The following is a 109,181-nucleotide window of genomic DNA, read 5'->3' as shown; positions in this document are numbered from 1 at the left end:
ATGGGGGCGAAGGCCACCACCATGATCGTGTCGTTGAGCGCCACTTGGCTGAGCGTGAAATGCGGCTCGCCCTTCGTCAGGTTCGACCACACGAACACCATCGCGGTGCACGGCGCCGCCGCCAGGATGATCAGGCCGGCGATGTAGCTGTCGATCTGGTCCGCTGGCAGGTAGGGCCTGAAGAGCCAGCCCACGAACAACCAGCCCAGCACCGCCATCGAGAACGGCTTCACCGCCCAGTTCACCAGGAGCGTCACGCCGATCCCGCGCCAATGCCGGCCGACCTGACCCAGCGCCGCGAAGTCGATCTTGAGCAGCATGGGAATGACCATGAGCCAGATCAGCACCGCCACCGGCAGGTTCACCTGGGCGATCTCGGCCGAGCCGATCGCCTGGAAGGTGCCCGGCATGACGTGCCCGAGAGCCACGCCGGCCAAGATGCAGAGGGCCACCCAGACGGTGAGGTAGCGTTCAAACGTCGACATCGGCGCTCCTCAGGCGGTGGCGACGCGGCGGCCGTGCTCGTCGACCACGCGCTCCCCATCCTCCTTCACGAACTCGCCCTGCTGCGCCGGCAGCAGATCCAGCACGGCTTCCGACGGCCGGCACAGGCGCACGCCCCTGGGGCTCACCACCAGCGGCCGGTTCATCAGGATCGGATGCGCCTCGATCGCATCGAGCAGCTGCTCGTCGGTCAGTGCCGGATCGCCCAGGCCCAGTTCGGCGTAGGGCGTACCCTTCTCTCGCAGCGCCTCGCGCACCGTGAGGCCGGCGCGGCTCATTAGCTGCTTGACCAGCGCCCGGTTTGGCGGGGTCTTCAGGTACTCGATGACGGGCGGCTCGATACCGGTGTTGCGGATCATCGTCAAGGTGTTGCGGGACGTGCCGCAGTCGGAGTCGTGGTAGATTACCACGTCGAACGTCTCAGGCATGACCGGCCTCCGTCAGGGGGGTGCAGCAGCTCGACAGCGAGGCGACGGCCGGCGTGCAGACCTCCGGGCGCCCCTGGCAGCAGTCCTTCATTAGGAAGGCGATGAGGCCCGAGAGCGCCGGGTAGGCCGCGCTGTAGATGATCGACCGGCCCTCGCGCCGTGCCTGGATCAGACCGGCGTGGTCCAGCTCCTTCAGGTGGAAGGACACGGTGGAGGCGGACACGCCCACCTCGCCGGCCAGAGCCCCAGAGGCCACACCTTCTGGTCCGGCCTGGACAAGCAGCCGCACGATCTGCAGCCGGGTCTCCTGGGCGAGGGCAGCGAAGGCATTCAACGCTTGACGCTCGTCCATCATGCGATAATCCTACGATTGTTTGAATGAGGAGTAGCACCCATGCTGGACGCTGCCAAGATCGATGTGGCGGTGCCGCCTCGTAGGACCGCCGACGACATTCAGATCGGCGTCCTGCTCGCCACCTGCGACGAGCATCCGTCGATCCCCCTCGTGTTCGTCTACGACGGTCACGCCGTGCGCCCCGGCTACCACGTCACCGAGGTGAAAGCGGGCCAGTTCGCCGCCCTCGACTGCGGCGGCAACCCCGAGTCGTGGTCGGAGATCTTCATCCAGCTCTGGGACGTGATCGACGGCGACCGTACCCACATGACGGCGGGCAAGTTCGCGGCGATCATCCGCAAGGTGTCGGAGCACGTCGGCCTCGATCCCGCCGCGCGGCTTACCTTCGAGGTCAGCGACGGCGTGGTGCCGATGCAGCTCCACTGCGCCGATACCCCCGAGCTGATCGACGACGTCCTCCAGGTCGCGCTCTCGCCGCGCGCTGCGAGTTGCAAGCCGCGCGATCGCTGGCTTGAGGCAAAGCGAACGGAGAAGGCATGCTGCAACTAAACGGCCGCTACTCCTTCAGTTCTGGGCATTGCCGGAGCACAGCTTGAACTTCCGAAATGGGTTGGGAGCGGGCGCGGCGATGACGTCCGCTCTTTTCTGTTGCCGCTCGAAACCAGACTGGCGGAAATCCACCCCGAGCAGCCATTCCGAATGCGACCCAACTCTGTCGCACGCGCGCATCGAAGCATTTCCCGGAAGCAGATGGGGTGGATGGCTCCCGCTCCGACTGACGGCATCTCGGTGCCAAGATGTGGTCGCTGTCGAAGCAGCAGCCACGCAGATGCAGGAGCCATCCCCATGGAGATCACCACCGTCGGCATCGATCTGGCCAAGAGCATCTTTCAGGTTCACGCCGTCGATGCAGCTGGGCACGTCGTCGTGCGCAAGGCCTTGAGGCGGGCGCAGGTCGTGCCGTTCTTCGCCAGGCTGCCGCGATGCCTGGTCGGCATGGAGGCGTGCGGCACGGCGCACCACTGGGCCCGGGAACTCATAAAGCTCGGCCACGACGTGCGGCTGATGCCGCCGGCTTACGTGAAGCCGTACGTCAAGCGTGGCAAGACCGATGCGAACGACGCCGCCGCCATCTGCGAGGCGGTGACGCGTCCCAGCATGCGCTTCGTGCCGGTGAAGGCGACCGAGCAGCAGGCGGCGCTGGCGCTGCACCGGACGCGCGACCTGCTGGTCAAGCAACGCACGCAGCTGGTGAACATGATCCGCGGCCTGCTCGCCGAGTTCGGGATCGAGATGGCGCGGGGCCTGCGGCACGCGCTCGAACTGGCGTCCCGGCTCTCGGCCGGAGACGCGGCCGAGGTGCCGCCGTTAGCCCAGCGCGTGGTGACCGGGTTGGCCGATCAGATCGGTGCCTTGCAGATCCAGCTCACCCGACTGGAGAAGGAGTTGCTCGCCTGGCATCGGGACAGCGACCTGTCGCAGCGCCTGGCGACGATCCCGGGTATCGGCATCGTGTCGGCAACCGCGTTGGCCGCCTCGGTGAGCGAGCCCGAGCGCTTCCGCTCCGGTCGGCAGTTCGCGGCCTCGTTAGGGCTGACGCCGCTTCAGAACTGCAGCGGCGGCAAGGAGCGCCTGGGCAGGATCTCGCGCATGGGCGACCGCTACCTGCGCCGCCTGCTCGTGGTCGGCATGACCTCTCTGATCCGACGCGCGAAGACGACACCGACCTCGGTCGACCCGCGGCTGCCGACGCTACTGCAGCGCAAGCCGGTGCGCGTGGTGACCGTTGCGGCGGCCAATCGCACGGCGCGGGTCGCCTGGGCAATCATGACCCGCGGCGGCACCTACCGCGCACCAGCGGCCGCGGCCGCCTGACAGCACGGCGAGGAGACCTTTTCCAGGTTGCGAGGACGATGAGAGTTGATGGCGAACCGGTCAGACCGGGAGCCGGGACACCCCGCCGGCTGTCCAGGGCGTCATAGCCCGCGAAGCAGAGTGGGACCCAGCTCGCGGATACCATCAGGGCCAGCGGTCAACATGAACGACTGCATCGACAGGCCGGACACAAGACTGCACCCGACCCACGCGTCAGAAGCTCAATTCGCCACTTGCAATGCGGGAGCCATCCACACAGGACGTTCAAGTGCATGAGCCAGAAGCGACTCCTCCGGCATCAGTGCGCCGGCGACCGCTTCTTCTTTTTGCGTTTGCTCACCTTCAACACCACGTCCGCGTTGTCCTCAGCAATGCGCTCAGCCAACGCAAAGTCATGAAGCTCCGCGGTGGCTCCCGCTGAAGCAGCCGGCGCTTCCGTCACAGCGTAAAACGCCGCGCGAACGATCTCCTTCTTACTCGCGTCCGGGTGCCGTTCACGGATGGCAGAACGGATCGCCTTCGGTCTCATCCCCGGCGCGGCGATCTCCTTCAGCGTGTCTGCAATCTCTCTGATCGATGCCATACCGCTTACCTGCACCTCACCCGTTCGGTTGGACCACAAACCCGTCGGCCGATGCGACGTTCCGATGACACGGCCACACAGCCAGCTCCTTACGCGAGACGCGTTGTTCACGCGAGCGTGAGGCCTTGCCGAACCGCCACGTTCTTCCTGAGACCAGAACGCACTTGGGGGGCGCTTGCGATACGGCGCGCCCCTCCTTTATCTGCCACTGTCACGAAGGTAGGCCAGATGAAGTCCGTCACAATCCTCGGCGCGTCCGGGTCAATCGGCACCAATGCCTTGGCCTTCCTCCGCCAGCACCGAGAGGACTTCACGTTGAAGGCCGCCTCTTTCGCGCGCTCATGGGAAGCCGGAGTCGCCATCTATCGCGAGTTCACGCCCGAAACCGTTGCCTTCACCGATGAGACGGCTGCGAAGGCATTCCACGATGCCGTAGGTGGCCAGTGCCAAGTGATCAGCGGTCCAAGAGCCACGGCTGAGATTGCTTCCGTGCCCACGGATGTCGTCCTGGCCTCCATCTCGGGATCGGCCGGTTTGCCGTCAGTGATAGCCGCCGTGAAAGCGGGAAACCAAGTGGCGCTCGCCAACAAGGAAGCCCTCGTCTGCGGCGGGACCAAGCTGCTCGCTTTGGCGGAGCGCTACGCGGTCGAGGTCATCCCTGTCGACAGCGAGCACAGCGCAATCTTCCAGTGCATGAAGCTCGGACGCAGAGACGAGTTGAGGCGTATTGTGCTGACCGCCAGCGGCGGACCATTCCGAGATTGGACGAGAGAGCAAATCGCTCGCGCCACACCGAACGAAGCACTGAAGCATCCGAACTGGCAGATGGGTCCAAAGAACTCGCTTGACAGCGCCACGATGGCGAATAAGGGCCTGGAACTCATCGAGGCGTGCTACTTCTACGGTTTGCCTCAGGATCGCGTGACGACGCTCATCAACCCATCGACCCTGCTGCATTCAGCGGTGAGTTTTGTCGACGGGTCCACGATTGGACTCCTGAGCTACAACGACATGAAGAACGCCATTGGGTATGCCTTGGCCTACCCGAAGCGTATGTCCATCGGCATGGACGACCTGGACCTCGGTCAGGTCGGCAAGCTTGAGTTTCGTCCGGTCGACCTAGACCGCTTTCCTTGCCTCTCACTTGCCCGGCAAGCCGTCGACGCGGGATCAGGGGCAACGATGATGTTCAACGCGGCCAACGAGGTTGCTGGCTCCCTCTTCATGGCCGGGCGTATCGACTTCTACGGCATCAGCGACGTCATCGCCGAGGCCTTGGCAGGGGACACGACACGGTTCGATGTCCCATTGGATGACCTAGTGGAAGCCGATCACGCAGCGAAAGCAACTGCGACCATGATCGGCGAAAGGTTCGCTCGGTAGGCTTGACCGGTCGACCGAACCTCCCTCCCGCCCAGAATTACGAGAGGCAACGTCGGTGTCCGCTTCTTCCAACTTTTGACGGGAAGCGGACCGGCCGAAATTCACCCTGAGCGGCCCTCCCGCTTGCGACCCTAAGCGGTCGTCTGGAAGGATATTGATGAACTCCGAAAGCGGCCGTGCGACAGCTTCGACGCTGCGCACCGCTCCAGCCTGGGGCTGGATTAAAAATCATCAACTTATTGTGTTGCGGAGTCCGGTATTGAACGCAATTGCGCAATGAACCGTAAACAAATATTTTATATAATCGACGACTGTTGCATCTTTATTTTACTTGCAGGCCATGATGATGTCAGTTGTCACTTTACTGATGGCCCCGATATCTTGTTTTATTATTGGGCTTATATTGGGCTATCTGCGCGGATTTCAACAGCGGTACTTCCGCTTGCGAATGCACGGAATGCTTGTCATAATTTTAGTCGGATTTGCTGTTTTTGCCTACGCGCAACAGGAGCCTATATTATTCATATTGCCGGCTGGAATAATTATATTAAACTACATTGCTTTGGTTTCGAGCATGCTCATAGGTAGTTTGATCGGCTACAAGACAAAGCGTCTTCCATCTTGGATTGTTCGGTAAGAAGCAGCGACACGACCTTCAAAAGGTTCATCCGTGCGGAGTTTGGTCGCTTTAATGTATTGAATGCGTCGAAGCGACCGAACAGACAACCAATTCAAGAGCTAGTTTCGCTTACGACCCAAAACAGCCGCCTGAACTACTATCTGCACCTCTCGAAAGCACACCCGAGCAGGACGGTAGCCATTGTCGCTTCGAAGCGGGAAGGAGCCACTTCAGGTGCTATGATAGCAAGACAGTTGTTATTGGAGCACCTAAAGTGAGCGGCCACATATTATTTAATTGCACTTGTGCTTTGCTGGGCGCAGTGATTCTGATCAATGGAGTGAAATCTCGCTCCTTTCATAGCATGGGCGGAAAATATTTCAGACAGACAGCACCAATTAGGTATTGGATCTTGTTTGCCATATACATTGCATTAACGCTATGGGCAATATTAAAAGCCCTGAAATGAGCTTGAAAGAAGCTGTGAAAGTAAAAACCAGCGCTAAGTATGTTTGGGTATTCCGTCGTCAGGAGCAGACCAACTCAACAGCGCCCTCCTAAGAATTTCCGCTTTCTCTTAAGTCAGCCAATTCCGAGGAGGCGAGATCGCAGGAAACGCCACCCGCCGCCGACCTTTATATACACCTGAGCTTCAACGCCTAGCCCAGCAGGATGACGGCCAATCCTGCCATCCAGGCGAAACCGGCCATCGAGAGCAAGGTGGGTCACGACCACGACAGCTTTGGTCCGAGCCTGATTAAAGGCCGGGTAGCTGAAGAGCGTGCGATCAATCAGCATCCGTGGCTCGGAACTACGCTCAAACTCCGCGATGCGCTCGGCCGTGTAGCTCTTCAATTCGCCATCCGTGCAGAATGCAGTCGCGTCTGCCTGTTGGTCAGGATCGACAATTGTGCGGAAGTCACCTGTTAGGGTCGGCGAGGTGAGCCCCACCTCGGCATGAACAACTCGCGTGCTGTCGGCGTCGAGCGTAGTTCGATCCCAATCCGTGGCATATCGACAACGTGCAGGTGCTGCCTCCTTGGCGATCACAACCCTGAAAAGCTTCTGTGCCTCTCGATCGTGGCTCGATAGATTAATGCGCGCCTGCGCATAAGCTGGAAGGCAACTTATCGCGTAGGCGACGGCCGTCGCAATGAGAGACGCACGGATGAACGAAGCTGTCATTCAGGGTGGCCTATCACTGCAACCGGTTTGAGGGTGACTACCTCCGCCCCGAGTTCCACTCGTACCGACTATTGGTCGCTGCCATACCATACGATCCATAAGCGCACGATACGGGCTCCTCCAAAGGGCCGCGAGCGGGTGGAGGGATGCCGTCCGCTTTCTTGCCTTTCTGCTCAGAAGCAGATGGGCGGAAAGCCACCCGACCCGGTCGTAGGCCGCTGCCCCGCCGACAGCCGGAGGGTGGCCGCATCGATCGGGTCGGCGCCCCTGTCGGTCTCGGCTCCGCGTTCCCTACCATCGTGGCGGTCTGTCTCAGCAGCCCCTACAGGTCGCGCAACCAGGCGAGCAAGGGCGGCTCGGACGATCCGGCCGCGATCGGCACCCGCCGCCGCTCGACCTGCATCGGTGAGATGCCGAACTGCCGCCGGAAGGCCCGGCTGAACACTTGTGGACCGGAGAAGCCGCACTCGTGGGCAAGGCGGGCGAGCTTCGGTCGACGCCCGAGCCCCGGCTCGGTGAGTTCACGCAGGGCGCGGGAGAGGCGGCGCTGGCGGATGTACGCGTGGACGCCGCCGGCATCGGTAAATAGCTGATAGAGCGTGTTTCGCGACAAGCCGAACTGGCCTCTCAGCGCCGGCAGGTCGACCGTGGCCACATTCGCCTCGATGTAGCGGCGCACCGCCAGCGCCAAGGGATCGGGCCCGTCCCGCGCCGCGGCGGGCCCACCATCGGGTTCCCGATCCCGGTTCTGTCTTGCCGTCGCGGCGACCGCGATCCGGCACAGCGCCAGGGTAGCCGGCCCCAGCTCGGTGAGTTGTGCGGGCGTGGCTGCTCCGAGCGTGTCGGCGAGATCGCGGAGATGGCCCGACAGCAGCCGCACCAGCGGCTCGCGCCCGCCGTCCAGGATCCGACCCCGCGGCGCCCTGCCATCCGCAACGGCACCGACGAGGCGACGCCGCGGTACGACGACGGTGACGCTGGTTCCAGTGGGCATCGCGAGCCCCACCGGTTCGGCAAGGTTGAACAGCACGAGGTCGCCGCTACCGGCTCGATCCGCCCAGTCTGCCGCCTCGACCTGGATCGGTCCGCCGGAATGGGCCCGCAGCACGACATGATCCAGCATCTGGGCCGCGACTCGCTGCGGCGTGCGCACCACGATCCGGGCCGGCCCGCGCTCGACCGCGAGCACAATCGCGCCGAGGTGGTAGTAGCTCAGTAGCGCGTCCTCCGGCACGATGGCATCGGCGGGGAGCAGACCATCGTAGAGGGGCTGTAGCCCGGCGAGCCAGGCCCGGCCGCGTCGGGCTTCCTGCGAGATGTGTGTGAAGCGGTGCTCCAGGACCCTCATCCCGCAGCACCGAACTGCGGCGTCGCGCCGCCTCGCGGCGGTGCTACCACATGCGGGCGGCGATCTCGCGTTCCTCGGCGCCGAGCACATCGGCGTAGATGGCGGTGGTGGACAGGCTGGCATGGCCGAGCCAGCGCTGGAGCAGGGTCAGCGGCACGCCCGAGCGCAGGGCGTGCACGCCGAAGCCGTGGCGCAGCCCCTTGGGCGAGGCGGCCGAGGCACCGACGCCGGCCTCGCGCATCACCGCCTTGACCTGCTGCCAGGCGGTGCTGCGCACGATCGGCCACAGCCTGCGCTCGGACGGCTCGAGGTCGTGGACGAGGTCGATGATCGCCATGACGCCGTCTGGCACCGGTACGTCGCGCACGATGCCGGTGCGGCGCTTTTTGAGGCTGTGGAGGCTGACGATGCCGCCGGCACGGTCGAGGTCGGCGTGGGTGAGCGCCAGCGCCTCGGAGACGCGACAGCCGGTCCAGGCCAGCACGAGGCAGAGGGTGAGGATCTCCGGGGGCTGGCGGCTGGCCACGGCGATGAAGCGGGCGCGCTCGTCGGGGGTGAGGTACTTGCGCCGGCCCTGAGCAGTGTGGAGCGACATGCCGGGGGAGCCTGCGGCACGCGAGGATGGCCGGGCCGGGCGTCCGGATGGACGCTGGGCCGGGTAGCCGGCGGCTCGCCCGGTCGATCCGTGGGTAGGTGGATTGGGGGTCATGGCGGCGCGTCCTCGCACGCGGCGGGGCCGGTGCATCTGTGACCAGAATTGCCAATTGTGTTCGACGCCGCCTGCGGGAGCGCGTCTCACGCTCTGCGGCAGGAGGTAACAGCCACGTTTATACCGCGACCCCAGCGACCCACGCAAGCCAAAAATGTGAGAAAAATCAACACATGACAGAATTGGCAATTCTGTTCGACGGCATGATGCTTGTGTATCGCCGATATGAGGCCGCGTAAAGCTAAATGTGCGCCATAGCACGCGATTCGATACTGTCATCGACTTGGATCGAGCGGTTGCGGCGGGGACGGTCGCGGAGCCGCCCGTGATATCCAACGCAGAGCCAAGTCGTTGCCGGACGGACGCTATTTTCCGCGACGAGATAACCAACGCCTCCGCCGGAGCCGCCTCATCTCATGCGAGGCGGTACCCCTGCGTTGGATATCACCGCGATGCGGATGGTGATGTCCAACGCGATCCATCACCGCCGCCGGACGCCGCCGCAGGATCGACGCTCCGGGGCCGCGGCTGAGGTCGCAGCCGACGAGCCTCGGCCGGATCGGCCGGCGCCGCGATGAGGCGAGAGCCGCCTGCCGAAAGCTTCGCCGTGTGCGTCGCTCTCGTCCTGGTCATCTACCTGTTCGCCATGATGGTCGGCGGCTGGCTCGGCTGACCCCTGTCGTACCCCTCGACCTGCAGATTCCAGTCCATGTCCGAGAGCTACCGCTCATCCTCGCGCCCTCGCCGGTACCGGCAGCGGCTGCGTCACGCTGCCGACCGGCTCCTGCCGGTTGAGGGCCTATCGGACCTCGTGACATGTGCCGTGGCGATGCTGCTGGCTGGCTTGCTGGTGCTGTTCGTCGTGGGGCAGATCCGAGATGGAGCTCTCACCGGATGTCCGGCATACGATGGCCTCGCACACAAGCAGGAAGCTGAAGCGCTCTGTGCGGATCGCTGACGCGACCGGCATTATCGAGAGAACTTGGGATCAAGTGGCCCGCTCGCCGAACTCGGCCGAAGGCGCTCTCGTGCTCTCCGCGACGGCTACGAAACTCATCGGACATAGAAGCGGATGAGGTGAGCTATCGTCCTAAGCGGGGCTTCGGATCGTCCGCATTCGGGCGGTTCGGCTCAGCAGCTCTGGATGACCGGGGCTGGCCGAAAGCTGCCGCTCCACTTCAAAGCAGACCTGCTGCAAAAGTGGAGCGGCTTCCTACCGACCCAATTCTGTCGCGGATACGGCTTAGCGTTGTCTCCGAAAGCGGACTTAAATTGGTAAGATACCGGCCTGCGTCCTTGGCTGTTAGACTGCTTCGTGACAGCGGCTGGCCATGTGTGGCGTCGCAGCCCGATGGAAGCCCAGTCGTTCGAGAAGCACTTGATCGCTCCGCCCTTCAGGATTGGGCGTGGTCAGCAAAACCTCACCATTAAAGATTGAGTTGACCCCCGCCGCGAAGCAAAGTGCGTGAAGCTCGTCCGACATATACTTGCGACCCGCCGCAATACGGATGACACTGGCTGGCATCAGAATTCTCGCCACAGCGACGAGCCGTGCGAACGCGATCCCGTCCGGACGCTCGGCGCGATCCGCGATTGGAGCGCCCACGACGTGATTCCATAGGTTGAGGGGAACACTTTCGGGATGCTCTGGAAGATTCGCCAGGACACGAAGCATTTCCAAGCGATCATCGACCGTTTCTCCCAAGCCGACGATACCTCCACAACATACCTTGACGCCTGACGCTCTGACATTCTCCAACGTCCGAAGTCGATCATCCATGCTGCGGGTGGTTGCAATATTATGATAGTAAGCAGGAGACGTGTCGATGTTGTGATTATAATAGTCCAGGCCGGCATCCGCGAGGCGTTTGGCCTGCCCTTCGTCGAGCATCCCCAGGGTCACGCAGGCTTCCAGGCCAAGCTGTCGCACGCCCTGGATCATGGGTATCACGCGATCAAGGTCGCGCTCCTTGGGCGAGCGCCATGCGGCACCGAGGCAGAAACGTGTTGCACCCGCCTCCTTTGCCTTTGCTGCCGCTGCGATCACTTCCTCCACATCCATCAGCTTGGACGCTTTCACCCCTGTCGGTAGCGACGCACTCTGCGAGCAGTAGCTACAATCCTCTGGGCATCCACCGGTCTTGATGCTGAGAAGCGTGGCAATTTCAATCGATGCCGGATCGAACGAGATGCGGTGTACCTGCTGCGCTTCGAACAGGAGGTTGGAGAAAGGCAACTGGTACAGAGCGGCAACCTCCTCCGAGCGCCAATCGTGCCGTGTCGTTACGGCTGAAGGGGGCTTGGTTGCGGCACAGGCCATTATCGATAATCCCGCCGGTTGATAGTTGCAGGCGACGGATTTAAGCTAGCGTCGCTTCCATGCACCAAAAATTTCTGTCGATTATCGATAATGGCGATCCCTACGGTAGCAGAGAAAGTTGCAGACGAACTCGCTGCCCGGATCGTAGGTGGCGTACTATTGCCCGGAGCACCGCTGCGACAGGAAGTATTCGTTCAGGAATTCGGTGCTAGCCATGCTGCGATCCGCGAGGCATTTCTGAGACTTGAAGGGCGTCGTCTCGTGGTCAGTGAAGCTCGCCGCGGCTTCCGGGTGGTAGAGCTAGAGCTGGGCGGCGAGCGCGAAGTGATGATGATGCGAGCTGCCTTGGAGGTCTTGGCGCTTCGTCAAATTGGAGGGCGGCCCGGCCCGAAACGAATGTCAAAAATCGAAGAGGCGCTGAATGCCGGCGAAGAAGCGCGTGATCTGATCGAGTGGGAGATCGCTAATCGGTCGTTTCACGACAGATTGGCAGAAGCATCTGGTCTGCCACGTCTTGCGACATCGATCGCCGAACTCAACATCATATCATCGCGATATGCGGTGATGCGGGACCGGTCGACCCAATGGAAGCCGCGATCCAACCATGATCATCGGCGGATCTTCGAGGCGCTGTGCGACGGCCACGTCGAGCAGGCGGCGAGCCTGCTCGACAATCACATTCGGGCAGTGGAACGGGTCACTCGCATTTGAGAGCGCGCGCGTCATTGCCCTCCGCGGCCGCTATTGCCATGACTCACCCCGAAAGCAGTCGAACGGCTTTCCACCCAGCCCAGCCTTCTCCCATTGGCGGCTCGTGCGGAAATCAGCTGAGTGGCTGATGGTTTGAAGCCGAGGTTTGCAACGGTAGGCCTACTCGTCCACAAGGGAGGCGGATTGTGGATGGGGGCAGCATGCCTCACGTGGTGGGCTATGCCCGCGTATCCTCCGGTGATCAGGATCTGCGCCCGCAGCGGCGCCGGCTAACGCAAGATGCTGGTGCAATCCGCGTCTTCGACGATATCGTGTCCGACAAGCGCGCCAATCGGCCGGGCCTGAGCAAGCTGCTCGAATTTTGCCGGACCGGCGACACGGTCTGCGTAGTGCGCCTCGACCGCCTCGGTCGCTCGTTCAAGGAGGTGCTGGAGACCATTGATCTCCTCAAGGCGCATGGGCTCTCGTTCCGGTCGCTGGAGGAGGACCTCGACATAGCTTCGGCCGGCAGTGAACTCGCGTTCCACTTCATCGGCACGATCGCACATTATGAGTCACTACTGATCAACGAGAATTTGCGCGACGACCATTGCTCCTCGCATGCGCGCAACAAGACTTTCCTCCGGCGGACAGTATCAACACGTTAGCCGCGGCGCCAAAATTAGTGAAGGCTGGCATCCCTCCTGCTCAGGCAAGCAGCTCGGCCTCTGTCCTAAGAACTGTATAGCGAGGTAGCGGCACTACGCCGATCACCTGCATGCGCGCTGGCCCTTGCAAGGAGTGGCATAAGGCGACCGAGGCTGTGTCAAAACCCGAACGCTATCGGCCCTCGTAGAAAAACGTTCTCTCGAAGCAGGGTGACTCGGGCTAAGGGACCTCGTGTTGCCATCAGTCAGTCGCGCCGGAGATCCCTCCCGGCCGCTGCGGAAACGTTTGTTCTACGGTTTCCCAGCACATCCGAGTTTTGACACAGCCTCGACTCAACGCAGTCGTTCACGATCAACCCGGCTACCCCTATAAGCGGACGCAGCAGAGCCCCGGAGGCCCGCATGCTCGTCGTCCTCGGCGGACTACCTGGCACAGGCAAGACGACCCTGGGAAAGGCCCTCGCGGTCAAGCGTTCCGCTGCCTACGTCCGCGTGGACGAGATCGAGCATGCGCTAACCCACCATGCGCAGCTCGGCCCCGACATCGGTGCGACAGGTTATGTGGTGGCCTTCGCCGTAGCCGCATCGAACCTCAGGATCGGCAGCCTCGTGATCGCCGACAGCGTCAATCCAGTCCTGGAGAGCCGACAGGGCTGGCGGGACGTAGCGCACCGAGAGGCCGCGCGCTTCCTTGAGATCGAGGTCATCTGTAGCGATGGGGTTGAGCATCGACGCCGCGTCGAGGCCAGAACCGCGGACATAGCCGGGTTCGAGCTTCCCTCTTGGTCGTCGGTCGTGGAACGAGACTACGTGCCGTGGACCTCGCCCAGGCTCGTCGTGGATACGGCCCTCCTCACGCGGGACAAGGCGGTCGCCACGATCGAGGCCGCGATCGACGGATTACCCGGGGGGGCGCCCCCAACCTCCTGAGTGGCGGGCTACCTTCTCCTGATGCGGACGGGCCGCTGCCGATTCAACCCAGCCTTACTCATGGCCATCGGGGCTCCAGAAATTTGCCATCTACTTGCTACCCAGTGACCTCGACATGGGATGGAGAAGGGTTGTCACTTCAGGCAAAATACACGGCGCATGAAAGCCTCGTCAGGGATGTTGGCCTTGAAACTTGAATCTATTATCAGACGCTTGGGGCCGGACGATGCGTTCGCGTTCAAAGCAATTCGCCTGGAGGCATTAAAATCCGCGCCAGAATTGTTGCGTAGCACATTTGAACTTGAAGATAAGCTGGACTTAGACTGGTTCGCTGGGCGACTTGCAGATGCTCACGTTCTAGGAGCCATTCGCAATGAACAACTTGTTGGAACAGCTGGATTTGCCATTCAGCAGGGACAGCCAAACCTCCATAAAGGCAGGTTATGGGGAATGTTCGTTCAGCCAAGCGTTAGAAATCTTGGTATCGGGCGATTATTGCTAAACGACATTTTGGATGTCGCTCGTGGTAGTGTGGAGATAGTTCAGTTGAGCGTGGTAAAAGATAATTGGCCTGCGAAAAAACTCTATGAAAGTTCTGGATTTCGTGAATTCGGTGTGGAACACAAGGCATCGAAGTATGGCGATACCTACTACGATGAAGCGCTTATGGTTATCGATTTTAGCTGTAAATCAGACGTAGCCTAATAGCAGACATTCCGGGCGCATTAGGACCAGTCTACCTATCAGCGCATGCCAAACCTGCAATAATTGCAGCGGATCGTAGATTGTGGTGGTCGGGGTCCGCCGCAGCTACCAGTCGCTGCTCCACAGCGACACCTGCTGTTCGCAATGCCACGGCGAACATATTTTGAAACTTTGCCTCGACGATGCGATCGGCGGGGTCGGTCAAGATCACGACACGCATCGGAGGACGACGCCCGATCTCCGCAGCATGCTCAATTGGGTCAACGAAGTCTTCGTAACCCGTCACATCCGCGGATAGGCCGCGCTCAACGCCGCGCTGGCGAACTGCTACATTGCCCGATGCGATCACAGCGCAACCGATGTCGTCCCGCCGCGCCAGAAGTGCCCCCACCAAGTGGCCGCCCCCGGAGAAGCCGGCGAGGTTGATCTGCGCCCAGCCGAAACGTGCTTTGAGAGCATCGAGAGCAGCGTTCACCAGCGCAACCTCGCGAGGTCGCCGCCGCTCTAGGTGATGACCGGAGGAGCCGAATGTTCCTGGCCGTGCAAGATTTACAAATGTCCGCGCCGTCGCCGCTGAGTAGAGGTCTGCTTCCTTCTGCATCAACTTCGGATTGAGCCGCCTGTAGAACTCGCCGACCTGCCAAGCCGGTGGATAGGTCCGAGGCTGCGCTACGCTGATTACGTCCCCTTCCAGGAACACCAACGGCGGTCGATTGGTCGGTTCTGCTTGAGCCCCGTAGAAGCGCAGGCAATCTTCGCGGCCATCCAGGGCGACACGGATATAGTTCGATCCCTGACAATCGCCGGGTGCCACCCCATTCAAGACATCGTGTGCTGTGAAATGCGTCTCGTCAGCGTGGCCCGGGCCAGGATTTAGCATCGTTAGATACAGCCAGCCCACGAGAAGCCGAAGGAATGCGTTGGCCTTCATGAGCACTGGTAATAGCGCGTGGGAGTGGTGATGATTATGGGTTAGCCGCGCGAGCTGCGCAAAAGGTTGTGAGCGGGCTCCGCTCCTATGTCTGCTCCAATGCATTTGCTGCCCGGAAGCGGTCAGGCAGAAATCCACCCCGAGCAACCGTTCCGCATGCGACGTAGGCGTCGATGCCGCGCCGCAAACCAAGCGTTTCGATCTCTCGATCAATTGTCTTGTTGCAGTCGGTGCTTCTGTGGTCGGATAAATTTCCCTTCCAGGGATGGCTCGTGTGTGGATCCGAAATCTTAGTCGCCGACAAGTGTTAGCGGGAATGGGAGCCATGATGATGGTGCAGCAGCCCCACCGCTCCCAAGCCGCCGAAGCGGGCTGGTTCCCAGTAGCGTCACCGTTGGACGAGGGTTGCACGTCCGATCTTGGGGCGGAGCTCGACAAAGCGGTCACCGAAAAGCGGGTCTGGAACATCCACGGCCTCGTCGTTTTGCGGAATGGCAAGGTCATCCTTGAACGCTACTTCGAGGGCGAGGATCGCACGCGCGGTCGTGGCGCGCTCGGCCGCGTCGCCTTTGCCCCAGAGACGCTTCATGACCTGCGTTCCTGCTCGAAGAGCCTCGTCGGCCTGCTCTACGGCATCGCCCTCGATCGCGGACTGGTGCCGCCGCCGGAGACCAACCTTTTCGCTGCCTTCCCCGAGTATGCCGACCTCGCCGACAGGGACGGCCGCGACCGGCTCATGATCCATCACGTGCTGACGATGTCGATGGGCATTGATTGGGACGAAAGCAGCCTCATCTACTCGGACCCGCGCAATAGCGAGACCGCGATGGACGCTGCGCCGGACCGCTACCGCTACATCCTCGAACGATCCCTAATCGACGAACCCGGTGCGCACTGGACATATTGCGGTGGGGCAACGGCGCTTCTAGCGCGCATCATCGCCAAGAGCTCCGGTCGAACGCTGCACACATTCGCGCGCGAGGCGCTCTTCGAGCCAGTCGGCATCGGGGCGACAGAATGGGCGGTGGGCGATGACGACGAGCCGTTCGCCGCCTCCGGGGCGCGGATGACGACGCGGGATCTTGCGCGGATTGGTGTGATGATGCTGGACGGCGGCCGGGCAAACGGCCGCGCGGTTGTGCCCGCGGCATGGCTAGCCCGCTGCGTCACGCCGTATGTCAGCACGGACGAGGTTCGTCGGTACGGCTACCAGTGGTTCGTGCGCGATGTTGCCTTTGGCAAGCCGAAAGGGTGGGCCCCCGGTCGTTTGGAGTGCATGTGGACGGCGCAGGGCGAGGGCGGCCAGCGATTGTTCGTCATTCCCGCGCTGCAACTCGTCATCGCGGTGACAGCCGGCAACTACGAGCAAGCGGACCAGTGGATACCGCCGACCCGCCTCTTGAACGACGTGGTCCTGGCCCACGTGCGTTAGGCTGTGAGATCTTTGAGCGGTAGAGCGGCTGTGTCCGGTTTGATGCATCCGCCGGCCGGAAGCGGAAGGTCGCAATTTCACCCTGAGCAGACCTAATCCGGAGGTCTGAGTTCCTCGTAGGGGACCATGACGTGCTCGCGGAACGCTGATCGCGCGGACAGGGCGCCGAAATAACGGCGGATGGCCGGATGCTCCAGACGCTCGATTTGGATGTCGAAGTAGCGGAAGAGCACGTGCCCGAATTGGATATCCGCCATCGTGAAATCGTCCGAGGCAAGGAATGCCGTGCGGGACAGTCGCGCCTCGGCGATGTCGAGGAAACGGGTCAGGTTCTCAACGGCCCGGGCGACGGCCGCATGATCCCGACCGGCCGGTGCCGTCCTGATTACCCGCCAGAAGATCGGCGCGGTGAAGTTCATGGCGACGTTGATCTTCGACCATTCGGCCCACTTGTCGACCTCCGCACGCGCGGGGCCCTCCGGCGGCCAGAAAGACGTGGGTCCGTAGCGGCCCGCCAGGTAGCGCAGGATCGCTCCCGTCTCCCAGAGCGGCTCCCCTTGCCCATCACGGAGGACCGGCACCGTGCCGTTGGGGTTCATGGCCCGGAACGCGGGCGTGTCCAGTCCGCCGTGGCGATGGCCGGCGTCGTGCCGCTCGTAGGGCAGGCCAAGCTCGCCGATACCCCACATCAGCGCCTGGACATTGGATGAGGTTTTGCGGCCCCATACGGTGAGCATGGCGTCATCCTCCTAGCAAACGAGCGAGCCGCTGCGTGACATGCCTCACCTCCCTGGCGGATCCCGCAAGATAGATCGCCGCCGGAAAGTTGCATCTCCGCTGCGAGCACTCAAACGATCATAAACGATCGTGTCGAACAAATTTGGTCACGATCCGTTAACGACAGCTAACCTCTGATGGTGCAGCCCTTCCGCGCGGGTGCACGCCGATGCCTAATTCAACTTTTCAGACTGGTGACCTGGACCGATTTGACGTGGACCAGGGAGCGCAGCGCCAGGGCGCGCCGGATCGGTTAACTCGGTTGTCCGGTCTTCTGATGCCGGTATTCCGTCTCCGCATTGATAGAAGCGCGAGCAGGGTTGCGACGCTCAACATCGCGTTTGCATGCCTGTTTCTGCTGATCGCTGCTCGCCTCGTTGTCTTCGGCTTGGCCTCCCACGGTACGGCGTTCGTAGCCCGCGTCGACCTCGCCCCGAAGACGCTGGCGCGACCCGACATCATCGACCGCAACGGTGAGATCCTGGCCACCGACATCCGCACGGTCTCGGTCTACGCCGAGCCCGGCAACATCTACGACAAGGACGAGGCGGTCGAGCTGCTCACCGCGGTCCTGCCCGAACTCAATGCCACCGAGCTGCGGGCCAAGCTGGCCTCGCGCAAGGGCCGGAACGGCGCCGGCTTCGTCTGGGTCAAGCGCGAGCTGACCCCGAAGCAGCAGGCCGAGGTCCACCGGCTCGGCATCCCGGGCATCGGGTTCATGCCTGACCACAAGCGGGTCTACCCGAACGGTGTCGCCGCAGCTCACGTCCTCGGCGCCACGAACCTCGACGGCGTCGGCATCGCAGGGATCGAGAAGTACATCGACACCCAGGGCATTTCCAACCTCAACGCCTTCGGGATGGCCCGGGAGCCCGGTGACCTGAAGCCGGTGCAATTGTCCATCGACCTGCGGGTGCAGCACGCCATGCGGGACGAACTCGCACAGGGCATGGCGCACTTTCGCGCCAAGTCGGCTGCCTCCATGCTGATCGACGTAACTACGGGCGAGGTCATCAGCCTCGCCTCGCTGCCGGACTTCGATCCAAACGACCCGGCCGATGCGCTTCAACCCGACCGCATCAACCGCATGGCGGTCGGTGTCTACGAGATGGGTTCGACCTTCAAGGCGCTGACCAACGCCATGGCGCTCGACTCGGGCAAGGTGACAATCAACTCGACCTTCGACGCTCGCGAGAACCTGCACTTCGGCCGCTTCACCATCCACGACTTCCACGGCACGCACCGCGTGCTCACGCTGCCGGAGGTGTTCATCCACTCCTCCAACATCGGCACCGGGCGGATGGCGCTCGCCATGGGCGTCGAGGCGCACAAGGCGTTCCTGAAGAAGCTCGGCCAGCTCGACCGCATGCGCACCGAGTTGCCCGAGAGCGCGATGCCGATCGTGCCGTCGCACTGGGGCGAACTGAATACCGTCACGATCTCCTACGGGCACGGCATCGCCGTCACCCCGTTGCAGGCGGTGGCCGCGGTCGGGGCACTCATCAACGGTGGCACCCTTCTGCGGCCCACGTTCCTCAGGCGCAGCCCGGAGGAGGCGCAGCAGGCGGGTGTGCGCGTCATCAAGCCGGAGACGAGCGAGGCGATCCGCTACATCATGCGCCTGAACGCGACGGTCGGCTCGGCCAAGAAGGCGGAGATCCCTGGCTACTTTGTCGGCGGCAAAACCGGCACGGCCGAGAAGGTGGTCCACGGCCGCTACGACCACAACCGGCTGTTCACGACATTCATGGCCGCGCTGCCCATGAACCACCCACGCTATCTGTTCGTCACGATCTACGACGAGCCGCAGCCCGCACCGGAGACGCACGGCTACGCGACCGCGGCCTACAATGCTGGCGATACGACTGGGCGCATGGTTGAGCGGGTCGCGCCGCTACTGGGCCTTCCCATGCAGTTCGAGCCGCCACGCACACCGTTTCCGCTGATGGCGAGGCTGCACGCCTGGGGCGTCGACAAGACGCCGTGAGGTTCAGCCCTGCGGTCAGACCCGTACCCTGGAAGAAGGCGTTCTCCCTTGACTGCACGGCGTGGCATCCCCCTGATCGGCACCGGGCGACGGTCGCGCAAGGACGTGGGGTGTGGGGTGCTGAAAGAAGCGCGCCAGCGGCAGATTGTCGAACTGCTGCGCACAGGTGAGGTGGTGAACGTGGCGGACCTCGCGCGCCGGTTCGAGACCTCGCTGATCACCATTCGTCGCGACCTCAGTGCCCTGCATGCGTCCGGCCTGATCAGCCGCACGCACGGCGGTGCCGTACCGGCGCGCCACGACACATTCACTGACTCCCCCTACCGCAAGCGGCGCAACGTCCACGACGCGGCCAAGCGACGAGCGGTGAAGGCAGCGGCGGCGCTGATCCAGAATGGCGACACCCTGTACATGAATGCGGGCACGACGATGTGCTGCCTCGCCGAGGCCATTCGCGATCGGACGGACCTCAACATCGTAACGAATGGCATTACGGTGTCCTACGAACTCTCTCGGTTGGAGAGCGTGGACGTGTTCCTGCTAGCGGGAATGGTGGATTTTAACAGCATGTCCACGGTCGGTCCTGCGGCCGAGGAGAGCCTGCGGGACATCCGGATCGCCCGCGCGTTCCTGGGTGTGAGCGGCCTGTCTGTGCAGGGCGGCATGGCGATGTTCGACGTGCTGAACGCGAGGATCAACCGGGCGATCGTTCAGGCAGCGGAGGAGGTTGTGGTGGTGGTGGACGCGAGCAAGTTCCGCTCGCAGGCCCACCACCGGATTGCGCCGCTCACGGATATCGATGTCGTCGTTACGGATGACGGCGTGACCGCTGAGGAAGTTGATCGGATGCGGTCGCTAGGCATCGAAGTCATCATCGCCGGTGCGTGATCCTACCAGCGTCCTTCAACACAACCCAGATTACGTCGAACGGAGTGCCGCCTCGGAACGGAAGCGGAATGTCCGTGTGTGGACGCCCCATCGGATTCAAGGGGGTGTTTGAGAGATCTGTGCGCGCAGGTTCAGGTGCTTCCGTGTGTCCGGCCTGTTGATGCAGCCATCCTCACGGCTGCTGGCCTGTATGGAGATCGCGGATCGGGTCCAAATCGCTTTTGCGCGCTCGAGGCGCCTGGACATTCACTGGTTTTCCCGACCCCGTCTTCTGACCGTTGCGCCATACCTCTCGACTGACCTTCCCTGCCTCCCTGACGCCTCAGGCCGTGGCCGGAGCTCTGTAGGAGCCGCCATGGGCCATCAAGGCCCAGACGATCCTCGCCATCTTGTTCGCCAGGGCGACGGTGATCAGCATGCGCGGCTTGCGCGACAGCATGCCGGCCAACCATACCCCAGCTTTATCGGGATCACGCGCCGCGACCTTGGTCGCAGAGCTCGCGCCCAGGATCAGCAACCGTCGCAGGCTGCGCTCGCCCATCTTGGTCGTTCGCCCCAGCCGCTCCTTGCCGCCGCTGGAGTGTTGCCGCGGGACGAGACCGAGCCAAGCCGCAAAGTCGCGCCCGCGGCGGAAGGTACTGGCGGCCGGTGCCAGAGCCACGAGTGCGGTCGCGATCACCGGGCCAACACCCGGTATCGTCATCAGCCGCTTGGCCACGGCATCGTCCTTCGCGCGTTGGGCGATCTCGCGGTCGAGAAGTGCGATCTGCGCCTGGAGCGCCTCCAGGCTACCCGCAATGATGGCCAGGACCGGCCTTGCCTCGGCCGGCACGTCAGATGTGGGGTCGCGGACGATCGCCACGAGCTGGCCAACGTGCCCGACACCTTGGCGAACGACGTACCCGAACTCCGTGAGGTGCCCGCGCAGTGCATTGATCAATTGGGTCCGCTGACGCACGAGCAGGTCGCGCGTACGGAACACCACTGCGGAGGCCTGGGCCTGCGCGCTTTTTCCCTGAACGAACCGCATCGTCGGCCGCTGCGCCGCCTCGCAGATCGCCTCAGCGTCGGCCATGTCGTTCTTCTGCCGCTTCACGAACGGCTTCACGTAGGCTGGTGGGATGAGCCGCGTTTCGTGGCCTGCCAAAGCTATCTCACGGGCCCAGTAATGAGCGCTGGCGCATGCTTCCATAGCGACCACGCAACGCGGAAGTGTCGAGAAGAACGTCAGCACCTGATCACGCCGCAGCTTCTTGCGGAAAACGACGGCGCCGCTCGTATCCGCGCCGTGAACCTGGAAGACTGATTTAGCGAGATCGATCCCGACTGTGCTAACCTCACCCATGGACGCCTCCTGCAGTGGTGTTGCAACACCTCCACTCTGGCACATCGATGCCGTCAGGGGGCGTCCACCCCTACGCTTCGGGACAAAGGGCGGAGGTCTGGTTACCAACCCAACCAAGTCATTCCGCTGCCGACCCAACTCAGCTGTACAGGCGGCAGTGAGCGCTTCCCAGAAGCGGTCGTTCGCCGCCGGGCAGGCAAATTCGGCTCTTGATGGTCAGCAGGATGGTGGCTGCTGTCTGGAAGAAGACATCCGACTGCGAACCACATAGGCCGTGCGGACACCGCGAGCTCGCCAACGCCGTTCTGGACCAGACTTCCTCGCTATCCGCCAAAGCCACCGCATAGTAGGCTGTTAACCGAATTTGTCCAAGCGACGGTATAGATCGACGAAAAGCACACGCCGATTAAAATATGAGCTGGAGGAAACAGGGGCATGTCAGAGCAAGAGCGCGTGCATCTTCAGGAACTGAGCGAAAAATTCGATGCTTTGAAGGAAGAAATCCAACAACTTCGGTCGGAAGTTGGCATGCTCCGATCTGTAAGGCATGGATCTGGAGTCGATCTCGTAATTCTAGATAGTATTGTTGCGTATGTTCCAACAGCAGACAATCTGTATTCAAATTTCATACCAGAAAGTAACAAGAAATATGACGTTGTTGCCAGCGGTTTGCCCGAGGTTATGCTCGGCAATCCAAGCAATACGCCCGCGAAAGTTTTTCAAGACTATATAGAGATAGCGGCAAGTGATTACTCAACAATAATTCTATACGACATTGGTGCTTGGGTTGGAGACATCGCTATCCGTCTGGCGCGTTACGCCAAGGCATCCAAAATCGATTTCCACGCCCAATGCTATGACCCATCAACTGCCGGGTCATTGATACCGTTCAACGCGCGCCTGAATAATGTAGCGGACTTTGTGGATTTTGTGCCCGCGGGTATTAGCCTCGATGGCGGCCCACTTCTGTTTAATCAAGTGCGCGGACACTCGGACTCATCTGGACTATCCATGGTCGACAGTTTTGGCCGCGATGTAGATTCGTATATTATAAATACCTATACATTGAAAGAAGTATTGGAAAGAAACAAGCGTCCTTCACATCAAATTATCAAGATCGACGTGGAAGGAATTGATGCACTTATTGTGGCAAACAATCTTGCAATTCTGCAAGAAAATACTTTGGTGATCGAGTTCAATCCCCGGCAGGAGCAATATAAGATCATCGATCCACGAAATTTTCTGGCGCTTATGAACCGAACGCATACAATCTATGACTTATTTTATGCGCCGAACCCAACGATGGTAAATAGAATTGATGACATTGATCAATTTATGATGGATATTTTGCAAAGAAAATGGGGATATACGGACCTATTGATGGTCCCTCGGGTCTGTAAATTTCACGATCGCTTTGTTCGGCGATACAAGGACTATAAAAAAGAGCCCGATAATTATGTGCTCGCGAAGGCGCATCGCACCAAGTAGATTATTGCCGCCTCCCACATTTTCGTTTGAACCAGCACAGCCTGGATAGGTTCAACCAAGAGCGCCAGCGTTGCCTGCAAAGACGTTGGCCATTTACACACTTCGCTGAGATACTGACAATCGGTCGCGGGCCTCTGACACTCCGAAGAATTCGGATTATTTAGTCTGGGGCTCGAGAAAGGGTCCCAAGCGGAAGGGGCAGCAACGTCCGCTAAAGCGCCTTCCAACTCGTAAGTAGACCGTCCGCAAACCGCCGATTTCGTTGAAAAACTCGCTGTCGGCCTGGATCGAGGTTTGATGGGGGCTTGGCTGAGGGCCTCCCCCAGCCGATCAGGCGAGGCTCGGCTGCCCCAGCGGGATCAGCTTGGCCAGCTTCCGTAGGTTCTGGGCGACGGCCGCGAGGTGGAATTCGTCTCGGGCTCCATCCGGCCCCCGCAACCGAAGCCGATCCAGCTTCAGGATCCGCTTGAGGTGGGCAAACAGCATCTCGACCTTCTTGCGCTCCCGCCGCGAGGTACGGCCCGCCTCCGAGGCGCAGATGTCGCGCGCCATCTGCCGGGCGCCCTCGTGGATCGAGCGTGGGATCTTGCGGGCGGATGCGTTGGGGCAGCATCGTGGCTTCAGCGCGCAGGCATCGCAGTCGTGCTTGCTCGCGCGGTAGCGCAGCATCCCGTCTGCGTCGACGAGCGGAGGCGGTAACCTGTAGACCTTCTGACGTTGCCGCAGCTGCTTGCCGGCCGGGCAGGTGTAGGCGTCAGCGTCAGGGTCGTAGGTGAAGGCTGATCGGCTGAAGGTGCCGTCGCGGCGCTCAGACTTGTCGAAGACGGGGATGTGCGGCTCGATGCCTTGCTCGTGGACGAGCCAGCCCAGCATCGCGGCCGATCCGTAACCGCTGTCGCCGGCGAGCCGTGCCGGGTAGAGGTCGAAGCGCTCGCGCGAGCGCACGATCAGACGCTTGGCGGCTGTGACCTCGGCCTGCCGGATCGCGGTGGTCGGCTCGACGTCCACGATGACCGCGTGGTCGAGGTCGATCAGGTAGTTGGCCGCGTAGGCGAAGTAGGCCAGCCCACCGTCCGCCCCCGTCCAGCGCGCGGCCGGGTCGGCGGGGGGGACGAGCTTGGGCACGACCGGCGTCGCAGCCCCGAACGCGGCGTCGTCGAGCACAGCCAGGTACTCCCGGGCGGCGCGGCTGACGCTCTCGGGTGGCAGGCCGTTCGTACCCTCGACACCCTTCTGTCGGTTGGCATCGGCCTTGATCAGGCTGGCGTCGACCGCGAAGCCCTCGCCGCCCACGAGCCCCTCGGCGATGCAGCGGGCGAGCACGGTCTCGAACAGGCGCCGCAGCAGGTCGCTGTCGCGGAAGCGGCCATGGCGGTTCTTGGAGAAGGTCGAATGGTCCGGCACCCGGCCGTCGAGCCCGAGCCGGCAGGACCAGCGATAAGCGAGGTTGAGGTGGACCTCGTCGCACAAGCGGCGCTCGGAGCGGATGCCGAAGCAGTAGCCGATGAGCAGCATGCGGATCATCAACTCAGGGTCGACCGAGGGCCGGCCCGTCGAGCTGTAGAACGACTGCAGGTGCGCGCGCAGGCCCGACAGGTCAACGAAGCGGTCGATGCTGCGCAGCAGATGGTCGGTGGGGACGTGGGTATCGAGCGAGAACTCGTAGAACAGGGCGCCCTGCTCGACTTGCCGAGGTCCCATCATCTGCTTCGGTCTCCGTCTATCGACACGAGTGAATCACCTCACGACTACCGCTGCAACACCGAGTTTTTCAACAGAATCCACCCCAAGCCGTCGTTCCGGTGGCGATCCAACCCAGCCGTTCAGATAGCCGCGGCCTCTTCCCATAAACGGTAATCCATCGGCCGTTCGACAGCTCCAACTTGGTGAAGGAAGTGGGGTCATAGGAGCTGCCACAACGTCTCTCGGGTGGCTGGATCAAAGGTCCGCGCCTGGTGATCCATGACTCCCTGGAGACCCTCCCCGATGCAGTCCATCGGCATCGGTTGAAAGCCGTGGCGTCGGAACCACGGTCCATTCCAAACCGGCTCCTTGAACGTCGTTAGCGTCACGGCCAGTGCGTTCAGGCTTGCGGCATGCGAGCGGACCTCATCGAGCAGCGCCTTCCCAATCCCCCGCCCCGACGAGCCGGCTTCAACCGAAATGTTATCGAGGTAGAGCAGCGCGTCGAGCGTCCGCATGGCGGCGAAGCCCACAATTGCCTTCCCCGCGTCATCAACGGCAGCTGCGACGCGACAAGCTGCGAACCGGCTTGGGGGAAGTGGCGGCGCGTCTGCAATGTGGGCGAGCTCGGGGAGTACCCTGTAGCGTTCCCGTGCCTGCGCTGAGATGAACCTCAGCTGTTCGAGATCCCTGCCATCTGCGGGGCGGATATGGAAATTCATGGCCTACCCGTCGCTCTGACGCCACCACAAACTGTCATTCCGCTGCCGACACAATCTGCGCGCGGGGAGGATCAGCGAGGCATCTAAAGAAGGCGTGGTATGTCAGCCGCCTCTACAGGTCGAGGATACCCGAGGCTTCGGCGATATGTAGATTGAGCAAAGCCGCCGATGCGGCTAACGATCAAGACGGCGTGATCCAATAGAAGCCTGAGACGAGAACGTTTTTGCTATTCAATTTTTCCGGAGCGGGAGGCAAATTTGAAGGTGCGCAAACCTCGCATTGCGATTGATATGGATGAAGTGATTGCGGATGCTCATGCAGAACATGCTGCCTGGTATGCAAAACACTTCGGATATAATTTTTCGGATACCGAGATTGATAAAAGCTCATTGCGCTCTCTGGTGTCTCAGGAGCATCACGAAAAACTAGAAGAAAGGCTACATCGAGGCGAGGGATTTGCAGACTACGCTGTTATCCCAGGAAGCCAAGCTGCCCTCTCTGAGCTGTCAGATAAATTTGATGTATTTATTACTACTGCCGCAATGGAATATCCATCATCGTGTGCTCCCAAATTTTCTTGGTTGCGCGCGAATTTTCCGTCGATATCTCCTATGAATATCGTCTTTTGCGGCGACAAAAGTATTCTGGCAACTGACTACCTAGTTGACGACAACGTGAAGCATTTCGAGCATTTCCAGGGTCAGGGTGTGCTTTTCTCGGCTCCGCATAATTTATCTATAGATTATCCATTTAGAGTTTCAGGCTGGAAACATGCAGCCGCGTTCCTGAATAGTAGAGTTTGAACACGCGAAGCTGCCTCTGATTGATTGTCAGATCGTTTCCAGCGGAAGGCCGCGTCCGCTCCTGTGCGTTTACCGCTCAGAAGCGGACCGGTGGAAAACCACCCAGAGCGGCACCTTAGCTTCAGAGACTTGGTTGCCGAAGCTGACGTGCCGCATCGGTCTTCAAGGCACGTTAAACGGCTTCTGTTTTCGGCGCGGACAATCTTCGGTATGCGGGGAGGACCGTCTAGGTCCTTTCGCAGCGTCCTTGCGCGCGGAGTGAGGAGACGATGAAGGGAGGAATCGGCGGCGCGACCAATGTCCCTCTGGCGATACTTGGCGTTCCAAAGAGCCGAGCGTAAGCGATGACCCAATGAGCGTCCAGTCACACGCCCGAAGTCCGCTCGTGACTTCGGGAATGGCGGCAATGGCCGTTCGCAGATCTTCAGGCTTGAGCGTCTTCTTGTAGTTCCGTGAGTTCACGGTGGCGCCCTCATGGCCCATCATCGACTCGCGGATCGGATCGAGCACCAGCCGCCGAATCATCTCCGTATTGCCGAGATGCCGGAAGGAATGGAACGTCTTGCGCTCCTCACGGGCCGAGGGCAAGGCTTCGTCCAGAACGACCGTCCAGCGCTTGTCGAACAGGTTCGACAAGGGCGTGTTCTCGCCAAACTGCGCGATCTCCGCGAAGATCAGATCGCTTCGTGCACCGGATCTGCCCCGCACGTAATCCAAGAAGCCTAGGCGGATCAGCTCTGGATGGAGCGGCAGCGTCCGACGCGACATCGCGTTCTTAAGGCGCCGTCTGCGTGTCGGCCGGATCTTGAGCGTGGCCTGCTCCAGGTCGATGTCACCGAGTTCGAGGTAGACCAACTCGGACAGGCGCGCGCAGGTGTAGTAGCCCAGGAGCGGCAGCCAGTAGACGGCTGCGAAGATCTGCTGCCGCCGTGCCGCCCGCAGCATCTCCGCTTCCGAGGCCGTCGACGTCCAGACGGGGTGCGCGAACAGGGTTTTCACCTCGTCGACCTCGAAGGCGGGTCGCTTCTCGCTGTCCCGCTCCGGGTCGATCAGGCGGAAGTCGCCCAGGAGCTCGACCTGCCCAATCGGACGCTGCTTGGCCCGACAGTACTTCGCGATCGTCGAGAGCTGCGTGATATGCCGGTTCACGGTCGCGGGGCTGAGCCCGACTTTCTCTGTCTGCCCCGCGGCCCGCATCGCTCGGCCGCGCTCGACCAGGTCCGCGATCGACAGTGCCGCATCACGTGAACTCTTGCCGTAGGACTTCGGCAGGTTCGAGAGGTTCTGGATATAGGCAGCGAGATGGGCATGCCGGATCTGCCGCAGGTCATCGGTGCCGGCGATGTCGCCCAGCATTGCCGCGACCGCCCGATGCTGCCGTTGGGTCTTCTCGTCCCAGGTGGCGCCCTTGTGCGTGATGAGCTCTCCGACCATCTCGGTCAGCGAGTTCGTGACCGGACCAGAACTGGCTTCGCTACCCTCATGCGCATCGTCCAGGCCTCGCTGGTCGAGGGCTGGAGCGCAATCGGTGACGCCTGGACCGCGATCCGCTCCGTCAAGCTCCGAAGATCCAGACGATGGCCTTGACGCCTCTTCCGGCGCGGCGGCCTCCGTTTTTGGAGGGTACGACGCAGGAGCTGGCGCCGCGGGTGGATGATTCCGGTCGACTATGGGGCCTTGCTCGGGTGCCGGCTGGCCGACGGGCTCGGATTTGAGAGTAGCCGGATCTGTATAACTGCTTTCTGACAGGGGCGGTGTTGTGGGGGCCAGAACCTCGAAGTCGCCCCACTCAAAACTGTCAGCGCCGTCGAAGTCCGACTTGGCCCAGCCCAATGTGTCGTGCGGTATCTCGCCCTTGGCACGCATCGCTGAGAGGTTTGCCCAAGCCTCGCGCGGATCCGCACGCGCCTCAGCATAAGTTGAGGCGAACTCGCGTGAAACATGGCCGGAGAGCGCTGCAAGTCCACGCAGGCACCGATTGAGACCAGCCTCCGTCACGGGCTCATCCATGCTCACCAGCATCGCTTGAAGATAGGCGCGGGGTGGAGTGAGCCGACCGGTCTCATCCGGGCGTCCGAGATCACGCAGGTAGCCGTTCTCGACGCGTCGCCGGATCGTTCCTCGCTCCGATAGAGTGAAGCCTTCCTCCTTGAGACGCGCATCGAGTTCGTTGTCGTACCCCGCTTCAAAACCTGTCTCAGCCGCGAGCGCCTGCAGACGCCCGAAGATGCGGTACTCCCGCTCACGCTTCTCCAGGAGCGAAGGCCAGTCGCCGACCAGGGGCGCGCGCGGTGGGTTGAGATCGCGCTGCAAGCGCGCGATCCGCACACTTCGCTCCCGGTCGACGTAAGCCCGGAGGTGGTCGCGAATTTGGGTGACTGTTTGCATGGCGGGGTCATCCCGGACGCGGAGGCTTTCCGCGTTGAGCCCCCAGCCGAGTGTGCGAGCACCTGCTGGGTCGGTAGTGCCCAGGCTCAGAGCGACCGTGGTGGACTTCCCCCTAACCGGGGCACCAGAGGGTCGCGTCCGCTCATCGCAACGGAATCGCCTTCGCCACCAGTATACCGCCCCGCGACGGAACACGTTAGAACAAATCGTCAACGGCCTGCCCCTGTGGACAAGCGCGTGCAACAGCTCTGCGTACAATCGGCATGGCCGCCAAAGCGGCTGAGAGCCGGATGCAATCAGATCAATGACTTAGCGGAGGCTTGGCTGGGGCGCCAGGATTCGAACCTGGGAATGGCGGTACCAAAAGCCAATATCCCCAAGTGCTAACGTCTTGCACGCCTTCGCTTTTCCAAATCAGTCCGCTGCCCCTGTGCCGGTTTTTGTGCAACGATCGGCAGGCCGGTCGCGGCGTCGATCTCCTGTGGGAATGACCCGCCCTCCCCTGTGCCGGGATTTGTGCCGACTCCATGCGCCGCTGCGCGCCGCGCCTCAACCTCCAAAAATGCATAGGCCCGCTCGGTCTGGACGACGCTGCGGTGGCCGAGCTGATCGCGCACCATCTCCATCGTCCACTTCTCTTCTTGGAGGAGCCGGCAGCCGTGGGTCCGGCGCAGGTCGTGCCAGCGCAGGTCCTTCACCTTCGCCCGGTCGGCCGCGTTCCGGAGCCCGCGGTCAAGGTGATTGAACCGCTCACCGTCGTTGCGCTCCGGTCGCGCTACCGCCGCCGCTCGAGCCGCGCCGCGCTTCGTCGTCGCCGCGCCGTGATGGAAGACGTAGGGGCTGGTCAGATGCCGCGGCATCCGGGCGAGCACCTTGAGCGCCGGCTTCAGCAGGATCACCGTGCGCTCGCGCTTGCCCTTAGCGGTCTCGGCCGAGACGGTGAGCTGCTTCCGGGCGAGGTCGATCTGCGGCCAAGTGAGCGAAAACTGCTCCTCCTGGCGCAGGCCGGTGTAGATCGCGAACAGAATTGCGTCACGGACGTAGGGCACCGCCGACTCCAGCAGCCGCCCCTCCTCCGCCCGGTTGAGGTACCGGGTCCGCGGCGGCGCCTCCCGCAGCCCGCGCTTCGCCCGCTGCTTGAGGAACGGGATCACCGGGTTGAGGTCGGCCCACTCGTTCTCGATCGCGAAGCCGAAGATCGTCGACAGGCAGGCGAGGTCGCGCCGGACCGTCGGAGCCGAGGCGCCGGCTGTGCGCCGTGCGGTCTCGAACTCCTTCAGATCCTTGGCCCGCAGTTCGAGGAGCAGGCTGCCCTTGAAGTGCTCGTTCAGCCAGTTGATCGACACCCCGTAGCGACGGAGCGTGCTCGGGCGCAGCGACGGGCCGTGGTCGGTGATGAAGGACGCGATGACGGCGTTCAGCGTCAGCCGCGGCTTCCCGCCCCACGCTTGGGCTTCGAGGTCGGAGAGCCAGACCGCAAGACGTTGGCGAGCAACGCTTTCAGATCGTGTTCCGAGGGATTCGCGGATGTCCTGGCCGTTCTTCTGGACCCGGCCCCACCACGTCTTACCGCGGAGGTAGATGTCGGCCATTCTGGCACCGTCCTCGTCGAAGCATCCCACCACTGACGCACGGCACGCAGGTCGAATACCCACGATGACCGCGGACCGAACGGCTGTCGAGCACCGGGGATTCGCCCGGCCGCAGCCTGACGGATCCAGTGCCGTTCGGTGAAGCCGAATTCGCGCACCAGGTCGGCGGCGCTGGCCAACTGCTCACGCGGCATCGCCCCCTCCCCGCTGCTGTTCTGCGCTCACGCTGCCCTCCCGCTCGTGTCCTCGGTCGGCCGCTCGCCGCGCTCTGCCAGCGCCTCGAGGTCCGGGATCATCTCGGCGCGGATCTCGCGCTGGGTGTAGCTCCAGCCAGGCAGCAGGGCGTGGATGTAGCGGCCGCGCTTCCCGTTGATCCGGTGGAAGCCGGGCAGGTTGGCCCAGCTCTCCCACCATTCGCCGCGGCGCGGGCGCACCAAGTCGACGTGCGCGGTGCTCTTTGTGCCCATGGTCGACGGGTCGGCGATAGCCGCGCGCAGGGCCTGGGCAGCTTCGCCCGCGCGGCGGCGCTCGTCGTCTGTCGGCGGTGGGAGAGGCTTCGGGGCGCGCTTCGTCATGCGGCCCCCGCGATGTCGAGCGCGTCGGCCGGCGCGAGCGGCTGCCAGCCAATCAGGGGGCTGTGGAAGGCGCGAGCGGGGGAGACGTCAACTCGCTTCGTTTCGATAAGGTCCCGAAGGCTCCGGATTCTCTTAGGGTCAAAGTCGGCGGATCTAAAATATATTTTGCCGATTGCGGCTCGTTCTGTGTCGATGACCCGTTGTCTATGAAACAGGTATTTCTGGGGGGCTGAAAAAAACCGCTGAGGCGTGCCATGATGATCGTTGGTTACCCGGGATGGCCCCCGGTTATTGATGCGAACACGCGAGAGCATGTTCGTTTCGCGATGTCGGACGGGCGCAGGCTTCTCCCTTGCAGAATTCCGATCACAACACTGCGAGACTGCTTCGGCGACGAGGACTCCGAGCCAATCGATCTTTTTGAAAGCTGCCAAGGCGAAATCGAAGACGCTGCTGGTAGAAGGTACGCGCGCGACGGCATTGCTAATGGAGTAATCGATCTTGATGATCGAGACTTCGATTGATTTGCAAGAGCGGCGCTGGTGTTCATTGCGGAGAAATTTAAAATGTACTCCCTTTACAAGCTTTCTGCTGTAGTCGCTCTGGTAATCAGCGTTCCTGCAGTCGCACAAACTGTTGCCGATCCTCCTATCGGTACTCAGGACGGCTGGTCGAATATGCCCAAAACGACTGCTACGATCCCCGACCGGGTTCGAACGCCGGACGACGGCTCTCCAGAAGGCCTTCGCGTGCGCAGTGACCTGGCAGATCAGCCAGAGCCGCCCCCCACTGTCCCTGTACCGAAGGAGCCTTTCTAGGAGCGTCAGGATGCACCATGGCGCTCGGATTCCTTCGCGATCGTCACCGTTGAGATGGATCAGTGCGAGACGGGAGCGCAAGTTTACCCGACGGTATACCAGTCCATGCAGATCTTCGACTCGCCTATAGTTCTGACAGCTGTATTTCTGGCGGGTTGTTTTGTTCTGTTTGCGGCGCGCCGGCACCAGCGCGCAATTACTGCGGTGCTGGGCATCATTGTTATAGTCTTGTGCATCGTAGTAGTCGGCGCCGTTATGGGCGGGGCGGACGGTAATCAAACAAAACCAGATCGGTGAACGCGTGGCGACGGCAGTGTCGATTTGTGATGGTTCAATCATGGCGCGCCTCCATCATCGCGCCTAACAGATCCTTTGTCGCGCCCTCGGCATCGGCAGCCTCTGTCGACCGGCCGAAGTCGGAACGCATGAAGCCGCTGATTATTTCATTCTGTATGGAGCGGACGGCTAACCTGCTGTCCACGGACGGCATATGATCACGCCGTGGGTGCAGCTGTCCGACGCCTCCATGCGGGCGAGGGAGAGCGCGATGACTGAGGGCAAAAACGACGGCGTTGCTCCGTCCCTGAAAGACGTTGCTGCAGGTGAGAAGGCTAGTAGGGACAAGTTCATCGAGGGCGGCGGCCCGCTGAGGCAGCCTCCGGACGGCCACCTCTCGGGCGGCGATCGTCCGACTGGCATCATATCCGAGGTCGAAGGACCCGGGCTCAACGATCGGCTCAAGGGCAAGTAGCATCTCAGCCACGGGCGCCTCCCTTGGCGGGGGCGGCGATGTCTAAGCCGTATGGGTGCACTTCCGCAGTCAATCGACTTTGAAGTATTGAAATCAAGCCTTTCGCTCGGTCGATATGCTCCAGAATGGAGTCTGACATGCGGCGCATCGATAATGCCGATTGGCTATTAGCTGTCCTATCAGCCCTTTCGTTTTTGATCGGCGCAATCGAAAAGACGTATGATCTTTCGCCACCAGGTGATGGGCGCGGTGGGTTCATTAATGTATGGGCGTTCTCGGCGGCCCTGTTCTTTGCGTTTTGCATGAGCGTCGCGCGGCATCGGTAGCGATCCACCCATATTGCGACGGGCATCACTTTGGCGGCCACGCCACCCTCGCGCGTGATGGTGCGGGACTCGGCCATGCTCCTACTCCGAGATCAGAGTGATGAGGACCGAAAAACTGTTCTTCAGCTGCGCTTTCACGGATCTGAAAAATTGACCGGATCTACGAAACTGATCGCTCAATGCTCTCGTGCTCAGATCCTGCTTGAGGAGGTCCGAGCCATGACGATCACCACCTCGATCAACGCCGTCGGGCCGGTGAGGGCGACGGAGATGATCCAATCGGCCCGAGCTGAAGCCGCGCTCGAACACAGAGCGGGACTGCATACCGTCACGGCGGCGGTGCAAGGTCCCAACGATGAGAGCATTCAGGAGAGGAAGGGCAGTCTGAACCTTCCCCCGTCGCAGAAGCGTGTGGTCGACATCACTGTCTGAGACCATTTCGGCCATAGGGCTGCTCCGCGGCTTTGGTAACTTGACGTGCGCGATGTCCGCCTCGAATTCGGCGGCCTGCGCATCCCAGGACTCAGCGACCCGGCGGTGATGAGCGGCCTGACGGCGCGCCTGTTCGGCTTGCGTCCGCCTGGCGCGCAGCCAGTCGTCGGAGCCGCGTGTCGTGACCGCGTTCATGCAGCCCTCCCGATGAGATCAGGCTGCCGCGCGGCTAGGTCGAGCGCCGGCAAAGTCGTCGCGAAGCGAGACGCGCTCGTGCCGTCGATGCTGTGCGCCATCGCGGCGTGAGCCATGCGAATGCGGCGGATAGTGTTCACCCGGGCCACGTGGAAGTGGCAGCCGTGCTCACGGCAGAACGCGCCCCAGTCCGCGATGCGGGCGAGCTTCCACTCGGTTGAGCCGCCCAGGAAGATGCCGACGTTCGGGCCCACCAGCTGCGCGAGGTCGGCGTGCTCCATGCCGTCCTGCACGGCGATCAGCACCAGCGGCACGACGGAGAGGCAGCGGTTCAGATAGCGGACGGAGAGGTCGAGCGAGCGCAGGCCGCCGGCGACAATGTCCGGCAGCACCAGCCACTCCGCGGGCTGGTCAAGACTCGACAGCCAGTCGAGAAACCGCTCGAACTCCTCCTCGTCGAACTCGCGTCCGGTCTGGAAATCGCTCCATGCGCCGTTGTCGGCGACGATGCGGAAGCGGATCCGCTCGCCCGTTTCTGGGCATGCCCACTCCTCCACGCGCCAGACGCCCGCGCGCGAGATGAGCAGGCCCCAGCCATGCCGGCCGAGAGCATCGAGGTTCCGGCGCGTGCCGGTGCGCGAAGCCCAGCACATCATGCCGCCGCTCCCCCGCCGCTCGTCAGAATGGGCGCGGCCAGGGGCCGCTGAAGCTGATCCGCGCCCGGATCGTTGATGTCGCGATGTTCGATCCGCTGATCCCACTGATCACGGCCGCCGCATTCGTCGGCGTGGGCTGGGTGATCCTCCACGCCGGACGGCAGTACGACGACGCGATCCAGCACACGCTGACCGTCTTCGCTCTGGTGATCGGGCTTCTGGTGCTGATCGGCGTGACCGCGAAGCTGCGATCCATGATGGGCGTCGGTCGCATGTCGCACCGGATTGAGGCCCGGTCGCAGAACGATCCCGCAAGTCCGGTCCGCGCGGTGCGAAAGTTCGATGCTGGGCTGAACCCATAGAGCGATCTGGCTCCGCCCGAGACGAAGAACGCGCGGACGCGGACGCTCAGACATCGAACATCTCCGCGATAACGCGATCGACGGGCCAGCCCATGGCCCGGTTGAGAGATGCCTCGACGACGAGGTCGGCCATGCTGGGCTCGCGGTCGTGGCCCTGGCGCCGCGCGCGGCGCTCGGCCTCTCGGACGAAGACCGGGTGATCCGGCACGCAGACGCGAGCCGCGTTGAGCCCGTGCATCGCCTTCACGTGCGAGAACAGCGCCTCGGTGCTGGCGAGCGTGCGGGTGCAGTGGGGGCAGCGAAGGGCGGTCATCAGCGGTCGCCCTCCCCGCGCTGGGAGGCGGCGCGCGCGGCGTCCTCGGCCTTGAGGGCGCGGTATGAGGACACGAGGCCCCAGGCCGCCGCGGCGAGGCCGAGACCGATGGCAATCCCGGTGAAGAGGCTGGGCCAGGACATCAGGCTGCCTGCTCGGCTGGCGGCGCGAAGCCGGGGAAGCCATCCTCGTCAGCAACGTCAGCGCCGGCTGTGATCCGCTCCAGCTCGTCGGCGATGTCGTCGAGAGCGCGGTCGGCCCGCGGGTCGAGGTCGGCGCGGAAGGCGCGCAGGGCGTCGCTGCCCCTCGCGGCCTCGGCCCGGGCGGCGGCGTACAGGCGCTCGCGCGGGCCGGGCTGGCGCGGGGCCTGCTGCTCGCCGCCGGCCGGGGGCGCGTCGTTCCTCGGCCTCTCTGGCGGCGGCGAGCGCTCCTCGGCCAGAGGCTTGACCGTAAATGGCTTGCGGCTCGCCCGGGTGACCGTGAGCGCCATCGTCACCGCCGAGGAGATCCCCGACATGTGACTGATCCGGATCCCGCCGACGGCCGCGCCACCGAACTGCACGGCGTCGTCGCGGTAGAGCGTCATCCGCCGGCCGGCGTATGCGGTCCCGTCCTGGCCCCAGATCCGCAGGAGCACGCGGCGCATCGACTTGCCGGGCTTGTACGGCTTGCCGCCATCGCCCTCGAAGTAGATCGCGATCGGCTGGTCCGGCTCCTTCATCTTCGACACGCGCGTGACCGTGATGGTGCGCGGGCCGCCGATCAGGTCGTCGGCGTTGAGCTGGTCGCTCTTGGGCGCGACTGTCTCCGAGATGTCGATCACGCCAGGATCTCCCGTTCGATGCGCAGGGTCGGGATCGCGCCGGCGATGGCCTCGCGGTAGCGGTCGTGGGCGTCGCGGAGGCGCTGCTCGAAGTCGCCGGCCGCCTCGACGATCGCCTGCTGGATCTTCTCGTCCGGGTAGGAGCGGATCACCGCGAGCGGCAGGCCGCCGGAATACGAGACAAGGTCACACCAGAGCCGCTCGGAGACGAGGAGCCCGGTCTGGATCTGGAGAACGTAATCGGCCGGGATCGCGCCCTTGGGCACGTGCTCGAGGAAGGTCTGGACTTGGTACTTCTGCCGACGCGACTTGCACTCCACGAGGCCGTCGGTGCCGACCAGCGCGTCGGGCGAGTAGCCGAGCGTGAAGCCCCAGCGGTCGTTGGTGATGAAGCCGACGGTCTCGGTCTCGGCGTAGTGCCGCGCGTAGAGGGTGAGCGCCTCGACCTCGTCGTCGCGGCCGCGCAGCATGTCGTCGCTGACGTACCGGGGCTCGATGAACTTGGTGATCCGCTGGGCGAGCAGCTCGTAGAGGTGCGCCCGCTCCTTCTCGTTCCGGGCCGCCTTGAGGGTCGGCGTGAGGATCAGCGACATCTCGCTGGCGGTGAGCATCCCGCAGCGGGCCGCGATCCACTCGTCGGTGCCCTGGTAGAGGTCGGCGTGGATGCGCACGGTGGATGGGCGCGCGGGGGCGTCGGGGGCGAGCGGGGCCATGACGGTCACTCCCCTGCCCGCTTGGCCTGGCGCTCCAGCCAGCCGCGGACCTTCGCGTCGTCGGTCTGGACGAGGACGGATTCCCCCGTGTCTCGGGTGAAAGACAGGCCGAACCCAGCGGAACGGGACGCGAGCGCGATGCGACGATCGCTGCCGCCCCGGATCGCCACGATGACGTTGCCGCGGCTCCAGCGGCTTCGGCTCTGGCCGACCTGCACGTGGATGGTCTCGTCCGGCGGCAGCAGAGCGAGCGCCTGCGCGGACGTGAGACGGAGATCCTCAGTGGCAGCCGGGCGTGGCTCCGACGCTGCGAGCGCCAAGGCGGTCGGCAGCGCGAGGGCGAGGTCGAGATAACTGACGATGCTCATCGCGCACCTGCCAGCTTCGCCGTGATGCGCCCGGCGGAGATTTCCACCTTCTGATGAACCTCGGCGATGCGGCCCTTGATGCGCTCCAGCTTGTCGAGGTCGTAGCTTTGGCCAGCGCCGCGCTCGACGGCGCGCTCAACGTGCCACACCATCATCGCGAGGGACTCGATCAGGCTGTCTAGGCCCGAGATGCCGGCGCCGAGTTCGCCGATGGAGTGGGCCTGATCGAAAGCGGAGACCCGCGCGGCGATCTCCTCGACGGTGACGCCCGGCGCCAGACGGACGAGGGGCTGATCCTCGGCGATGCTCTCGACGAGGTGCGGCGCGACCTTCGGCAGATGGCCGAAGGCGGCACGGATCGGATGCTGCGCGTTCATGCGGCCTCCAGGAACTGCTGGGCTTCGAAATCCGCGATGGCGGCCAGCTCATCGGCGGCCTCCAGAGCGAGGGAATCGGCGTGGTCCTGGGCGGCGAAACAGGCCTCGGCCCAGCAGTCGAAGTCGTCGCGGATCAGGCCGTAGGGGCTGTGCGCGGCGTAGCCGGCGGACGAGCCGGTGATCCGGTAGCCGGTTGGGAGAGTGAGGGCCGCCATGGTCAGGCTGCCTCGGGAACGAGGGCGAGCGAGCGCGGGCCATCCACGTCACCGGCCACCAGCCGCGCCTCGGCGTAGAGGTCGGCCGCCCGCAGAAGATGCTCGCGAGCCCGGTCGACGGTCTGCGGAGGCGTGAGCGGAGCAGGCGTCTCGGGTACGTCGAAGAAGGACGCGATGGGCGCGCCGGTGAGCCGGGCGATGATGCTCAGCGCGACGCCGCTGAAGCGGTTCGTGCCCTTCTCGTACTTCTGGAGCTGGGCGGCCGAGACGCCGATCGCCGCGGCGACCGTGCGCTGGGTGAGGCGAGCGCGGATCCGAGCGGCGCAGATGCGCGTGCCGATCCGGACATCGACGTCAGTGGCGGGTTGGCCGGCCATGTCAGCGCCCCCAGCCGAGGCACATGCCGACAGCCGGCACGCCGAACGCGAGGAGGACCGCGCTGACGGCGATGAGGGTGAGGACGAGATCTGCGGGGGCATCGAGCATCTGCGGCTCCATCGGCTCGTCGGGAGGCGATGGAAAACACTACGCATCGTGCGTAGCTCATGTCAACGCATAATGCGTAGCTTCTTGTCCCTGGAAGCCATTCTCTGCGCGGAATGCGTTGTCCACACCTGTGCACAGTCTAACTCTAGACAGAGTCGCGACAATTCCGCTGAACGCCGAATGCGAGGCGAACGTTCTTGTTTTGTTCGAAAATGGAGGGCAGGCTGTGAGGGCCTAAGCAACGATCAGGATCAGCGATGGCTCATGCTCAGTATCACGCCGTACAACCGTTCATACGTGGCGGTCGGGGAGCGATATCGGCCGGACCTATCCGGCAGTGCCCAAGTCCAGAGGCTGCGAAGCGTTTGGCTGAACGTCTCGTCGAAGAGAAAACAGCGATAGGCGCTCTGGCCTACTCGCGTCCGGGGGCGAGCAGCGCGGACGAATTCGCCGAACCGACGTTTCTCGCGCGGATCGGTGAGTTGCCCGAAACCGATGATTTCTAGCGCGGCTTGATCCAGGCGACCTTGGCAGACCAATTGATTTCATCGACCTCGATAGGCGGCAATCCGCCTGTCGAGACGAGAAGATAGGGACCGCTGTCGCGCCCGCGAAACACCTTCTTCACGTAGACTTCGTCCTCCGATATCCACACGACGCAGAGTTGTCCGATCCACTCGTCGGGCAATCCGCGAACTCGCTGATCGTAGTAGATCAACCAATCATCCTCTGCGAGGCCGGGCATCGAGTCGCCTCGGACGCGGGCTGCTACTGTATCCGGCGAGGATCCTGGAGGCCGCGGCGCCCGGTCATATCCGCCCTGCGGCTCGCCGTTAAAGACGATGCGCGCACCTGCGCCTACGTCGCCAACGATCGGCACCGTATCGTCCTTCGGCGCATCCAGTCGGGGGCCACCCTCTAGGATCCATTCCCAGCGCGTCTTGTAGGCGGTCGCGTATCGTTTGGCTGTCTCTCTGCTGGGATTTCGATCGCCGTTCTCGTGTCCGAGATAGGTGGGTACAGCCCATCCGAATGCTCGCGCAGCTTCGGTAGCTGTGCCGAAGCCGGCCTTCTTCCGCAGGTACTGTAGGCGTTCGGCGATCGAATCCATGGCCGCCGCTTCGCACAAGGCATTACGCATTGTGCGTTGACATAAGCTACGCATCAAGCGTAGCATGCTCGTCGCCATGGAATCCGTCGCCGAAATCATCGCTGCACTCGGGGGGCCTACCGCCTTCGGTGTGATCTGCGGGTTCTCCAAGAACCCAGGCGCGCGCGGCAGCGATATGCGCCAGCGCGGCTCTATCCCGGTCGTCTACTGGCCGCGGATCGTCGAAGCGGCCCAAGCTAAGGGCCTCTTGATCGACAACGATGTGCTGGTGCGAGCTCATCTCCAGCGCGAGCGCGGTACCGCCCCCGTCGAGGGAGCGGCCGCGTGATGTGCGCCGATCGCGCCCCCTGCACGCTGGGTGCTACGACGCCCCGTTCGGATCCGACTGAGGCCACGGCCGGAAGAAGGGGGCCGGTGCCTCTGCTGCGCTCGGTGCTGGATCTGACGCTGCTCCTGACTTCGCCAGGAGGGCTGTGATCCGATGCAGTTCTTCCTTCGCCAGCGGGATCGCCTCCTCAATGGATTGGCTGCGGACCCGCACCGCGATCTCGCAGTATGCGTCGAGGCCCTCCCACCAAAGGCCGAACCGGATTTTCGCGCCGACGTCAGGCGCTCGAACTTCGACCATCTCAGCAGAGAGCATGCTGATGGTCGGCGTAGCTTCGTCAGACATGTTTCAAGCTCCATCGGTCTTCGCACTTCCGATGTGAGGCCGCGCGGGTCGGGTTTCCACCGGATGCTCCGACCCGCGCTGGTAGCCCTGCAGTCGGGCGCGCGTTGATGGGCACGGCATGCCTGCTCCTCGGTGCGTGGTCCGTCCTGAGCTGCACCGCTGGGCGCGCTCTGATCTCGGGTGGTCCGTCTGACGCGCTGGTCCGCCGCGCGAGCCACGTCGGCCTAGTCGTCGGCGCCGGGCTGATCCTCTGCGGCGGAGCGATCCGGTGAGCGCCGCCCCTCGCCTTTCGCCGCGTGCCCTTGCCGTCGCCAGCGTCGAGGCTGCGGCCTCGGTGGCGGTCTCCTGCCTGGAGCCAACAGTGACCGACGCGAAAACCCTACTGGCCCTTGGCTGCGCCTGCCGCCGCGCTTCGGGCGCGTTCGCGCTCCTGGCGTCGCGTCTCGCCGTCGAGGTCGAGCGCGGCGAGCATCCCGATACCGGCGCGGCTGCCGAGACGGCGCAGCAGGCGTTCGAGCTGGAGCGCGCAGCGCAGCATCTCCAGGCCGAGGCCCAGGACACCGAGCTGCTCGCGCTGCTCCCGCACCGCAGCCGGTTCGCGGACCTGCTGCGCATCGCCCAGGCCATGGACCGCGGGCTGGTGTTCGTGCCGGTCGAGCCCGTCGCCGTCGATCGGTCTGAGCGTCCGGTGGATGTTGTCGTTGTCGGCCAGGACAACGCCGCCTCGCTTCGCGAGCGCATGAGCCGTGGTCTGGCGCGTCTGAAGAGGCGCGCCTGAGATGTCGTTGCCGATCGCCATGGCCGGTTCTGCCATCCTCGTCCGCGCCAAGAATAGCGCGTCCGCCGGATCAGTGTCGCTCAGGGCGAATGCTGGCCTGTGCATGGTTTCACCTCATCGCGCTGGGCTCCACCGGCCGATCGCCTGCCCGCACCTTCCCCTCCGTTTCGACAACGGCGGGCAGGCGTCCCTCATCACCCATCGCAGCGGTCGCAGGCTCACGCCTCCCGCCAGCGAGCGACCCGGCCGAGACCATCGCAATCTCGGACCCTCGGCCGGGTCGTCCCTTCTCCTGCGCGCCCGTCTCCGCCTGCAAGCTGCCGGTCGCGCTGTGTGTCGTGCGTACTCCGTCAACCTCCCGCATTCGCTGCGCTCCTCTGCGACATCCGCAAGATGTCGCGAAGGAATGGCGCTGTGGGGACAAAGACTGACCGGAACCGAGCAATGCTGACCGCATCCCAAGCTCGGGACGAGACCTTGCCGAAGCTGTCGGCGCTCGTCCGCCTCGCCCAGTCGAGCATGGGCTCGAAGATGGCCGCCTACGACGCGGTCGGGCGCCGGATCGGCGCCTCGGGCTCCTGGGTCCGCAAGTTCATGGGGCGCCAGGACACCGGCCTCGACGGGCACGTCCTGCACAACATCCGGACCGCTTACGAGCGGCTCTGCTCGAACATCGAGGCCGCGGCCGACGCCGCAGAAGCCACCAACGCTCTGCTCCGGGAGGATCTCCATGCGGCTCTTCGGGGAGATCGGGCGGCTCATCCGCGCACACCGGGAGGCGCGCCGGCTGCGGGCGCAACTCCGCGCCGTCCAGGACGGGCGGCCGCATCGGCACTGGTCGTTCCGGATGCTCGCCCGCGTGTGCCGGGCCTGCCGGGTGCGGGTGATCTGACGGACCTGCCGCTGTGGCGGGCCGCGAACGAGGAGGAGTGAACATGTCGAGCGACGAGACCAAGCTGGAGGCCGAGCTGCAGGCGAAGGGGCTGAACGCGCCCCGCCTGACGCCCGACCACATCGACGGCCGCATCGTCAGCGCGGCCTATCACGTGTTCCCGGGCACAACGCTGACGGTCTGCGCGCTCACCCTGCGCAACGGCTTCATCGTCACCGGCACCAGCGCGGCCGCGTCGCCCGAGAACTTCGATCCGGCGATTGGCGAGCAGATCGCGCACCGGAATGCCCGCGAGCGCATCTGGGAGCTGGAAGGCTACCTGCTCCGCGAGCGGCTGGCAGCGGCCTGACCATGCGCCTCACGCTCAACCCCCTCCCGGCGATCCGGTCGTTCGTTCGGTCCCTCACCGAAGTGGTCCGCGATGACCTCTTAGCCTTGGAGGGCAGCCTGCGCGCTCGCCTCCAGACCGTGCGGGAGACGGTCGCCGATGCTGAGGCCGGCATCCGCACGGAGGTCGCGCGCGCTGAGACCAGGGTGAAGACCTGCGTCGAGGGCGCTGTCGGTGAGGCCGAGGCGCGGATCCTTGCTGCGATGCGCGACGAGTTCCGGGCGCTCGAAGGTCGCCTCGGAGGCTCAGGCGTCCAGGCGACGGCGGCGTCTCTGGCGCTGCCGGTATCGAACGGGCCCGGCGTTCCGCGCGGCCGCAACGACACTGGCGACGCCGTGGCTGCGAGCTCCGATCCGCTCGGCGGCCGTCCGCACCCCTGACCCCGAAACGAGAACCGCCCGGCCTGCTGTGGGAGCGGGTGCCGGGCGGTCTGAAGAGAATGGGCGTGGTGCCCATCCATGGAGAGAGCAATGGAAGCCACAACAGACGCCGTCGCGCAAGCCGAAGCCGCTGTAGAGCTCGGCATCGAGACCTTGCGCGGCGACATCCGCGACCGGATCCTCGACAACATCTGCCGGCAGATGCCGTGCTGGACCAAGATGTCCGAGCACGAGCAGCGGCTGATGATCGGCCGCTGCGACGAGGTCGCCGGGAAGACGGTGCGCGAGGCCATCAAGGTCGTCGCGCATCAGGGCTTCGACCACTTGGTGGTCTCGACCGGCAAGTGGACCGTGAAGGACGGCCTCAAGCTCGAGGTCGGCGCCTCGGGCTCGGTCGACGACATCACGAAGCTGGCCGAGCACGGCGCGAAGCCGGCGGTCCTCGTCCTGGCCGAGCCGAGCGTCTTCTTCGGCCAGCGCGCCGACGCGGTCGCGGACAGGGACCAGCCCGACCTGCCGATCGACGAGGGCGATGAGGCCGAGGACGGTGAGGAAGCGGCCGATCGCTCGCCTCTACCGGCGCCGCCTGCCCGCGAGACCCGGTCGCGCCGCACGCGCGAGCCCGCGGACGCTTGAGCCTGGAGGCGCGCGGTGTCCGAGACCGTCATCATCCGCCTGCCCGGTGCCCCTCGTGGGAAGGGCCGGCACCGCGCGCAGATCGTCCATCGGGGAGGAGTGGCGCGCATCCACTCCCATCCCGACCAGAAGACCGAGGCGTACGAGAGCGCCTTGCGACTCGCGGCCGGCGCCGTCATGCGCGGCCGCGCCCTGCTCTCCGGGCCGCTGGAGGTCCGGATCTTCGCCACCATGCCGATCCCGGCGAGCTGGTCGAAGCGGAAGCGGCTGGACGCGATCGAGCGCCGCCTGCGGCCCACGACCAAGCCCGACTGGGACAACATCGCCAAGGTCATCGACGCGCTGAACCACGTCGTCTGGGCTGACGACGCGTCCGTGGTCGATGGCCTTGTCCGCAAGTTCTACGGCGAGACGCCCGAGCTGGTGATCCAGGTCACGGCGCTGGAGCCGCAGGCCGTGAGGGCGGCGGCATGACATGGGTGCTCATTTTCTCGGGCCGCGAGCTGTTCCGCGGCACCTATGCCGGCGCACTCGACGCGGCCGAATCCGTGCGCCTCTGCCAGCGCGACTTCCATCCGGACGGGACGGAGTTGGCGCCGCGCCTGGATCGCGGGGTGATGCTGGTGCTCGCGCGGATGGTCCCGGCCTTTCGACGGAGGGCTGCAGCGTGAGCCACCGCGAGAACAAGGCGCATGCGCTCTCGGAGCGCGGGAACGACCTCTACGAGACGCCGGCCGTGGCCGTGCGCGCGCTGATGGCGATCGAGTGGATGCCGCAGCGGATCTGGGAGCCCGCCTGCGGGCCCGGTGCCATCGTGCGCGAGTTGTACGCCGGCGGTCGCGACGTGCTGGCCACCGACCTCGTCGACTATGGCTGGAAGGGGCAGGTCTCAGGCCTCGACTTCCTGAAGGTCGAGGAGGCGCCCGAGGGCATCGACTGCATCGTCACGAACCCGCCCTACAAGGACGCTCGCGCCTTCGTGGAGCACGCGGTGCGGCTCTGCCCGCGCGTGATGATGCTGCTGCGATTCTCGTTCTACGAGAGCATCTCGCGCGGTTCCATCCTCGACACCGGCACGCTGGCCCGGGTGTATTGCTTCCGCAAGCGCCTGCCGATGATGCACCGCGACGGCTGGGAGGGCCCGAAGGCCTCCTCGAACATGGCCTTCGCTTGGTTCGTCTGGGACCTCTCCCACCGCGGCCCGACGCAGCTCAGCCGCATGTCCTGGGAGGACTTCACCGAGGCTGACCACGCGCCCGGCCCGATGCCGATGGCGGCGGAGTAGGCCGATGAGCGATCCCACCCTCATCGCTGATCTGGCCCGCGCCGGCCTCGACCCCGAGCTACTCCAGCGCGTCGCGATGGAACTTGCCCGCGCGCAGGTCGCCGTCGAGGCGATCGAGAAGCGCCGGACCTCCGACCGGGCCCGCCAGGACCGCGTGCGTCACGTGAAGTCACGTGACACCGCAGACGGCACGTTACCCCCCGGCCCCTCCCCGGATGGTCCGCCCCCTCCTCCTGCACCTCCACCCCCACCCCTTAACCCCTCCCCAACCCCCGGTTCCGACCCTGACGGGTCGGCCGACGACGGCGGGCAGGCTGGCGGCGCTGGTGCCGTCGATGGCGACGAGACCCAGAGCTTCCGCCGGGAGCTGATGACCCGGGGCATCGCGCTGATCTGCGCCAATACCGGGCGGTCCGAGCACTCGGCCCGCGGCCTGATCGGCCACTGGCTGGGCATCGCTCACGACGAGGCCGTGGTGGTGCTCGGCCTGATCGAGGAGGCCGACGGGCGCGAGCTGGCCGACTTTTCGAGCTGGGTCGAGCGGCGCCTCCAGGCTCGGCGCGAAGCCACCGGCCGGCGCCCAGAGCGCGGACGCCCCGCCCAGCCAGCGCCTACGGGTCTCGCCGCCCGCCTCATACGCCAACACGCCGAATCCCTGACGGGAGCCTACGATGTCGAACCGCCTGCCATCGACGCGAACGACCCTGATGCCGGCCCAGGCCGAAGCGATGGTCTCGGCACTCCATGGCGCTCTGGAGACGCATCCCGTCCTTCCGACGCGGTACTGCGTGCGGCGGGACAGGGCGGTCTCGACCACCGAGCGGCAGCAGCTCTGCGCGCTCGCCGGGCGGCTTAGGGCCGAGCTGACGGCGGCCTCGAATCCCCGCCATGTCGACACCGTCGTGACCCGGGTTCTCCTCGGATTCGAGCAAGGGCGGGGGCGTGGCGACGACGAGAACGAGGTGCTGGTGGCGGAGTACGTGTCGGCGCTGAAGGACCTGCCGCTGGCAGCGATTCACGAGGCGGCCGAGCGCTTCCGGAACGGCAAGACGCTGCGGCCCTGGGTGAAGCGCTGGCGGCCGTCCCCGGCCGAGTTCGCCGACGAGGCGCGCGAGGGCCTGATCCCGCTCCGGACGCAGCTCCTCCACATCCGGCGCGTGCTTGAGGCTGAGGTCTACGACGTGCCGACGGCGGAGCAGCGCGCGGAGGTCGCGAAGGTGGCTGAGGCGCACCTGCAGCGCATGCGGCAGGCCGAGGCCACGCGGCATCGCGCCGAGACGCCGGCCGAGATCGCCGAGGCGCGCGAGGCGATGCTGCACGAGCAGGGGGCCCGGCTGCGCGAGGCGGCGAGCCACTCGACCATCGGCCGGCTGATTGCGCGGCTCGACGCGCGCCAGGGCCTTGCGAGAGCCGCACGATGAGCCGGCGCCCTGATCTCTGGAAGGCCGAGCTGCGCGACCGCGAGGCCGCGCGGAAGGCAGCCGAGGCCCGGCGAGAGCCGCCCGGCGAGCACGTCTGCGCCGAGTGCGGTGTGTTCGGCGCCTCGTTCGGCTTCGGGTGCTTCCGGAATCGCTCCGACGGCCTGTGGTCGTGTGGCGACCGGGAGTGCCTCGCGATCGTCGAGGCGCGGGCCGCGGTGCCGCCCATGCCGGCCGAGCCCGCCCGTGCCGATCCGCCGGCGCCCGACCTGTTCAGCCGATCAGCTGCGTGAGGAGCGCCGGCATCGCCGGCACGCGTGATGGTAGAGCACATTTCTGGATCTGACCCGCCGGCCTATCCGCCGCCACACACGATCCGCGGCGTGAAGGCGTGGGCGATCCACCACCTCAACGCCTACAAGCCAGCGCTGCCCCGCAGCGCGTTAACCACAGGGGAGGCCCGGCCCAGGGCGGACACCGAGTTCCGGCGGCTCCTGACCCTGGCAGTGCGCGATCCGGTTCACCGGCGCCAGTTCGCAGCTTGGTGCACGGCGCTCGCCAATCCGAGTGACCGGGATCTCTCGTTCGCGGGCGCGTGCAAGCGCAATGGCTGGTCCGAATCTACGGCCGAGCGAAACGTCGACCGGGCGCTCACGGCTCTCGTGCTCGCGTTCAATCACGAGGCTATCTAAAATGAAACAAACGATCCTGCTTTGCGCAATATCAAGATCCCGTAATGTCAGTAATATAATGGAAAACTTCTATAAGGAAATTACGATCGCAGGCAAGTATTTCATTACAGATCGCTGACGGCATTTGCGGTTTCTTAAAAGCAATTTTACTTTCACTAAGATCGGAAAACATCTGGGAAAACATCTTAGGAGCATTAAATAGCCTATCGGATTTAATATTTTCAAAATCATATTTGCTACTTGCGTAATTTGAATATGTTGAGCGGAGCCACGCCTCAATTTCTTCCTCGGTCGGAGATTGCTCATCCTCAGGCATAAATTTTCTCATGACTCTGCTGATCGCAAGTGGATGAATGAGATAGTTTTCGAATGCCCGCTTAGGAAGAAAGAAAATTCGATCACGTGAGCGGCGTCGCACATCTTCGATTTGCCCATGGGTCAATTCTTCCGAGTCGAAACTGAACTTAACGTCTCTTGGCAATGCAGAATTTGTTGAAGACAACCGTTCATATATCTCGATTACTCTTTCAATTGGAAGGCTTTTCTTTTGGAAATCACCGGTGTTACGAACAGCAACGAACGAAGATTTTGTAGAGAACTTGAATTCGCCGAGTATTCTCGGGAAACAATATTGTTCAGTCTCCCCTTCAACCCAAACCACTTGCTCCATTCCAAACACATCTGAGAAACTTACACCCAGATCAGAAAGTAATCTTCGAGCGCCAATCACGTCATTAATGTCTATTCGTTCAACCTTGCTCGCGCCTTTATCTTTTTTTACCAAATATACTTTATCACTTAATGCACTAGCGACAATGTCAGCAGAATGTGTTGTTATAATATATTGATTATTGTACTGCAAAAGAATATTAATTAATTCTTTTGCTGCGCCAGGATGTAAAAAGCTATTCGGTTCATCTATTGCTATAACTTTTGAAGTAGGGCTCATCGCCACATAGAGCAAGGCGATGATCTGTCCTACGCCTAGACCACATTCGGCTAAATTTGTCGATATTTCGCCATACGTTGGAGTTGACGCCTCAGTCCACACAGCGATCTCGAGCATATTGTTCTCGAGCGGTCTAGTGGTCAAATTCGTAATGTCTGGCACTATCTTTTGCAAATGCTCCTTTAGGCGTTCGAATGATCTAGGGCGATCTCCCGCCATGGTCATTAAAGTTGCAGGCAAATTACCGCCTGTAACATCTAGATTTTTGGCAGGCTGATACGGGAAATTTGACGACACGTTCCGTAAAGCTTGCATTAGATAGATTTCATTGAGCAAAGTGTGCTGTAAAAATTGCGGTATATTGTCGGATAAGGCTGATATAAAGCCATTAGTTACCGAATATGCACCGCTTCCATCTATGGTCAACATAACAGTTGATTCTGCCATCCCCTCTTGGCAGAGGTTGTGCGATGGCATCTTAGCTCCAAATGGAGCTTGATTTGCAAATGATGAGACGCGTAAGACGATGCTCTCTAATTCGAAGAAATATTTGACAAACTCTGCCGGTGTGCCTTCGAAGACTCTCGGAACAGGTATCGTTATTTGTTGTCCGCGGCTGTGTTGTTTTAGGATTTGGAATATTTCGTTTCCTGAGATCTCGATTTCTACTGTAATCTCGGTTTCTGTCGGGCTCGCTTGATTTATGTGGCCCCTAAAAGGATAATTACCGGCCCGAGACAGCCAAAGAGTTTGCAATAGAGAGGATTTTCCAGAGTTGTTTCGACCAACAAAGACTGTCATCTTAGGGTCTAACTCTATCCGTTCTGTTGACTCAAACGATTTATAGCTTTTTACTTGTATAGATTTATATCGCATCTGCCCGGCCGCGAAGGAAGGATTTCACAGCTCATTGTCCAGCCACAAAGTAGAAGTGTCAATCCTCTCACGATCAAATTGACACAAATTCGCTGGAAATCAAATATCGGCAACAACATTCGGCCCGAACCGAATGGGACGAATGAGCTGTGCGGCTCGACCTGTATCTCGTAGGGCGGATGCTCCGTCTTAGCCTTCAACACGCATGGGATTTGTTACGGGCGGAAGCTCCGTATCAGATTGGAAGGCCAAAATTTGGACCCCACCCCAAGCCAATGCTGCGCTATGGCTGACGAATGGCCATTTGCAGGAAGCGCCGATGCTATCGATAGGGCGGCCGCTGGTCGTAAGCAGCACCTTGTTAAGGTACCGTGCGTCGAGTTTTGGCTACGGTATATGACGGCGAGGCGGCGCGTTCTTGAATTGCGCTTGACTATGACCTCGGTAGCTGCCGACTGGAGCTGTCACGGATCGGCGGAAGGCCGGGCAGCACAGGGGCTCATCGTGGCAGCGTCCAGGACCAAGACTATCAGCCTCGCCGGCTCGCCGGCCAACCACACTCACGTGCGCATCGAGAAGCGCTCGGCCGGCGCTCGCCGGCGGGCGGCCGCGGCTCAGCCGATCACCGCGCGCGATCGCGAGATCCAGCCTGGAGCCGCGTCGGTCCCATGCCCCTATGAGTTGGGCACCTTCATCCCGGCCACCGTCAACCGCCAGGTCGACGTGCTGGCCGCCGAGCGCGCCCGCGGCGACATCACCGACGCGCAGCTCTTCGTCGGCCGGCTGATCCAGGCCGTCTACGAGCGCGGCTCCGGCGCCCGGCTCGGCTCCGGCGGCTGGGACATCTCCGGATCACGCGACCAGACGATCGCCCACGAGCTGGCCATCATCTACAGCGTCGAGGATGCCGAGCGCGTCCGGAAGTTCACCGCCCGCCTCGAGCGCGCCGTCGGCTCGGTCGGCGCCCGATTCCTCCGCGCCATCCTGACCGAGGGGTGGACCTTCCGGACCTACGCGGCGGCCCGGGGCAAGGGCAGCGAGAAGGGCACGGCCCAGGTCGCGGCGCACTTCCGCTTCCTCCTGGAGGGCCTGACCGCGGCCCAACACACCGCCCGGGGCGCGGGGCGGCCGACGCCGGACGATGTCTACCTCTCGGACGCGGAGAGCGTGCCAGCCCGGATCGCGGCGGCGCGGGCTCGGGACGAGGTGGTCGAGGCCCCCGCGGCTTGACACCCGACGGGCGAACAGCCAGAGAAATCTAGTCGCGAGACGCACGCCCGGAGCCCAATGGCTGCCGGGCGTTCGCATGTCCGGGCCCAGCTTCAACGAACCCGCTCAACAGCTTAGGCGTTGCCCCGGCAGACGCTGGCGGTGTTCCATGCCATGATCGGTCCCCGATGAGCGCCCACGCTATCGTCACCGCGATCGAGGAGGAGAGCCTCGCGCTCTGCCGCCTCCGCGCGACCGGGCGCCAGGACGTCGACCTCGCCGCGCGGGACCATCACTGCCGGCGCATCCGGTCGCTGATCCACCAGCTTCGGCCTCTCATCGGCACCGTCGAGAAGCGCACGTTCGGCGCCTCCGGGCAGAGCACGAAGGGCAAGCCGTTCACAGTGGCCCGGCGTCAACGGGCGGCCTGATCCTCACTTCGGGCTGCACCCAATGCAGATGCCGCGGCTGAGCCTGTCACCGACCGCATCGTTCTTCGCTCGGCCGGCCGCCGCTCCTCGAAAGGTCATGTCGTCCGGGCGGCGGGGCGGCTTGGTCTGACCAAGCGTGGTCGTATTCCGGACGAGCATCACTGAAGCCCCGATCGGTTCGGCTCCGGCGGCTGTCGGAGCGATGATCGCGACGGCGAGCGTCAGGGTGCGCAGCAAGGTCATGGTGTTCCTCTTCGGGAGGTAACGTCCCCCGACCTGCGTCACGGGTGCGGCGTCTTCACCAATCGAGGGGCCGATCCGATGCCCCGATGCGGAATTACCAAGACATTTCCGCAAGAACCGCCCCGACAGCGTAAATAACGAAGCAATATGAGTGACTTACCCGCGATTTCAGGGTCGCGGCGAACCGCTCGCGCTCGGGGCAGAATAAAAACCCAAGAGGCCGCGAAGGCGGTTCTGGCCACCCGAGCGGTGGCCTACCTCCGGGTCTCCACCGATGAGCAGGCCGCTCACGGTTTCGGGCTAGAGACGCAGGAGCGAGCCCTCCGCGCCTTCGCCGAGAGCCAGGCCTACGAGCTCGTCGCGGTCATCACCGATGCGGGCGTGTCCGGAGCGACCCGGCCCGCCGATCGCGCCGGCTTCGGCGAGGTCCTGCAGCTCGCGGCCGACGGGAAGTTCTCGGTGCTGCTGGTCTACCGGTTCGACCGGCTCGCCCGCGAGATCCGGTACGCGGTGACCACGGTGGCGGATCTCGCCGAGACGCACGAGGTCGGCATCCGGTCCGTCACCGAGCCGATCGACACGGCGACGCCGATGGGGCGCACCGTGTTCGCCATCCTCGCCGGGATGGCGGAATCGGAGCGCTTCACGATCCGGGACCGGACCGCAGGCGGGAAGCTCGCCAAGGCCGGCCGGGGCGGCTTCGCTGGGGGCCGGGTCCCCTACGGCTACGCGACCGACCGAGCCGGCGGCCTTGTCATCGTTCCGGAGCAGGCGGCGATCGTCCGGCGCATCTTCCGGGAGCGTGGCCGCGGCAAGCGCCCGCGGGCGACCCTCCAGGCGATCGCCGAGAGGCTGAACCGCGACGGCATCCCTTCCCCGACCGGCCGCCGGTGGCGGCACGACACGGTCGGCTACGTCCTCGACAACCCGAAGTACCGCGGGGCGGTCGAGTACCTGTTCACCTGGACCGGCGCCGAGCAGCACGTGCTCCAGCCCGGCGCCCATGAGGCGATCATCCTTTGACCGCACGCCCCGACTTCACCCCGGCCGACGCGGACCGGGCGCATCGCCATGCGCAGCGCCTCCAGCGCGACCCGGCGGCCCAGGCCTACGGCGACCACCTTCGCGCCAAGGGCCTGATCCCGGCGCGGATCCGGCTCCCGGCCGAGACCCCGTACGACGAGGCCAAGGCCGGCGAGTTCGAGGTCCGCCGCTCCATGGCGATGAGGAACGCCCGGCCATGCTGCTGAAGCGCATCGTTCTCCGTTGGCTGCTCGGCACGCGCCCGGCCAGGCCCGCGCCGGCCCGCGTCCATCGCGGCGAGCACGAGCTGTCCGTCGGTGCCGCGAACCTCGGCGCGCCGAACGGCCCGATCGCCAAGCTGCCGCGCGCGGATGCGGAGCGTCTGCTAGGCATCCCGGTGAAGGTGCACCGCTGATGCGCGAGATCGTCGGCTTCCGGCACCTCGCCGGCATCCTCCTGGTGCTCGTCGCCGGCTGGGCCTGGGTGTGGGTGTTCGACCGCCCGGCGCAGGCCGCGTCTTGCGGCGGCGGACCTGAGATCAGGCGCGATACAGGCCCATGAGCCAGTTCCAGCCCGGCCAGTCCGGCAACCCTGGCGGCCGCCCGAAAGCGTCGGCCAAGGTGCGCGACCTCGCCCGCGCGCATACCGAGACCGCGCTGCAGGTCCTCGTCGAGATCGCGACCGCGGGTGAGAGCGAGGCGGCCCGCGTCGCGGCCGCCAACGCCATCCTCGATCGCGGCTACGGCAAGCCGACCCAGCCCATCGACGGCGATGGTGAGGGCGGCGCGATCCCGACCGGCATGACGGTCACCTTCATCCGGCCCGGGCAGCCGCCCGATGCAGGTTGAGTTCCCGGAGAAGCTCGCCTTCCTGTTCGAGCCGGCCCGTTACAAGGTCGCGTATGGCGGTCGCGGCGGGGCGAAGTCCTGGGGCTTCGGCCGGGCGCTCCTCATCATGGGGGCGCAGCGGCCGCTCCGGGTGCTGTGCGCGCGCGAGTTCCAGAACAGCATCGCGGAATCCGCGCACGCGCTGTTCGCGCAACAGATCGACCTCCTCGGGCTCGATGGCCTGTACGAGGTCCAAGAGAAGCGGATCCTCGGCCGGAACGGGACCGAGTTCATCTTCAAGGGACTCCGGCACAACGTCGCCTCGGTGAAGTCGACCGAGGGCGTCGACATCTGCTGGGTCGAGGAGGCCCGCACGGTCTCGAAGACGTCCTGGGACGTGCTGATCCCGACCATCCGCAAGGAAGGCTCGGAGATCTGGATCAGCTTCAACACGGAGCTGGCGGAGGACGAGACCTATAAGCGCTTCGTGGCGAAGCCGCCGACCGGCGCGCGCGTCGTGAAAATCGGCTGGGAGGACAATCCGTGGTTCCCCGACGTGCTCCGGCAGGAGGCGTTGGACCTGAAGGCGCGGGACCCGGTCGCCTACGAGACGGTCTGGGGCGGCAACTGCAAGGCGGTGCTCGACGGCGCGATCTACGCGAACGAGATCCTGGCGGCGACGACCGCCAAGCGGTTCACGAAGGTCCCGTACGATCCGACGAAGCCGGTTCATACGTTCTGGGACCTGGGCCGGGCCGACAAGACCAGCATCTGGTTCGCCCAGATCGTCGGGTTCGAGTTCCGGCTGATCGACTTCTACGAGAACCGCGGCCACGCGCTCGGCCACTACCTCGAGGTGCTGAAGGAGCGGGCGCTCCCGGTCGAGCAGGGCGGGAAGGGCTACGTCTACGGCGAGCACTGGCTCCCGCACGATGCCCGAAACGAGCTGCTCGCCTCCGAGCGCACGATCGAGCAGCAGATGTGGGCGGCCGGGCACCGCGTCCGGATCACGCCGCGCCTGACAGTGGCCGCCGGCATCGATGCGGCCCGCAAGATCTTCGCGCGGTGCTGGTTCGACGAGGAGGCCTGCGCCGACGGGCTCCATGCGCTCCGGAACTACCGGTACGACGTCGACGAGAAGACGCAGGCCTTCTCCAAGGCCCCTCTGCACGACTGGGCGAGCCACGCGGCCGACGCCTTCCGATACTTCGCCATCGGCATCGCCGAGCCCCGTGAGGACGATCCGCCGGCGGATGGTCCGAACGACGTCTACGCGCGTCGACGCCGCCGTGAGGCGGACGACAGCACATCAGGATCAGGTTGGGCGGCATGACGGATACCGACGCGCCCGCCCTCGACGGCGAGGCGGTGGATCAGGCTGGGCTCGACCGCGAGGCGCTGCTGCGCCGTCTGCGGGGCTGGTACCGCACCGACCGGGAGGCCTCCGCGAAGTGGCGCGAGGATGCGCGCGAGGACTTCGACTTCGTGGCCGGGCGCCAGTGGAGCACCGAGGACGAGGCCGTGCTGCGCCAGCAGGGCCGGCCGCCCGTGACGTTCAACCGGATCCTGCCCGTCATCAAGGCGGTGGCCGGCTCCGAGGTGAACAGCCGGCAGGACATCCAGTACCTGCCCCGCGAGATCGGCGACGCGGCCAAGAACGAGCTCCTGACGGAGGCGTCGCGCTACCTCGCGGACGAGGCCGAGGCGGAGGACGAGGAATCCGACGCGTTCGTCGACTGCGCGATCTGCGGCATGGGCTGGGTCGAGATGCGTCTCGACTATGAGACCAACCCGGACGGCGCCTACGTCGAGGACCGGGTCAACGCGCTGGAGATGATCTGGGACGCCGCCGCGCGGAAGCGGAACCTCGCCGATGCCCGGCGCCTGTTCCGCGCGAAGACGATGGACCGGGCCGAGGCCGAGGCGCTGTTCCCCGAGGTCGACCCCGCGCTCCTCGATGCCGCCTGGGCCGAGGATCGTGACGGCGACGGCGAGCACCGCGAGATCCAGCCCGGCGAGCGCCGCATCGACCGGCCGGGCCAGGATGCCGACGCCTCGTCCTCGCGCGTGACGATCGTCGAGTGCCAGTGGTGGGAGCGCGCCCGCGTCGCCGTGGTGATCGAGCCCACGACCGGCGAGCCGCAGGAGATGCCGCCGGAGCAGGCCGCCGTCCTCACCCGCCGCGCCGAGATGGTCGGCATGCCGGTGCAGGTGTTCCACCGGTTCAAGCGGGTCTACCGCCGCGCCTTCCTCGGCGCGGTGGTGTTGGAGGAGGGCCCGGCCCCGGCCGGCGACCAGTTCTCCTACGCCTGCCTGACCGGCGACCGCGACCACAACAAGGGCACCTGGTTCGGCATCGTCCGCCCGATGCGCGACCCGCAGCGCTTCGCCAACAAGTGGCTGTCCCAGACCCTCGACATGCTCAACCGCCAGTCCAAGGGCGGCTGGATCATGGAGAAGGGCGCGGTCCCCGACCAGCGCGCCTTCGAGGCCAGCATCGCCAAACCCGGCGCGATCTCCTGGGTGAACGACGGCGCGCTGATGTCGGCGCGCATGAAGGAGAAGCCGCTCCCGGTCCTGCCGTCGGGCCACTGGCAGCTCATGGAGTTCGCGATCGGCTCCATCCGCGACACGTCGGGCGTGAACCTGGAGCTGCTCGGCCAGAAGCAGAACGACCAGGCCGGCGTGCTGGAGTACCAGCGCAAGCAGGCCGCCATGACGATCCTGGCGACGCTGTTCGACTCCCTGCGCCGGGCCCGGAAGCACATCGGCCGGGTGCGCCTGTTCTTCATCCAGACGTACCTCTCGGACGGCCGCCTGATCCGGATCGTGGGCGACGAGGGCGCCAAGGTCGTGCCGCTCATCCGCGACCGGACCATGGGCGACTTCGACGTGGTGATCGACGACGCGCCGGCCTCGCCGAACCAGCAGCAGATCGTGTGGCAGACCTTCACCTCGGTCCTGCCGATCATCAAGGACATGATCACGCCGCAGGTCCTGCTCGAGATCCTGCCCTACTCGCCGTTCCCGGCCTCGTTCGTGGCCAAGATGCGCGACCTGCTCGCTCAGACGGCCGACACGCCCGAGCAGGAGCAGCAGAAGGCGCTCGCCGTGCAGTCGGCGGTCGCCAAGATCCAGGACATGACGGCCGGCGCGAACCTGAAGAACGCCAAGGCCGGCCGTGAGCAGGCGCTCACCCACCAGGATCACGCCTCCGCAGCCGTGCAGCTCGCCCAGCTGCTCACCGCGCCCGAGGCCGCAGCCCAGGCCGCGGAAGCCGCCGCCTGACCCCTTACGCCCGCCGGCGGCGCACACCGGCTTTCGTCCCCTTCACGTCACGAGGACCACATGACCGACAACGACCTCGCCATCGGCGGCGGCGACGACGCCTTCACGCCCGAGGAGCAGGCTGCCTTCGAGGCCTATGAGCGCGGCGAGGAAGCCCCCGCCTCCGATGGTCTGACGCCGCCCGCAGCCGAGCCCGCCCCGGCCGCTGCCGAGCCGTCCGCGGCTGGTCCCGAGACCGCCGAGCCCGAGGCCGCTCCTGAGGCGCAGCCGCGCGACGAAAAGGGCAAGTTCGTCCCGCACGGTGCCCTGCACGAGGAGCGGGAGCGTCGGAAGGCGGTCGAGAAGGAGCGCGACGAGCTGCGCGAGCGGTTCGCCCGCGGCGACGAGCGCCTGCGCATCCTGTCCGAAGCAATGCAGCGCCCCACCGCCGCTCAGCCGGTAGCCGCGCCCGAGCCGGTGAAAGTGCCGGATCCGGCCGAGGATATCTTCGGGTACGCGAAGCACCTGGAGCAGCAGATCGAAGCGCTGCGCACCGGCCAGACGCAGCTCACCGAGAGCCAGAAGAAGGCCGAGGAGACCCGCCAGGCCGAAGCCGCGCGGAACGAGGTGATCGGGTTCTACCAGCAGGACCTCCGCACGGCGATCCAGGCCGATGCGTCGGTCGCGGATGCCTACGAGCACCTGTTCGCCGGCCGGGTGGCCGAGCTGACGCTGTTCGGCATGGACCGGAAGGACGCGATCGAGGCGGTGCGCGAGGAGGAGTTCAACCTCGCCCAGACGGCCCGCCAGCGTGGCCAGTCTCCGGCCGCCATGATCGCGGCGCTCGCCAAGAGCCGAGGGTTCGCCCCGAAGGCGCCGGAGGCCGCCCCGGCCCCGACCGCCGCGCCGGCGGAGACCGCCGCCGACAAGGCCGCGCGCGCCGCCGCGGGTCAGGCGGGCCCGGGCCGCTCGCTCTCGGCCGCCGGTGGCCAGCCGGCCGGCGAGATCACGATCGAGACGCTGTCCAGCATGTCCGAGGCGGACTTCGAGAAGCTGCTCGCCTCGAACCCGGCTCGCATCCGCGCTCTGATGGGCGGTTGACCGAGCCGGCCACTTTCAGTGACCGCAACCATTGGCCCTGTCGTTGGGCGTCCCCTTCGAGGCCACGATGGAGGCGCTTTCGGCAGGCCGCCGGCTCCTAATGGCCCTCTTCCTGGCGTGCCACGAACCTTTGCCAACCGTCCGATGGCCCGTTCACGCGGGACCGGTCAAGCTTCCACGTGGCATCGATGATCTTCGTGTGCAGGTGCGCGCGTTCAGTTGCCTTCAGAGGAGTGACGTCGTTTTTCTGATCGCCACGTTCGCCATACAGTCCTAAGAGCTCAATCTCGAACATCTCGGAGATCGCGTCGTCGACTTCCCTAGGGCACGGCACCGCGAGGAGCGCTTTTACCGCAGTCTCGAGAGCCGTGATGCGGGCGCGAAGCATAACGATTTCTGCTCGCGCATCCGTCAGATCGTTATCAGGCATTTTGGCTCCATGTAGGCTTGCCCGCGGGCTTGCCTAAATCTCGATCGAACGCTGATGCGCGGGCGAAATCTGGCGTCGCCGGATCAGGCGGCGCGGACGGTTGCGAGGAAGCGTGCGACCTCGGCGCCGAGATGCTCGGACTGCCGCGACAGTTCCGAGGCTGCCGACAGGACCTGGCTGGCCGCCGCGCCCGTCTCCTCCGAGGCCTGCGCCACGCCGGCGATGTTGCCCGTCACCTCGTTGGTGCCCGCCGAGGCCTGCGCCACGTTGCGCACGATCTCCTGAGTCGCCGCGCCCTGCTGCTCCACCGCCGCCGCGATCGAGGTGGCCACGTTGTCGATCTCGCGGATCCGCCCGGTGATGCCAGCGATCGACGTGACCGCCTGACCGGTAGAGCCCTGGATCTGCGTGATCTGGGCTGAGATCTCCGCGGTGGCCTTAGCGGTCTGCTCGGCCAGGGCCTTCACCTCGGCGGCAACAACGGCGAATCCACGACCGGCCTCACCGGCGCGTGCCGCCTCGATGGTGGCATTGAGCGCCAGCAGGTTGGTCTGGCCCGCGATACCCGAGATCATCCCGACCATGTCGCCGATCCGCGCCGCGTTCTGGCTCAGCGCCTGGACGAGGTGCACGGTCTGGTCGGCCTCGCCCACCGCGGCCTGGGCAAGGCTGGCCGAGCCCTGAACCTGCCGGCCGATCTCCTGCACCGACGAGCCGAGCTCCTCGGCGGCGGCCGCGACCGTGTTGACGTTGGTCGAGGCCTCCTCGGCGGCGGCCGCGACGGTGGTGGACTGGCTCGCCGTTTCCTGGGCGGTGGCGGTCATCTGCTGGGCGGTGGCCTGGAGCTCGGTGGCCGAGGACGAGACCAGGCCGACGATGCCGCCGACCGCGCGCTCGAAGCCGTCGGCGAGTTCGATCATGGTGCGCTTGCGCTCGGCGGCGGCGGCCGCGTCGGCGCGGCGCTTGACCTCTGCCTCCTCGGCGGCCTTGCGGGCGACCATGGCCTTGATGCCCTCGACCGCCTGACCGACGGCGCCGATCTCGTCGCCACGTGCGGCCTCCTGGATCTCAGCGTCGACCTCGCCGCGGGCCATCCGCTGCAGCACACCCACCAAGCTGCCCAGCGGGCGGGTGATGCCGAAGATCACGATCAGTGCCGAGAGCGCCATCGCGCCGATCAGGCCCGCGACGGAGGCGCCAACCAGCACGGTCTTAGCTGTGGTCACGGCCTGATCGGCATCGTCGCGGGCTTGGCGCAGCTCGGCATTCAGCCGTTCAACGCGACCTTGAACGAACGTCCGCATCTTCGTGCGCGCTGTAGAGGCTTCGGTCAGAAGGACTTTCGCGGCGGCGTCATTGTTATTTTTAAGGCCGAGGGCGTTTGACTTGTCCAAGGCATCGTAGAAGTCCTTGAGGATACCCTGCAGCGTCTGATTGGTGGCTTGCCGTTCAGGCGTATCGGCCATCGCGATCAGGGTGTTCACAGCATCGAGCGAGGCCTTAACAGTCGCGTCGTAGCGGGCTTTGTAGCCAGCCATCTCCCCATCACGGGTCTCCAGGATGAGATTGCGCGCCAGGACAGCCGCGTCGTTGGTGTTGACCTGGATTGCCAGGATGCGTTCGAGGCGAACAGCCTGTAGATCGACGATCTGGCGCGTCTGGCCGGCGAGCTGATTGAGCCCGCTTATGGCATAAAACACCAACCCCGCTGCCACTGCTGCCATGATAAGGAGCGGAACTGCTGCCTTGACTAGAATTTTTGAACTACGCAGCATAGCGGCACCGGAAATCCTGTTAACCCGGTCCTTCTTGAAGGTCGACGCCTAAATTACCCTTAAGGGAAAAGTTGTGGCGAATTTTATTTCGTCAAAATATTAAATCGGGCGTTAGAGTATTGCCCTTAGACAGACGATTTCTTCTGGCAGCTACTATTTATATTCGCAAGATTTTGAGCATATTGGCGCACTCATCCGGCGCCGCCCTACGCAACAGGTCAGGCCTACCAGGGTTGGATCGGGCTTGGAAATTCACTGCGGCAAGGCAGCTTCCTATGCGAGGGCCCTATCTGCGTTGCTGAAGTGGCCGAACAGGTAAGCGCCACACCAAGCTCGGCTCGATTTTCCAATTGACCCGACGGGCGAACCCGGTCAAAGGACTATCCGTCGCGAGACGTGCGGGCCCTGCCCCGTCTCCGCGACTCCCCGAGTTCCGTCCGGCCCCGTGCTGCACCCTGCTGTCACCAGCGGGGCGCTCGCACGTGTCCGGTCGTTCGTCTGATCCCCGCATAGGATCCGCCCGGCCGCGTCAGTGCCTTCGTCCGCGCCACGCACGGCGCCCGTCCGACCCCGTCCCCAACGGTCACTCTGGGGCCCGGCTTCCGTCCGCGCGCCGACGCACGGCCCGCACGAACCCTCCCCCACGGAATCCAGCCTTCAGAGGCACCCCATGTCCTACACCGCGTTCGGGCAGAACGACCCGATGGCCGTCAAGCTGTGGAGCAAGAAGCTCGCGGCCGAAGCCAACAAGTCCATCGACATCGATCCCCTGATCGGCATTGGCGACGACGCCGTGATCCAGGAGAAGACCGAGACCAAGAAGGGCAACGGCGACCAGGTCACCTTCGGCCTGCGCATGCAGCTTCGCGGCCCGGGCTTCTCCTCGTCCGACGTCGCCGAGGGCAACGGCGAGCAGATCGGCGTCAACTCCGACAAGGTCACCATCGACGAGCTCGGCGAGGTCGTCGGCGTGAAGTCGGAGAACACGATCGACCAGCAGCGCGTGCCGTTCAACCTGCGCGAGACCGCCCGCGCCGGCATCGCCGACTGGTTCCAGACCCGCCGCACGGTCTGCTTCTTCAACCACGTCTGCGGCTTCACCCCGGCCAACCAGCTCAACGGCGCCAAGAAGTTCACCGCCAACAACGTCGTCACCGCGGCGACGGCGGGCCGCATCTTCCGCCCGAACGGCCGGGCCGACGACGGCGCGCTGACCAACGCGGACGGCTTCACCCTCGACCTGATCGACAAGGCAGTCGAGCTGGCCAAGACCGGCGGCAAGAACCGCAAGGTCATGATCCGGCCGGTCGTGGTCGGCGGGCGCAAGCTCTACGTGCTGTACCTCGCCTCCGAGCAGGTCACGTCGCTGCGCACCAACACCGGCGCCGGCCAGTGGCTCGACATCCAGAAGGCCGCGATGGCCGGCATGCAGTCGAGCAAGAGCCCGATCTTCTCGGGCGCGCTCGGCGAGTACAACGGCGTCGTGCTCCGCGAGGCGCAGGACGTCACGGCGGGCGTCTCGCCCGACGGCATGTCCGCGGTGCCGCTCACCCGGCGCGCGGTGCTGCTCGGCGCCCAGGCGGCGACCATCGCCTACGGCAAGGCCGGCGGCGACACCCGGTACCGCTGGAACGAGGAGCTGCTCGACCACAAGCGGAACCTCGAGGTCTCGGCCTGGGCGATCTGGGGCCTGAAGAAGACGACCTTCAACGGCGACGACTTCGGCACGATCGTCATCCCGACCTACGCCAAGCCCGTCGACGCCTGATCGGCCGACGCTCCAGCCTGACGGCTGACCCGGGCCGGGGCCTCGCGCTCCGGTCCGCCGCTCCTCTCTGCCTGTCCCGAACCCGGAGGCCACCGTGCCCACCAACGTCACCCCGGTGCAGCCGCCCGCGCGCGAGCTGCGCGAGCAGGTCTCGCACACGATCCGCAAGACCGTGAACTTCGCCAACGGCGCCTTCGTCATGCCGGCCTCGCTGCCGGCCGGTGCGCTCATCACCTCGCTGCTCGTGCTGGTGGAGACCGCCTTCACGGCCGGCGCCTCCCTGACGCTCGGCACGTCCGCCGGCGGCAACGACCTCGCCGCCGCGGCCGACACCGCCGTCACCGCGGCGGGCGTGAAGCGCGTCGATACCGCGACCCTCAAGGGCCGCCTCGCCGCCGATACCCCGGTGTACGGCACCATCGCCGGCGCCCCGGCCGCGGGCGTGGCCACCCTCGTCCTGCACTACGCGCCGGACAACGACGGCTGATGTCGGCGTGGATGCTGCTGCACCTCGGCGCGGCGGTCCTGGCGGCGGAGCCCAGCGCCCCGCCGTCGCCCTCGAAGACGGAGACGGTGCCCGATGCCGACACAGGACGGGCGGCCGACGCTCGCCGATCTGTACGCGGAGATCGCGGACGACATCGAGCGCGCGGACCTCGGCCCGCAGATCGCGACCGCCGTTGACCGGGCGATCCGGTTCTACCAGCCGGATCGGTTCTTCTTCAACGAAGGCTTCGTGACCTTCCAGACCATGGCGGGCGCCGACGTCTACGCGTCCGGCGACGCCAACGGCATCCCCGACCTGATGGCGATCGACAGCGCCGTGATGCTCGACGGGGAGTGCCCGACCGTGCTCCAGCGCGTTGACGAGGCCTGGATTGAGAAGGGCGACCAGCCGACCAACCAGTCGCGGCCATGCGCCTACTCGTACTTCGACCGGTCCATCCGCCTGTGGCCGATGCCGTCGGACGCCTGGACGGTGCGGCTCATGGCGCATGTCCGGCTGCCGGCCCCGGCGCTCGACGACGCCAACGCCTGGACCGACGAGGCCTCCAGCCTGATCGCGGCCTGGGCGAAGCGGCACCTCGCCCGCAACGTCCTGCGCAGCCCGGCGATGGCCAGGGATCAGGCCGAGATCGTCGCCGAGGAGCTGAACGCCCTGCGCGGCCGCTCCAACGTCATCGCCTCCACCGGCCAGGTGCAGGCCTACTACCTCTGAGGCAGCCGTGGCCGCACCAATCACCGATCTGGCGAGCCTCAAGGCCGCCGTCCTGGACTACATCGCCCGCCCCGACCTCGCGGACGCGGTGCCGGGCTTCATCGCGCTGGCCGAGAGCCACTTCAACGCGATCCTGCGCGCGCGCGAGATGGAGGCGGAAGTGAGCCTCGGCACTGCCGCCGCGCCGGTCGCCGTGATGCCGCTGCCGGCCGACTTCATCGAGTGGCTCGCCGTCTCCTGGGCCGGCTCGGGCCGCACGGCGCGCCCGACCTTCGCGGAGGCCGACAGCCCGGAGGCGCGCTTCCGGCACCGCCCGGGCGGCGACCCGCAGTACTTCACGATCCGCGCCGGCAAGGTGCGCATGGTGCCGGAGAAGCCCGGCGCCGTGACGCTGGCCTACTATGCCGCGATCCCGCCGCTGACCGACGCGGCGCCCTCGAACTGGCTGCTGGCCAAGGCGCCGGACGCCTACCTCTACGCTGCCCTGGCGGAGGCCTACCTGTTCCAGAAGGACCCGGCCGCCGTGCAGGCGCACGCCGGCCTGATGCTCTCGGTGCTGAATGCGCTCGGGATCAAGGCCGACACGGCGAAGGTCGCCAAGCGCACCGGCCGCCCGGCCGAGCTGCAGGCCTCCGCCCAGGCCGTGGCGCGGCCCGAATAGCATGAACCCGATCAAGCTGGCGCCGTACGCGCCCGACACGGCCTCCGTCGACGCCTCGGTCTCGGCGGTCGCCACGAACGTCGTGCCGCGCTCGGACGGCTACGGCCCGGTCCTGGCGCCGGTGCCGCTGTCGCTCGCCCTGCCGGCGGAGTGCCGCGGCGCCATCGCGGTGTTCTCGCCGACCTACAACTTCCCGATCTACGTGGCCGGCACGGCGAAGGGCCTGTTCGTCTACAAGACGACCGATCAGGCGTGGCACGAGGTGACGAACCCGACCACATCCTACAGCGTGCCCCCGGGGGACTACTGGTCGTTCGCGGTCTACGGCACCCTCCTGCTCGCCTGCTCGGCCGGCACCCCGGTGCAGAAGGCGACGATCGACGTCCTGCAGGCCGGGTCGCAGCCGTTCGTGGACCTCGGCGGCAACCCGCCCCGGGCCCGGCACATGGGCGTGGTCGGCGACTTCCTCGTGCTGGCGGGCCTGCCCGACACGCCGCAGTCGGTGCGCTGGTCGGACAGCGGCGACATCGAGCAGTGGGGCCTCGGCTTGGCCCAGCACGAGGCCGACGAGCAGCTCCTGCCCGACGGTGGTGCCGTGACCGGGTTCGCCGGCGGCGAGTACGGCGTGATCTTCCAGGAGCGGGCGATCCGGCGCATGACGCTGAGCCCCGACTCCGGCAACGTCTTCGACTGCTCGGTGCTGGAGGAGAACCGCGGCGCGGTGGCGCCCTGGTGCATCGCCAAGGTCGGGCCGCGCATCTTCTTCCTCGACCGCGATGGGTTCTACGCCCTGGTGATCGGCGGCGGCCCGTCGCAGCCGATCGGCGCCGAGCGGGTGAACCGGTTCTTCTTCGGCCGGGTCGACCCGGAGCGCGTCGGGATGACGGTTGCGTTCCGGGACCCGACCGGCGAGCGGATCCTGTTCGCGTACCGGCTCGCCGGCACCGACGCGGCCGACCCGTCGCTGCTGGGCGAGGCGCTGCTGTACGACTGGCTCCTCGACCGCTGGTCGTTCCTCAACGTGCCGCTCCGCTTCGGCCTGTCTGCGGCCACGCCCGACGTCTCGGTCGACAGCATCGAGGGCTCGGTCGACGATCCGGGCCAGCCCTCGCTCGACGATCCGATCTACCAGGGCGGCGCGACGCTGCTGGCGGTGATGACCACCGACAACCGGCTCGCCCTGCTCGACGGCCCAGCCCTCGAGGCCACGGTGCAGACGCCGGACGCGATGCTGGCGCGGCCGAACCGCTCATTCCTGCGCGGCGCGCGCCTCGACACGGATGCCGACGACTGGCGCGTGGCCATCGGGGTGCGTGAGAGCCTCGCGGCATCCTCGCCGGTTCGCTGGCTGCCGGAGACGGCGCCGACGGTGGAGCGCATCGCCCCGACCCGGGCGTCGGGCCGGTACCACCGCGCCCGCGTGCGCATCCCGGCCGGCACGACCTGGTCCTACGTCTCGGCGATTGAGCCGGATGCGACCTCGGAGGGCGCACGATGAACGTCCCCGGCCAGAACGAGAAGGACCTGTCGCTGTTCGCCCGGGCGATCGGCGAGCTGGCCCGCGGTGCCACCAACGCGATCTCGGCCAACACCTTCACGCTCGCCAACGGCGTCTCGCGCACCACGGTGCCCTGCGAGAACGGCGGCTCGGGCGCCCTGCCCCGCTGGGTGCCGATCACGGAATCCGCCTCGAAGGCGACGGTGTGGCTGATCTCGGCCGACCGCCGCAGCTTCACCGTCGGGCACAACCTCGACGCGGCGACGGACCGGACCTTCCGCTACGAGATGCGCCGGGCCTGATGCACCTCCAGCCCCTGTCGATGCCGCTCGCGCCTGACCTCGCCGAGCGCGTCGAGGCATGTCTGACCGCCGCCTGCGCCCTGCCCCGCTGCGACCTGACCGTGGCCGGCCTGCTCGCCTCCTGCGCGGCCGGGCAGGCGCAGCTCGTCGGGATCTTCGACGGCGACCGGTTCGTGGCGGCGGGCGTGACGCAGGTCCGCCAGCACCGCGGCGGGCGCCTGTCCTGCTGGGTGCTGTCCCTCGGGGGCCGCGCGGCCGGCCCGTGGGGCGCGGTGATCGCCGCTGTCGAGCGCGGCGCCGCCCGGCTGGGCTGCACCACCGTCGAGTTCGTCGGCCGCCGCGGCTGGGCCCGCGTGCTGCCGGACTACACCGCCGCGCCCTGCGAGCTCGGCCACCACTTCACGAAGCGCATCGGGGCCTGACATGGGCGGCGGCACCAAGACCCAGACCACGGTCCAGCAGCAGAACAACGACCCGTGGGCGCCGGCGCAGCCCGCGCTCCAGGGCGTGCTCGCGGGCGCGACGAACGCCTACAACTCGGGCGTCGGCTCGCAGGTCTACACCGGGCCGCGCTACGCCGGCCTGGGCGACACCTCGCTCGCCGCGCTGGACACCATCGCCGGCAGCGCCAACGCGGGCCAGGGCGCGGCCAAGGCCGGCGACAGCTACCTGACCGGCCTGCTGTCGAACGGCGGCACCACCTCGGGCATCCAGTCCGCGCTCGCGGGCCTCGACAGCATCGGCAAGATCGACACGTCGCGCATCTCGTCGCTCGCCGACCAGATGGCGGACCCGAACAACCTCGCCTACTCGACCGCGCGCAAGCTCACGAACGGGGACTACAACCTCTCGACCTCGGGCTACACGGGCCTGCTCGACGGCCTGAAGGGCCAGACGCAGACGGAGAAGTCTCTCCAGGATGCCGCCGACGGCAAGTTCTTGGGCGGGGCGAATCCGTACCTCGATGCGGTGATCGGGCGGAGCCAGGGCGAGGCCGCCTCGACGATCGCGCAGAAGATGGGCGCGGCAGGCCGCAGCGGATCGGGGCGGTACGCGGCGACGATCGCCGACACCCTCGGCGGGATCGCCACGCAGGCGCGCTACACCGATTACGACAACGAGCGCACCCGGCAGGCGCAGGCGGCCACGGCGATCGATAGCTCGCGCAACGCCCGCACCAGCCTGCAGCAGGGGCTCTACGGCAGCATCAACAACGCCGAGCAGGCCAACGCCAACATCGCCCTGTCCGGCGCCGGCCTCTACAACTCGACCAACACGACCGCGCTCGGCGGCGCGACCGCGCTGGCCGGTGTCGACGGCCAGAACATCCAGAACGAGCTCCAGAAGTCCGGCATGAAGCTGTCGGCGGCGCAGTCCGACCGGGCCGCGGCGATGGCCGGGCTCGGAATGGTCGACCAGAATATCAAGAATTTGCAGGCGCCCGGTCTGACCCTGGCCGGTGTCGGCGCCGCCCTCGACGCCGACCGGCAGGGGCAGCTCGACGCCGCTCAGCAGCAGTTCGCGGACCAGCAGAGCAGCCCGTGGCGCCAGTTGGGTCTCTACGCTGGCATCGTGGATCCCATTGCCGGAATGGGCGGCTCGTCCAGCGGCACGTCGGTTCAGCGCACCCCGCAACCGTCGCTCCTCCAGCAGGGCCTCGGCCTCGCCGCGGGTGTCGCCGGTCTCGGCAGCATGACCGGCGCCTTCGACAGGCAGGCGCCCGGCTCGTCGGGCTGGCTGTCCGGGCTGTTCCGGTAGGAGAGCACCATGTCCTCAGGCATCGTCCCGTTCGGCGCCCTCCCGCAGTTCGCCGGCCTCTCGCCGGATGATCTCGCGCGCCTCGCTCGGTCGCAGCAGCCGGCCGCCCCGTCCCCGGTCGACGGCCTGCTGTTTGACCGGGCCGGGATGGGCGGCCAGGGCGGCTTCTCCGGCACATCGGGCACCATCGTGCCGCCGGCCGTCGCCGCGCAGCCGGAGCCCGGGGCCGAAGCGCCCGCCCCGCGCGCCATGCCCGCCCCCCCGGTTCGGCCGCTGAATTTTGGCAGTCTGCCCGCCCCGTCCGCGCCCGCGGAGCCCGCCCCGACGCCGGCCGGCCCCGCGCCGACGACCACGGGGAGCGTCGCGCCCTCGTCCGCCGCTGCGCCGGAGCCGGCCAGTGGCGGGAGCATCTTCGGCCGCCTCGGCGACCCGCGCGTCGCCAACGTGCTGCTCGGCATCAGCCAGGGGCTTCTCAGCACGAAGGGCTTCGGGCCCGGCATCGCCGCCGGCATTGGCGCGGCCTCGAAGCTGAACAAGGATCAGGCCGTCACCGATCTTGCGCAGGCCGAGTACGGGCTGAAGGCGCAGAAGGCGCGGCAGGAGGCCGGCGCCCTGACCGGGAACGCCGCGATCTTGAAGCGGGCCTACCCCGCCCTCTCGGATGCGGAGGCGCAGGCGCAGGCGTCGAATGGCTCGACCGTGACCGAGGCGCTCAAGATCCTCCGGGACCCGAACCACGGCCGCGACAACGATCCCGCCATCATCCGCGCGAAGGCGCAGGCGCAGGCCGAGGGTTCGGCCGCCGGCAAGCCGGACGACACCTATTCGCCCCTCTCGGAGGCGGATCGCGTCGCCCGCGGGCTGCCGGTTGGGGCCTATCAGGTCGACAGCAAGAACAAGGTCTCGCCGGTCAACCCGACCGGGACCACGATCAACATGGGGGGCGAGAAGGCGTACGACGCCGAGGTCGGGAAGACCTACGCCAAGCAATTCTCGGACTTGATGACCTCGGACCGGAACGCGGGCGCCAAGCTCAACTCCCTCGCCCTGATGGAGCAGCAGATGGGCCAGCCCGGGTTCTACTCGGGCTTCGGCGGCGAGCAGGTGAAGCGCGCGAACCAGCTCCTCGGCGCGCTGGGCATCAAGGATCCGAAGGCGGCCTCCGGAGCCGAGGCGGTCGCCGCCCTGTCGAACCAGGTCGTGCTCGATCAGCTCGGCGGCTCGCTCGGCGCCGGCGTGTCGAACCCGGACCGCGACTTCATCGTGGAGATCGGCCCGGGCCTCGGGAAGACGCCTGAGGGCAACAAGCAGCTCATCGGCATCTACCGCGCCATGGCGCAGCGCCAGCAGCAGGTCGGGCAGATGGCACGCGACTATGCCAAGGCCAACGGCGGCCGGATCGACGCCGGCTTCGACGAGCAGGTCTCGCGCTTCGCGAACGACAACCCGCTATTCCCGGCGGCGAGCCGGGCGGCGCAAGCGCAGTCCGATGGCGTGTCCGGTCCGACGGCCGCGCCCGGCCTCGCGGCCCCGCGCACCCAGGCCGACTTCGATGCTCTGCCGAAGGGGGCGATGTATGTCGACCCCGCCGACGGCCGCCGCTACCGGAAGAACTGACCCATGGCCGGACCCCGCTTCAGCGGCACGCTCGTCGAGGATGATGCGACGCCGGCCCCAGCCGGGCCGCGGTTCTCAGGGACGCTCGTCGAGGACGATGCGCCCGCGCCGGCCGAGGGTGGCCGCTCGCACGGCGCGCTCAACGCCTTCGCCCGCGGCGTCGTGAACGGCCTGCCCATCGTCGGCCCGTACGCGCTCGCCGGGATCGATCGCGCCGACGCGGCGGTGCGCGCCGTCCAAAACGATTCCCGCTACTCCGATGAGGTCGACGGGGCGAGGCGCTACGGCGCCGAGGTCGCGGCCGAGCATCCGATCGCCGAGACCGCGGGCGAGATCGGCGGCGGCATCGTCGGCACCGCGCCGCTGGTGCTCGCCGCGCCGGCCGCGTTCGGGGCGGGGGCTGGCGGCTTGCTCGGCAGGTCCGCCATCTCAGCCGCTACCGGCATGGCGCTCGGCGGCGCGGACGCGGCGGTTCGCAGTGATGGCGACCTGACGCAGATCAAGAAGGGCGTGGCCATCGGCGGAACGCTCGGCGCCGTCGCGCCCGGTCTCGGGCAGGCCGTTGGCGCGGGTGCGAAGAAGGTCGCCGAGGCGATCGGCGTGCGCGCGGCACCCTCTGCGGGCATGGGCGCAACCGCCATGGAGAAGCTGGCGGCCGATGCCGCGAATGCCGGCGGGACCGGAGCGGTGCGGGTACGCCTGGGCGAGCTCGGTCCAGAGGCTATGCTGCTCGATGCCTCTCCCTCATTCGAGGGGCGGGCGCAGGGACTTGCCGTGCTGCCTGATACCCGAGAGGCGATCGTCGACCCGATCCTTCGGCGCGCGTCCGGAGCCAACGGCCGGCTCGCAGCCGATGTCGATACCCACCTCGGGCCGACCCTCGACCCGGCCGCCTTCCAGGCCGAGTGGCGGCGCGCCTACGGCGAGGCCGTGCCGCCGCTCTACCAGAACGCGCTCGGCCAGCCCGTGCAGGTCGACACCTCCGGCGTTCTGGAGACCATCGGGCGGATGGGCGCACAGGAGAAGGGTGGCGCCGAGCTGGCACTCCGCCGGGCGTGGGGCCTGCTCCATGCCGAGCAGGAGGTGCCGGGCATCGGCCGCGCCGTCGTGCCGGACCGCCGGCCCGAGGCGCTGCACAACGCGAAGGAAGCGCTGGACTCGATGATCGCGCACGTCCAGGCGCAGCAGGGCTCGGCCGCCGCGAGCGAGTTGCGCGCCCTGTCGGCCGTGCGCTCCGGCGTGAACGATGCCCTTGAAGCGCAGGTCCCTGGCTACGCCGAAGCGAACCGGACGGCGCAGCATTTTTTCCAGCAGCGCGACGCCTTCGACAACGGCCAGCGCCTGCTCAACGGCGGTCGCGAGGCGGCCCGGCCGGCGCAGGTCGCCGCCGACACCGCCGCCATGACGCCGGAGGTGCAGCAGGCGCAGCGTCTTGGCCTGCGCACCGAGGTCGACCGCCTCGTCGGCACGCAGCTCAATGACCGGCTGGCGCTCCGGAAGGCGCTGATGGGCGAAGGAGACTACAACCGGGCCCGGATGGGGACGGTGTTCGGCGAGGAGCCGACCGCGGGCATGGCGGCGGCCGTCGACCGCGAGGCTGCGTTCGACGCGACGCACCAGAACATCGTACGGAATTCGCAGACGGCGCAGCGGACGGCGGCCGCGGCCGACCTCGCCCCCCGCGACGTGCGCCCGTCCGCGTCCGACGCCGTGCCGGCCGTCGCCGCGGCGGTTGGGGGCGTCCAGGCGGGCCTCGCCGCGCAGGCCGCGAAGCTCGGGATCAAGGGCGCGCAGGCCGGCTTCAACGCCGCCGGCCGAGCGCGCGACATCGCCCGCAACAAGGAACTCGCCGAAGCTCTGACCCGTCGTCAGGGCGAGCAGCTCGAGGCCCTGCTGGAGGCGATCGGCGCCCGACAGGCTGCGGAGCGGATGGCCAGCGGCGTCGGGCGCGCCGCGCAGATCGGGACGACGGCCGCGACGGTCTCGCAGGCGGATCGGGCGAAGGCCTACGTGCCCTTCGGCTTCCTGCCGGCGCGGCGGTGATCGTAGATCCCGTAGGACAGGGCTGCGACGAAAAACACGGTCAGCCCCGCCCAGACCGCAAGGCTACCGATCCGGGCATCCAGCCAGTCGATGAACCCCGGCACGGTCGCGTTCACGACCCACGAGACCACCGCCATGGCGACGGCGAACAGGACGAGCGTGAGGAGCACTTCGGGCCAGCGGCGCATGGCCCGATCATAGCACAGGTGTTCCGCGGAGCACCCGTCAGTGAGCGCGGCGGGTCAGCCAGAGCGCGCCGAAGCCGAGGACGAGCCCCCCGATCGGCACCAGCAGGAGCGAGAAAATCTGCTCGGTCGTCATGCCCTGAGATCCTTCAGATAGCCCCGTGCCGCCCAATGTAGGGCACCGCTGACGATCCAGCAAAACACGGTGATTCCGACGATGCCTGGAGGCACGGAGCTTATCACGGGCGTCGGGCCGTAGGGTATGTGCTTCGGAGCGAGAGCCGACACGAGCGGCGCCAGTCCGCCGACCGCGAAGACCGCGATGGCAATGCCGTTAGCGTAGGTCGCGGTCAGCTTCGATTGCTCGTTCGCGATGAGCTTCTTGTCCGCCTCGGCTTCGTCGCTCATCGGTCCCTCGAACATGGAAACGGCCGCCTCTCGGCGACCGCTGTCTGCGAACCTGCGTAGCACGGCCACGCTGAGTCGCCAGCCGTCACGCCATCGCGAGCAAGTCGCCCACGATGGTCCGCGCGAGCCGCACATCCGACGTCTCGTCGCCCAGCGAGCCTTCGCCTAACGTCTCGCCGAGGTGGTACCAAGCGATGGCTCGGGCCTTGATCAGCAGTCCGGCCAGGGTGGTGGCACGCAGAGCCGCGATCGCCTTCGCGGCGGCACTGGCGTCTGCATAGGCCGCGTCGACCGCCGGCGCCTCACCGTCAGCGCTCTCCAACTCCGAGAACCGCGTCCAGGCTGCTGTGAGATCGGCACCGAGCGTGATCAGGTCCGCATCCGGCGGCTCGGGCACTGTGAAGATCGGCGGCCGGGTCGCCGCGACGCCCGACAGGGCGGCGTGCGCGAGGAAGGCTCGGCGAGAGGGCACAGGTGTGCTATCGCTGGCGGATGCCATCGTGGGGTTCTCCAGATCTTGGGGTGGCGCTGGCCCGGCGCGGAGGTGGTGCTCCTGCCGGGCCGCTTCGTCTCTACGCGTGTCCGATTCCGAAGTGTCGGAAACGGCTTCCGAGATCTCGGAAAAGCGTACCGAGAGGACGGCCGTGATTTCCGACCTGCTCTGTGACGCCTGTCGTAGCCGCTTCCGTTGGCGAAAGTCTGGGTGAAAATTACCCCAAACTTGGGGTGCGAATTTGGGTGACTGTCCGCGACGGATCGGCTAGGCGGCCGCCGCCGTCGGGGGGAGGAGCTTCGCCAGCTTCGTCAGCCCCTTCGGTGTCACGCGAACCTGGGTGACGGTTTTCTCGGACCCATCCCCGCGGAGCACCGTGGTGGTCTTGTGCTCCAGGGAGCCGTCGACGAGGCGGGCCTGATAGGCGACCTCGCCAGCGCCGCCAGCCCGCATGTAGATCCACCCGTTCTGCCGCAGGTAGGCGAACAGCACCTTCGGTCGGACCTGCAGCGTCTTGGCCGCGTCGGTGACGCAGAGCGAGCCGTCCGAGACCGCGATCCGCTCCAGCGCTTCGACCTGCGGCGCCATCTCGGCGACGCGGCCTTCGAGTGCGATCACCTTTTCGACGTTCTCGAGCAGAAGCGCCCGGAGCGCGGCGGGGTTGGCGAGCGCCCGGGCAGGATTCCTGGCTTCGGCTTCGAGCTCCTGCCACCGGTCGATGATCCGCGCGCGCAGCTCGACGCTGTAGCCGGAGACGAGGATCAGGCACTCGCGCTGGGGCAGGCGGAGGATCGGATACTCCTGCCCATTCTGCGGGTTGCGGTGGGTGTCCTCAAAATTGAGGAGACCTCCCTCGCCATGCAGAGACAGCAGCATGGCACGAGCGTCACGCATAACGTTGTCGTGCCGCTTCCCGGTGCGCTCGGCGATGTCGAGGGTCGACATCGTGACAGCGCCTCCGAGGCTCGCGGCGATCGGGTCGTACGTGTTACGGGGTTCATCAGCCTGGGACATGGGGACCTCTATGCTTCGGGTGAGGCCTTCGAGGGCGGTGCAACGCCCTCGGAGGCCGACTTGATACGCGCGATCCGTTCGCGGACCGACCGGATGAACTCTGCATTCTGGGAGGTGCAGTTCCGCTTCGCTTCAGACGCGAGGAAGCCTCGAACGTCGTCAGGCATTCGGAACGTAGCCCTGGTCTCTTGCTCCATGCTATGTCTCCACAGTCACCGTGACTGCATGCGCACACTGTCACGGTGACTTAACGCGGTCAAGCGAAAAGTCACGGTGACATCTACTCATGGCGAACGACGCGACTGGGCGCGAATCCGACAAGTTCATGCTGCGGATGCCCGACGGCATGCGCGACCGCCTTAAGGCCGAAGCCGAGGCGAACAAGCGGAGCATGAACGCGGAGATCGTGGCGCGTTTAGAAAGCACGCTTGAAGCACGGGGAGGGATAGAGGCGTCCCCGGATAGAGCGTATTTCGAAGAGGCACTCAGAAAAACGAGCAAGAAACTCGCCGACCAAATGGTCGAGTACATAATGGAAAAGAAATTTTTATCGGATTTTTATCCAGATTTGATGTTTTCATATAAAAGACATGGGACGGATGAACGAAAAAACGTTGTTGTCGAAGTAAAAAGAAGCGAGAAATCGGCAATTAATGCCATAAATCAGATCAAGAACACTGCAAAACGAGACAATATCATTGATATTGGAATAGTAATGTTCGATAATAAGTACTATGCATTCGATGCGAGGAGCGGAGAAGTCATAAGTCCGCAATCAGAGCCAGAATTGTTTGATATGTACCAAAGAATTATGAGGGTAGATCTTAACAAGCTCGAATATGCTAACGTCGATCAAGCTCGGGTTACCGGCGCAGCTTGACCACATGCTGACCCCTTGACCCGACGGGCGAACCGCGGGAATAAGCCAACGTCCGCAGCGCTGCGCGCCGGACCCTGAAAGCCGCTCCGCAAGGGCGGCTTTTGTCGTTTCAGGACTCCACGACATGCCGACTGCCGCAGACCGCGACGCGCTGATCGCCAGCGCGCAGCGCATCGGCGCGGACCCGCTCGACTTGGCGACCGTGATGTCGTTCGAGAGCGGGTTCAGCCCTTCGATCCGGGGCGGGTCGGGCAACCGGCACATCGGCCTGATCCAGTTCGGACCGACCGAGCAGCAGCAGTACGGCGCGAGCCAGGATCAGAGCTTCGCGGATCAGCTCCCCGCCGTCGAGCGGTACCTGACCGACCGCGGCTTCAGGCCCGGCATGGGCATGCTCGACCTCTACTCGACGGTGAACGCCGGCCGGCCCGGCCTGTACGATCGGAGCGACACGGCGAACGGCGGCACGCCCGGCACGGTCGCCGACAAGGTCAACAGCCAGATGGCCGGCCACCGCGCGAAGGCCGCGGCCTTCCTCGGCGGCGCTTTCTCGCCCGGCTCGACGTCGCCCAGCGGCGCCTTCGGCCTTTCCGGACCGGTCGCCTCTGGCACCGCAGGTTCGGTCACGCCCGCCGGCGGCACCGCGATGCAGGCGCCGGAGCAGGATCGCAGCCTTCAGGTCGCGGCGCTCCTGCGGACCCTCACCGCCGCCGACGCGCCGGCCGCTTCGCCGGTCGCGCAGGCCGCCGCAGCTCCGGCCCCCGCGCCGGCCCCGCCGCAACCGCACCGCCGACAGGCGCCCGGCTTCGACGCGCAGCGGTTCTTCGCGCTGCTGCCCGGCGCCACGACCCGCTAACCCGAGGACGGCTTTATGCCCGGCGTCATCAACTGGGACGTCGCGCCCTCGGGCAACGACGTCTCGGATCCCCCGATCCTGTTCAACGAAGGCCAGCCGGCCAAGACGATCAACGATGCGATGCGGGCGCTCATGGCCTCCGTCGCGCTCTGGATGGTCGACAACTCCGGCGTGAACCAAGCCTTCGGGTCGGACGCCTACACCGTCATCACCCAGCAGGGCGTCTCGGCGAAGGCCGCGGGCCGGGCGCACACGCTGAAGTTCCGGACCACGACCACCAATCTGAACCCCTGCACGCTCGCGGCCGACAACAACGCGCCCAAGCCGTGGCTGCGTTGGGACGGGACGCAGTTCGGGCCCGGTGACATCGGCCAGAACGTCGTGTGGTCGGTGGTCTACGACCCGGTCGCGCAGGTCTACCGCACCCTGTCGCCGACCACCGAGCAGGCCGGCGCGGTCAAGGCCTTCGCCGGCCCGAACGTGCCCTCCGGGTGGGAAATCATGGACGGCCGCGCGGTCTCGCGCACCGCCTACGCTGCCCTGTTCGCGACGATCAGCACGGGTTGGGGCAACGGCGACGGCTTCACGACCTTCAACCTGCCCGACGCACGCGGGCGGACCCTGTTCGGAGCCAACCGCGGCACCGGGCGGCTCACCGCGGCGGGCGGCCTCGACGGCTCGCTCGGCAACATGGGCGGGGCAGACCAGGTGGTGATGCTGGCCCCGCAGATGCCGAGCCACATGCACACCTCGACCATGTCGCCGGCCGGCTTCTTCGAGCCCGAGATCCAGAAGGCTGGCGCGCACGATCACGGCGGCACGAAAGTCGGCGGCGACCACGCGCATTCCGGCACGACCGGGCTCAGCGGCACCCACACCCACGGTGGCACGACCGACACGAGCGGCGACCACGCCCACGTCGTGCAGTACGGCTACGGCCTCGTCAGCACCCAGACGCCGAACAACGCCCAGGTGGTCACCGGCATCAACCTGGGTTCGCAGGGCAACGGCCAGACGACGCAGAGCGGGCCGCACCAGCACACCTTCACGACCGGCCAGGGCGGCAACCACACGCACGCCTTCTCGACCGATCCGGGCGGCTCGCACGCGCACGAGATCCCGGTCGACGGCGACCACATCCACACGATCGATCCGACCCCGAACCACGTCCACACGCTGGTGATCGACGCGGCCGGTTCCGGCGCCCCGCATCCGAACGTGCCCCCGGGGGCCGTCGTGATCTGGGCCATCAAGACCTAACCTTCGGAGAACACCGTCATGGGTGTCTGGAACTGGTCGCTGTCCGCGGCCCGTAATGCGCTGTCCGATGCCCTGATCCAGGCCATCGACGGTGCCTCGGCGCGCAACCTGCCGGGCCTGGTCCGGTCCGTCATGGCGGCGATGCGCGCCTACGCGGACGACCAGGGCGGCGGCATCGTCACGACCGGCACGGCCAACGCCTACGTCGCGGCGACCTCCTCGGGCGTGTCCGAGCTCCGGCCCGGCATGTCCCTGCTGCTGCGCCTCGACCGCACCAACACCGGGGCGGCCAGCCTCAACGTCGACGGCTCCGGGCCGAAGCCCTGGCGGGACATCGCCGGAAAGGAGTTCGACCCGGGCGACCTCGTGGCCGGCACCACCGTCTCGGTGGTCTACGACGAGACGACCGACGCGTGGCTCGCCACCGGCTGGGTGATCGGCGGCAACGCGACCAAGCTCCGGATCACGCTGCCGGGCGGCGCGCCGCAGTCTCTGCCGACGGCGATCGCGCCCGTGGTCTCGCTCGGGATCGCGCGCGCCGACATCCCGACCCGCATCATCCCGATCACCTCGTTCCGGGTGTCCGGCTTCGCGGCCGCGGGCGATTACGGGGTCGGCGCGACCTACATCCGCGGCACCTCGGCCGGCCCGATGGCGATCCAGGACGCCGCCGGCACGTGGTTCCAGCTCGACCTCGGCAAGCCGGCGATGCAGGCGGGCTGGTTCGGCGTCGTGCCGAACGTGCTCACCGTCATCCAGGCCACGGCGAACCGCATCGGCCTGAACGTCGCGAAGGCGTTCCTCACCACCGGCCGGACCCTGTACCTGCCCACGGGCAAGATCGCGCTCGTGCCCGACCCGGCCAAGGTCAACGACCCGGCTTGGGAGCTGGGCAACGGCACCGACACCAGCGTCTCGACCGTGGCCGGCTTCTCGGTCCTGCCGGCCGGCGGCTGCTCGACCCCGGGCGGCGGCGAGGTCGGCGGCCCGGGCGGCACCGAGTTCGTCGCGGTCGGCTCCTGGGGCACCGGACAGGTGTTCAAGCTCAACGGCCCGATCACCGGCGTGGACGTGCGCCTGTCGGTGAACTGCAACGGCATCGCCGCGACTGGCGTCGACGTGGTCCACGCGTTCCGGTCGAACCTCGAGTTCGAGGTCCAGCGCTACACCGTCAACGGGGCGGTGCTGCGCACGATCAACGGCCCGACCTTCAACGGCCTGACGCAGGGCTTCATGGAGTGCACGGGGCGGATCACCACGACGCTGCCGGCGACCCGCACCGCCGAGGGCGTGGTGCTTCGCGCCTACGAGGCGGTCGTCGCCAAGAACGCGCCCGGCTACTTCTACCAGGGCTTCAGCCGCAACAATTTCCGCATCAAGTCGGAGATCCCCGGCGCCGCCGGCTGCGCTGCGGTCGTCATCGACCGGATCGACAACAACCTCCTGCCGATGATGTTCACCTATGCCGGCGGCAACGGTGCCGATGCGGGCTCGGGCGGCGTGCGCGGCATCGCGAGCCAGGACGGCTTCTTCCCGTGCGAGAACACCTTCTTCGCCGGGCACATCCTCGGCGGCTGGATCGGGAACTGGGGCACCGGCGGCAACCGCGCGCCGGCCTACTCGACCTCGGACGGTGAGACGCTGCCCCCGCCCTCCTTCGTCTGGGACACGCACACCGGTCTGTTCGGCGGGATCCGCCGGATGTACGCCGACGACAGCGGGACGGTCGGGGCTCCGAGCTACACCTTCACCTCCGCTCAGAACTCCGGCCTGTTCCTCGTCCCCGGCAGCGGCGGCGCGGTCGGCCTCACGGCCGGCGGCGTGCTCGGCGTGCAGGCGGACACCGCGGGCCGCGTCGGTCTCGGCATGGCGCCGGTCGCCGGCTACGGGGCGGCGATCGCCGGCGATGTCGCCCTCGCGGGCGGCTCCCGGACGATCATGGCGACCTCGGGCAGCTTCCTCCAACTCCAGGGCCCGAACACCGTCTACCTGTCGACCGGCGGCACGCAGCGCGTCACGGTCGACAGCACCGGCCTGTCCGTGGCCGCGGCCGGCACTTTCGGCGGCGGCCTGACCGCGGGCGGGGATCTCAGCCTCGGCGGCGGGTCGCGGACCATCTCGGCGACGGCCGGCGTCTTCCTGCAGCTCCAGGCGCCGACCACGGTCTTCCTCACCACGGGCGGCGTCCAGCGGGTGACGGTGGACAGCACCGGCCTCACGGTCGCGGCCGGCGGCTCGTTCGGGACCACGCTCAACGTCACCGGCAAGGGCACCTTCGGGAACGACCTCGCGGTGACCGGCACGGGCACGTTCGGCGCGGTCACCACCGCCGGCGCCGGCTCGCTCGGGTCGCTCGCCGTCACCGGCAACGGCACGGTCGGCGGGACCCTCGGCGTCACGGGTGCGGCGAGCTTCGGCGCGACGCTGACCGTGACCGGCAAGGCGACGCTGAACAACGACCTCGCCCTCTCCGGCCTGATGACGGTCGGCGGCACCCTGACCAGCACCGGCAAGGGCACGTTCAACGGCGGCCTCGCCGTGACCGGGACGGCGACGCTCAACTCCGGGCTGACCGTGGTGGGCGCCAGCAGCCTGTCGGGCGACGTCAGCCTCGACGGCGGCTCGCGCACGATCGCCGCCTCGAGCGGGGCCTTCCTCCAGCTCCAGGCCCCGACGACCGTCTACCTGACCACGGCGGGCGCGCAGCAGGTCGCGGTCGACAGCACCGGCATCTCGCCGGCCGCGACCAACACCCGCGACCTCGGCAAGAGCGCCTCGCTCCAGTGGCGCAACCTCTATCTCCAGAACGCCGTCACGGTGAACTCGGACGCGAAGCTGAAGGACGCGATCGAGGCCATCCCCGAAAGCGTGCTGCGCGCGGTGCGGGCCGTGCCGATGCGCCGGTACAAGCTGAAGCAGTCGATCGAGGAGAAGGGCGCCGACAAGGCGCGGTGGCACGTCGGGGTGATCGCCCAGGACATCGCCGCGGCGTTCGAGGCCGAGGGCGAGGACGCCTTCGCCTGGTCGGTGCTGTGCCGGACCGCCGACACCGTCATGGTGCCGGTGGCGGTCGACGATCCGGAGGCCGACGGCGGCCGGCGCGTCGAGATCGAGGAGCGCCCCGTGCTCGACGCCGACGGCCGGCAGACCAGCACGCTCTCGGTCCGGTACGACGAGTGGCAGAACCTCGTCCTGGCCGCGCGCCTCGCCGCCTGACGCCACTCCGCCCGACCTGTCCGTCCGCGCCGCCTCCGGGCGGCTTTTTCATGCCCGGAGCCATCATGCCCCTGCGTCACGAGGCGCGGGCCGCCCTCGCGTGCCTCGCGCTCGCGGGATCGGTCCCGCGCGCCCAGGCCGAAGTCGCCTCCTGGTACGGCTCCGGCCACCGGACCGCGAACGGCGAGCGGTTCGTGCCCGACGGGCTGACCGCCGCGCATCGGAGCCTGCCGTTCGGGACCCGGGTACGGGTGACCTACGGCGGCCGGTCGGTGGTCGTGCGGATCAACGACCGCGGCCCGTTCATCGCCGGCCGGGCAATCGATCTCTCGCGCGGCGCGGCCCGGGCCATCGGCCTAGCGGGCGTCGGCCGCGTCCACCTCGCCATCCTCGGCTGACCCGGAGACCATCATGGACGTCTCGCCCATCGGACGCGCCGCCCTCGAGGGGCGCGAAGGCACCCGGCTGACCGCCTACAAGGATTCCGTCGGCGTCTGGACGATCGGCACCGGCATCACGACCGCCTCCGGGCTGATCAAGGTGGTGCCCGGCCTCACGATCACGCCGCTCCAGTCCGACGCGCTCTTCGCCGCGGCGCTGGAGAAGTACGCGGCCCCGGTCCGCGCCGCCCTCGCGAAGCCGGTCCCGCAGCCGTTCTTCGATGCCTGCGTGAGCCTCGCCTACAACATCGGCCCGGTCGGCTTCGCGCACTCGACCGTGGTCCGGCGCGCCAATGCCGGCGACCTCGCGGGTGCCGTCGAGGCGTTCCTGATGTGGAACAAGCCCGCGGCGATCATCTCGCGCCGGCAGGGTGAGCACGACCAGGCCGCCCTCGCCTCCTACGCCGGGGCCAAGGTCTACGCGCGCCGCGGCGACCGCGCGCCCGTGAAGGCGATGGCCGGCACGCTGCCGGCCCCGGCGAGCGCGCCCGACCCGCTCTCGCCGATGACGGGAGCGAAGCCAGCCGCCGCGCGCCCCACCCTCTTCAACCGCTTCGTCGATCTCTTCCTCGGACGAAAGGCCGCCTGATGCCCCGCTCTCGCTTCCACCGCGCCCGCATGCTGTGGCGCCGCCTCAGCGGCTGGCGCACGTTCATCTTCTTCACCCCGGCCTTCCTGCTGGCGCTGCTCGACGCGCTGCACGCCGTCGACTTCCGGCAGCTGCTCATTGACATGGGCGCGCCGGAGGGGACCGCGAAGGCGATCGTGGCCGGGTGCTTCCTGATGGGTCTCGTGATGCGGGCCTACACGACCACGCCGCCCATGCGCGCGCCGGACCGCGACGCGCCCGGAGGGTCCCGCTGATGATCGCCGCTCTCCTGACCCTCGTCCCAGGCCTGCTCGGCAAGATCCTCGACTTCGCCAACAAGCGGGCCGACACGGACCTCGCCAAGCACCAGGTCGATGTCGGCGCCGACGTCTCGACCAACGCGCAGATGTTTCAGGCCTGGATCGTGGCGCAGCAGCAGGTCGCGGCCGCGCGGAACGCCGATCGAGCCTCACTGCTGACCGCCTGGATGATGCCCGTCGCGTTCGCGATCGCGATCATCCACTTCGGTGCCGTGACCTTTGATTGCTTCCCCTGGGACGGTCACACGGTCGGCTCCTGGAAGATCGCCGCGATGCCGGGCGAGTACCTGGAGATCCAGAAGACGATCATCTGGGCCGGCGTCGGCCTGATCGGTCTGCTCGGCGTCAAGAAGACCTTCACCCGGTAACCCTCTCCCGCCCCGGAGAGGGGTAGGGCCGCGAAAGACCGCCGCCATGGACACGTCCTTCCTGTCGCCCGGGCCGATCACCTGGGCGCAGCTCATCGCGCTCGCGCTGTTCCTGTTCTCGGTCGGCAAGGGCGTCGACTGGGTCGTGGGAAAGCTGCGCACCGGCACGAAGGAGGCGGTCTCGCCGCTCACGATCGACATGGCGGCGGCCAAGATCGAGATCCGGTCGCTCGAGGAGAAGCTGAACGCCTTCAAGATCGAGGTGGCGCGGACCTACGTGACTGGCGACGTCATCACCCGCCTGGAGCGGCGCATCGACGACATGGTGACCTCGGTGCGGAGCGAGATGGCAGAGACCCGCGAGGCGATGCTGAAGGCCTTCATGCGGCGGCCGCCGGACTGACCACCCGCATCCTCGTCGTGAAGCTGCCCCAAGGCGCTCTGGCTTCGGCCGGGGCGCCTTTTGTCGTTTCAGCCCCGCCGACGGCACCGCGCGGGGCCTTTTTCCATCGGCTCGCGCTGACTCAGGTTAGTGTGGACGAGGCGCCATTGTGCGACAATAGACCATCGCTGGCAGATTGCCTCGGGCGCTGGCGGCCGAGAGTGACTTGCGCTCCCGCCCACCAGCGGGGACTGGCATGTCGCGCCTCTTCTTTGATTTCCACGATGGGCAGTCGTTCCTGCGCGATCCTATAGGCTTCGAATGCAGTGATCGTGAAATGATACGGAATGAAGCTATGCGAGCTTTGTCGCTCATGGCTAAAGAGGTCATTCCCGGGAAGGGCGAGATCCAAGCCTTTACGGTTATTGTTCGCAATGCTGCCCACGCAACTGTCTACACAGCGACCGTATCGTTCGCTGGCCTCTGGCTGGGAGAGCTCCCGATCCCTCCCGGCAAACAGGACCCTTTCGATTGAATCGGCGATCGGTGCCTCTCTGATCGCCTAGCTAAGTTGCCTCCTGGCAGCAATCAGCGAACCCTCTCCGGCACCTCGGGTTTGAGCCACAGGGGGGGGCTCGCGATTCCGGAGGCGTGTGTGTCACGCTACTTCATCAGCACAGCCAACGGGCACGAGGTTGAGGACGAGGAAGGCGTGGAGCTATCCGGCCGGGAGGAACTGCGCACAATCCTTCGGAAAACGCTGACAGCCATTCTTCACGATGAAAGCGCGAACGACGGGGCAACCGAGTGCAGCGCGCGTGCCTGCGATGAAAATGGCCGCTTGGTGATGCGGGCGCGGGCCAGCATCGACATCGAAGATCAGTAGGCGCTCGGCTCACACGCTGGTGAGATCAGGCGCTCCCCCGCCCCGTGAGCAGATCGGGGCGGGGCCGAGCGGATGCTGCGACGGATATGAACCTTCGCAGCGTCGGGCTTGATGGACCTAGGATTAACGAACGTCCCCTCACGCATGCGCAACAGCGGGAGGCGATTTAGTCCTCGTCCCCGATGGTAAGGGGCGCAGCGTCGTGCGCATCCTCTGCCATAACAAAATTGGGCTGGGCCCGCATTTCCAGAAGTCTGGCTCTCAGAAATTTTCGATTATAGATCTTGAAGTGAAGCTGCTGGCTAGAATGCCTGCATTGTAATTCAAATTGCGGGCGCTCGACTCCGCACCATTCTGCGACTTCTGCCATTGTTTCGCCCAGAATAAGCCAAGCCCGCGCACATACATCAACGACATCTTCATCGCTACCAGGCAATCGCCAGTATCTCTCAACACAGGGCAGCGAATCCTCGTCTTCAGCTAGAAATCCCAAGAAATCGCCATTCACTGCTAAAGCACCGATGAACGCCCTCATGGCATCATCGCTGTCTTCGTTTGAATTAACCGGGAAGCTAAGTCCTAGCTTTATGCCACGGCCTTCTGTAATTCCAAGCCAACCTGAGCTCTTGAGGGCTAGCATACCGTGATGAACGACGTAGTCACGATTGCTGGACAGCTGTCGAAGCAGCGGATCTGTGGATAGTTTTTTTCCGAAAGGCTCAAACCAATCTTTGAAACCAGTCTCGTTCTGTAACGCCTTACGTATAAGTGGAATAATCTCCTTAATAGCCTTGATAAACACGTTGAGATGCCATCGGAATGGCTCGGCTTGATGATAGTGTCGCTCTAATCCATGTATCCAGAAGTGCGCCTCTTGGAAACGGTCGAAGGCTGGCTCAAGCCGATCTAGCAAATTTTTCTTTGCCATGACTAATACACGCGCGTTGGATCGCACTTGATTAGTTCTATGAGCGTTCCGATGCACTCCGCCTCATCCTCGCTCGCATCCGCCTCGATGAACCGATGCATCTGCTCCTCGCACGTCGGTCGCTTGGCGCCGAGTTTGGCGGGTTTGGGTCTGGTGGGCATAACAATCCGCATAGATGAGCCTTTGAAGGTGGCCGCCATCATATACGGGGGTGTGGTTTTGCCCGAACCCGTTCATAACCCTCCGCGACGACGAGCGAGCGGAGCCTAGGTCGTGTAGCTTGCGCGTCGTGTTGCGAACGGAGGTCGCCTGTGGCCGGCGAGATTGAAGCGTACCTGAACGCGCGCCTCGCGTTTGAGGAATGCCGGACTGAAATTGAAACCATCGCGGATGAGATTGTTCGTGTAGGTGCCCTCATAAAGAAAGATCCGGCGCGGATTTGTTTTAGCGACACCGGAAACGATCTTCCTCCTGGAATTTTCAGCGGACTGAAATATCCGGCGTCGGACTGGAAGTCGGCATCTGAGCTTCAAAGTATTTTAGTGCGATTTCATGCTGCTCGCGCGACTCTGCGTTCAGCATGGTCTGTAGTGCCTCCGACCCTCAGAAGTGGCCTTCAGCCTCCTCCTATTGGCGTGCTACCACCTCAACAGTTCGGGCGAAAAGATCACGACTGATCGTCGGGCTTTTGGTGTCCGACCACTCGTTCATTGCTTTTATTGATGAGTCTGGTCATGAGGGTGACCCGGAGAAAGCAGGCGCGTCTGAATTTTTGATTATATCTGCGGTTGTAGTCCGAGCGGTGGCCCAGCAGAGCGTAACCGATGTGTGGGATTTAGCTCGGCGGCACGCCAAAAAATCTCCTACCTGGGACTGGAAATCCTTTAAAGACATATCGTCTCCCGGGCATAAATTCTTAATATCACGGCTAATTAGTGATTTGCCCGTGAAGATTGTGGCCGTAATCGCCCACAAGCCAACTATAAATTACCTTGGAAAGACGGGTAAATTCGGCGATCTTTATTTCTATTTATCCCATCTGTTGCTTGAACGAATTTCTTGGGTCTGCCGCGAGACTTTTCCTTTATATCCTTCCGGTGACGGCACGGTCAAAATAATATTTAGCGAGCGTGCAAACCTCAGGATGGATACGTTTGCGGAATACGTAACAAAAATCAAAGTCGGAGAGTCGCGGTATTTTTCGAATGTGGCTTGGGATTTTGTGGATCTCGCTAACATCCACACTCGGAGGCACAAAGACTGCGACGGACTTCGCATTGCAGATTTTGTAGCCAGCTCATTTGGTAGTGCAATTGAATACAAGCAATTCGATCTAACCGACGACCGCTACATCATTCAAATGCGCCGGAAGATTTTCTCTCTTGGTAGAGAGATAAAGCATCATGGCATCAAGCTATTCCCGCCAGAATGCGAAGGGCCTCTTCCGATGGAGCCACGAATGCGATGGCTCAATATGGGAAGCTGAAGAGTAAGCTCGACGGGTCGGTTCCTTCTTCCCCGCACCCACAGGCGCCCAAAGGCGCTTTGGGATGACCCTAATGGGCACCCGTCGGCTGCTAAAAAAATAGTGGGTTTAGCGCCAAAATTCAACGCTTCATGCTGGCGCCGTTCTGTCAAGGCAGCGGTACGTTAGGCACCTACATATCGTCTCTTTGGGCGCTCGGGCCGCGGGCTACATTCGTGCGCCTCTAGCTTCACCCGGCTGTAGTGCCGAAAGTCAAACGCCGAGGGGCGGCGGTGCAGGTGCGGCTGGTCAAAGCGCCACCTCGCAGATCGTTAACCGCTCGCCGCTACCCCGCCGTTCATGTCAGCCTTCCCGCCCGCCGTTGCCTCCTAGCGCGACCAGATCGAGCGCCTGTCCGAGCACGCCTCGCCGTGCCGGTATCTGACCCGGCGCGATGTGAGGGCCGGCTCCCGTGTCTGCAAAGATCCGCAGCGAACCTCGGACCTAAGCCTTTCGCGCCGCTTCGATCTTCTCGGTGGCAACCCGCACAACCTCCTGTACCAGCGGCGGCCAAGTCACGTTGTTGTCCGAAAGAAAGCGGGCGGCTCGCACAAGCGCTGTGAGTTGATGGGGTGGAAGCGCACGTCCCATGACCTGCGAACCGAGCATCTGTTCGGCGAGCGCGTTCGCCAGACGCAGAACCTCGGACATCTTCGTAGGCTCTGCATCTGCACCGGTCACGTCAGGTGGCCCTTCGCCTTCAGGTGCTCGGTAGACCATGATGCATATCGGCTGATCAGCGCGTCGCATAGCTCTGTCGGCTCGGACCGAAGCGTTCCTGTCGCCTAGCCCCGCTTTAGCGGCCTCCTGCCTTTCGGCGCGACCAGATCGAGCGCTTTGAAGCCGTCATCAGCCCATGGCATGTGAGGCCATGACCTATCGTGTTGAATTCCGCAGAGACGGCGCTGTCATCGGCGAGGCCGAGGGCTTCGAAGATCGAGCTGCGGCCAAGCGGCTCGCAGAGGCAGAGATCGCCCAGCGTGACGCCGAGATCGCACTCGTGATCGACGTGGACGGGACTGGACTGGAGGTCGCGTCGATCAGGCTGGATGCCATGAAGTGGGACGACGAGTAAGCGCGGCGTCAGGTCGCTTCTCCGGCTACCGGACGAAGCCGGGTCAGACCTGGGTGCCGCCGGTTTGGGAGTTCGCGGCGCGGGGCAGCCGAAGCGCCTGACCGGTCTCGGCTTTCCGGACGTCATCCACACCGCTCCACCATGATCTCGCGCGTCTCGACCGCCGCCGGTTGAAGCGCGCCGCCGCCTCAGGCTTGTTCCGCATTCGTTCGCAAGCGGAGGGCCACCAGAATGGGGCGCCTGGGGGATGCGGGGCCCGGTCGGGTGTACGTCGACTGCGCGACCTGCAAGCGCTCGGGCCGCTACACCGTCGCCAGCCTTATCGACCGCTATGGGGCCGACATCTCGACGCTCGACCTGCTCCGGCACCTGACGGCCTCGTGCCGCTACCAGCGCGCGCCCGGGGCGCCGCCCGCGCGGAAGTACGAGCACCTCTGCCTCGCCGCGATCACGCTGCCGCCGGCGCTCAAGCAAATCCCGCCGGTGCCGCCGGGCGTGCCCTACACGGTCGAGATTTGGCGCGAGACCGGCGGCAACGTCGAACTGCACCTCGCGACCATCTACCCGCTGTCGATGGCCAAGGCGGCGTTCGATGCCGCATGCCTGGAATGGCCGACGCACGAGATCACCCTGCGAGATCGAGCGCGGATCATCGAGAGGCGGGAGCGGCCGCCGCGGCGCGCCACCGGGTGACGTTCCGGCGCAGCTCGGTGATCGACCATCGACCAGCGATGGTCGTGGATACCGATCCTCTGCCGTGGCGTGTCACAACGGATCAAACGCAGCCATAATCGGGCGGAACGCAGAGACCAGATCGCCGTCCAGACGGCCGATCATTGACCGCAGGATGCCGTGGGCTTGCCTACTGGACATTTTTGGCCGGTAAGGGCGACGCTCGATCAGCGCGGCGTAGATGTCGCAGATCGTCACAAGTCGAACCAAATCGGGGATATCGGGCGCCCGCAGGCCGTCCGGGTAGCCTGAGCCGTCCAGCATCTCGTGGTGCGAGCGCACAACCTGCAGCACTTCCCGCGAGAAGCCGCCGTGCTCCAGCATGTCGTAGCCCAGCGCCGCGTGCGTGCGCATGACCGCCATCTCGTCGTCGGTCAACCGTCCCGGCTTGTTGAGGATCGACAGCGGGATCTTCGTCTTCCCGACGTCGTGTAGCAGCGCGGCCTCGGTCAGGCGGTAGCCGTCGAAGTTGCCGAAGCCCAGCTTGGTCGCGAAGGCGGCCGCGAGGCCGGTCACCAGCAGGCAGTGCTGATGCGTGGCTTCATCGAAGCGTTGCACGGCGCGGATCCAGTTGCGAATGCCAGCCTGCTGCACAGCGCGGCTGATGAGTGTGGTCCCGGCCCTGGCAAAGTCAGGCGTGATCGCTTGGCCTGAGAAGAACGTCTGGATGAAGAATTGTCGCGCCTCCCCCGCCAGCTTGGCCGCGATTGCGCACCCGCCCTGATCCGAAAGTTGGTCGATCCTCTCCTGCACGATCGTCACCGCAGTCGTCGCCGGGAGGATCTCGCTCGCGCCCATCAGCCGCGCCTGCGCCTCAGTCCGTGCGAAATTGCCGTGGGCAAGAGCCAGGAAAGGCGCGCCGACGGCGCTCATCGGCTCGAGTAACCGCTTGAGACGGACGATCGCGTCCGAGGTGAGCTGCGCCACGTCGCTGATGATCAAATCCGGCGTGGCGATGGGATCGGTCGCGGCGTACAGGTCGTGGACAAGGCAGTGCTCATCCAGGCCGAGCGTGCGCACCAAACGCTCGGTCCGGGGTAAATCGTCAGAGATAAACAGCAGGATGCTCAAGTCGTCCTCAGTGATTTATCGCAGCTGGTCTGCTCATCAGTCTAGGAATGCAGGCGCGATCGGGTGCCTAGCGAACGCTGCTGCGTCGCCTCGACACACCTCTGCACCGAGGAGCCGAGCTCCTCGGCCGCGACCGTGCTGACGTTGGTAGCAGTGTCCTGGGCGGTGGTAGTCATCTGATGGGCAGTGGCCTCAAGCTTATTGCCCGAGGACGAGACCAAGCCGACGCCGCCGCCGACGACGCGCTCGTAGCTGACGGCAAGTTACGTAATGTGCATGACCGTGCCCCCGGGAAATCGGCGGGCGCTCGCTTAGAGTTTTAGCCGTCAAAAAATACCTAACACGAGCTTAGAATTTTTTCGGATCTATCGGATTTTATCATCTATATCTATAAGTTGCCACCATCGGCACGTGGCAACACCACAAGTGATGCCTGCCTGAAAAATGCTGTCGGTCCCCGTTCGAATTTCTCGGGGAGCGAATGGGCCTTGCCGTCTCGATGTCAGGGGCGAAACTATGGATAAGCGAGAGGCGCAGTTGCGCAGCGTCAACGGGTGACATTCGGGCGTGTCTCGCTAACCGCGAGGTTGTCGGCTTCCAGACGCGTTAGCGCGCGGGCGGCGTGAGTCCCGCGCTCCGGACCGGGCAGCCCGGCGCGCTCAGCAATTTCTCGGCGGCGGTGGACGACTCGGGCGTCAGCGCAGCCAGCACGCGCGGAGATCCTAGCGAGGCCGGGCGCCTCGAGGCGATGGGGCCTTCGGCATGGCGCCGGGCTAGCGTGAGTCGCCATCCTCGACGAGACCTCGGCTCGCGGCGAGGCGCCACAGGTCTGCGTCCGAGAAGATCAGGTCGCCGATCTGCCAGCGCTCGAGCTCCTCGCCGATCGGCACGACGGGGACCTTCGCGGCCACCAGCGCGTCGACCGCCTCCATGATCGGATCGGCCTCCCGCCAGCGAACCGGGTGGTGGCCATCGCTCATGTCGAGGCATCTCCGCCCTTCTGCCGCGCGAGGCGGTTCAGCAGGTCTACGAGATCGTCGGCCTTCTCTATGTCGAGGCCGGTCTGCCGCACGCCGTTGACCTGGGCCGGCTCGTCCGTGCTGACGGCGTAGACCGTCCAACCCTCATCGTCCGGACGCATGTCATAGGTCTCAGGCTCGGCGTTGCTGTTGGCCGGGCCCGGCATCGCCTACGCCTTTACCGGATGGGCCAACAGGATCGCGGTCCGGACCATGTTCCGCTTCCAGGCCGGCTTGTCTGTGGTCAGCGCCTCGGCCGCGCGCGTGTTGGTGCGGATGGTCTCGACGAGGTCGAGGGTCCAGCCCTTCGCGAGTGGGTAGGCCTCGGTCGCCAGATCCGCAAGCACCGCGTCGACCGCGGCGTCGATCTCCTGGTCGGTGACCTCAGCGGCCTTCCGCAGTTCCGAAACGGTAGGGGGTTCCTTGGCCATTCGGGACTGTGCCGGCTTTTGTGCAGCGGAAAAACACCTTCTGTTCCGGTGTGTCCGTTATGTCCCGATGCCGAAGATGCTGTTTTCCTTGGGAAATTTGGCTGGGGCGCCAGGATTCGAACCTGGGAATGGCGGTACCAAAAACCGCTGCCTTACCACTTGGCGACGCCCCAAGGTGAGCGGAGGCTGTCTAGCCGCCGCGCCCGCCCCTGGCAAGCGGCGGATCGCGGCCTCCCGGCCCCCGCAAGCCGTCGCTCAGCGGCGCTCGGGCGTGCCGTCGATCCGGCGGGGCAGGCCCAGCGGGTTGGCGGCCTGGAGCGCCGCCGGCAGCAGGGCGTCGGGGACGTCCTGGTAGCTCACCGGCCGCAGGAACCGGTCGATCGCGAGGCTGCCCACCGAGGTCGTGCGCCCGTCCGAGGTTGCCGGGTAAGGCCCACCATGCACCATGGCGTGCGCCACCTCGACGCCGGTCCCGAACCCGTCCACCAGGATCCGGCCGACGCGGCGCTCCAGGAGCGGCAGCAGGTCCCGGGCGGCCGCGTGATCCTCCGGCGCGAGGTGCAGCGAGGCCGTGAGCTGACCCTCCAGACGCTCCAGGACCGCCCGCATCGCGGCGAAGTCCGCGCAGCGCACCACGAGCCCCGAGGCGCCGAACATCTCCTCCTGCAGCTCGGGATCCGCCAGGAACACGTCCGAGTCCGCGGCGAACAGGGTCGCCCGGCCCTGGGTCGCCCCGCCCTCCGTGCCCTCGGCGATGCGGGTGACGGCGGCGTGGCCGGCCACCCGCGCCACGGCCTCGCGGTACGCGCGCTGGATGCCGGGCGTCAGCATGGTCGCGGCCGGGCTCTCGCGCAGGGCCGCGCCGGCCGCCTCGAGGAAGGCGTCGAGACCCGGACCCGGCAGCGCCAGGATCAGGCCGGGATTGGTGCAGAACTGCCCGGCGCCGAGCGTCAGCGAGGCCGCGAATGCCTTGCCGATCGCGGCACCCCGCGCGGCGAGCGCGCCGGGGAACAGCAGCACCGGGTTGATGCTGCTCATCTCGGCGTAGACCGGGATCGGCGACGGGCGCCCGGCCGCGATCGCCATCAGGGCGGTGCCGCCCCGGCGCGAGCCCGTGAAGCCGACGGCGGCGATCCGGGGATCGGCCACCAGCCCCTCCCCGATCGACTGGCCGGCATCGAACAGCAGCGAGAAGGTCCCCTCCGGCAGGCCGCAGGAGGCCACCGCCTTCTGGACGGCGCGGCCGACGAGCTCCGAGGTGCCGGGATGGGCGGGATGGGCCTTGACCACCACCGGGCAGCCCGCCGCCAGGGCCGAGGCGGTGTCGCCGCCCGCCACCGAGAAGGCCAGCGGGAAGTTCGACGCGCCGAACACCGCCACCGGGCCGACGGCGATCCGGCGCAGGCGCAGGTCCGGGCGGGGCAGCGGCTTGCGGTCCGGAAGGGCCGGGTCGATCCGCGCCTCGACGTAGCTGCCCTCGCGGACGACGCCGGCGAACAGGCGCAGCTGGCCGACCGTCCGGGCGCGCTCGCCCTCGATCCGCGGCCGGGGCAGCCCCGTCTCGGCCATGCAGCGAGTGACGAGGTCGTCCCCGATCTCCAGGATGTTCGCGGCGATCGCTTCCAGGAAGCCGGCCCGCGCCTCCGGGTCGGTCTCGCGGAAGGTGTCGAAGGCGGCCTCGGCGAGCGCGCAGGCCCGGTCGAGGTCGCTCCGGCTCGCGCCCGGGAAGTCCGGCTCCAGGGTCTGTCCGGTGGCCGCTTCGACGGCCCGGAAGGCCGCCTCGGTGCCGCGCCGCGCCTCGGCGCCGATCAGGTTCTCGCCGCGCAGGGTCATGAGCTGCTCCTCTCGGTGGGGGTGCGGGCGGGCCGCACCGGGACGGCGCGCGCGGGCGGTCAGCCCCGCTGCGCCGCCAGGGCCTTCTCGCGGATGGCCGCGAGGGTCATGGTCGGGGTCAGCGCCTCGGGATCGACGAGGCAGTGGATCATCGCCGGCAGCCCGGAGGCGAGGCCGCGCTCGAAGGCGGGGGCGAACTCCTCGGTGCGCTCCACCCGTTCGCCGTGGCCGCCGAAGGCGCGGGCCAGCGCCGCGAAGTCGGGGTTGCGCAGCTCGGTCGCCGAGACGCGGCCGGGATACTCGCGCTCCTGGTGCATCCGGATCGTGCCGTACATGCCGTTGTCGAGCACCACCACCACGACGGCGATCCCGTACTGAACCGCGGTCGCGAATTCCTGCACGGTCATCATCACGTCGCCGTCGCCGGCCAGCGCCACGACGATCCGCTCCGGGCGGCTGCGCTTCGCCATCACGGCGGCGGGCAGGCCGTAACCCATGGAGCCGGAGGTCGGCGCGAGCTGCGTGCCGAAGGCGCGGAACCGGTAATAGCGGTGGACCCAGGTGGCGAAGTTGCCGGCGCCGTTGCAGATCACCGCGTCCGGCGGCAGCCGCTCGCGCAGCCACGCGATCGCCGCGCCGTACTGGAACGCGCCGGGCTTCGGCTCCGGCGTCTCGGACCACGCGCAGTAGGCGGCATGGGCCTCGGCGGCGCGGCCGGTGCCGGTGGCCTCGAACTCCGGCAGGACCGCGCAGAAGGTCTCGGGCGCCGCCTCGATCGCCAGTGCCGGCTGGTAGACCCGCCCGAGCTCCGCCGCGTCGGCGTGGACGTGGACCAGCGGCAGGCCGGGATCGGGAATGCCGAGCAGGCCGTAGGACTGCGCCGGCATCTCGGAGAGGCGCCCGCCCACCATCAGCAGCAGGTCGGCCTCCCGGATCCGGGCGAGCAGCGCCGGGTTCGGCCCGATCCCGAGCTCGCCCGCGAAGTTCGGGTGGTCGGCGGGGAAGAGATGCGCCCGCCGGAACGAGACCGCCACCGGCAGGTCGTGGCGCTCGGCCCAGGCGGCCAGGGCGGCGACGGCGCCTTCCGTCCAGCGGGAGCCGCCGAGCAGCACCACCGGCCGCCGCGCCTCCGCCAGCATGGCCCGCAGGCGCGCGAGATCGTCCCCCGACGGGGCCGGCGCGGCCGGGACGACGCGCGGCGCGTCGGCGACGGCGGCCTCGTCGTCGAGCATGTCCTCCGGCAGCGCGACCACGACGGGGCCCGGGCGGCCCTGCATCGCGACCCGGAAGGCACGGGCGAGGATCTCCGGGATCCGCGCCGCGTCGTCGATCTCCACCGCCCACTTGGCGACGCCGCCGAACATCTGGCGGTAGTCGACCTCCTGGAAGGCCTCGCGGTCCCGCATCCGCCGGGCGATCTGGCCGACGAACAGGATCATCGGCGTCGAATCCTGGCGGGCGATGTGCACGCCGGCGGAGGCGTTGGTGGCGCCGGGACCCCGGGTCACGAAGCAGATGCCAGGGCGGCCCGTGAGCTTGCCGGCGGCCTCGGCCATGATCGCTGCGCCGCCCTCCTGGCGGCAGACCAGCACGTCGATGCCGCTGTCGCGCAGGGCGTCGAGCACCGCGAGGTAGCTCTCCCCGGGGACGCAGGTCACGCGCTCGACGCCCTGCGCGCGGAGCTGGTCGACGAGCACCTGCGCGCCGGTGCGTGGGGGCAATCCGCTCAAGCCGTTCCTCCCTGGCGCTCGGGCCGCGTCCGGGGCATGGCGCCGGGATCGGCCGTGGATCCGCCCGCCGCTGGGATGCGTCTGATATCCCAGTCTCAGGATAGGGGCGGGTTCGGGGCGGTCAACCTGTCAGACCAGGGGGCGCCGGTCGAGGGCCCGGCGGGTCATCCGGTCGAGAAAGTCGAACAGCGTCCCGATCCCGGCAAGGGCCGCCTCCGCGTCGCGCGCCGCGATGCCCGACACGATCGCCGCGTGGATCGCCGCGCAGTCCGGGAAGCTCGCGGTCGGCTCGTAGGTGTACCAGAACCGTCGCGACTGCGCGTGCAGCGCCGCCATGGTGCCGGCGAGCGTCGGGTTGTAGGCGGCGCCGACCAGCCCCTCGTGCAGGGCGCGCTTGTGCCGGAAATACGCTTCCCGGTCGCGGGCCTCCGCGGTGCGGCGCAGCCCGCCGACGCGGTCCAGCAGCCGCGCCATGTCGTCCTCGGTGCCCCGCGCGATGGCGCAGCGGGCCACGGTCTCGTCAAGGGGCCGCCGCACCTCCAGCAGCTCGAGGTGCCTGATGATGTCGACCTGGGTGACGAGGACGCCGCGGCGCGGGTGGACCTCCACGAACCCGATCGTCTTCAGCCGTGCCAGGGCCTCGCGGACCGGGGTCCGGCCGAGGCCCAGCTCCGCGCCGAGTTCGCCTTCGGAGACCATCGCGCCCGGCGCGAGGCGGCGGCTGATGATCATCTGCTCGATGGCGTCGTAGGCGGTCTCGGCGAGCGAGCGCGGCCTGCGCGCCTCCGCCGCCGGGGCGCTGCCGCCCGCAAAGTCCAATTCGGCCAAGGGCTTCCCCGTCGATCTCCGCCCGTGTCTGTCGCGACCCGCGCCGGTTGACAATGGCGCGGCGCCCCGTGTTACTCAAGAGCTGGGATATCAGTCCGCGCCCAGCGCGGGCGGGAGCCAAGGCCGGCGCAAGCGACGCGTGATTGTCACCGTCCGCGGGTGCCGAGACCGAGGCCCGGGGAGGAGAAGCGGATGTCCGGGTTGTCCCCTGAGACGCGCGCCAAGCTGAAGACCGTCAGCACGGCCACGCTGATGACCGCCCTCTACAAGCGCGGCTTCCGCAACCAGATGATCCAGGGCGTGCTGCCCCTGAAGGCCGGCCGCCCGACGATGGTCGGCGAGGCCTACACCCTGCGCTACATCCCGGCCCGGGAGGATCTGAACCCGATCACGGTGTTCCGCGACCGCGCGCACCCGCAGCGCAAGGCCGTGGAGGAGTGCCCGCCCGGCGCCGTGATGGTGATCGACAGCCGGAAGGACGCCCGGGCCGCCTCCGCGGGCTCGATCCTGGCGACCCGGCTGATGGTGCGCGGCTGCGCCGGGCTCGTCACCGACGGCGGCTTCCGCGATGCCGACGAGATCGCCCGGCTGGAGATGCCGAGCTACCACGCGCGCCCGTCGGCGCCGACGAACCTCACGGTCCACCAGGCGATCGACATCAACGTGCCGATCGGCTGCGGCGACGCGCCCGTCTTCCCCGGCGACGTGATCGTCGGCGACAGCGACGGGGTGGCGGTGATCCCGGCCCACCTCGCTGACGCGGTCGCCGACGAGGCCGTGGAGATGACCGCCTACGAGGATTTCGTCACCGAGGAGGTACGCAAGGGCCGCACAATCCTCGGCCTCTACCCTGCCACCGACGAGCAGAGCCTCGCCGATTTCGCCGCCTGGCGGACGCGGACCGGCCGCTGAGCGTGCCGCACCGGCCCGCTCCGGCCCGGCCCGCGATCGGCAAAGGGCCGGGACGCGTCGGATTCGGCTCGGGGGGACGCCATGGCGGCGGGGTTGCGCGGGGGCGATGCGGCGCCGGAGATCGAGCGGCGGACGGTCGCCAAGGTGTCGCGGCGTCTGCTGCCGCTGATCGTCCTGATCTACTTCGTCGCCTACATGGACCGGACCAACGTGGGCTTCGCGGCGTTCGGGCTGAGCCGGGAGTTCGGGTTCTCCGCCACGGTCTACGGCTGGGCGGCCGGCATCTTCTTCCTCGGCTACGTCATCTTCGAAGTGCCGAGCAACGTCCTCCTGGAGCGCGCCGGTGCGCGGCTCTGGATCGCCCGGATCATGGTCACCTGGGGGCTGGTGGCGGGCAGCATGGCGCTCATCACCGGCCCGGCGAGCTTCCTCGCCCTGCGCTTCCTGCTGGGCGTGGCCGAGGCCGGCTTCTTCCCCGGCGTGATCCTCTACTTCACTTACTGGTTCCCGAAGCGGTACCGGGCGCGCGTGGTCGCCGCGCTGTTCCTCGCGGTCCCGGGCTCGAACGCCCTCACGGCGGTGATCTCGGGGGCGCTGCTCCAGCTCGACGGGGCGCTCGGCCTGCACGGCTGGCAGTGGCTGTTCCTCCTCGAGGCGGCGCCCTCGATCTTGCTGGCCTTCGCGGTCCTGGCGCTGATGACCGACCGGCCCGAACAGGCCGCGTGGCTCACGTCCGAGGAGCGGTTGTGGCTCGGGACCGCGATCGCGGCGGAGCGGGACGGCACGGTCCGGGCCCACGGGCCCTTCACTCTGGGGCAGGTCCTGACCGACCGGCGCGTGCTCGCGCTGGGCGCGATGTACTTCAGCATCGGTACCGCCACCTACGGCATCACCTTCTTCCTGCCGCCGATCCTGAAGAGCCTGCACCTCACCGACTGGGAGACGGGGGTCGCGACGGCGGTGCCCTACGGCGTCGGGACCCTGGGCATGATCGCCTGGAGCTGGTCGTCGGACCGGCGCGACGAGCGCCGCTGGCACTTCGCGATCGCCGCGCTGGTCGCCGCCCTCGGCCTCGTCGTCTCCGGCCCCATGCTCGGCAGCCTCTGGGCGCTCGCGGCGATGTCGGTGGCCACGATCGGGCTCTATGGGAGCAAGCCCGCCTTCTGGGCGATGCCGGGGGAGTTCCTGGCCGGGCCCGCGGCCGCCGGGGGGATCGCGCTGATCAACGCGATCGGCAATCTCGGCGGCTTCGTCGGCCCCTACGTCCTGGGCTGGCTGAAGGATTACACCGGGACCTACGAGGCCGGCCTCTATTTCCTGGCGGCTTGCGCGCTCGCCGCCGCGGCGATCACGCTCGTCGCGGGCCGCCCGGCCGGGTCGAACGCGTGAGACCGGAGACAGAGCGATGACCGCGCGCAAGAAGACCCTGGAGGATCTGCGCAGCCAGCGCTGGTTCGGCGCCACCGACCTGCGCAGCTTCGGCCACCGCTCCCGCATGCTGCAGATGGGCTACGAGCGGGCGGATTTCACAGGCAAGCCGATCGTCGGCATCATCAACACCTGGAGCGACATCAACCCCTGCCACCAGCATTTCCGCGAGCGCGTCGAGCACGTGAAGCGCGGCGTCTGGCAGGCGGGCGGCTTCCCGATCGAGCTGCCGGCGCTGTCGCTGTCGGAGAACTTCGTCAAGCCGACCACGATGCTCTACCGCAACCTCCTGGCCATGGAGGTGGAAGAACTGCTGCGCCAGCACCCCGTGGACGGCGCGGTGCTGATGGGCGGCTGCGACAAGACCACACCCGGCACGGTGATGGGCGGGATCTCCATGAACCTGCCGATGGTGTTCCTGCCGGCGGGACCGATGATGCGCGGCCATTTCGGCGGGACGATCCTGGGCTCGGGCTCGGATGTCTGGAAGTACTGGGCCGAGAAGGAGGCCGGGAACATCACCGCGCAGGAATGGAACGACATGGAGGCGGGCATCGCCCGCTCCGCCGGAACCTGCATGACCATGGGCACGGCCTCGACCATGACGGCGATCACCGAGGCCCTGGGTTTATCGCTGCCCGGTTCGGCCTCGATCCCGGCGGCCGACGCCGACCATCCGCGCATGGCCGGCGCCTGCGGCCGGCGGATCGTCGAGATGATCTGGGAGGACCTGAAGCCGTCCGACATCCTCGACCGCCGCTCGGTCGACAACGCGCTGGTGGTCCACAACGCGCTCGCCGGCTCCACCAACGCGATGATCCACCTCGTGGCCATGGCCGGTCGGGCCGGTATCCCGGTCAAGCTCACCGAGTTCGACGAGTTCGCCCAGAAGGTGCCGGTCATCGCCAACCTCCGGCCCTCGGGTCAGTGGCTCATGGAGGATTTCCACATCGCGGGCGGCATCCGCGCCCTGATGGCGCGCCTTTCCCCCCTCCTCCACCTCGACGCCCGCTCGGTCACCGGCGGCACGATCGGCGACGGGCTGGCCGGCATGCGGGTGTTCAACGACGACGTGATCCGGCCGCTCGACCTACCGATCGTGGCCATGGGCGGGACCGCGATCCTGTACGGCAACCTCGCTCCCGACGGCTGCGTGATCAAGCCGCCGGCCGCCGACCCGCGGCTGCTGCAGCACACCGGTCCCGCGCTGGTCTTCGACAGCTACGACGCGATGAGCGCGGCGGTGAACGACCTCGACCTCGACGTCACGCCCGACCACGTGATGATCCTGCGCAATGCCGGCCCGATCGGCGGCCCCGGCATGCCGGAATGGGGCATGCTGCCGATCCCCAAGGTGCTGCTCCGGCAGGGCGTGCGCGACATGGTCCGCATCTCGGACGCGCGGATGAGCGGCACGAGCTACGGCGCCTGCATCCTGCACGTGGCGCCGGAATCGGCCGCGGGCGGTCCGCTCGCGGCCGTGCGCGACGGCGACCTCATCACCGTGGACGTGCCCGGGCGCCGGATCCACCTGCACCTCGACGACGCCGAGATCGCGGCGCGGGTGAAGGCGTTCCGGCCGCCGGACCGGTCTTATCCGCGGGGCTACAACCGGCTGTTCGCCCAGCACGTGCGGCAGGCCAACGAGGGCTGCGATTTCGACTTTCTGGAGGGCGCCGGGGGGATCCCGGAACCCGAGATCCACTGACCGGCCCGAGCCGTCGGCAACAGGCGGCGGGCCCAACCACAGGGAGGTAACATGGTGACGATCGCGCGCAGAGGCCTGCTCGCCGGAGCGGCCCTGCTCGGCGCCGCGCGGGCGGCCGGGGCCGGCTGGGAGCCGTCGCAGCGGGTGCCGGACCCGGCCGTCGAGATCCTCGACCCGGCCTTCGCCAAGTACCGGCTCGCCTCGGCGACGGTGGAGCGGGTCGCCACCGGCTTCCGCTGGGCCGAGGGGCCGGTCTGGTTCGGCGACATGGGATCGCTGCTGTTCAGCGACGTGGTCAACGACCGGATCATGAAGTGGGAGGAGGCGTCCGGCACGGTCTCGGTGTTCCGCAAGCCGTCGAACTACGCCAACGGCAACACCCGCGACCGGCAGGGCCGTCTGATCACCTGCCAGCACAGGACCCGCAGCGTCACCCGGACCGAGCACGACGGAAGCCTCACCACGCTGATGGACCGGTTCGACGGCAAGCCGCTGAACTCGCCGAACGACGTGGTCTGCCATTCCGACGGCGCGGTCTGGTTCACAGACCCGGCCTTCGGGCCGAATCCGCACGAGTCGATGGCCGCGCCGGAGCTTCCCGGCAACGTCTACCGGATCGATCCGAGGACGGGACAGGCCAGCGTCGCGGTCGAGGGCGTGGCGGGTCCGAACGGGCTCTGCTTCTCGCCGGACGAGTCCAAGCTCTACCTCATCGAGGCGCGGGCGAAGCCGAACCGCCTGATCCGTGTCTACGACGTGGTCGAGAACGGCACCAGGACCGCCAACGGCCGCGTCTTCTACGATGCTGGGACCGGCACGCCGGACGGCTTTAAGGTCGACGTCGACGGCAATCTCTGGTGCGGCTGGGGGATGAGCGAGGCCGAGGACGGGGTCATCGTGCTCTCGCCTCAGGCCAAGCTGATCGGCCGGATCCGCTTGCCGGAGCGCTGCGCCAACCTGTGCTTCGGCGGACTCAACCGCAACCTGCTGCTGATGACGTCCACGCACTCGGTCTATTCACTGTACGTGAACACGCGGGGTGCGGGGACCTGCTGAGCTTGGATGGGCGGCTCGCGCCGCCCCGCCGTCCTTGCGAGAGGAGCGAAGCAATTCAGGGGCGTCACGCCGACCGATGTCGCGATGCCCTGGGTCGCTTCGCTGCGCTCGCGATGACGGTGGTGCCCCGCCCCTACTCCGCCGCCTGCGGCATGTACCGCGCCGGATCGTAGTTCAGGATCGGGCCGAGCCAGCGCTCGACGTCGCGGACATCCATCCCCTTGCGGGCGGCGTAATCCTCGACCTGATCCCGCTCCACCTTGGCGACGCCGAAATAGTGCGCCTCCGGGTGGGCGATGTAGATCCCCGACACCGACGAGCCCGGCCACATCGCGTAGGATTCGGTGAGCTTCACGCCGATCCGGCTCTCGGCCTTCAGCAGGTCAAACAGGGTGGTCTTCTCGGTGTGGTCGGGCTGGGCCGGGTACCCCGGGGCCGGGCGGATGCCGTCGTATTTCTCCAGCACCAGCTCCTCGGGCCCGTAGGCCTCGTCGGACGCGTAGCCCCAGAACTCCTTGCGCACCCGCTCGTGCATCCGCTCGGCGAAGGCCTCGGCGATGCGGTCGGCGAGCGCCTTCACGAGGATCGCCCGGTAATCGTCGTTGGCCCGCTCGAACCGCTCGGCGATCCGCACCTCCTCCAGGCCGGCCGTGACCACGAAGCCGCCGACATAATCGGCGATGCCGGTCTCGGCCGGCGCCACGAAGTCCGACAGGCAGGTGTTCGACCGGCCGTCGCGCTTCGAGAGCTGCTGGCGCAGGCCGTGGAAGGTGGCGAGCCGCTCCGACCGGCTCTCGCCGGTGTAGAGCGCGATGTCGTCGCCGACGCTGTTGGCCGGCCAGAAGCCGATCACCGCCTTCGGGTTGAACCAGCGCTCCTCGACGATCTGCTTCAGCATCGCCTGCGCATCCTCGAAGAGGGCGCGGGCGGCCGGGCCCTGCTCGGGATCGTCCAGGAGCGCCGGGAAGCGGCCCTTGAACTCGTAGGTCTGCAGGAACGGCGTCCAGTCGATGTAGGGCACGAGGTCGGCGACCTCGTAGGAGCCGTAGACCCTCGTGCCGGTGAAGGAGGGCTTCGCCGGCTTGTAGCCCGACCAGTCGATCTTGAACGCGTTGGTCCGCGCCTTGGCGAGCGGCAGCCGTTGCTTGTCGGCCTCCGAGCGCCTGTGGGCGTCGGCGACCTTGGCGTACTCGGCCCGGACCTTCTCGATCGTCGGCCCACGGGTCTCCTTCGAGATCAGGCTCGACACCACGCCGACCGCGCGGCTCGCGTCGGTGACGTAGACCGCCTGACCCTTGGCGTAGGCCGGGTGGATCTTCACCGCCGTGTGGACGCGGCTGGTGGTGGCGCCGCCGATCAGCAGCGGCACGTCGAGCCCCTCGCGCTCCATCTCGCCGGCCACGTGGACCATCTCGTCGAGCGACGGGGTGATCAGGCCCGACAGGCCGACGATGTCGACTTTCTCGGTCTTGGCGGTCTCCAGGATCTTGGCGGCCGGCACCATCACGCCGAGATCGATGATCTCGTAGTTGTTGCAGGCCAGCACGACGCCGACGATGTTCTTGCCGATATCGTGGACGTCGCCCTTCACGGTCGCCATCAGCACCTTGCCGGCGGCCTGGCGCTTGCCGTCGCCGCCGTTGGCGCGCTTCTCCTCCTCCATGAACGGCTCGAGATAGGCGACCGCCTGCTTCATCACGCGGGCTGACTTCACCACCTGCGGCAGGAACATCTTGCCGGAGCCGAACAGGTCGCCGACCACGTTCATGCCGGCCATCAGCGGGCCCTCGATGACGTGGAGCGGGCGCTCGGCTGAGGCCCGCGCCTCCTCGGTGTCGGCCACGATGTACTCGGTGATGCCGTTGACCAGCGCGTGCTCGATGCGCTTCTCGACCGGAGCCTCGCGCCAGGTCAGGTCGGCGGTCTTGGTCTGGGCCGATGCGCCGGTCTTGAAGCGCTCGGCGGCCTCCAGCAGGCGCTCGGTGGAATCCTCGCGGCGGTTGAGGACGACGTCCTCGCACAGCTCGCGCAGCTCCGCCGGGATCTCGTCGTAGACGGCGAGCTGGCCGGCATTGACGATGCCCATGTCCATGCCGGCCTTGATGCAGTGGAACAGGAACACCGCGTGCATGGCCTCGCGCACCGGCTCGTTGCCGCGGAAGGCGAAGCTGAGGTTCGAGACGCCGCCCGAGATGTGGGCGTGCGGCAGGGTCTCGCGGATCGTGCGGGTCGCCTCGATGAAGGCCACGCCGTACGGGTTGTGCTCCTCGATGCCCGTGGCGACCGCGAAGATGTTCGGATCGAAGATGATGTCCTCGGGCGGGAAGCCGACCTGCTCGGTCAGGATCCGGTAGGCCTTGGTGCAGATCTCGACCTTGCGTTCGTAGGAATCCGCCTGCCCCTGCTCGTCGAAGGCCATCACCACCACGGCGGCCCCGTAGGAGCGGCAGATCTTGGCGGCTTCGATGAACTTCTCCTCGCCCTCCTTCATGGAGATCGAGTTCACGATCGGCTTGCCCTGGATGCACTTGAGGCCGGCCTCGATCACCTCGAACTTCGAGGAATCGACCATCACGGGCACCCGGGCGATGTCGGGCTCGGCGGCGACGAGGTTCAGGAACTCGACCATCGCCTTCTGGGAGTCGAGCAGGCCCTCGTCCATGTTGACGTCGATCACCTGGGCACCGGCCGCCACCTGATCGCGGGCGACGTCCAGCGCCGCCGCGTAGTCGCCGTTGGTGATGAGCTTGCGGAACTTGGCCGAGCCGGTGACGTTCGTGCGCTCGCCCACGTTCACGAACGGGATTTCCGGCGTGAGCACGAAGGGCTCGAGGCCCGACAGACGCATCAGGCGCGGCACCTCGGGGATCGGCCGCGGCGCCTTGCCGGCGACGGCCTCCGCAATGGCGCGGATGTGGTCCGGCGTGGTGCCGCAGCAGCCGCCGACCATGTTGACGAGGCCGGATTCGGCGAACTCGCCGACCAGCTTGCCCATCGCCTCCGGGCTCTCGTCGTAGAGGCCGAACTCGTTCGGCAGGCCGGCATTCGGGTAGGCGCAGACCAGCGTGTCGCAGATCCGCGACAGCTCGGCGATGTGGCCGCGCATCTCGCGGGCGCCGAGCGCGCAGTTGAGGCCGAAGGTCAGCGGCTCGGAATGGCGCAGGGAGTGCCAGAAGGCCGCCGGGGTCTGGCCCGACAGGGTGCGGCCCGAGAGATCCGTGATCGTGCCGGAGATCTGGATCGGCAGGCGGATGCCGGTCTCGTCGAAGACCTGCCACGCCGCCGCGACCGCAGCCTTGGCGTTGAGCGTGTCGAAGATGGTCTCGATCAGGATCAGCTCGGCGCCGCCGTCGATCAGGCCGCGGACCTGCTCCACGTAGGCCTGCTTCACTTGGTCGAAGGTCACGGCCCGGAAGCCCGGGTTGTTCACGTCCGGCGAGATCGACAGGGTGCGGTTCGTCGGGCCGATGGCGCCGGCCACGAAGCGGCGGCGGCCGTCCTTCTGCTCGGCGAGCTTGGCCGCCTCGCGGGCGAGCCGCGCGCCCTCGGCGTTCAGCTCGTGGATGATCGACTCCATGCCGTAATCGGCCTGGGCGATGGTGGTGCCGGAGAAGGTGTTGGTCTCGCAGACGTCGGCGCCGGCCAGGAAGTAGTCGAGGTGGATCTGCCGGATCGCGTCGGGCTGGGTCAGGATCAGGAGGTCGTTGTTGCCCTTCTGATCGTGCCCGTGATCCCTGAACCGGTCGCCGCGAAAGTCCTCTTCCGAGAACTTCAGGCGCTGGATGACGGTGCCCATCGCCCCGTCGAGGACGAGGATCTTCTCCGCGGCGCGCTGGCGCAGGGCCTTCGCGATCTCGGTGCCGTCGACGGGGGCAAAATCGGTCATCGTGCGTCCTGTCAGATCACCTCGTCCTGAGGTGCCGGAGCGAAGCGGAGGCCTTGGAGGCCTCCAGATATCTCGGTGTTCCCTGGAACCCTCCTTCGGGGCCGCTCACGCGGCCCCTCAGGACGAGGTGGAGGGGGATCTTCGGTCTCTCGTGCGTGCCCTCGCTGCTGTCTCGGACACAAGCCGTCTTTGCGAGCGCAGCGAAGCAATCCAGCCGCGCCACGCTCACGGAGGTCGCGCTGCCCTGGGTCGCTTCGCTGCGCTCGCGATGACGGACCGCGGCCCCGAGAAGTTAAGCCGCCGCCTTCGCGGCCGCCAGCTTCGGCGCCTGGGCGCGCAGGCCGAGCAGGTGGCAGATCGCGTAGACCAAGTCGGAGCGGTTCATCGAGTAGAAGTGGAAGTCGTTGACGCCCTCGTCCACGAGGTCGAGCACCTGCTCGGCCGCCACCGCGCCGGCCACGAGCCGGCGGGTCTCGACGTCGTCCTCCAGCCCCTCGAACCGGGCGGCCAGCCAGTAGGGCACCGAGGCGCCGGTGCGGCGGGCGAAGTTCGCCGCCTGCTTGAAGTTCTGCACCGGCAGGATGCCCGGGATGATCGGGATCGTGATCCCTGCGGCCCGGACCTTGTCCAGGTAGCGCAGGTAGATCTCGTTCTCGAAGAAGAACTGGGTGATCGCCTGGTCGGCCCCGGCATCGACCTTGGCCTTCAGGGCGTCGATGTCGGCGTCGAGGGAGGCCGCCTCGGGGTGCTTCTCGGGATAGGCCGAGACCGAGACCTTGAAGTCGCCAATCCGCTTGATCCCCTTCACCAGCTCTGCGGTCGAGGCGTAGCCCTCCGGGTGCGGCCGGTAGGCGTGGCCGACACCCTCGGCCGGGTCGCCGCGCAGCGCCACGATGTGGCGCACGCCCGCGTCCCAGTAGGACTGGACCACCGCGTCGATCTCGTCGCGAGAGGCGTCCACGCAGGTGAGGTGGGCGGCGGGCTTGAGGCCGGTCTCGCGGACCATGCGGGCGACCGTGTTGTGGGTGCGCTCGCGGGTGGAGCCGCCGGCGCCGTAGGTCACCGAGACGAAGCTCGGCTGCAGCGGCGCGAGGCGCTCGATGGAGTTCCAGAGGATCTTCTCCATCTCGTCGGTCTTCGGGGGGAAGAACTCGATCGAGACGCGGATCGGGTGGTAGCCGTCGCGGCTGGCGCGGTGGGTGGAGCGGCGCATCGGGGTCTCGTCCTCTATGTCGGTCGGTTCAGACGAAGTCTGCGGAGGTCAGTGTCTCAGGCGACGGCGCGCTGAGGCTGTTCTGTGTCGGTGTCGGCCAGCCCGTCCTGAGCCAGCCCGTCCTGGGCCAGCCCGTCCTGGGCCAGCCCGTCCTGGGCCAGCCAGAGGGTGACGGTGAGCTGGCCCGACTCGCGCGGCGTCAGATCGCGGGTGGCGACCGTCGCGAGGCCGGCCTCGGCGAGCCAGCCGGAGACCTGCTCGGCGGAGAAGCCGAGGCGCCGGTGGGCCTGCCCGGTGCGGAGGAATTCCAGCTCGTGCGGCGCGAAGTCCACCACCAGCAGGCGGCCGCCCGGCGCCACGAGCCGCGCGGCCCCGCGGAGCGCCCGGGCCGGGTCGTCGAGATAGTGCAGCACCTGATGGACCACGACGAGGTCGAAGCTCGCCCGCGCGAAGGGCGGCGCGTGGATGTCGCCCTGCCGCAGGTCCACCCTTGCCAAGCCCTGGCGCTCCAGGTTGGCCCGGGCGACGGACAGCATGGCGTGGCTCGAATCGAGCCCGGTGGCGCGGCCGGCCCGGGGCGCCAGCAGGCCGAGCATCCGGCCGGTGCCGGTGCCGAGATCGATCAGGCTGCCGATCGGGCGGTCGCCCAGGGCGTCGAGCACCGCGGCCTCCACGATCGCCTCGGGCACGTGCAGGGAGCGCAGCTCGTCCCATTTGGGGGCCAGCCGGGCGAAGAAGGTCGTGGCGGCATCCGCCCGCTGCGCCCGGACGGCGTCGAGGCGCGCGCGGTCCTCCGACAGGGGCGGCGCGGTCCGGTCGAGACCGGACAGGAGCGGGTCCGCCAGGCCGGCGCGGGCGTCGGACAGCCGAAAGAACGCCCAGGCCCCCTCGCGGTGCCGCTCGACCAGCCCGGCCTCCACCAAGAGCTTGAGGTGGCGGGAGATCCGCGGCTGCGACTGACCCAGGATGTCGGTGAGGTCGGACACCGACAGCTCCCCCTCGACGAGCAGCGCCAGGATGCGCAGGCGCGTCTCCTCCGCGGCGGCACGCAGGACGCCCAGGGCTTCCGGAAAGGGGATCGACCCCGCTTCTTGCCTGCGTTCGATAGACATAAAGATATGTTTATGTCCGTTTTCCCGCGGGCGCAAGCACGATCTTGATCGGGTCCAAGACGGCGCGTGACGGCTCCCGACGGCATTGCCGAACCGATGAGACCGAAGCGCGGCGGCGGCGTTGATGGCAGGGTCGATGACTGGATCGATGACAGGGCCGCGGACCGCGTGCCCGGGGAGGCACGCATGGCCGAGAGCCCGTTCCCGCAGATCACGCTGGTCCGCCACGGCGAGACCGCCTGGAGCCGGTCCGGTCAGCATACCGGGCGCAGCGACATCCCCCTGACGCCGGAGGGTGAGGACGCGGCGCGCACCCTCGCACCGCGCCTGGCGCGCCGCGCCTACGCGGAGGTGTGGTCGAGCCCGTCGGGCCGGGCGGCCACGACCTGCGCGCTGGCGGGCTTCGGCGACCGCCGCGCGATCGACCCGGATCTCGCGGAGTGGGATTACGGCGCCTACGAGGGTCGGACCACGAAGGCGATCCTGGCCGAGCGGCCGGACTGGCGGCTGTTCCGCGACGGCTGCCCCGGGGGCGAGACGGCGGCGGATGTCGGTGCCCGGGCGGACCGGGTCATCGCCCGGGCCCGCGCCCGCGACGCCGACCTCATCGTGTTCTCCAGCGCACACCTTCTGCGCGTGCTCGCCGCGCGCTGGATCGGCCTGGAGCCGCGGGGCGGCGCGCTCCTCGTCCTCGGCACCGCGAGCGTCTCGGTGCTCGGCTACGAGCACGACCGCACCGAGCCCGTGCTGCGTGCCTGGAACGGGTAGGCGCTAGCGCAGCCAGTACCCGTCGGGCGCCAGCGCCTGGGGCATCGGCTCGCCGAGCGCGTGGTGGACGATGCGGTCCACGGCGCGGACCATGGCGTCGAGGGGCAGGTCGTTGGGCTCGGTGCCGAACGGCTCCTCGAGCTCGTCCCCGAGGGCGTCGAGCCCGAAGAACGTGTAGGCCACGAGCGCCACCACGACCGGGGTCGCCCAGCCCAGGGCGCCGGTGAGGCCCACCGGGAGGAGCAGGCAGTAGAGCCACGCCGTCCGGTACACGAGCAACGTGTAGGCGAAGGGCAGCGGCGTGTTGGCGAGCCGCTCGCAGGCGGTGTGCACGCCCGACAGCGCCTCGATCCGGGCCTCGAGGATGCCGAACTGGATGTCGCTGAGCCGGCCCGCGCGCGTCAGCGCGGCGAGGTCGCGGGTGATGGCGGCCAGGACCGAGTCGGTGGGATTCGGGCCGGACAGGTCCGATCCCGGGCTCGTCCGGTCGACGGCGGCGGCCTCGTCCAGGTCGCGCAGCCGGGCGTGGAGGCCGTGCGCGAAGGCCGACAGGCGCCGGAGCTGGAGCGCGGCCTCCCGCTCGGGCAGCAGGGCCGGGAGGGCGCGGGCGAGGTTGCGCACCTCGCCGATCAGGTTGCCCCAGTGCTTCCGGGCCTCCCGCCAGCGCTCGTAGCAGGCGTTGTTGCGAAAGCTCAGGAAGATCGAGAGGGCGAGGCCGACCACGGTGAACGGCGTCACCCCCGCGCTGACCGGGAACAGCGCGGGCCACCGCGATTCCGCCCACACCACCGCGCACGAGACCGCGACGATCCCCGCGAGCTTGGGCGCCACCCGCGGCACGATCGAGCCGCGCAGGGTGAACAGCAGGGTCAGCAGGTTGGGCCGGGTGCGGACGATCATCGGGGCTTCGGCGGTGCGGTGCTGCCGTCCTGCCCTGCCCCCTCCGGAGCCGCAACCGACGTCTCTGTGAGCTCGGCAGTTCGATCGACCAAGGCTGGGCCGCGGACGGGTCTCAGACGGTCTCCGCCTCCCACAGCCACGCCGCGCCGCGCACGCCCGACGCGTCGCCGTGCAGGCTCGCCCGCACGGGCGTGTCGAAGGCGTCGGAGAAGACGTGGGGGGCGATCGCCGCCGGCAGGCCCGCGATCAGCTCCGGGATGCGGGACAGGCCGCCGCCGATCACGATCACGTCCGGGTCGAGGAGGTTCACCACCTGGGCGGCCGCGCGCCCGAGCCGCTCGAGGTGGACGGCGAGCGTCTCCCGCGCGGCCGAACTCCCGGCCCGGGCCTCGGCGACGACCGCCTCGGCGCTGAGGTCGCCGCCGTGCCGACGCGCGTGGTCCGCCGCCAGCCCGGGACCGGACAGCCAGGTCTCGACGCAGCCCCGGCGACCGCAGTAGCAGGGGGCGCCCGGCCGCTCGTCGTCGCGGGGCGCCGGCAGGGGGCCGTGGCCCCACTCGCCCGCGATGCCGTTGCGGCCGGTGAGCGCGCGACCGTCGAGGGCGATGCCGGACCCGACACCGGTGCCCAGGATCACCGCCCAGACCACGCGGGCCCCGGCGCCGGCGCCGTCGATCGCCTCCGACACCGCCAGGCAGTTGGCGTCGTTCTCGATCCGGAGCGAGCGCTCAAGGCGCGCGCCGAGATCGGCCGCGAACGGGTGTCCGTTGAGCCAGTGCGAGTTGGCGTTGCGCACGAGGCCCGTCGCCGGGGACAGGCTCCCGGGCATGCCGATGCCGACGCTGCAGGGCGCGCCGGCCTCGGCCTCGAGACGCAGGACGAGGTCGGCCACGGCCTCGACGGTGGCCCGGTAGGCGCCCCGCGGGGCGGGCATCCGCGCCTCGGCCAGGGTCGACCCGTCCCGGCCGAGCACGATCCCGGCGATCTTGGTGCCGCCGAGATCGATGCCGAGGCGCGGGCGACCCGCGTTCTCCGCCGCGGGCGATCCCATCACTCGGCGGCGGCGACCTTGCTGTCGGTGCCCATCGGCTGGGGCGACTCGTCGGCGATGTGGGTGCCGATGGCGACCGGGTGGGCCATCACCTCGTTGAGCTTGGCGACGTCGAGCTCGCCTTCCCAGCGGCTGACCACCACGCAGGCGACGCCGTTGCCCACGAGGTTGGTGAGCGCGCGGCACTCGGACATGAACTTGTCGATGCCGAGGACCAGGGTCATGGCGGCGACCGGCACCGGGCTGTTGGGGATCGCCGAGAGGGTCGCCGCCAGGGTGATGAAGCCGGCACCCGTGACGCCCGATGCGCCCTTCGAGGTCAGCATCGCCACCAGGATGATGGTGGCGTACTGGCTGATCGACAGGTCCACGCCCACGGCCTGCGCCAGGAACAGCGTCGCCAGCGTCATGTAGATGTTGGTGCCGTCGAGGTTGAACGAGTAGCCGGTCGGGACCACGAGACCGACGACCGAGTCCGAGGCGCCGAGGCGGCGCATCTTGGTCATGAGCTGCGGCAGCACCGTCTCGGAGGACGACGTGCCGACCACGATCAGCAGCTCGTCCTTGATGTAGGCGAGGAAGCGCAGGATCGAGAAGCCCGCGACCCGGGCGATCGTCCCGAGCACCACGAGCACGAACAGGATCGCCGTGATGTAGAAGGTGCCGACCAGCCACGCGAGGTCGTAGACCTTCTGGATGCCGTACTCGCCGATCGTGAACGCCATGGCGCCGAAGGCACCGACGGGGGCGAGCTTCACGACGATGCCGATGATCCGGAAGAAGATCTGGCCGGCGGTGTCGATCGCGTGGTTCACCGAGGCCGCGCGCTCACCGAGATTCGTCACCACGACGCCGGTGAGGATCGAGATCAGCAGCACCTGCAGCAGGTCGCCGGTGGCGAAGGGGTCGAGGAAGCTCTTCGGGATGATCGCCAGGATGTGGGCGACGGTGGAATCGGCGGCCGCCTTGCTGGCGTAGGTCGCGACCTTGCTGGCGTCGAGCTTCGACGGGTCGGCGTTGAAGCCGGCGCCGGGCCGGATCACCTCGCCGACGATGACGCCGATCAGCAGCGCGATGGTGGACACCACCTCGAAGTAGACCAGCGCCTTCAGGCCGACGCGGCCGACCTTCTTCAGGTCGCCGATCGACGCGATGCCGTGGACGATCGTGCAGAAGATGATCGGCGCGATCATCATCTTGATCAGGCCGATGAAGGCGTCGCCGAGCCACTTCATCGACTTGCCGGTAGCCGGGTCGTACCAGCCGAGCAGGACGCCGAGCGCGATGGCGATCAGCACCTGGATGTAGAGCACCTTGTACCAGGGCTCGCGGGGCGCTGCGGCGGGAGCCGTCGCCTGGATTGCCTGTGCCATGTCCATCCCGTGCGACGACCGCGCACCCTCCCGATTTGCCGGCACGCTAGCGACTATCACCCGGCGCCTCAACGGCTGCACGCTTATCCGCCCGGAACCATCCGTGACAAAAACCTGTCTTTCCCGGACGAAGATCTCTCGTATCCGAGAGCCGCGGACCCGCGAAAACAGACGGGCCGCAGCGCGATCTGCGCTGCGGCCCGGCCGTGCCTCGCGTCGTTGCGACGCGGGTCAGGTCTGCTGCTGGGTCCGGCGGGGGCGGACGGTCCAGCGCTCGAACATCGAGGCGGGATCCTCGCTCTTCCCGTCCTTGTTCTCGGCGGCGGGATCGGGCTGCTGGTGGATCGCCGCGCCGAGGGCCTGCGACAGGCTCTCGATGACGTCGTCGATGCGGGCATCCCCGTGCAGGGCGTCGCCGCTGCCGGATTGCGGGGCGGGCGTCTCAGCGGCCGGCGCGGCGTGCGCGGCCGCTTCCGGCGCGGGCTCCGGCTGCGGCTCGGGCTCGGGGTGATGCTCCGGGGCCGGCTCGGGCGGGCGCGGGGCGGCAGCGGCGGGCTCGGGAGCCGGCGGCGGGGCGGCGACGACCGGCGCGGCGGCGGCCAGCGCCGCGGGAGCCGCGGCCCGGCGCATAGCACCCATCGCACCCTCGTCGGACTCGGTGCTCCGGCTGCTGCTGCTGCTACCGTAACGGCCGAAGCCGAAGCGCGGCTCGATCAGGTCCAGCACCGCGTCCAGCGCGGCGTTGCTCAGCGCCACCTCCTCGGCCGCCGGCACGCCCTGGATGGCCAGGGCCGCCCGCTCGAAGGCCGGCTCGCTGCTGACCTCGCGGCCGAACCAGCTCGGGGCGTGGAAGCCGGCGGCCTCGCCGTCATCGTCGAAGGTGACGCTGATCAGGTCCAGGCTGCCGGGGGTGACGTAGCGGTCGATGGCGATCTCGCGCCCGCCGGCATTCAGCGTGGTGCGGTCGTAGGCGGCCTTGCCGGGGCACACGTCCAGCAGGGCGTCGCCGTGGGCGCGCGGGACGTCGGTGCGCTCCTCGACCGGGACTCCGTCCGGCCCCTTGTTCACCAGGACCAGCTGGCAGACCTGGCCGTCGACGCGCACGTAGGAGGCCCGGCCGCCCTGGGGCGCGAAGTGACCCTCGGTGATGCGGGCGCCACCCCGCTCCTTGCGGATCAGGCGGACCAGGGATGGTGCGACCAGAAATCGGCGAACGGTGCTCATGAACTCAAAACCCCTCCCGCTTGGTCGGCGGCGCGCCGATCCGGCGGACAGCCCTCAGCGCCGCCGGGCCGCACGGAAGGGGGCACGTGGAGCCGGCCCGCACGGCGTATAAGCTGACTGCCACGCCGTATTCGCCAGAGCCTGACCACTTCCGTCGCCAATCACCGGACAGCGACATCCTGAGACTATAGAGCGCTAAGCAAAAACGCGACGAAATCAAGACCGGATCCGGCCGAGGATCCGGCCCCGGCGGTCCCTGTCCCCGATATCCCGGCTTTCGCGCCGCGTTTCCGAACCCAGGTTAGCGGCCCCCGCGATTCATTCAGCCGGCTCGAAATTCATCGCCGCGCCGTTCATGCAGTAGCGCAGGCCGGTCGGCGCCGGGCCGTCGTCGAAGACGTGGCCCAGATGGCCCTTGCAGCGGGCGCAGTGCACTTCGGTGCGGACCATCCAGTGGCTGCGGTCCACCGTGGTCTCGACGGCGCCGTCGAGGGGCTCGAAGAAGCTCGGCCAGCCCGTTCCGGACTCGAACTTGGTGCCCTGCTCGAACAGCGGCTGACCGCAGCCGGCGCAGGTGAAGGTCCCGGCCCGCTTCTCGGCGAGCAGACAGCTCGTGCCGGCCCGCTCCGTGCCGTGCTCGCGCAGGACCCGGTACTGCTCCGGTGTCAGCGCCGAGCGCCACTCGGCGTCGCTGCGGGTCTCCGGGCTGGTGGTCGGCGTGTCGGCCATGGCGATCTCCCTTCTCGCCACGCTATATAGGGATCGCGCGCCCTATCCGGCAGTCCCGGAGGATGCCGCAGGGCGTCTCCGGGATCGGAGACGCGGCGTTCAGGCGGCGGCGCCGACGGTGTCGGCCATCCGCGCCCGGCGCGCGCCCATCGGCAGCGGCGCGCCCGTGGTGGTGTCGCGGGCGGTCTGGTGCTCCAGCTCCGCGTTGATCTCGCCTCCGAGCAGCACGATCGTCGAGGAGATCCAGATCCACGTCATGAAGCCGATCACGGCGCCGAGCGACCCGTAGGTCTCGTTGTAGGTGCCGAAATTGGCGACGTACCAGGAGAACAGGAGCGACGCGGCGAGCCAGA

Annotated in this window: 124 protein-coding genes and 1 tRNA gene (2 of these 125 running past the window's edge); 69 read left to right on the top strand and 56 right to left on the bottom strand. The window is 66.6% G+C overall.

Features of this window, described 5'->3' with window-relative positions; translation table 11 throughout:
- The 3 genes in view from arsB to ACQKQD_RS06830 are tightly spaced (at most 9 nt apart) and all read right to left on the bottom strand, a layout consistent with a single transcriptional unit that may run on beyond the window.
- On the bottom strand, positions 1-485 hold the start of the coding sequence (gene arsB / locus ACQKQD_RS06840; protein ID WP_427507902.1) for an ACR3 family arsenite efflux transporter. The gene continues 580 nt to the left of window position 1, outside the view; the window shows 485 of its 1,065 coding nt (coding positions 1-485); its start codon is at positions 483-485; its stop codon lies beyond the left edge, outside the window.
- A gap of 9 nt (positions 486-494) precedes the next feature.
- Complete coding sequence (gene arsC / locus ACQKQD_RS06835; protein ID WP_427507901.1) at positions 495-932, bottom strand: arsenate reductase (glutaredoxin); 438 nt, start codon at positions 930-932, stop codon at positions 495-497.
- On the bottom strand, positions 925-1,284 hold the full coding sequence (locus tag ACQKQD_RS06830; RefSeq protein WP_427508091.1) for an ArsR/SmtB family transcription factor: 360 nt from the start codon (positions 1,282-1,284) through the stop codon (positions 925-927). Before ACQKQD_RS06830 ends, arsC begins: the two co-directional genes overlap by 8 nt.
- A gap of 42 nt (positions 1,285-1,326) precedes the next feature.
- On the opposite strand from ACQKQD_RS06830, the gene ACQKQD_RS06825 reads away from it, so the two are divergent.
- Positions 1,327-1,836, top strand: coding sequence for a DUF6428 family protein (locus ACQKQD_RS06825; RefSeq protein WP_427507900.1), 510 nt, complete (start codon positions 1,327-1,329; stop codon positions 1,834-1,836).
- A 297-nt stretch (positions 1,837-2,133) separates the two neighbouring features.
- Positions 2,134-3,162, top strand: coding sequence for an IS110 family transposase (locus tag ACQKQD_RS06820; protein ID WP_427507899.1), 1,029 nt, complete (start codon positions 2,134-2,136; stop codon positions 3,160-3,162).
- Positions 3,163-3,460: 298 nt separating this feature from the next.
- Here the strand turns inward: ACQKQD_RS06820 and ACQKQD_RS06815 are convergent, their stop codons facing one another.
- Positions 3,461-3,745: a hypothetical protein gene (locus ACQKQD_RS06815; RefSeq protein ID WP_427507898.1), complete on the bottom strand. Its 285-nt coding sequence runs from the start codon at positions 3,743-3,745 to the stop codon at positions 3,461-3,463.
- 228 nt (positions 3,746-3,973) lie between these two features.
- Here ACQKQD_RS06815 and dxr point away from each other — a divergent pair, with 228 nt between their 5' ends.
- Positions 3,974-5,128, top strand: a complete 1,155-nt coding sequence (gene dxr / locus ACQKQD_RS06810) for a 1-deoxy-D-xylulose-5-phosphate reductoisomerase (protein WP_427507897.1) — start codon at positions 3,974-3,976, stop codon at positions 5,126-5,128.
- A 1,201-nt stretch (positions 5,129-6,329) separates the two neighbouring features.
- Here dxr and ACQKQD_RS06805 read toward each other — a convergent pair.
- The 3 genes from ACQKQD_RS06805 to ACQKQD_RS06795 all read right to left on the bottom strand — a co-directional run bounded on the left by ACQKQD_RS06805 (position 6,330) and on the right by ACQKQD_RS06795 (position 8,875).
- Positions 6,330-6,932: a hypothetical protein gene (locus ACQKQD_RS06805; protein WP_427507896.1), complete on the bottom strand. Its 603-nt coding sequence runs from the start codon at positions 6,930-6,932 to the stop codon at positions 6,330-6,332.
- A 322-nt stretch (positions 6,933-7,254) separates the two neighbouring features.
- Positions 7,255-8,280, bottom strand: coding sequence for an AraC family transcriptional regulator (locus ACQKQD_RS06800; RefSeq protein ID WP_427507895.1), 1,026 nt, complete (start codon positions 8,278-8,280; stop codon positions 7,255-7,257).
- A gap of 43 nt (positions 8,281-8,323) precedes the next feature.
- The gene (locus tag ACQKQD_RS06795; RefSeq protein ID WP_427507894.1) at positions 8,324-8,875 is read right to left on the bottom strand and encodes a tyrosine-type recombinase/integrase; all 552 of its coding nucleotides are present in this window, start codon (positions 8,873-8,875) and stop codon (positions 8,324-8,326) included.
- Positions 8,876-9,698: 823 nt separating this feature from the next.
- Here ACQKQD_RS06795 and ACQKQD_RS06790 point away from each other — a divergent pair.
- The gene (locus ACQKQD_RS06790; protein WP_427507893.1) at positions 9,699-9,947 is read left to right on the top strand and encodes a hypothetical protein; all 249 of its coding nucleotides are present in this window, start codon (positions 9,699-9,701) and stop codon (positions 9,945-9,947) included.
- Between the two features lie 345 nt (positions 9,948-10,292).
- Here the strand turns inward: ACQKQD_RS06790 and bioB are convergent, their stop codons facing one another.
- Complete coding sequence (bioB, locus tag ACQKQD_RS06785; RefSeq protein WP_427507892.1) at positions 10,293-11,309, bottom strand: biotin synthase BioB; 1,017 nt, start codon at positions 11,307-11,309, stop codon at positions 10,293-10,295.
- Between the two features lie 90 nt (positions 11,310-11,399).
- Between bioB and ACQKQD_RS06780 the strand changes: the two genes are divergently transcribed.
- From ACQKQD_RS06780 to ACQKQD_RS06765, 4 genes are all read left to right on the top strand, one after another.
- The gene (locus tag ACQKQD_RS06780; protein ID WP_427507891.1) at positions 11,400-12,020 is read left to right on the top strand and encodes a GntR family transcriptional regulator; all 621 of its coding nucleotides are present in this window, start codon (positions 11,400-11,402) and stop codon (positions 12,018-12,020) included.
- 200 nt (positions 12,021-12,220) lie between these two features.
- Complete coding sequence (locus tag ACQKQD_RS06775; protein ID WP_427507890.1) at positions 12,221-12,667, top strand: recombinase family protein; 447 nt, start codon at positions 12,221-12,223, stop codon at positions 12,665-12,667.
- Between the two features lie 402 nt (positions 12,668-13,069).
- On the top strand, positions 13,070-13,597 hold the full coding sequence (locus tag ACQKQD_RS06770) for an AAA family ATPase (protein WP_427507889.1): 528 nt from the start codon (positions 13,070-13,072) through the stop codon (positions 13,595-13,597).
- A gap of 159 nt (positions 13,598-13,756) precedes the next feature.
- Positions 13,757-14,302, top strand: a complete 546-nt coding sequence (locus ACQKQD_RS06765; protein WP_427507888.1) for an N-acetyltransferase family protein — start codon at positions 13,757-13,759, stop codon at positions 14,300-14,302.
- 31 nt (positions 14,303-14,333) lie between these two features.
- Here ACQKQD_RS06765 and ACQKQD_RS06760 read toward each other — a convergent pair whose 3' ends face one another.
- Complete coding sequence (locus ACQKQD_RS06760; RefSeq protein WP_427507887.1) at positions 14,334-15,233, bottom strand: alpha/beta hydrolase family protein; 900 nt, start codon at positions 15,231-15,233, stop codon at positions 14,334-14,336.
- A 325-nt stretch (positions 15,234-15,558) separates the two neighbouring features.
- Here ACQKQD_RS06760 and ACQKQD_RS06755 point away from each other — a divergent pair, with 325 nt between their 5' ends.
- The gene (locus ACQKQD_RS06755; RefSeq protein WP_427507886.1) at positions 15,559-16,665 is read left to right on the top strand and encodes a serine hydrolase domain-containing protein; all 1,107 of its coding nucleotides are present in this window, start codon (positions 15,559-15,561) and stop codon (positions 16,663-16,665) included.
- 92 nt (positions 16,666-16,757) lie between these two features.
- Here ACQKQD_RS06755 and ACQKQD_RS06750 read toward each other — a convergent pair whose 3' ends face one another.
- Complete coding sequence (locus tag ACQKQD_RS06750) at positions 16,758-17,402, bottom strand: glutathione S-transferase family protein (protein ID WP_427507885.1); 645 nt, start codon at positions 17,400-17,402, stop codon at positions 16,758-16,760.
- Between the two features lie 209 nt (positions 17,403-17,611).
- On the opposite strand from ACQKQD_RS06750, the gene ACQKQD_RS06745 reads away from it, so the two are divergent.
- Together ACQKQD_RS06745 and ACQKQD_RS06740 are read left to right on the top strand one after the other, a co-directional pair.
- The gene (locus tag ACQKQD_RS06745; protein WP_427507884.1) at positions 17,612-19,429 is read left to right on the top strand and encodes a peptidoglycan D,D-transpeptidase FtsI family protein; all 1,818 of its coding nucleotides are present in this window, start codon (positions 17,612-17,614) and stop codon (positions 19,427-19,429) included.
- Positions 19,430-19,546: 117 nt separating this feature from the next.
- Positions 19,547-20,317, top strand: coding sequence for a DeoR/GlpR family DNA-binding transcription regulator (locus tag ACQKQD_RS06740; RefSeq protein ID WP_427507883.1), 771 nt, complete (start codon positions 19,547-19,549; stop codon positions 20,315-20,317).
- A 322-nt stretch (positions 20,318-20,639) separates the two neighbouring features.
- Here the strand turns inward: ACQKQD_RS06740 and ACQKQD_RS06735 are convergent, their stop codons facing one another.
- Complete coding sequence (locus ACQKQD_RS06735) at positions 20,640-21,662, bottom strand: IS110 family transposase (protein WP_331299210.1); 1,023 nt, start codon at positions 21,660-21,662, stop codon at positions 20,640-20,642.
- A gap of 435 nt (positions 21,663-22,097) precedes the next feature.
- Between ACQKQD_RS06735 and ACQKQD_RS06730 the strand changes: the two genes are divergently transcribed.
- Complete coding sequence (locus tag ACQKQD_RS06730; protein ID WP_427507882.1) at positions 22,098-23,150, top strand: FkbM family methyltransferase; 1,053 nt, start codon at positions 22,098-22,100, stop codon at positions 23,148-23,150.
- 330 nt (positions 23,151-23,480) lie between these two features.
- Here the strand turns inward: ACQKQD_RS06730 and ACQKQD_RS06725 are convergent, their stop codons facing one another.
- Both ACQKQD_RS06725 and ACQKQD_RS06720 read right to left on the bottom strand, forming a co-directional pair.
- On the bottom strand, positions 23,481-24,854 hold the full coding sequence (locus ACQKQD_RS06725; RefSeq protein WP_427507881.1) for a transposase: 1,374 nt from the start codon (positions 24,852-24,854) through the stop codon (positions 23,481-23,483).
- Positions 24,855-25,051: 197 nt separating this feature from the next.
- Positions 25,052-25,555: a GNAT family N-acetyltransferase gene (locus tag ACQKQD_RS06720; RefSeq protein ID WP_427507880.1), complete on the bottom strand. Its 504-nt coding sequence runs from the start codon at positions 25,553-25,555 to the stop codon at positions 25,052-25,054.
- Between the two features lie 264 nt (positions 25,556-25,819).
- On the opposite strand from ACQKQD_RS06720, the gene ACQKQD_RS06715 reads away from it, so the two are divergent.
- Positions 25,820-26,359, top strand: a complete 540-nt coding sequence (locus ACQKQD_RS06715) for a 5' nucleotidase, NT5C type (protein WP_427508090.1) — start codon at positions 25,820-25,822, stop codon at positions 26,357-26,359.
- Between the two features lie 162 nt (positions 26,360-26,521).
- On the opposite strand, the gene ACQKQD_RS06710 is transcribed toward ACQKQD_RS06715, so the two are convergent.
- The 4 genes from ACQKQD_RS06710 to ACQKQD_RS06695 all read right to left on the bottom strand — a co-directional run bounded on the left by ACQKQD_RS06710 (position 26,522) and on the right by ACQKQD_RS06695 (position 32,071).
- Positions 26,522-28,747, bottom strand: coding sequence for a tyrosine-type recombinase/integrase (locus ACQKQD_RS06710; RefSeq protein WP_427507879.1), 2,226 nt, complete (start codon positions 28,745-28,747; stop codon positions 26,522-26,524).
- A gap of 383 nt (positions 28,748-29,130) precedes the next feature.
- Entirely contained in the window at positions 29,131-30,339 is a 1,209-nt protein-coding gene (locus ACQKQD_RS06705; protein WP_091925700.1) for a tyrosine-type recombinase/integrase, read from the bottom strand.
- A 221-nt stretch (positions 30,340-30,560) separates the two neighbouring features.
- Positions 30,561-30,914 (bottom strand): hypothetical protein, encoded by a 354-nt coding sequence (locus ACQKQD_RS06700; protein WP_139257055.1) that lies wholly within the window; start codon positions 30,912-30,914, stop codon positions 30,561-30,563.
- Positions 30,911-32,071, bottom strand: a complete 1,161-nt coding sequence (locus tag ACQKQD_RS06695) for a hypothetical protein (protein WP_427507878.1) — start codon at positions 32,069-32,071, stop codon at positions 30,911-30,913. The genes ACQKQD_RS06700 and ACQKQD_RS06695 overlap by 4 nt, the downstream gene beginning before the upstream one ends.
- A 208-nt stretch (positions 32,072-32,279) precedes the next feature.
- Between ACQKQD_RS06695 and ACQKQD_RS06690 the strand changes: the two genes are divergently transcribed.
- Entirely contained in the window at positions 32,280-32,483 is a 204-nt protein-coding gene (locus tag ACQKQD_RS06690) for a hypothetical protein (protein ID WP_427507877.1), read from the top strand.
- Between the two features lie 4 nt (positions 32,484-32,487).
- Here ACQKQD_RS06690 and ACQKQD_RS06685 read toward each other — a convergent pair whose 3' ends face one another.
- Entirely contained in the window at positions 32,488-32,886 is a 399-nt protein-coding gene (locus tag ACQKQD_RS06685; protein WP_427507876.1) for a hypothetical protein, read from the bottom strand.
- Positions 32,887-33,028: 142 nt separating this feature from the next.
- On the opposite strand from ACQKQD_RS06685, the gene ACQKQD_RS06680 reads away from it, so the two are divergent.
- Complete coding sequence (locus tag ACQKQD_RS06680) at positions 33,029-33,241, top strand: hypothetical protein (protein WP_427507875.1); 213 nt, start codon at positions 33,029-33,031, stop codon at positions 33,239-33,241.
- 191 nt (positions 33,242-33,432) lie between these two features.
- Here ACQKQD_RS06680 and ACQKQD_RS06675 read toward each other — a convergent pair whose 3' ends face one another.
- Entirely contained in the window at positions 33,433-34,092 is a 660-nt protein-coding gene (locus ACQKQD_RS06675) for a hypothetical protein (protein WP_427507874.1), read from the bottom strand.
- Between the two features lie 83 nt (positions 34,093-34,175).
- Here ACQKQD_RS06675 and ACQKQD_RS06670 point away from each other — a divergent pair, with 83 nt between their 5' ends.
- Complete coding sequence (locus ACQKQD_RS06670) at positions 34,176-34,454, top strand: hypothetical protein (RefSeq protein WP_427507873.1); 279 nt, start codon at positions 34,176-34,178, stop codon at positions 34,452-34,454.
- A gap of 46 nt (positions 34,455-34,500) precedes the next feature.
- On the opposite strand, the gene ACQKQD_RS06665 is transcribed toward ACQKQD_RS06670, so the two are convergent.
- From ACQKQD_RS06665 to ACQKQD_RS06625, 9 genes are all read right to left on the bottom strand, one after another.
- A complete protein-coding gene (locus tag ACQKQD_RS06665) occupies positions 34,501-34,767 on the bottom strand; it encodes a hypothetical protein (RefSeq protein ID WP_427507872.1) in 267 nt (88 codons plus the stop codon).
- Complete coding sequence (locus ACQKQD_RS06660; protein WP_427507871.1) at positions 34,767-34,910, bottom strand: hypothetical protein; 144 nt, start codon at positions 34,908-34,910, stop codon at positions 34,767-34,769. Before ACQKQD_RS06660 ends, ACQKQD_RS06665 begins: the two co-directional genes overlap by 1 nt.
- A complete protein-coding gene (locus ACQKQD_RS06655) occupies positions 34,910-35,590 on the bottom strand; it encodes a hypothetical protein (protein WP_427507870.1) in 681 nt (226 codons plus the stop codon). The genes ACQKQD_RS06660 and ACQKQD_RS06655 overlap by 1 nt, the downstream gene beginning before the upstream one ends.
- The gene (locus tag ACQKQD_RS06650) at positions 35,587-36,303 is read right to left on the bottom strand and encodes a lambda exonuclease family protein (RefSeq protein ID WP_427507869.1); all 717 of its coding nucleotides are present in this window, start codon (positions 36,301-36,303) and stop codon (positions 35,587-35,589) included. The genes ACQKQD_RS06655 and ACQKQD_RS06650 overlap by 4 nt, the downstream gene beginning before the upstream one ends.
- A gap of 5 nt (positions 36,304-36,308) precedes the next feature.
- The gene (locus ACQKQD_RS06645) at positions 36,309-36,671 is read right to left on the bottom strand and encodes a hypothetical protein (protein WP_427507868.1); all 363 of its coding nucleotides are present in this window, start codon (positions 36,669-36,671) and stop codon (positions 36,309-36,311) included.
- Entirely contained in the window at positions 36,668-37,048 is a 381-nt protein-coding gene (locus tag ACQKQD_RS06640) for a hypothetical protein (protein ID WP_427507867.1), read from the bottom strand. The genes ACQKQD_RS06645 and ACQKQD_RS06640 overlap by 4 nt, the downstream gene beginning before the upstream one ends.
- Complete coding sequence (locus tag ACQKQD_RS06635) at positions 37,045-37,263, bottom strand: hypothetical protein (protein WP_427507866.1); 219 nt, start codon at positions 37,261-37,263, stop codon at positions 37,045-37,047. Before ACQKQD_RS06635 ends, ACQKQD_RS06640 begins: the two co-directional genes overlap by 4 nt.
- 2 nt (positions 37,264-37,265) lie before the next feature.
- Positions 37,266-37,640, bottom strand: a complete 375-nt coding sequence (locus ACQKQD_RS06630; RefSeq protein WP_427507865.1) for a helix-turn-helix domain-containing protein — start codon at positions 37,638-37,640, stop codon at positions 37,266-37,268.
- Between the two features lie 611 nt (positions 37,641-38,251).
- Positions 38,252-38,860, bottom strand: a complete 609-nt coding sequence (locus ACQKQD_RS06625; protein ID WP_427507864.1) for a S24 family peptidase — start codon at positions 38,858-38,860, stop codon at positions 38,252-38,254.
- 64 nt (positions 38,861-38,924) lie between these two features.
- On the opposite strand from ACQKQD_RS06625, the gene ACQKQD_RS06620 reads away from it, so the two are divergent.
- Complete coding sequence (locus ACQKQD_RS06620) at positions 38,925-39,188, top strand: hypothetical protein (RefSeq protein WP_427507863.1); 264 nt, start codon at positions 38,925-38,927, stop codon at positions 39,186-39,188.
- Positions 39,189-39,221: 33 nt separating this feature from the next.
- On the opposite strand, the gene ACQKQD_RS06615 is transcribed toward ACQKQD_RS06620, so the two are convergent.
- Entirely contained in the window at positions 39,222-39,533 is a 312-nt protein-coding gene (locus ACQKQD_RS06615) for a hypothetical protein (RefSeq protein ID WP_427507862.1), read from the bottom strand.
- A 268-nt stretch (positions 39,534-39,801) separates the two neighbouring features.
- On the opposite strand from ACQKQD_RS06615, the gene ACQKQD_RS06610 reads away from it, so the two are divergent.
- The 12 genes from ACQKQD_RS06610 to ACQKQD_RS06555 all read left to right on the top strand — a co-directional run bounded on the left by ACQKQD_RS06610 (position 39,802) and on the right by ACQKQD_RS06555 (position 46,002).
- The gene (locus ACQKQD_RS06610) at positions 39,802-40,311 is read left to right on the top strand and encodes a hypothetical protein (RefSeq protein WP_427507861.1); all 510 of its coding nucleotides are present in this window, start codon (positions 39,802-39,804) and stop codon (positions 40,309-40,311) included.
- Between the two features lie 444 nt (positions 40,312-40,755).
- On the top strand, positions 40,756-41,244 hold the full coding sequence (locus ACQKQD_RS06605; RefSeq protein ID WP_427507860.1) for a hypothetical protein: 489 nt from the start codon (positions 40,756-40,758) through the stop codon (positions 41,242-41,244).
- 2 nt (positions 41,245-41,246) lie between these two features.
- Positions 41,247-41,552, top strand: coding sequence for a Gp49 family protein (locus ACQKQD_RS06600; RefSeq protein ID WP_427507859.1), 306 nt, complete (start codon positions 41,247-41,249; stop codon positions 41,550-41,552).
- A gap of 2 nt (positions 41,553-41,554) precedes the next feature.
- Positions 41,555-41,971: a hypothetical protein gene (locus tag ACQKQD_RS06595; protein ID WP_427507858.1), complete on the top strand. Its 417-nt coding sequence runs from the start codon at positions 41,555-41,557 to the stop codon at positions 41,969-41,971.
- 90 nt (positions 41,972-42,061) lie between these two features.
- Positions 42,062-42,607 (top strand): hypothetical protein, encoded by a 546-nt coding sequence (locus tag ACQKQD_RS06590; protein WP_427507857.1) that lies wholly within the window; start codon positions 42,062-42,064, stop codon positions 42,605-42,607.
- Between the two features lie 15 nt (positions 42,608-42,622).
- Positions 42,623-43,081: a RusA family crossover junction endodeoxyribonuclease gene (locus ACQKQD_RS06585; protein ID WP_427507856.1), complete on the top strand. Its 459-nt coding sequence runs from the start codon at positions 42,623-42,625 to the stop codon at positions 43,079-43,081.
- Entirely contained in the window at positions 43,078-43,278 is a 201-nt protein-coding gene (locus ACQKQD_RS06580; protein ID WP_427507855.1) for a hypothetical protein, read from the top strand. The genes ACQKQD_RS06585 and ACQKQD_RS06580 overlap by 4 nt, the downstream gene beginning before the upstream one ends.
- Positions 43,275-43,892: a class I SAM-dependent methyltransferase gene (locus tag ACQKQD_RS06575; protein WP_427507854.1), complete on the top strand. Its 618-nt coding sequence runs from the start codon at positions 43,275-43,277 to the stop codon at positions 43,890-43,892. The genes ACQKQD_RS06580 and ACQKQD_RS06575 overlap by 4 nt, the downstream gene beginning before the upstream one ends.
- A 4-nt stretch (positions 43,893-43,896) precedes the next feature.
- Positions 43,897-44,748 (top strand): hypothetical protein, encoded by an 852-nt coding sequence (locus ACQKQD_RS06570; RefSeq protein WP_427507853.1) that lies wholly within the window; start codon positions 43,897-43,899, stop codon positions 44,746-44,748.
- Positions 44,681-45,313 (top strand): hypothetical protein, encoded by a 633-nt coding sequence (locus tag ACQKQD_RS06565; RefSeq protein ID WP_427507852.1) that lies wholly within the window; start codon positions 44,681-44,683, stop codon positions 45,311-45,313. Before ACQKQD_RS06570 ends, ACQKQD_RS06565 begins: the two co-directional genes overlap by 68 nt.
- Positions 45,310-45,603, top strand: coding sequence for a hypothetical protein (locus ACQKQD_RS06560; RefSeq protein WP_427507851.1), 294 nt, complete (start codon positions 45,310-45,312; stop codon positions 45,601-45,603). The genes ACQKQD_RS06565 and ACQKQD_RS06560 overlap by 4 nt, the downstream gene beginning before the upstream one ends.
- 27 nt (positions 45,604-45,630) lie before the next feature.
- Complete coding sequence (locus tag ACQKQD_RS06555) at positions 45,631-46,002, top strand: hypothetical protein (protein WP_427507850.1); 372 nt, start codon at positions 45,631-45,633, stop codon at positions 46,000-46,002.
- Positions 46,003-46,033: 31 nt separating this feature from the next.
- Here ACQKQD_RS06555 and ACQKQD_RS06550 read toward each other — a convergent pair whose 3' ends face one another.
- Positions 46,034-47,827, bottom strand: coding sequence for an AAA family ATPase (locus ACQKQD_RS06550; RefSeq protein WP_427507849.1), 1,794 nt, complete (start codon positions 47,825-47,827; stop codon positions 46,034-46,036).
- Positions 47,828-48,331: 504 nt separating this feature from the next.
- Here ACQKQD_RS06550 and ACQKQD_RS06545 point away from each other — a divergent pair.
- Complete coding sequence (locus ACQKQD_RS06545; RefSeq protein ID WP_427507848.1) at positions 48,332-49,057, top strand: hypothetical protein; 726 nt, start codon at positions 48,332-48,334, stop codon at positions 49,055-49,057.
- Positions 49,058-49,224: 167 nt separating this feature from the next.
- Complete coding sequence (locus ACQKQD_RS06540; protein WP_427507847.1) at positions 49,225-49,467, top strand: hypothetical protein; 243 nt, start codon at positions 49,225-49,227, stop codon at positions 49,465-49,467.
- A 3-nt stretch (positions 49,468-49,470) separates the two neighbouring features.
- Here ACQKQD_RS06540 and ACQKQD_RS06535 read toward each other — a convergent pair whose 3' ends face one another.
- Positions 49,471-49,710, bottom strand: coding sequence for a hypothetical protein (locus ACQKQD_RS06535; RefSeq protein WP_427507846.1), 240 nt, complete (start codon positions 49,708-49,710; stop codon positions 49,471-49,473).
- Positions 49,711-49,959: 249 nt separating this feature from the next.
- On the opposite strand from ACQKQD_RS06535, the gene ACQKQD_RS06530 reads away from it, so the two are divergent.
- The 8 genes from ACQKQD_RS06530 to ACQKQD_RS06495 are packed head-to-tail and all read left to right on the top strand — an operon-like array spanning position 49,960 to position 55,928.
- The gene (locus tag ACQKQD_RS06530) at positions 49,960-50,733 is read left to right on the top strand and encodes a recombinase family protein (RefSeq protein WP_427507845.1); all 774 of its coding nucleotides are present in this window, start codon (positions 49,960-49,962) and stop codon (positions 50,731-50,733) included.
- On the top strand, positions 50,730-50,960 hold the full coding sequence (locus ACQKQD_RS06525; protein ID WP_427507844.1) for a hypothetical protein: 231 nt from the start codon (positions 50,730-50,732) through the stop codon (positions 50,958-50,960). The genes ACQKQD_RS06530 and ACQKQD_RS06525 overlap by 4 nt, the downstream gene beginning before the upstream one ends.
- A complete protein-coding gene (locus ACQKQD_RS06520) occupies positions 50,951-51,148 on the top strand; it encodes a hypothetical protein (RefSeq protein ID WP_427507843.1) in 198 nt (65 codons plus the stop codon). Before ACQKQD_RS06525 ends, ACQKQD_RS06520 begins: the two co-directional genes overlap by 10 nt.
- Positions 51,148-51,294 carry a hypothetical protein gene (locus ACQKQD_RS06515; protein WP_427507842.1) on the top strand — a complete coding sequence of 49 codons (147 nt, stop codon included), beginning with the start codon at positions 51,148-51,150 and terminating at the stop codon, positions 51,292-51,294. The genes ACQKQD_RS06520 and ACQKQD_RS06515 overlap by 1 nt, the downstream gene beginning before the upstream one ends.
- Positions 51,291-51,581: a DUF5681 domain-containing protein gene (locus tag ACQKQD_RS06510; RefSeq protein WP_056525076.1), complete on the top strand. Its 291-nt coding sequence runs from the start codon at positions 51,291-51,293 to the stop codon at positions 51,579-51,581. Before ACQKQD_RS06515 ends, ACQKQD_RS06510 begins: the two co-directional genes overlap by 4 nt.
- On the top strand, positions 51,571-52,893 hold the full coding sequence (locus tag ACQKQD_RS06505; protein WP_427507841.1) for a PBSX family phage terminase large subunit: 1,323 nt from the start codon (positions 51,571-51,573) through the stop codon (positions 52,891-52,893). The genes ACQKQD_RS06510 and ACQKQD_RS06505 overlap by 11 nt, the downstream gene beginning before the upstream one ends.
- Entirely contained in the window at positions 52,890-54,848 is a 1,959-nt protein-coding gene (locus ACQKQD_RS06500) for a portal protein (protein ID WP_427507840.1), read from the top strand. Before ACQKQD_RS06505 ends, ACQKQD_RS06500 begins: the two co-directional genes overlap by 4 nt.
- Before the next feature lie 60 nt (positions 54,849-54,908).
- On the top strand, positions 54,909-55,928 hold the full coding sequence (locus ACQKQD_RS06495) for a hypothetical protein (protein ID WP_427507839.1): 1,020 nt from the start codon (positions 54,909-54,911) through the stop codon (positions 55,926-55,928).
- Between the two features lie 97 nt (positions 55,929-56,025).
- Here ACQKQD_RS06495 and ACQKQD_RS06490 read toward each other — a convergent pair whose 3' ends face one another.
- Positions 56,026-56,358, bottom strand: coding sequence for a hypothetical protein (locus ACQKQD_RS06490; RefSeq protein ID WP_427507838.1), 333 nt, complete (start codon positions 56,356-56,358; stop codon positions 56,026-56,028).
- Between the two features lie 83 nt (positions 56,359-56,441).
- A complete protein-coding gene (locus ACQKQD_RS06485) occupies positions 56,442-58,133 on the bottom strand; it encodes a methyl-accepting chemotaxis protein (protein WP_427507837.1) in 1,692 nt (563 codons plus the stop codon).
- Between the two features lie 670 nt (positions 58,134-58,803).
- Between ACQKQD_RS06485 and ACQKQD_RS06480 the strand changes: the two genes are divergently transcribed.
- The 10 genes from ACQKQD_RS06480 (at position 58,804) to ACQKQD_RS06435 (ending at position 68,999) form a co-directional block, all read left to right on the top strand.
- The gene (locus ACQKQD_RS06480) at positions 58,804-59,901 is read left to right on the top strand and encodes a N4-gp56 family major capsid protein (RefSeq protein WP_427507836.1); all 1,098 of its coding nucleotides are present in this window, start codon (positions 58,804-58,806) and stop codon (positions 59,899-59,901) included.
- Positions 59,902-59,995: 94 nt separating this feature from the next.
- Positions 59,996-60,388, top strand: a complete 393-nt coding sequence (locus ACQKQD_RS06475) for a hypothetical protein (RefSeq protein ID WP_427507835.1) — start codon at positions 59,996-59,998, stop codon at positions 60,386-60,388.
- 93 nt (positions 60,389-60,481) lie between these two features.
- Positions 60,482-61,120: a hypothetical protein gene (locus tag ACQKQD_RS06470; protein WP_427507834.1), complete on the top strand. Its 639-nt coding sequence runs from the start codon at positions 60,482-60,484 to the stop codon at positions 61,118-61,120.
- A 7-nt stretch (positions 61,121-61,127) separates the two neighbouring features.
- The gene (locus tag ACQKQD_RS06465) at positions 61,128-61,781 is read left to right on the top strand and encodes a phage adaptor protein (protein ID WP_427507833.1); all 654 of its coding nucleotides are present in this window, start codon (positions 61,128-61,130) and stop codon (positions 61,779-61,781) included.
- A 1-nt stretch (position 61,782) separates the two neighbouring features.
- Positions 61,783-63,279: a hypothetical protein gene (locus ACQKQD_RS06460; protein WP_427507832.1), complete on the top strand. Its 1,497-nt coding sequence runs from the start codon at positions 61,783-61,785 to the stop codon at positions 63,277-63,279.
- Positions 63,276-63,581, top strand: a complete 306-nt coding sequence (locus ACQKQD_RS06455; protein WP_427507831.1) for a hypothetical protein — start codon at positions 63,276-63,278, stop codon at positions 63,579-63,581. Before ACQKQD_RS06460 ends, ACQKQD_RS06455 begins: the two co-directional genes overlap by 4 nt.
- On the top strand, positions 63,581-64,003 hold the full coding sequence (locus tag ACQKQD_RS06450; protein WP_427507830.1) for a hypothetical protein: 423 nt from the start codon (positions 63,581-63,583) through the stop codon (positions 64,001-64,003). Before ACQKQD_RS06455 ends, ACQKQD_RS06450 begins: the two co-directional genes overlap by 1 nt.
- A gap of 1 nt (position 64,004) precedes the next feature.
- A complete protein-coding gene (locus tag ACQKQD_RS06445) occupies positions 64,005-65,339 on the top strand; it encodes a hypothetical protein (protein ID WP_427507829.1) in 1,335 nt (444 codons plus the stop codon).
- A 9-nt stretch (positions 65,340-65,348) separates the two neighbouring features.
- A complete protein-coding gene (locus tag ACQKQD_RS06440; RefSeq protein ID WP_427507828.1) occupies positions 65,349-66,956 on the top strand; it encodes a hypothetical protein in 1,608 nt (535 codons plus the stop codon).
- 3 nt (positions 66,957-66,959) lie between these two features.
- Positions 66,960-68,999 carry a hypothetical protein gene (locus ACQKQD_RS06435; RefSeq protein ID WP_427507827.1) on the top strand — a complete coding sequence of 680 codons (2,040 nt, stop codon included), beginning with the start codon at positions 66,960-66,962 and terminating at the stop codon, positions 68,997-68,999.
- Here the strand turns inward: ACQKQD_RS06435 and ACQKQD_RS06430 are convergent.
- The 4 genes from ACQKQD_RS06430 to ACQKQD_RS06415 form a co-directional block, all read right to left on the bottom strand.
- Complete coding sequence (locus ACQKQD_RS06430) at positions 68,963-69,187, bottom strand: hypothetical protein (RefSeq protein ID WP_427507826.1); 225 nt, start codon at positions 69,185-69,187, stop codon at positions 68,963-68,965. The genes ACQKQD_RS06435 and ACQKQD_RS06430 overlap by 37 nt on opposite strands.
- A 129-nt stretch (positions 69,188-69,316) precedes the next feature.
- Entirely contained in the window at positions 69,317-69,592 is a 276-nt protein-coding gene (locus ACQKQD_RS06425; protein ID WP_427507825.1) for an amino acid transporter protein, read from the bottom strand.
- 85 nt (positions 69,593-69,677) lie between these two features.
- Positions 69,678-70,091: a hypothetical protein gene (locus tag ACQKQD_RS06420; RefSeq protein ID WP_427507824.1), complete on the bottom strand. Its 414-nt coding sequence runs from the start codon at positions 70,089-70,091 to the stop codon at positions 69,678-69,680.
- Between the two features lie 261 nt (positions 70,092-70,352).
- Entirely contained in the window at positions 70,353-71,030 is a 678-nt protein-coding gene (locus tag ACQKQD_RS06415; protein ID WP_427507823.1) for a phage antirepressor KilAC domain-containing protein, read from the bottom strand.
- A 355-nt stretch (positions 71,031-71,385) separates the two neighbouring features.
- Between ACQKQD_RS06415 and ACQKQD_RS06410 the strand changes: the two genes are divergently transcribed.
- From ACQKQD_RS06410 to ACQKQD_RS06360, 11 genes are all read left to right on the top strand, one after another.
- Positions 71,386-71,979: an Arc family DNA-binding protein gene (locus ACQKQD_RS06410; protein WP_427507822.1), complete on the top strand. Its 594-nt coding sequence runs from the start codon at positions 71,386-71,388 to the stop codon at positions 71,977-71,979.
- Between the two features lie 124 nt (positions 71,980-72,103).
- Positions 72,104-72,835 (top strand): hypothetical protein, encoded by a 732-nt coding sequence (locus ACQKQD_RS06405; protein ID WP_427507821.1) that lies wholly within the window; start codon positions 72,104-72,106, stop codon positions 72,833-72,835.
- A 15-nt stretch (positions 72,836-72,850) separates the two neighbouring features.
- On the top strand, positions 72,851-74,095 hold the full coding sequence (locus ACQKQD_RS06400; RefSeq protein WP_427507820.1) for a phage tail protein: 1,245 nt from the start codon (positions 72,851-72,853) through the stop codon (positions 74,093-74,095).
- An 18-nt stretch (positions 74,096-74,113) separates the two neighbouring features.
- The gene (locus ACQKQD_RS06395; RefSeq protein ID WP_427507819.1) at positions 74,114-77,311 is read left to right on the top strand and encodes a tail fiber domain-containing protein; all 3,198 of its coding nucleotides are present in this window, start codon (positions 74,114-74,116) and stop codon (positions 77,309-77,311) included.
- A gap of 65 nt (positions 77,312-77,376) precedes the next feature.
- Positions 77,377-77,709 carry a septal ring lytic transglycosylase RlpA family protein gene (locus tag ACQKQD_RS06390; protein ID WP_427507818.1) on the top strand — a complete coding sequence of 111 codons (333 nt, stop codon included), beginning with the start codon at positions 77,377-77,379 and terminating at the stop codon, positions 77,707-77,709.
- 13 nt (positions 77,710-77,722) lie between these two features.
- Positions 77,723-78,340: a lysozyme gene (locus ACQKQD_RS06385; RefSeq protein ID WP_427507817.1), complete on the top strand. Its 618-nt coding sequence runs from the start codon at positions 77,723-77,725 to the stop codon at positions 78,338-78,340.
- Complete coding sequence (locus ACQKQD_RS06380; RefSeq protein WP_427507816.1) at positions 78,340-78,615, top strand: hypothetical protein; 276 nt, start codon at positions 78,340-78,342, stop codon at positions 78,613-78,615. Before ACQKQD_RS06385 ends, ACQKQD_RS06380 begins: the two co-directional genes overlap by 1 nt.
- Entirely contained in the window at positions 78,615-79,028 is a 414-nt protein-coding gene (locus tag ACQKQD_RS06375) for a hypothetical protein (RefSeq protein WP_071000448.1), read from the top strand. Before ACQKQD_RS06380 ends, ACQKQD_RS06375 begins: the two co-directional genes overlap by 1 nt.
- 46 nt (positions 79,029-79,074) lie before the next feature.
- Positions 79,075-79,431 (top strand): hypothetical protein, encoded by a 357-nt coding sequence (locus ACQKQD_RS06370; RefSeq protein ID WP_427507815.1) that lies wholly within the window; start codon positions 79,075-79,077, stop codon positions 79,429-79,431.
- Between the two features lie 235 nt (positions 79,432-79,666).
- Complete coding sequence (locus ACQKQD_RS06365; protein ID WP_427507814.1) at positions 79,667-79,945, top strand: DUF6894 family protein; 279 nt, start codon at positions 79,667-79,669, stop codon at positions 79,943-79,945.
- 120 nt (positions 79,946-80,065) lie between these two features.
- Positions 80,066-80,296 (top strand): DUF6894 family protein, encoded by a 231-nt coding sequence (locus ACQKQD_RS06360; RefSeq protein WP_427507813.1) that lies wholly within the window; start codon positions 80,066-80,068, stop codon positions 80,294-80,296.
- 166 nt (positions 80,297-80,462) lie between these two features.
- Here the strand turns inward: ACQKQD_RS06360 and ACQKQD_RS06355 are convergent, their stop codons facing one another.
- Positions 80,463-81,224, bottom strand: a complete 762-nt coding sequence (locus tag ACQKQD_RS06355; protein WP_427507812.1) for a hypothetical protein — start codon at positions 81,222-81,224, stop codon at positions 80,463-80,465.
- A 311-nt stretch (positions 81,225-81,535) separates the two neighbouring features.
- Between ACQKQD_RS06355 and ACQKQD_RS06350 the strand changes: the two genes are divergently transcribed.
- Together ACQKQD_RS06350 and ACQKQD_RS06345 are read left to right on the top strand one after the other, a co-directional pair.
- Entirely contained in the window at positions 81,536-81,901 is a 366-nt protein-coding gene (locus tag ACQKQD_RS06350) for a hypothetical protein (protein WP_427507811.1), read from the top strand.
- A 14-nt stretch (positions 81,902-81,915) separates the two neighbouring features.
- Positions 81,916-82,710, top strand: coding sequence for a DUF3800 domain-containing protein (locus ACQKQD_RS06345; protein ID WP_427507810.1), 795 nt, complete (start codon positions 81,916-81,918; stop codon positions 82,708-82,710).
- 483 nt (positions 82,711-83,193) lie between these two features.
- On the opposite strand, the gene ACQKQD_RS06340 is transcribed toward ACQKQD_RS06345, so the two are convergent.
- On the bottom strand, positions 83,194-83,400 hold the full coding sequence (locus tag ACQKQD_RS06340) for a hypothetical protein (RefSeq protein WP_427507809.1): 207 nt from the start codon (positions 83,398-83,400) through the stop codon (positions 83,194-83,196).
- A 220-nt stretch (positions 83,401-83,620) separates the two neighbouring features.
- Here ACQKQD_RS06340 and ACQKQD_RS06335 point away from each other — a divergent pair, with 220 nt between their 5' ends.
- Together ACQKQD_RS06335 and ACQKQD_RS06330 are read left to right on the top strand one after the other, a co-directional pair.
- A complete protein-coding gene (locus ACQKQD_RS06335) occupies positions 83,621-83,824 on the top strand; it encodes a hypothetical protein (RefSeq protein WP_427507808.1) in 204 nt (67 codons plus the stop codon).
- A gap of 231 nt (positions 83,825-84,055) precedes the next feature.
- Positions 84,056-84,517, top strand: a complete 462-nt coding sequence (locus ACQKQD_RS06330; protein WP_427507807.1) for a hypothetical protein — start codon at positions 84,056-84,058, stop codon at positions 84,515-84,517.
- 72 nt (positions 84,518-84,589) lie between these two features.
- On the opposite strand, the gene ACQKQD_RS06325 is transcribed toward ACQKQD_RS06330, so the two are convergent.
- From ACQKQD_RS06325 to ACQKQD_RS06290, 8 genes are all read right to left on the bottom strand, one after another.
- Complete coding sequence (locus ACQKQD_RS06325; protein WP_427507806.1) at positions 84,590-85,627, bottom strand: HD domain-containing phosphohydrolase; 1,038 nt, start codon at positions 85,625-85,627, stop codon at positions 84,590-84,592.
- 773 nt (positions 85,628-86,400) lie between these two features.
- Positions 86,401-86,607, bottom strand: coding sequence for a hypothetical protein (locus tag ACQKQD_RS06320; protein WP_427507805.1), 207 nt, complete (start codon positions 86,605-86,607; stop codon positions 86,401-86,403).
- Complete coding sequence (locus tag ACQKQD_RS06315; protein ID WP_427507804.1) at positions 86,604-86,768, bottom strand: hypothetical protein; 165 nt, start codon at positions 86,766-86,768, stop codon at positions 86,604-86,606. Before ACQKQD_RS06315 ends, ACQKQD_RS06320 begins: the two co-directional genes overlap by 4 nt.
- A gap of 48 nt (positions 86,769-86,816) precedes the next feature.
- Positions 86,817-87,077, bottom strand: a complete 261-nt coding sequence (locus ACQKQD_RS06310; RefSeq protein ID WP_427507803.1) for a hypothetical protein — start codon at positions 87,075-87,077, stop codon at positions 86,817-86,819.
- Between the two features lie 98 nt (positions 87,078-87,175).
- Positions 87,176-87,250: transfer RNA gene (locus ACQKQD_RS06305), tRNA-Gln, on the bottom strand.
- Between the two features lie 82 nt (positions 87,251-87,332).
- Positions 87,333-88,910: an aldehyde dehydrogenase (NADP(+)) gene (locus tag ACQKQD_RS06300; protein ID WP_427507802.1), complete on the bottom strand. Its 1,578-nt coding sequence runs from the start codon at positions 88,908-88,910 to the stop codon at positions 87,333-87,335.
- Positions 88,911-88,969: 59 nt separating this feature from the next.
- Positions 88,970-90,640 carry a thiamine pyrophosphate-binding protein gene (locus tag ACQKQD_RS06295; protein ID WP_427507801.1) on the bottom strand — a complete coding sequence of 557 codons (1,671 nt, stop codon included), beginning with the start codon at positions 90,638-90,640 and terminating at the stop codon, positions 88,970-88,972.
- Positions 90,641-90,769: 129 nt separating this feature from the next.
- Positions 90,770-91,468: a GntR family transcriptional regulator gene (locus ACQKQD_RS06290; protein ID WP_427507800.1), complete on the bottom strand. Its 699-nt coding sequence runs from the start codon at positions 91,466-91,468 to the stop codon at positions 90,770-90,772.
- 192 nt (positions 91,469-91,660) lie between these two features.
- Here ACQKQD_RS06290 and ACQKQD_RS06285 point away from each other — a divergent pair, with 192 nt between their 5' ends.
- From ACQKQD_RS06285 to ACQKQD_RS06270, 4 genes are all read left to right on the top strand, one after another.
- Positions 91,661-92,380: a ribonuclease activity regulator RraA gene (locus ACQKQD_RS06285; protein WP_427507799.1), complete on the top strand. Its 720-nt coding sequence runs from the start codon at positions 91,661-91,663 to the stop codon at positions 92,378-92,380.
- An 81-nt stretch (positions 92,381-92,461) separates the two neighbouring features.
- The gene (locus ACQKQD_RS06280; protein WP_091680368.1) at positions 92,462-93,769 is read left to right on the top strand and encodes an MFS transporter; all 1,308 of its coding nucleotides are present in this window, start codon (positions 92,462-92,464) and stop codon (positions 93,767-93,769) included.
- Between the two features lie 16 nt (positions 93,770-93,785).
- Positions 93,786-95,516 (top strand): L-arabinonate dehydratase, encoded by a 1,731-nt coding sequence (gene araD / locus ACQKQD_RS06275; RefSeq protein ID WP_427507798.1) that lies wholly within the window; start codon positions 93,786-93,788, stop codon positions 95,514-95,516.
- 51 nt (positions 95,517-95,567) lie between these two features.
- Positions 95,568-96,572, top strand: a complete 1,005-nt coding sequence (locus ACQKQD_RS06270) for an SMP-30/gluconolactonase/LRE family protein (protein ID WP_427507797.1) — start codon at positions 95,568-95,570, stop codon at positions 96,570-96,572.
- Between the two features lie 133 nt (positions 96,573-96,705).
- Here ACQKQD_RS06270 and metH read toward each other — a convergent pair whose 3' ends face one another.
- From metH to ACQKQD_RS06255, 3 genes are all read right to left on the bottom strand, one after another.
- Positions 96,706-100,458 (bottom strand): methionine synthase, encoded by a 3,753-nt coding sequence (gene metH, locus ACQKQD_RS06265; RefSeq protein ID WP_427507796.1) that lies wholly within the window; start codon positions 100,456-100,458, stop codon positions 96,706-96,708.
- 292 nt (positions 100,459-100,750) lie between these two features.
- Complete coding sequence (gene metF, locus ACQKQD_RS06260; protein ID WP_020095368.1) at positions 100,751-101,671, bottom strand: methylenetetrahydrofolate reductase [NAD(P)H]; 921 nt, start codon at positions 101,669-101,671, stop codon at positions 100,751-100,753.
- Between the two features lie 56 nt (positions 101,672-101,727).
- Positions 101,728-102,783, bottom strand: a complete 1,056-nt coding sequence (locus ACQKQD_RS06255) for an ArsR/SmtB family transcription factor (RefSeq protein ID WP_427507795.1) — start codon at positions 102,781-102,783, stop codon at positions 101,728-101,730.
- Positions 102,784-102,969: 186 nt separating this feature from the next.
- Between ACQKQD_RS06255 and ACQKQD_RS06250 the strand changes: the two genes are divergently transcribed.
- Positions 102,970-103,551, top strand: coding sequence for a histidine phosphatase family protein (locus ACQKQD_RS06250; protein ID WP_427507794.1), 582 nt, complete (start codon positions 102,970-102,972; stop codon positions 103,549-103,551).
- Positions 103,552-103,554: 3 nt separating this feature from the next.
- Here ACQKQD_RS06250 and ACQKQD_RS06245 read toward each other — a convergent pair whose 3' ends face one another.
- The 6 genes from ACQKQD_RS06245 to ACQKQD_RS06220 all read right to left on the bottom strand — a co-directional run.
- Positions 103,555-104,451, bottom strand: coding sequence for a bestrophin family protein (locus tag ACQKQD_RS06245; RefSeq protein WP_427507793.1), 897 nt, complete (start codon positions 104,449-104,451; stop codon positions 103,555-103,557).
- Positions 104,452-104,563: 112 nt separating this feature from the next.
- Positions 104,564-105,502, bottom strand: a complete 939-nt coding sequence (locus ACQKQD_RS06240; RefSeq protein WP_427507792.1) for an ROK family protein — start codon at positions 105,500-105,502, stop codon at positions 104,564-104,566.
- Positions 105,502-106,875, bottom strand: coding sequence for a dicarboxylate/amino acid:cation symporter (locus ACQKQD_RS06235; RefSeq protein WP_026605282.1), 1,374 nt, complete (start codon positions 106,873-106,875; stop codon positions 105,502-105,504). Before ACQKQD_RS06235 ends, ACQKQD_RS06240 begins: the two co-directional genes overlap by 1 nt.
- A 231-nt stretch (positions 106,876-107,106) precedes the next feature.
- Positions 107,107-108,099 (bottom strand): hypothetical protein, encoded by a 993-nt coding sequence (locus ACQKQD_RS06230; protein WP_354456038.1) that lies wholly within the window; start codon positions 108,097-108,099, stop codon positions 107,107-107,109.
- Between the two features lie 318 nt (positions 108,100-108,417).
- Positions 108,418-108,828, bottom strand: coding sequence for a peptide-methionine (R)-S-oxide reductase MsrB (gene msrB, locus ACQKQD_RS06225; protein ID WP_020095375.1), 411 nt, complete (start codon positions 108,826-108,828; stop codon positions 108,418-108,420).
- Between the two features lie 99 nt (positions 108,829-108,927).
- Positions 108,928-109,181: the final stretch of a YihY/virulence factor BrkB family protein gene (locus tag ACQKQD_RS06220; protein ID WP_091680380.1), read on the bottom strand. 937 nt of this gene lie beyond the right edge of the window; only the last 254 of its 1,191 coding nucleotides appear in the window; its start codon lies off the right edge, out of view — the gene reads right to left on this strand; the stop codon is at positions 108,928-108,930.

Source organism: Methylobacterium sp. NPDC080182 (genome assembly GCF_050281105.1).
Taxonomy (GTDB): Bacteria; Pseudomonadota; Alphaproteobacteria; order Rhizobiales; family Beijerinckiaceae; genus Methylobacterium.
This window is presented reverse-complemented; position numbering and strand designations above follow the sequence as displayed.

Coding starts and splice junctions, on each gene's coding strand:
- arsC (WP_427507901.1), bottom strand. CDS start 932: ATGCCTGAGACGTTCGACGTGGTAATCTACCACGACTCCGACTGCGGC.
- ACQKQD_RS06830 (WP_427508091.1), bottom strand. CDS start 1,284: ATGGACGAGCGTCAAGCGTTGAATGCCTTCGCTGCCCTCGCCCAGGAG.
- ACQKQD_RS06825 (WP_427507900.1), top strand. CDS start 1,327: ATGCTGGACGCTGCCAAGATCGATGTGGCGGTGCCGCCTCGTAGGACC.
- ACQKQD_RS06820 (WP_427507899.1), top strand. CDS start 2,134: ATGGAGATCACCACCGTCGGCATCGATCTGGCCAAGAGCATCTTTCAG.
- ACQKQD_RS06815 (WP_427507898.1), bottom strand. CDS start 3,745: ATGGCATCGATCAGAGAGATTGCAGACACGCTGAAGGAGATCGCCGCG.
- dxr (WP_427507897.1), top strand. CDS start 3,974: ATGAAGTCCGTCACAATCCTCGGCGCGTCCGGGTCAATCGGCACCAAT.
- ACQKQD_RS06805 (WP_427507896.1), bottom strand. CDS start 6,932: ATGACAGCTTCGTTCATCCGTGCGTCTCTCATTGCGACGGCCGTCGCC.
- ACQKQD_RS06800 (WP_427507895.1), bottom strand. CDS start 8,280: ATGAGGGTCCTGGAGCACCGCTTCACACACATCTCGCAGGAAGCCCGA.
- ACQKQD_RS06795 (WP_427507894.1), bottom strand. CDS start 8,875: ATGTCGCTCCACACTGCTCAGGGCCGGCGCAAGTACCTCACCCCCGAC.
- ACQKQD_RS06790 (WP_427507893.1), top strand. CDS start 9,699: ATGTCCGAGAGCTACCGCTCATCCTCGCGCCCTCGCCGGTACCGGCAG.
- bioB (WP_427507892.1), bottom strand. CDS start 11,309: ATGGCCTGTGCCGCAACCAAGCCCCCTTCAGCCGTAACGACACGGCAC.
- ACQKQD_RS06780 (WP_427507891.1), top strand. CDS start 11,400: ATGGCGATCCCTACGGTAGCAGAGAAAGTTGCAGACGAACTCGCTGCC.
- ACQKQD_RS06775 (WP_427507890.1), top strand. CDS start 12,221: ATGCCTCACGTGGTGGGCTATGCCCGCGTATCCTCCGGTGATCAGGAT.
- ACQKQD_RS06770 (WP_427507889.1), top strand. CDS start 13,070: ATGCTCGTCGTCCTCGGCGGACTACCTGGCACAGGCAAGACGACCCTG.
- ACQKQD_RS06765 (WP_427507888.1), top strand. CDS start 13,757: ATGAAAGCCTCGTCAGGGATGTTGGCCTTGAAACTTGAATCTATTATC.
- ACQKQD_RS06760 (WP_427507887.1), bottom strand. CDS start 15,233: ATGAAGGCCAACGCATTCCTTCGGCTTCTCGTGGGCTGGCTGTATCTA.
- ACQKQD_RS06755 (WP_427507886.1), top strand. CDS start 15,559: ATGATGATGGTGCAGCAGCCCCACCGCTCCCAAGCCGCCGAAGCGGGC.
- ACQKQD_RS06750 (WP_427507885.1), bottom strand. CDS start 17,402: ATGCTCACCGTATGGGGCCGCAAAACCTCATCCAATGTCCAGGCGCTG.
- ACQKQD_RS06745 (WP_427507884.1), top strand. CDS start 17,612: ATGCCTAATTCAACTTTTCAGACTGGTGACCTGGACCGATTTGACGTG.
- ACQKQD_RS06735 (WP_331299210.1), bottom strand. CDS start 21,662: ATGGGTGAGGTTAGCACAGTCGGGATCGATCTCGCTAAATCAGTCTTC.
- ACQKQD_RS06730 (WP_427507882.1), top strand. CDS start 22,098: ATGTCAGAGCAAGAGCGCGTGCATCTTCAGGAACTGAGCGAAAAATTC.
- ACQKQD_RS06725 (WP_427507881.1), bottom strand. CDS start 24,854: ATGATGGGACCTCGGCAAGTCGAGCAGGGCGCCCTGTTCTACGAGTTC.
- ACQKQD_RS06720 (WP_427507880.1), bottom strand. CDS start 25,555: ATGAATTTCCATATCCGCCCCGCAGATGGCAGGGATCTCGAACAGCTG.
- ACQKQD_RS06710 (WP_427507879.1), bottom strand. CDS start 28,747: ATGCAAACAGTCACCCAAATTCGCGACCACCTCCGGGCTTACGTCGAC.
- ACQKQD_RS06705 (WP_091925700.1), bottom strand. CDS start 30,339: ATGGCCGACATCTACCTCCGCGGTAAGACGTGGTGGGGCCGGGTCCAG.
- ACQKQD_RS06700 (WP_139257055.1), bottom strand. CDS start 30,914: ATGACGAAGCGCGCCCCGAAGCCTCTCCCACCGCCGACAGACGACGAG.
- ACQKQD_RS06695 (WP_427507878.1), bottom strand. CDS start 32,071: ATGATTGAACCATCACAAATCGACACTGCCGTCGCCACGCGTTCACCG.
- ACQKQD_RS06690 (WP_427507877.1), top strand. CDS start 32,280: ATGACTGAGGGCAAAAACGACGGCGTTGCTCCGTCCCTGAAAGACGTT.
- ACQKQD_RS06685 (WP_427507876.1), bottom strand. CDS start 32,886: ATGGCCGAGTCCCGCACCATCACGCGCGAGGGTGGCGTGGCCGCCAAA.
- ACQKQD_RS06680 (WP_427507875.1), top strand. CDS start 33,029: ATGACGATCACCACCTCGATCAACGCCGTCGGGCCGGTGAGGGCGACG.
- ACQKQD_RS06675 (WP_427507874.1), bottom strand. CDS start 34,092: ATGATGTGCTGGGCTTCGCGCACCGGCACGCGCCGGAACCTCGATGCT.
- ACQKQD_RS06670 (WP_427507873.1), top strand. CDS start 34,176: ATGTTCGATCCGCTGATCCCACTGATCACGGCCGCCGCATTCGTCGGC.
- ACQKQD_RS06665 (WP_427507872.1), bottom strand. CDS start 34,767: ATGACCGCCCTTCGCTGCCCCCACTGCACCCGCACGCTCGCCAGCACC.
- ACQKQD_RS06660 (WP_427507871.1), bottom strand. CDS start 34,910: ATGTCCTGGCCCAGCCTCTTCACCGGGATTGCCATCGGTCTCGGCCTC.
- ACQKQD_RS06650 (WP_427507869.1), bottom strand. CDS start 36,303: ATGGCCCCGCTCGCCCCCGACGCCCCCGCGCGCCCATCCACCGTGCGC.
- ACQKQD_RS06645 (WP_427507868.1), bottom strand. CDS start 36,671: ATGAGCATCGTCAGTTATCTCGACCTCGCCCTCGCGCTGCCGACCGCC.
- ACQKQD_RS06640 (WP_427507867.1), bottom strand. CDS start 37,048: ATGAACGCGCAGCATCCGATCCGTGCCGCCTTCGGCCATCTGCCGAAG.
- ACQKQD_RS06635 (WP_427507866.1), bottom strand. CDS start 37,263: ATGGCGGCCCTCACTCTCCCAACCGGCTACCGGATCACCGGCTCGTCC.
- ACQKQD_RS06630 (WP_427507865.1), bottom strand. CDS start 37,640: ATGGCCGGCCAACCCGCCACTGACGTCGATGTCCGGATCGGCACGCGC.
- ACQKQD_RS06625 (WP_427507864.1), bottom strand. CDS start 38,860: ATGGATTCGATCGCCGAACGCCTACAGTACCTGCGGAAGAAGGCCGGC.
- ACQKQD_RS06620 (WP_427507863.1), top strand. CDS start 38,925: ATGCTCGTCGCCATGGAATCCGTCGCCGAAATCATCGCTGCACTCGGG.
- ACQKQD_RS06615 (WP_427507862.1), bottom strand. CDS start 39,533: ATGTCTGACGAAGCTACGCCGACCATCAGCATGCTCTCTGCTGAGATG.
- ACQKQD_RS06605 (WP_427507860.1), top strand. CDS start 40,756: ATGCTGACCGCATCCCAAGCTCGGGACGAGACCTTGCCGAAGCTGTCG.
- ACQKQD_RS06600 (WP_427507859.1), top strand. CDS start 41,247: ATGTCGAGCGACGAGACCAAGCTGGAGGCCGAGCTGCAGGCGAAGGGG.
- ACQKQD_RS06595 (WP_427507858.1), top strand. CDS start 41,555: ATGCGCCTCACGCTCAACCCCCTCCCGGCGATCCGGTCGTTCGTTCGG.
- ACQKQD_RS06590 (WP_427507857.1), top strand. CDS start 42,062: ATGGAAGCCACAACAGACGCCGTCGCGCAAGCCGAAGCCGCTGTAGAG.
- ACQKQD_RS06580 (WP_427507855.1), top strand. CDS start 43,078: ATGACATGGGTGCTCATTTTCTCGGGCCGCGAGCTGTTCCGCGGCACC.
- ACQKQD_RS06570 (WP_427507853.1), top strand. CDS start 43,897: ATGAGCGATCCCACCCTCATCGCTGATCTGGCCCGCGCCGGCCTCGAC.
- ACQKQD_RS06560 (WP_427507851.1), top strand. CDS start 45,310: ATGAGCCGGCGCCCTGATCTCTGGAAGGCCGAGCTGCGCGACCGCGAG.
- ACQKQD_RS06555 (WP_427507850.1), top strand. CDS start 45,631: ATGGTAGAGCACATTTCTGGATCTGACCCGCCGGCCTATCCGCCGCCA.
- ACQKQD_RS06550 (WP_427507849.1), bottom strand. CDS start 47,827: ATGCGATATAAATCTATACAAGTAAAAAGCTATAAATCGTTTGAGTCA.
- ACQKQD_RS06540 (WP_427507847.1), top strand. CDS start 49,225: ATGAGCGCCCACGCTATCGTCACCGCGATCGAGGAGGAGAGCCTCGCG.
- ACQKQD_RS06535 (WP_427507846.1), bottom strand. CDS start 49,710: ATGACCTTGCTGCGCACCCTGACGCTCGCCGTCGCGATCATCGCTCCG.
- ACQKQD_RS06520 (WP_427507843.1), top strand. CDS start 50,951: ATGCTGCTGAAGCGCATCGTTCTCCGTTGGCTGCTCGGCACGCGCCCG.
- ACQKQD_RS06515 (WP_427507842.1), top strand. CDS start 51,148: ATGCGCGAGATCGTCGGCTTCCGGCACCTCGCCGGCATCCTCCTGGTG.
- ACQKQD_RS06510 (WP_056525076.1), top strand. CDS start 51,291: ATGAGCCAGTTCCAGCCCGGCCAGTCCGGCAACCCTGGCGGCCGCCCG.
- ACQKQD_RS06505 (WP_427507841.1), top strand. CDS start 51,571: ATGCAGGTTGAGTTCCCGGAGAAGCTCGCCTTCCTGTTCGAGCCGGCC.
- ACQKQD_RS06500 (WP_427507840.1), top strand. CDS start 52,890: ATGACGGATACCGACGCGCCCGCCCTCGACGGCGAGGCGGTGGATCAG.
- ACQKQD_RS06495 (WP_427507839.1), top strand. CDS start 54,909: ATGACCGACAACGACCTCGCCATCGGCGGCGGCGACGACGCCTTCACG.
- ACQKQD_RS06490 (WP_427507838.1), bottom strand. CDS start 56,358: ATGCCTGATAACGATCTGACGGATGCGCGAGCAGAAATCGTTATGCTT.
- ACQKQD_RS06485 (WP_427507837.1), bottom strand. CDS start 58,133: ATGCTGCGTAGTTCAAAAATTCTAGTCAAGGCAGCAGTTCCGCTCCTT.
- ACQKQD_RS06480 (WP_427507836.1), top strand. CDS start 58,804: ATGTCCTACACCGCGTTCGGGCAGAACGACCCGATGGCCGTCAAGCTG.
- ACQKQD_RS06470 (WP_427507834.1), top strand. CDS start 60,482: ATGCCGACACAGGACGGGCGGCCGACGCTCGCCGATCTGTACGCGGAG.
- ACQKQD_RS06460 (WP_427507832.1), top strand. CDS start 61,783: ATGAACCCGATCAAGCTGGCGCCGTACGCGCCCGACACGGCCTCCGTC.
- ACQKQD_RS06455 (WP_427507831.1), top strand. CDS start 63,276: ATGAACGTCCCCGGCCAGAACGAGAAGGACCTGTCGCTGTTCGCCCGG.
- ACQKQD_RS06450 (WP_427507830.1), top strand. CDS start 63,581: ATGCACCTCCAGCCCCTGTCGATGCCGCTCGCGCCTGACCTCGCCGAG.
- ACQKQD_RS06445 (WP_427507829.1), top strand. CDS start 64,005: ATGGGCGGCGGCACCAAGACCCAGACCACGGTCCAGCAGCAGAACAAC.
- ACQKQD_RS06440 (WP_427507828.1), top strand. CDS start 65,349: ATGTCCTCAGGCATCGTCCCGTTCGGCGCCCTCCCGCAGTTCGCCGGC.
- ACQKQD_RS06435 (WP_427507827.1), top strand. CDS start 66,960: ATGGCCGGACCCCGCTTCAGCGGCACGCTCGTCGAGGATGATGCGACG.
- ACQKQD_RS06430 (WP_427507826.1), bottom strand. CDS start 69,187: ATGCGCCGCTGGCCCGAAGTGCTCCTCACGCTCGTCCTGTTCGCCGTC.
- ACQKQD_RS06425 (WP_427507825.1), bottom strand. CDS start 69,592: ATGAGCGACGAAGCCGAGGCGGACAAGAAGCTCATCGCGAACGAGCAA.
- ACQKQD_RS06420 (WP_427507824.1), bottom strand. CDS start 70,091: ATGGCATCCGCCAGCGATAGCACACCTGTGCCCTCTCGCCGAGCCTTC.
- ACQKQD_RS06415 (WP_427507823.1), bottom strand. CDS start 71,030: ATGTCGACCCTCGACATCGCCGAGCGCACCGGGAAGCGGCACGACAAC.
- ACQKQD_RS06410 (WP_427507822.1), top strand. CDS start 71,386: ATGGCGAACGACGCGACTGGGCGCGAATCCGACAAGTTCATGCTGCGG.
- ACQKQD_RS06405 (WP_427507821.1), top strand. CDS start 72,104: ATGCCGACTGCCGCAGACCGCGACGCGCTGATCGCCAGCGCGCAGCGC.
- ACQKQD_RS06400 (WP_427507820.1), top strand. CDS start 72,851: ATGCCCGGCGTCATCAACTGGGACGTCGCGCCCTCGGGCAACGACGTC.
- ACQKQD_RS06395 (WP_427507819.1), top strand. CDS start 74,114: ATGGGTGTCTGGAACTGGTCGCTGTCCGCGGCCCGTAATGCGCTGTCC.
- ACQKQD_RS06390 (WP_427507818.1), top strand. CDS start 77,377: ATGCCCCTGCGTCACGAGGCGCGGGCCGCCCTCGCGTGCCTCGCGCTC.
- ACQKQD_RS06385 (WP_427507817.1), top strand. CDS start 77,723: ATGGACGTCTCGCCCATCGGACGCGCCGCCCTCGAGGGGCGCGAAGGC.
- ACQKQD_RS06380 (WP_427507816.1), top strand. CDS start 78,340: ATGCCCCGCTCTCGCTTCCACCGCGCCCGCATGCTGTGGCGCCGCCTC.
- ACQKQD_RS06375 (WP_071000448.1), top strand. CDS start 78,615: ATGATCGCCGCTCTCCTGACCCTCGTCCCAGGCCTGCTCGGCAAGATC.
- ACQKQD_RS06370 (WP_427507815.1), top strand. CDS start 79,075: ATGGACACGTCCTTCCTGTCGCCCGGGCCGATCACCTGGGCGCAGCTC.
- ACQKQD_RS06365 (WP_427507814.1), top strand. CDS start 79,667: ATGTCGCGCCTCTTCTTTGATTTCCACGATGGGCAGTCGTTCCTGCGC.
- ACQKQD_RS06355 (WP_427507812.1), bottom strand. CDS start 81,224: ATGGCAAAGAAAAATTTGCTAGATCGGCTTGAGCCAGCCTTCGACCGT.
- ACQKQD_RS06340 (WP_427507809.1), bottom strand. CDS start 83,400: ATGTCCGAGGTTCTGCGTCTGGCGAACGCGCTCGCCGAACAGATGCTC.
- ACQKQD_RS06335 (WP_427507808.1), top strand. CDS start 83,621: ATGACCTATCGTGTTGAATTCCGCAGAGACGGCGCTGTCATCGGCGAG.
- ACQKQD_RS06330 (WP_427507807.1), top strand. CDS start 84,056: ATGGGGCGCCTGGGGGATGCGGGGCCCGGTCGGGTGTACGTCGACTGC.
- ACQKQD_RS06320 (WP_427507805.1), bottom strand. CDS start 86,607: ATGAGCGATGGCCACCACCCGGTTCGCTGGCGGGAGGCCGATCCGATC.
- ACQKQD_RS06315 (WP_427507804.1), bottom strand. CDS start 86,768: ATGCGTCCGGACGATGAGGGTTGGACGGTCTACGCCGTCAGCACGGAC.
- ACQKQD_RS06310 (WP_427507803.1), bottom strand. CDS start 87,077: ATGGCCAAGGAACCCCCTACCGTTTCGGAACTGCGGAAGGCCGCTGAG.
- ACQKQD_RS06300 (WP_427507802.1), bottom strand. CDS start 88,910: ATGACCCTGCGCGGCGAGAACCTGATCGGCGCCGAGGCGCGGCGCGGC.
- ACQKQD_RS06285 (WP_427507799.1), top strand. CDS start 91,661: ATGTCCGGGTTGTCCCCTGAGACGCGCGCCAAGCTGAAGACCGTCAGC.
- ACQKQD_RS06280 (WP_091680368.1), top strand. CDS start 92,462: ATGGCGGCGGGGTTGCGCGGGGGCGATGCGGCGCCGGAGATCGAGCGG.
- araD (WP_427507798.1), top strand. CDS start 93,786: ATGACCGCGCGCAAGAAGACCCTGGAGGATCTGCGCAGCCAGCGCTGG.
- ACQKQD_RS06270 (WP_427507797.1), top strand. CDS start 95,568: ATGGTGACGATCGCGCGCAGAGGCCTGCTCGCCGGAGCGGCCCTGCTC.
- metH (WP_427507796.1), bottom strand. CDS start 100,458: ATGACCGATTTTGCCCCCGTCGACGGCACCGAGATCGCGAAGGCCCTG.
- metF (WP_020095368.1), bottom strand. CDS start 101,671: ATGCGCCGCTCCACCCACCGCGCCAGCCGCGACGGCTACCACCCGATC.
- ACQKQD_RS06255 (WP_427507795.1), bottom strand. CDS start 102,783: ATGTCTATCGAACGCAGGCAAGAAGCGGGGTCGATCCCCTTTCCGGAA.
- ACQKQD_RS06250 (WP_427507794.1), top strand. CDS start 102,970: ATGGCCGAGAGCCCGTTCCCGCAGATCACGCTGGTCCGCCACGGCGAG.
- ACQKQD_RS06245 (WP_427507793.1), bottom strand. CDS start 104,451: ATGATCGTCCGCACCCGGCCCAACCTGCTGACCCTGCTGTTCACCCTG.
- ACQKQD_RS06240 (WP_427507792.1), bottom strand. CDS start 105,502: ATGGGATCGCCCGCGGCGGAGAACGCGGGTCGCCCGCGCCTCGGCATC.
- ACQKQD_RS06235 (WP_026605282.1), bottom strand. CDS start 106,875: ATGGCACAGGCAATCCAGGCGACGGCTCCCGCCGCAGCGCCCCGCGAG.
- ACQKQD_RS06230 (WP_354456038.1), bottom strand. CDS start 108,099: ATGAGCACCGTTCGCCGATTTCTGGTCGCACCATCCCTGGTCCGCCTG.
- msrB (WP_020095375.1), bottom strand. CDS start 108,828: ATGGCCGACACGCCGACCACCAGCCCGGAGACCCGCAGCGACGCCGAG.